This is a genomic window from Clostridium estertheticum, from assembly GCF_018861295.1.
Lineage (GTDB): Bacteria > Bacillota > Clostridia > Clostridiales > Clostridiaceae > Clostridium_AD > Clostridium_AD estertheticum_D.
On sequence record NZ_JAHLDM010000020.1, the window covers coordinates 1 to 103698 of the forward strand.

Consider the following 103698-nt stretch of genomic DNA (forward strand, 5'->3'; position numbering starts at 1 on the left):
ATACTTTTTAGTCTTACGACTAAAATATTACTTTTACTAAAGTAATTGACTGGTTAAAATAAAATATTATTTCATTTCTTTACCTATTTCTATGTTTAATTTTCAAAGACCAATTTGCTTTGTCATCATGTGATGACTTTTACTATTATAAATCTTTTTTAATTCATTGTCAACCATTTAAAAACAATTAATAATAAATTTTATAAAATCACTAATCAGTCTAAGTTAATTTATAACTGTGTGTTCCAGCGACAATTAATATAATATCATATGTATAAAACACAATTTGTTTATTATCATCCGTTTTACCTATTTATTTTCATTTTTATCCTTATTTCTACCACATCTTCGGTTTTACTCATAATGATACGCTTGGAGCCTTTGTTATCGATTTAACACTACTGTATATAAAAATTCATATTATATGTTAATTATCTTAATTGACCTCCATTAAATTCTTCTCATTATTAGCTATAATAACACCATATTCTTATAAATAAAATAAAAACTTCAGTAATTTTTACCGAAGTTTTTATTATTGTCTATTATAATATACTTTTTATTTTAATGCCATTACTATTTCCTTAAATTTGTTACCACGTGCTGCAAAATCCTTAAACATATCAAAACTTGCACACGCTGGCGACAATGTCACAATATCCCCAGGGTTAGCAAGCAATTTAGCTTTGAGTATCGCTTCATTAAAATCTTCAACAAGTATAATTTCTAAAAATATTTTCTTCTCCTTTAACACTGACTCAAAAACTTCTTTTATTTTATATTTAGTGGCACCTACCAATATTAATGTTTTAATATTCAGATAAGCTTCCTCCGCTAATGGCTCAAAAGGTATTTTCTTATCATAACCACCTGCAATTAATATAACCGGCTTTTCAAAAGCTTTAAGACTTGCTATTGTTCTCGTTGGAGTAGAAGCTATTGAATCATTGTAATACTTAACTCCCTCTACTTCACGTACGAACTCGCCTCTATGTTCCACTCCTATAAAAGTGGTTGCAACCTTTCTCATGCTTGCAACCGATGCCTCTTCCTGAGTCGCACAAAAGGCAGTTAATAAGTTTTGCACATTATGCATCCCTTTTAATTTAATCTCATCAAGGTTACATACTAACTTATTCATGATGAATAAGTTATCATCTTGAAAATATGCACCGTCTTCCACCTTATCTATTATACTAAAATGCTTAACTCTACCCATTGCTTCTTTTCTTAATTCATAAGTTAAATCGTTATCCTTATTAAGAATAAGAAGATCCTGATCACTTTGATATTTGAATATGTTTTTCTTTGCATCTATATATTCCTCTATATTCTTATGGATATCCAGATGATTTGGGCTTAAATTTGTTACTACTGCAACATCCGTCGAAACATTCATTGTCATAAGTTGAAAACTTGATAATTCTAATACTACTTTATCGTCTTTAGTTATTTCTTCAATGTTTGCAAACAATGGATTTCCTATATTTCCTCCAACCCATGTTTTATAACCCTCGCTTTTTAATATATTATATATTATTGTTGTTGTAGTTGTTTTCCCATCACTACCAGTCACACCAAAAGTTTTTGCTGGACAATACTTTATAAACTCTTCCATTTCTGATGTTATATATGCTCCCTCTTGCTTCGCTCTTAAAAGAGCAGGATTATCTATTCTCATAGACGGCGTTTTAAAAACAACATCAAATCCTGTTAAATCATTTAAGTAATTTTCGCCTAAAATTAATTTAACCCCATCTTCCTTTAAATCTATCGCTACCGCGCCAAGCATACTTTGATTTTTTTTATCAAATGCCGTAACAGTAGCCTGCAATTTCACCAAAAAATGTATTAAAGGAATATTGCTAACCCCTATACCTACAACCCCAACTTTCTTGCCTTTTATAAATTCTTTAAACTCGCTAAAATTCCTTTTCATATAACCCTCCATGTAATCTTTATATATTTCATATTATATTATCAATTTCGCATAATTGTTTATATTAATTATAACACTTAAATCACAATGTGCGATGATGTTCATAATCCTCTTCGCTGCATATTAGCCTTTATTTTTTTTAAAAGATAGTGTTTAAATTATTCTACAAAAAAAATAGTGAATAGTATAAATATAGACTATTCAAGCCTGCCTTCATACCACTCACTATATTTTAGCTCAAACTACTGATTTTCATTTAAAATACAAGCTTTTCTTCTATAAACTTTTCAAGTTCATCTATACTTACTCTTATTTGAAGCATTGTGTCTCTATCCCTAATTGTTACAGCATTGTCCTCTAAAGTATCAAAATCCACAGTTATACAATATGGTGTCCCTATTTCATCTTCTCTTCTATATCTCTTTCCTATACTCCCAGCTTCATCATAATCTACATTAAATTTCTTGCTTAGCATATCAAAAACCTCAAGAGATTTTTCTGATAATTTTTTGCTGAGTGGCAAAACAGCTGCCTTAAATGGCGCAAGTGCTGGATGCAAATGAAGCACCGTCCTTACGTCTCCACCCTCAAGTTCTTCTTCATCGTATGCATTAACTAAAAATGCAAGAACAACTCTATCTGCTCCAAGTGATGGCTCTATACAATATGGTACATATTTTTCATTAGTAATAGGATCTAAGTAACTTAAATCATTTCCTGAATGTTCCATATGCTTCTTTAAATCATAATCAGTTCTATCGGCAATTCCCCATAATTCTCCCCATCCAAAAGGAAACAAGAATTCTATATCACAAGTAGCATTGCTATAAAATGATAATTCCTCTTTATCATGGTCTCTAAATCTTAGATTCTCTTTCTCCATTCCCAAGTTATATAAGAAGCTAGCACAATGTTCTTTCCAATATTTAAACCATTCTAAATCTGTACCCGGCTTACAAAAAAACTCCAATTCCATTTGTTCAAATTCTCTTGTTCTGAAAATAAAGTTTCCTGGTGTTATTTCATTTCTAAAAGCCTTACCTACCTGACCTATACCAAATGGGATTTTTTTTCTTGATGCCCTTTGGACATTTTTAAAGTTTACGAAGATACCTTGAGCAGTTTCTGGTCTTAAATATATATCTGATTTTCCATCTTCTGTTATTCCTTGAGATGTTTTAAACATTAAATTGAACTTTCTAATATCAGTGAAATTATTTTTCCCACACTTAGGACATACTATTTTATTTTTCTCCAAATAATCTTTTAACTCTTCATTTGTCCATCCATCAGCAGTAGCTACTTCTGCTCCAAGACTTGTCATATGGTCTTCAACTAATTTATCTGCCCTAAATCTAGCTTTGCATTCTTTACAATCCATTAGTGGGTCTGAAAACCCTCCAACATGACCTGTTGCAACCCATACTTCAGGATTCATTAGTATAGCGCAGTCAACCCCTACATTATAAGGACTTTCTTGAACAAATTTTTTCCACCAAGCTTTTTTTACGTTATTTTTAAATTCAACTCCTAAAGGACCATAATCCCAAGAGTTAGCGAGTCCTCCATATATATCAGATCCTGGAAATACAAACCCTCTAGTTTTGCACAAAGTAACAATCTTATCCATGCTTTTTTTCAATACCATTTTAATACCTCCTAAATTTTCAATATAAAAAAAAGGACTATACCGTAAGGGACGAAATTTACTTCCGCGGTTCCACCCTTATTGGCACATGCCCTACTCTAAGTTTTATACACTCAAAAGTTCCTTTCACAATAATACTTTGATTGTTTACACTAGCCACAATCTCTCTTATAAAGTATTACTACTACTCTTCTTTATCATAGTGAAATATTTTATTATATTAATGTATCATTAAATCTCATATTATGTTTAGTTTATATAATTATAGTATTAACATAAGTACTTTAACTGCTATAATATATTTTTAAAATAAAAAATGGCTCCGCGAAAAGGATTTGAACCTTCAACCTATCGGTTAACAGCCGAGTGCTCCACCGTTGAGCTATCGCGGAATAACATTATTTTTAACTCTGATGTTATTATACCATATATGATTTAAAATGCAATAGTTTATTTCTATTAAAACAAAATATTTAAAAATCACTAATTAATATTTTATATGTTAATACCTATATTAAAAATAAAAGGGCATTTTAGATTAACTAAAATACCCTTTTATTTTACTGAATTGGTTTCATTGTAGGGAATAGTATAACATCTCTTATTGAATAAGCATCAGTTAGGAACATTACCAATCTATCAATTCCTATACCAAGGCCTCCTGTTGGTGGCATTCCTGTTTCTAATGCGCTCATAAATTCTTCATCTATTAAATATGCCTCATCATCGCCTAATTCTCTTTCTTTAGCCTGTTGCATAAATCTTTCTCTTTGAACAACTGGATCATTTAACTCTGAATATGCATTGCAGATTTCACGTCCAAATATAAAACCTTCAAATCTCTCTGTAAACTCTTCATTCCCTCTCTTCTTCTTTGTAAGAGGGGATATTTCTACAGGGTAATCACATAAGAATGTTGGTTGAATTAATTTTTCTTCCACATATACTTCAAATAACTCATTTAAGATATCTGCTTTTGTACAATCTTTTAATTCTTTTTTAAATTCTAGATGTTTTTCTTTAGCTATAACCCTAGCTTCTTCATTAGTAGCTATTTTAGTAAAGTCCACACCTGAATATTCTCTTACTGCATCTACCATAGTAATTCTTCTCCATGGTGGTGTAAAATCTATTTCAGTTCCTTGATAATTTACTTTTGTTGTTCCATGAATTTTTTCACAAACATAAGCTATCATATTTTCAGTGATTGCCATCATATCATTATAATCTGCAAAAGCTTCATATAGTTCTATACATGTAAATTCTGGATTATGTCTTAAATCAGTTCCTTCATTTCTAAAGTTTTTACCCATATCATATACTTTTTCAAAACCAGCAACAATAAGTCTTTTTAAATATAACTCTGTAGCAATTCTAAGATACATATCCATGTCTAATGCATTATGATGTGTCATAAATGGTCTTGCTGCAGCTCCTCCTGCTATTGGTGATAGTATTGGAGTTTCAACTTCTAAAAAGCCCTTATCATCTAAAAATTGTCTAATAGCCTTGACTATCTGTATTCTCTTTAAAAAAGTATCTTTAACTTGTGGGTTAGATATTATATCTACTTCTCTTTGTCTATATCTTAAGTCAGGATCTTTTAATCCATGCCATTTTTCTGGAAGCGGCTTTAGGGCTTTTGCTATTAGCTGAAAATCAACTATATGTAGTGATATCTCTCCAGTTTGTGTAACAAACGTTGTTCCAGTGACACTTAAAAGATCTCCTATGTCAAAACTTTTATATTCTTTTAATTTCTCTTCACCTACTGCATCTATTTTTATGTATAATTGGATTCTTCCATATCTATCTTGTAAATCAGAAAAACCTGCCTTGCCATGAACTCTTTTAGACATAAGTCTGCCTGCTACAATAACCTGAGTTCCCTCTAATTTCTCATAATTGTCCTTAACCTCTTGCGATGTATGAGTTCTCTCAACTTTGTACACATCAAATGGATCCTTGCCTTCTTCTTTTAAAGCAGTTAATTTTCGTCGTCTTATGGTCACCTGTTCATTATATTTAGATTCAAGTTCATGCATGCTTTTTTCATCATTCTTTTCTTCATTCTTTTTTTCGTTTGACATTACTACCCCTCCTACTTTTCTCTAGGTCAGAAAATAATTATTAATAATTAAGTCTACCACAGTTTTTCTATATATGTGTTTTATATATGTATATATTTCTTTAGGGCACCTACCAATTATAAATTGTTAAGTACCCTTATTGTTTGTAACCGATTTATTATTTATAAAAACTCGTTTTATAAATACTTTGTTTTATATTAAACCATCTCCTGGATCGCTGCAATATTAAATAACTTTTAAATAATTACCCACGTCGCACTTCTAATATTTCATATTTACTAATACCGTCTGGTACAGTAACCTCTATAATTGCTCCTACTTTCTTACCAATAAGCGTTCTTCCAACTGGCGATTCATTTGATATTTTATTTACCATTGGATCTGCTTCTGCTGATCCCACTATATAAAATTCAACCTCTTCATCAAATTGATAGTCTTTGACCTTGACTATAGCTCCAATACTCACTACATCTTTTTCAATATCGTTCTCATCTATGACATTTGCATTTCTAAGCATATTTTCCAATTGTAATATCTTTCCTTCTACAAACGCTTGCTCATTCTTAGCATCATCATACTCCGAGTTCTCACTCAAGTCTCCATATCCAAGTGCTACTTTTATCTTTTCTGTTATATCTTTTCTTTTGACGGTTTTAAGAATTTCTAATTGTGCCTCCAACTTTGTAATTCCCTCATAGGTCATCACGTATTGTTTTGGTTCACTCATATATTTCTCCCCTTTTAAATTTTTATTACATAAGTTAATAACCATTTATAAAATCCACTATAAATTAACAATCCCATGACATGTTGCTCCCCCACCATGATATTGTTTTTAAGTATATCCGAAATGCACTTTATATAATATAAGACTAATAAGTCAAATTAATGAATTATTAGGTCTAAAATTTATTATTATAATAACAATCATGTAACCATTTAGCCATTATAAATCAGAGAGTCGATATTGTCAATATATTTCATCTAAATATACTAACTTATTACATTATTATTGAATTTTAAATCTGTTATTCTAATAGCATAAATTTCATCATTTGTTATATTTGAAGTTACATATAAAATTGGATTCATCCATACACACCTTATAAATTAATGTATTACTATCTTATTCAGTGTTAATTCTATAAATTCATGTTTTAACTATATATTTATAGTCTTCGATCAAACTTTAAACAGTCTTCAAAAACTCTTTGTACTCTAAAAGCAATTGTTTAACTTCACCATAATTTTTTTTAGTGTTAATTTTATTCTTTATTTCTGTGCAATTGGTAAGACCTTTAATATACCAAGCTGTGTGTTTTCTCATTTCTCTAACTGCCTTAATTTCTTCGTAATATCTTACAGCTAAATCCAAATGCCTTATGCACATATCTATTTTCTCATCCTGCGTAGGGTATATGACCTCTTCTTTATTTATTGCCTGCATAACTTCTCTAAAAATCCATGGATTACCCATAGCCCCTCTTGCAATCATTATAGCATCGCAACCAGTAATTTCTTTTATCCGAATAGCATCCTCTACAGAAAATATATCTCCATTACCTATCACTGGCACTTTAACGCTTTCTTTTACAGCCCTTATAATATCCCAATCAGCTTTGCCTTCATACATTTGTTCGCGAGTCCTGCCGTGCACCGCAATAGCATCTATACCGGCATCTTCCATGTATTTAGCGAATTCTACAGCATTAATACTATTTGAATCAAAACCTTTTCTAAATTTGACTGTAACTGGCTTTGTAGAAACCTTCTTCATTTCTTTTATTATTTGCGCTGCAAGTTTAGGATTTTTCATTAAAGCAGATCCCTCACCATTTTTCACTATTTTATGTACCGGACACCCCATGTTTACATCTACAATACATATGTCATCCCTTGTATTGAAAATTTCACAAGCACTAGCCATAATCTTAGGATCATTTCCAAATATCTGAATAGCTACAGGTTTCTCCTCGCTCGATATTCGCATAAGCGACTGCGTATTACTACTACCATAATACATTCCTTTAGCACTTACCATCTCAGAATACAAAAGGCCACAACCTAGTTCTTTGCATAACCCTCTAAATGCAATATCTGTGATTCCTGCCATAGGAGCTAAAAAAACATCATTTTTAAATTCGATATTTGATATTTTCATTAAATCATCTCCTTGGTCGCTGTAATATTAATAACTTCAGAAGGCAATTTATATTCCCACTTATACATATGAAAAACTTTCCTTCTGAAATGTCATTAAAGCACCTATTCCCTATTTTTCTCATAAATCATTCTAAGCCCTTCTAATGTAAGATTGGGATGGAACTCATCAATAGCCGAAGAGTTTTTGGTTATTAAGTTTGAAAGCCCTCCCGTTGCAACTACAAAAGGCTCTTCTTCTCCCATATTAATCATTTCACTTTTCATTTTATTAACAATATACTCTACCTGTCCAATATATCCATATATTATCCCCGACTGCATACTTGCAACAGTATTTTTACATATAACTGTATATGGTTTTATAAGCTCCACTCTTGGTAACTTTGCAGCTCTCTCAAACAAAGCTTCTGAAGCTATTTTGATACCAGGGCATATTGTTCCACCTAAATAATTAGCATCTTTACTTATAGCACAAAAGGTTGTAGCAGTGCCAAAATCAATTAAAATTAATGATCTTTTATAAATTGCATGAGCAGACACAGCGTTAACAATCCTATCTGCACCTACTTCTTTAGGATTATCGTATTTTACATTTATACCGGTCTTTACACCTGGTCCAACTATCATAGGTATTAAATCAAAATATTTTCTTATCATGTGTTCTAGTGAATACATAATATTTGGAACAACAGAAGAAATTATTACTCCTTTAATGTGTTCTACCTTTATGTTTCTCTGATGAAATAATTGCATTACTTGAATCCCATATTCATCAGCAGTTCTTTTTGCATCAGTAGAAAGTCTCCACTCCACAAGCAATTCCTTTTCCTTAAAAACTCCTAATACAGTATTAGTATTTCCAACATCTAAAACTAAAATCACTTTATACACCACCTATATAATATAAAGCGACTTACAAGTCGCTTTATTATTTTCCTATGTTAAAACATAATAATAATAATAACATATCAAATACAATAAAATATCTATATAAAACATTGCTAATTTATCAATCTAATTCTAACAATTTGAATATATTTGTCAAGTTAAATATTTATAAGAAGTTTTATACTAAATATATTTAATCAAAATATTTATTTACATTTTTAATGATATATATAGTTACCCAAAAATAAGGATGTTATAGATATAGTCTATAACATCCTTATCAAAATAAAGCAATAAAATTAATTTTTTTAGAATAGACCTGTAATAGTACCATCTTCAAAAATATCCATCTTATTCGCTGCCGGAATCTTAGGAAGACCAGGCATTGTCATTATATTGCCAGTTAAGGCCACAATGAACCCAGCTCCATTAGATATAGTAATTTCTTTTATATTTATTGTAAAATTTGTTGGTCTTCCCAAAAGCTTTGGATTATCTGACAAAGAGTTTTGAGTTTTAGCAACACATATAGGAACTTTGTCTAACCCAAGTTTTTCTATTTCAGCAATTTGCTTATTTGCAGATGGACTATATTCCACGCCATCTGCTCCATATATTTCCTTGGCAATAATATTTATCTTTTCTTTTATAGGAAGTTCCACCTCATATAGAACCTTAAATTCACTTTTATTATTTTCAATAGTGTCTATTACTTTACTCGCAAGTTCTAATCCTCCATCTGCACCCTTTCCCCAAACCTCTGTCAAATCTACTTTAACACCTTTTTTAGCGCAAAATTCTTTTACATATTCGATTTCTTTTTCAGTATCTGAAACAAATTTATTTATTGCTACTATTACCTGAACTCCATATTTTTCAATATTCTCTATTTGTTTTTCTAAGTTTCCAATTCCTTTTGAAAGTGCTTCCACGTTAGGTTCGTTTAATTTATCTTTTTTTACTCCACCATGATGTTTTAGAGCTCTTATTGTAGCCACAAGCACCACGCAATCTGGTTTTAATTTGCCATATCTACATTTAATATCAAAGAATTTTTCAGCACCTAAATCAGCTCCAAACCCAGCTTCAGTTACAACGTAATCTCCTAACTTTAAAGCCATTTTCGTTGCCAATAGACTATTGCAGCCATGAGCGATATTAGCAAAAGGTCCACCATGTATTATGGCTGGAGTATTACCTAACGTCTGAACTAGATTTGGTTTTATAGCATCCTTCATAAGTAGTGCCATCGCACCATTCACAGCTAAATCTTTACAATAAACCGGGTTACCTCCTAGGTCATATGCAACCAAAATCCTACCCATTCTTTCCTTTAAGTCCATAAGGTTACTCGCCAAACACAAAATAGCCATTATTTCAGACGCGACAGTTATCATAAACCCATCTTCACGTGTAAATCCATTAGGTTTACCACCAATTCCAACAATAATATGTCTTAAAGCCCTATCATTCATATCCATGACTCTTTTAAATATAATTTTTCTGCTATCAATTCCAAGAACGTTACCTTGCTGAATATGATTGTCTATAGCTGCTGATAATAAATTGTTAGCAGCAGTTATAGCATACATATCACCTGTAAAATGCAAATTTATATCCTCCATTGGCACCACTTGCGCATATCCACCGCCAGCAGCTCCACCTTTAATACCGAACACTGGTCCAAGTGATGGTTCTCTTAAGGCTATCACTGCATTTTTACCTTGTTTGCATAAGGCCTCAGCAAGTCCTATTGTAACAGTAGATTTCCCTTCCCCTGCTGGAGTAGGATTAATAGCTGTAACTAATATTAACTTCCCATCTTTTCTATTTTCATTTCTTCTTAGTACATCAAGCGAAATCTTTGCTTTATATTTTCCATATAAATCAATATCATCTTCACCTAATCCCATCTTCTGTGCAACTTCACTTATATGTAACATCTTAGCACTTTGTGCAATTTCTATATCACTTTTCATATGCTTCACCCCTTATATATAAATTAAACAGAAAGCATTCCTTTATAGAAATTATTCCTGTTATAGTTCTAAATACAATTTTATTATTATCTCGTTAAATCATCTCTTGTGGTACATATATATTTTTTTAAATTTACTTAATTGGATTAATTACTAAAATTCATTTCTGTTTATTCCCTTATAGAACCAACCTTTTATATTATATCACAATTTATATCAAATGTTTAAACAGAAGTTGAGTAAATCTTCAGAAAATTCTTATGATAAAATATTATTTAGTTTATTTTTAGGCTAAAAAAAGGCATACAGTAATTTTCTGTATGCCTTTTAACTTTAATAATCTATGATATTTCAATTTCAGCTGATTCTGTTCTAGCAATTATAGCCTCAAATTCAGCACCCTCTAGTTTTTCTTTTAAAAGTAATTCTTGAGCTACTGCATGAAGTTTACCTATATTTTCATCAAGAATCTTTTCGGCTTTTGCATATGCTTCGTCAATAAGATCTTTAACTTCTGAATCTATTTGGAAAGCTACTTGTTCACTAAAGTTTCTACTTTTACCTAAATCTCTTCCGAGAAATACTTCATTATGGTCATTACCAAAAGATATTGGTCCAAGCTCATCACTCATACCATACTCCATGACCATTTTTCTTGCTATAGCTGATGCTCTATCAATATCATTTTTAGCACCAGTGCTAATATCTTTCATTATTAGTTTTTCTGCAACTCTACCACCAAGCAGTCCAACCATCTCATCTTTAAGCTTTAACTTTGAAGTATAAGATGTATCTTCTTCAGGCAAATGCATTGTATATCCACCTGCCATACCTCTTGGTATAATGCTTATTTGATGAATAGGATCTGATAATGGAGAATACTTCATTACCACCGCATGCCCAGCTTCATGATATGCAGTTAATTTTCTATCTTTTTCACTAATGACCCTGCTCTTTTTCTCAGGTCCTGCAATAACCCTAGTTACTGCTTCATCAAGTTCTATCATTTCTATAACCTGTTTATTATTTCTTACAGTAAGTAATGCAGCTTCATTCATTAGATTTTCTAAATCTGCACCAGTAAATCCTGGTGTTCTCTTAGCTAATACGTCAAGCTTTACCTCTTCTGCTAATTGCTTATTCTTAGAATGTACTTTAAGAATTTCTTCTCTTCCCTTAACATCAGGTGCACCTACCAATATATGTCTATCAAATCTGCCCGGTCTTAAAAGAGCTGGATCTAGTATATCTGGTCTATTGGTCGCAGCTATCATGATTATACCTTCATTAACACCAAACCCATCCATTTCAACTAATAGTTGATTCAGAGTTTGTTCTCGTTCATCATGCCCACCACCAACACCAGCACCTCTTTGTCTACCTACTGCATCAATCTCATCAATAAATATTATACAAGGAGCACTTTTTTTGGCTTGCTCAAATAAATCTCTTACTCTTGAAGCTCCAACCCCTACAAACATTTCTACAAAGTCAGAACCCGATATACTATAAAATGGGACTCCTGCTTCCCCTGAAACAGCTCTTGCAAGTAAAGTCTTACCTGTACCTGGTGGACCAACAAGTAATATTCCTTTAGGAATTCTTGCACCTGCATCTAAGTATCTTTTAGGTTGTTTTAAGAAATCAACAACTTCTGCAAGCTCGTTCTTTTCTTCATCTTCACCCGCGACATCATCAAATGTAACTTTCTTCTTATCTGGCGTGGCAATCTTGGCTCTACTTTTACCAAAATTCATTACCCCTCTATTACCGCCGCCGCCGCCGCCTTGAGATTGTTGAATATACATAAACCAAAACCCTACTAGCATTAAAACAATAAGAAGTGTTGGTACTATTTGCAACCACATCGGCATGCTTGCTGGTTTTATATATGTTTCTGTAACTTTGTCATTTGGATGTTCATCCATAACTTGCATTAATCTCGATAGTGGAACTATCGTTTCATATTGTGTTCCGTCAGTTAATTCTCCAGTTATTGTTTTATCTTCTCTTACTTGAACACTTTTAATATCTTTCTTAATCCACTGTTCTTGGAATTTATCAACACTGAGTGTGGTATCCTTTTTATCAGCATCTTTAAAGGTCACCGCTGCAAAAATCACGAGTACAAATACTACAAACCAAACTGATGCACTAGAAATCTTTTTCATCAGAACCCCCCCTCTCTTTTCATTTATTATGAAATTTTATCACATTAAAAAGCACTTGACAATAATATATATATTAATAAGTAATTATTATAATACACACTTATTTATAAATTTCGTCTTTTAATATTCCTATATATGGTAAATTTCTATATCTTTCCGCATAGTCCATGCCAAACCCTACAATGAAAAAGTCCGGTACATCAAACCCTACATATTTAACATCTATATCTACCTTTCTTCTTTCTGGTTTATTAAGTAAACATATAATTTCTAAACTACTTGGTTTTCTTGCAGATAGACACTTCATTAGATATTTGAGTGTAACACCTGAATCTATAATGTCCTCTACTATCAGCACGTCTTTTCCTTGAATTTCAAAATCTAAATCCTTAAGTATTCTTACAACTCCTGAAGTTTTAGTTGAATTTCCGTAACTCGACACTGCCATAAAATCCATTTTACATGGAATTGTAATTTCTTTTAACAAATCTGACATAAATATAACTGAACCCTTTAAAATACCAATAAGTATAAGATCCTTACCATAATAATCTTTACTTACCTTTTCACCCATTTGCCTGATTTTGTCCCTTAATTGTTCTTCATTGTAAAGTACCTCTTTAATATCGTTATTCATTTTTATTCCTCTCTTCCAATTCTAATCTGCAATATATTTTTAGTATCCTTTGACACCTTGAATTTTTCACTAACCCTATACCCAACTACCCAACTTATATCATCCCCAAAACATATTAAAGGTATTTGATTTCTTTGAGACTTAGGTATTTTTAAATCAATAAACAAATCCTTTATTTTTTTATTACCATTCATACCAAGTGGCATGAATTTATCCCCATCTTTTCTATGCCTTAGTATTATCGGCTCATTTATCTGATCATAATCAAAATATTTAATATAATCTGTTCCTGTAAATTCAGTAGATTTTAGTTTGGGTATAACATCAATTTTTATTACCTTGTTTAGAGAATGAATAATATTCTCCTCATTAATGTTTAAGTAATATTGATTACCATTAGCTTCACTCTCTTTTACATATATATATATATGTATATCTCCATAACAATTTTCAACCATTATGTTTTTCGGTAACATTATATTTTTGCCTGTATCATGTTTTTGAAGTTCTATAATACTTAATACATGAATTTCTTCAAAATTGCATAAATTATGATTCACAGCAAGTAAAGCACTTCTAATTATTCTACTTAGAATTGCTTCATGCATACTAAATGCACTCTTATTTATTATAACCCTTTGCTGACTTATCTCACAATGTTTTTCATATTCTTTCTGAGAAACAATTTTCAAAAAATCATTGTCTTTTTTCACAATGTTTGATAATCGATTTAATGTTTTAATTATATCTTTATTAAAATGTTCTTCCATGTATGGAATAAGCTCAAGCCTTACTTTGTTTCTTGCATAAATATTTTCTAAATTTGATTTATCTATCCTAGGATTAATATTGTTAATAGAATTGTATTTTTCAATTTCTTTTCTACTAAGTTTAAGTATGGGTCTTACATACATTTTGTCGCGAACTGGTTTAATACCAACCATTCCCTCAATGCCTGTTCCTCTCATTATCCTCATTAAAATAGTCTCAGCTTGATCATTTGCATTATGGGCTAGTGCAACCTTATTAGCATTTAATTTGATTATAAGTTTCTCAAAAAAATTATATCTAACTTCTCTTCCTGCCATTTCACAAGATAAGTTTCTTTCCCTAGATACTTTATGTATATCCACTTTATTGCTATAAAAAGCTATATTCAAACTCTCACAAGTTTGTTTTGCATATTCTTCATCTTTATCTGATTCTTCTCCGCGAAGACAATGATTCAAATGTGCGCCTATAAGTGTAATTCCAAGTTTATCTTTAAGTTCATTTAAAATATAAAGCAAACATGTGGAATCAGGTCCACCAGAAACTGCAACTATAACTTTATCGCCTTCATCAAACATTGAATTTTCTTTTATAAAACTCATTACCTTTTCTGACAAAACTTTCACTTCCCAAATTTATTTTTGAAATATTCTATGATGTATATAATCTCATATTACTATATCATACTACAATATAATATAGTAACATATATCCTCCATTTTTTTAAACATTTTTTAAACATAATTCTAAAAAAATAAAAATGAAGAATCTAAAGAAAGCTATTGCCTTCTTTAATTATTTTCTCCATTTCAAATTTTTGTATATACTAATATAAACTATATATTTTTGAAACTAGAACAGTCATATCATCCTTTGCCTTATTTCCGCTTAATTTTTTTGCCTGCGCGAGCAGCCCTTCAGCTAAATCCTTAGGATTATTACATTTGTTTTTACCCAAATAATCAACTACCCAATCTACTCTACCTACATTTTCATCATTATAATCTAGTACTCCATCACTGACCATAACTATAACATCCCCATTTTTTATCTTCATTTGTTGAATGTCTATATCTGCCTTATCTAAAACACCAATGGGAAGCGATTTAGATTTTATGATCTCTAAACTATCACCAGATTTTAAAAATGTTGCAACTGCTCCTACTTTTAAGAAATCAATTTTGCCAGTATATAGATCTATACTACTTAAATCAATTGTTGAAAATTTTTCTTCTTCAGAAAATCTCAATGTCATTATCGAATTTACAGTATTAATAGCCGTAATTTTACTAAATCCTGCTGATGTAAACTTTTCTATTAATTCAACAGCTGCCTCGCTCTCTCTACCTGCTTGGGGACCCGATCCCATGCCATCGCTAATAACTGACATATAGCTTCCATCGGAAAGCTTACCAAAGCTATAACTATCTCCGTTTTGCTTTTCACCTTCTTTACACTGCCTAGCAACACTTGATACTACATGAAACTTAGGTGTTTCTTCAATATTTACCTTACACATGTTTGTCTTTGAATCTATGCAGCACCCCTCATCACTAACGCACATGGATTTTCCTGTGACTCCATTTATAATAGGTAATAAATCCTTAACACACATTTGCCTTCCACTACAAGCATCAAGTGATAATTTAATACTAAGTCTTCCTAGCTTATCATTCAAACACATAAGATCATTGTGCTTAATCCTATTTTTATCTAAAGCTCTGCATACAAGTTTCTCCATAGCAGAATCTATTTGAATTTCAGAATTAAAGTCTTCAACAATTTCTCCTACAGAATCTGCCATATTACCAATCTGATTTGCTAAAAGCTCCCTACCCTCGCTAAGTCTTGTTCTCCACATTTCATTTATAATGTGTTTATTAACAATATCCTCTGTATTTTTAAGTATGGCAGTTCTCCTTATACATTTTCTTTCAATTTCATTAGGTACAATATTACTTTTTTTCTCGAAATTCTGAATTAGTTCTTCAAATGCTGCATATGTATAATGTAATTCTCTTTTCCAGCACATCGATTTCATATTGCACTTACTACACACCCTATCTGCAAGATTTTCAACGAGTGCGCTGCTTTTACCTTTCATAGCTAACTTATCATTATCTACTAAATTATTTACTATATCCGACATATTAGAAAGTACATCTGAAAAATTATTTAGCCGCCCTACAAATGTATCCTTAATTTTATTTATATAACCCTGCTCTATGCTTTGCTTTTTTTTATCCGAATTAAACTCTATGGATAATTTATCGTAAGTATTTTGTGGTATTAGTAGAAATATTACCCCTGCCACAAACGCTTCAAATAGTATAAATGTAGATCCAGTATTACAATATATCTTTATTATTGAGAAGGCTACTAAATAAGATATAACACTTAAAATTTTTCCAGTCTCTTTAAAAATTCCTGTTATTAAACCACATATGCCATACATTCCTATAAACACAATCATATTGGGCGTTGACATGCCCAATATGATACCCATAGCAACTCCCGATGCAGCACCTGCTCCACTTCCATTAATGTATGCTATCATTATAACAAATGTCAGACCTAAAATATTTGTGATTGATATAGTGAAAACACTGAGCCCCCAAGTACCTGCTATAATCAATGAACTTATAATTGACATACTTATTATTTCTTCATTTGAAAATATATGTTTTGTTTTAATCTCCTTAAAGCATAAAAGACTATAATCAAGAATAAAATATAAAGGGAAGATACATAAAACCAAAAAAAACGAATTTAAAAACGCCATTAAAGGACTTATCCTAACTATAAAAAAATTATAGATAAACAATTCGAACATAATAATAACAAACATACTAGCTAAAGCTTTGGTTTTAACTTCCATTTTTTTAAACACATGGCTTAAAAGAGCAATGGTAACTATTATTACTAAATATGATGGTAAATTTTTTATATTTTGATATAAAGTAATATACCCTAAAAATGTACCACTTGCTGTAATTATTGAAATTTTGTCATCATTAACAAATATTATAGCTATTAAGAAAGCTATTCCAAATGGTGCTGTATTATTAATAAGAATAACTCTGCTTATTAATAAGCCAATCGTAAAATAAAGAATTCCGCTTAAGATTAAATTAACATTCAATGCATTTTTCTTTTGTATTTCGTCCTTTACCTTTCTAACTCTTTCATATGGAAATATATCAATTCCGTATTGCATATTACAAATCACCCACCTTTAATATTTAGGTCTTCATTATAACAAATTCATATGGAAATAATTGTCATAAGTTGAGATGATTGTATATTTTTTATGAGACAATAAAATTTATATTTTTTATTCCATAATTATACATTTCCCTATAATATAAAAAAACCTACTATATTAATATAGTGGGCTTTAGATTATTAAATGAAGCTTGTCATTTCTTGCAATTATATATTCAAGAAATTTATACATATATGTTTTTTTATCAGCATTTTAAAATAAACGAAAAAATAACTCATAAGTTTCCTTATGAGTTGTGGTAGCGGAAATAGGACTTGAACCTACGACCCTTCGGGTATGAACCGAATGCTCTAGCCAGCTGAGCTATTCCGCCATATTTGGTTGCGGGAGTAGGACTTGAACCTACGACCTTCGGGTTATGAGCCCGACGAGCTACCAACTGCTCCATCCCGCGATATTTAATGCTGAAGACCGGAATCGAACCGGTACGGTGTTTAACCACCGCAGGATTTTAAGTCCTGTGCGTCTGCCAGTTCCGCCACTCCAGCTCATTTACTGTTAGGTATTTTTATTATAATACTTTATTTAATTACCAGGTCTAATAATTTAAGTTTAATGGTTGCGGGAGTAGGACTTGAACCTACGACCTTCGGGTTATGAGCCCGACGAGCTACCAACTGCTCCATCCCGCGATATTGGTGCTGAAGACCGGAATCGAACCGGTACGGTGTTTAACCACCGCAGGATTTTAAGTCCTGTGCGTCTGCCAGTTCCGCCACTCCAGCATTCTTAATTGTAAGTAAAACTTACTAGCAATTTTTACTCAGTTTACATTTCAAGTTATTTATAACTTAATGGTTGCGGGGACAGGACTTGAACCTGTGACCTTCGGGTTATGAGCCCGACGAGCTACCAACTGCTCCACCCCGCGATATTAATACTTAAAATTGTTAACTACTTATGTTATTTAACTGATGTAATGAGTTATCTAAAACTCATTGGTTGCGGGGACAGGACTTGAACCTGTGACCTTCGGGTTATGAGCCCGACGAGCTACCAACTGCTCCACCCCGCGACATTAATGTTTAAGGTTAAAATATTATTAACTATGTAATCTTAGCTTGCTATTAAATAAGTTTTTAAAATCATTTTCAATTATATACTAATATATATCCATTTGTCAATACTCTTAACAAAATATATATTATTTTTAAATGGTAGCGGAAATAGGACTTGAACCTACGACCCTTCGGGTATGAACCGAATGCTCTAGCCAGCTGAGCTATTCCGCCATGTTTGGTTGCGGGAGTAGGACTTGAACCTACGACCTTCGGGTTATGAGCCCGACGAGCTACCAACTGCTCCATCCCGCGATATTTGGTGCTGAAGACCGGAATCGAACCGGTACGGTGTTTAACCACCGCAGGATTTTAAGTCCTGTGCGTCTGCCAGTTCCGCCACTCCAGCATAGTTGATAATGCTTTAACTAGCTTATTAATAACATATAAAACGATACCTCTTGGCAACATGTTTTATTATATCTGATGTATAAACTGTTGTCAATAACTTTTTATTTTTTAAAATAGGAACTAAATACTTAGTTCCTAAAAATGATTCTATTCACTGTTTACTAGTAACTTGAAGTTTTTTTACTATATCCTCTGCCTTTTCCTTCTTGATGTTTTTTAACATCTTGAAATCTTTCTTCACTGTCTTTTAAAAATTTAGTCATTATATCTTCAAACCCACTTACATTCGATTTGTTTTTTTCTTTATCCCAATCTATCTCCATTGGTTTAATAGACTTTTTAGGAACCCCCGCCTGTTTTATGGATAAACTTATTTTACCATTATCATCAACAGAAATTACTTTAACTTTTACTATATCATTTTCTTTAAGATGATCATTAACATTTTTAACAAATGTATCTGATACCTCAGATATATGCACTAGTCCTGTCTTACCCTCCACTTCTACGAACGCACCAAAATTAGTGATATTTACTACTTTACCTTCTACAATACTTCCAGCCATTAAGGTCATATTAAAAAGACTCCTCCTTAAAAATTATGTTTTTTATTTTATATATTAATTTAATAATAAGTATAACATTAATTATATCGTTTAGTTTTTATTGTCCATTACAGGAGTTTCACCTTCTTTAACAAGACCTAAAATTTCTCTTGCCAATTTTTCTATATATTTGTCAGTTTTAGATAATTCTACTTCATCTTGCAATGTTTTCTTTTCTTCTTTTTTCTTTTGTAATTCCACATTGTACTTTTGTAATTCTTTTTTTTGTCTACCCATGGTTGCTTGTTGCTGAATAAAAAGATAACTTACATACACAAGCACAAAAATTAACACAAGGCCTTTAATATTAAACTTTTTTTTCATATCATATACCCTTTTCCTTTCCATGGAATGAGTATTCTTTAAGTTTCCTAAACCTATTCTAATTTGTATTTCACATTACTTCAAGCTATTTCTTTATAATTTATCTTTTTTTTTTATTTTAAGCTTATAAAACAATAAATTAATAGGGTATAATACTACATTCATTGCAACTCTAAATAATTTCCCATTAAATTTTAGTGATCTATATTGCAATTTAATAAAAATTCTACTTATAAGTTTTAAATATAAGTATACCCCTATTATTAAACATAAATACACATAAAAGTTTATGTACCCTTCATTAGTATACATCAAAAACACAAAAACAACTATAGAAGTTAATGTCCAAAATAGTAAATCCTGTATTATTGTTATGATTTTATTAGGATTTTCAAATCCTCTTATCAATCTATATATATCAAAAGATACTCCTGTTATTATTCCTGATAGCAAACTAAAGATTATAAGTCTCACTTGGTCTATAATTGAAATTATCATAACGCATCTACCTAAACAATCTTGCTATTATGCTATCTTTTTTAACTTTGCCTTTATCGCTCGTGTATACAAAAGAATCCACTTTTCCAGTTATTATAACGTCTCCATTTTGCACGTCTAACTTATTCATCTTTAATTCTTGTCCTTTTACCATCATTATTCCAACGTCTGTGTTTAATAATATCTGATTTTCATTAAAGTTTATAACCTCTATAACACCATTAATAGTTAACTTTCTTCTATTTTCAAGCGTTAAATTACTTTTCTTATCTTCTATTTTTGTTTCTTTTTTTGCTTCCATAATATCCTCCTTATTAATTTTACCATTAAAAATCGGGAACTAAGAAGCTATTCTCAATTCTTAATTAATTACATATTATTATATTCTTATAAAATATATATGCTCATTAATCTTAATTAAGAATTATATTTAATAACATTTATTCTTTGTCTTCTTTACCTGAAACCATTTCATACATTTCTTTTGCACTTTCTTTTGTAACATGTTCTGAAATATTTATAATTTTAGCTCTTAAAATTTGATTTGCAAATTTTATTTCTATAGTGTCGCCTTCAGATACAACTGTACCCGCTTTAGCAACCTTATCATTTATAGATACTCTACCACTCGCGCAAGCTTCTTTTGCAATAGTTCTTCTCTTTATAATTCTTGAAACTTTCAAATATTTATCTAATCTCATTTATACTTCCCCTTTTTAATGTTTTTTAGCATTATAAGAATTTATAAATTAAATCATCTCCTTGGTCGCTGCAATATTAACAACTTCAGAAGGAGATTTACCTCTTTGTAGTTCTCTGGAGTAGATAACAATTCTCAATTGTTATCCTGCCACTGAATTTTCTATTTGTTGAGGTATGTAACTCCCACTTATAGAAATGGGAGACTTTCCTTCTGAAATGTTGTTAAAGTTTCTAAAATAAAAAACCTAGATATACATCCAGGTTTTTTACATAATAGCAAAATTATTTATTTACTATATCTTTAAATTCTTTACCAGCTTTAAATACTGGAACTGTTGAAGCTGCAATTTGAATTTCTTCCTTTGTTCTTGGGTTTCTACCCATTCTAGCTGCTCTATCTCTTGTTTCAAAAGTTCCGAATCCAACCAATTGAACTTTTTCACCTTTTTCTAATGTTTCCTCAATGCTTTCTATAATTCCTTTTAGAGCTGCTTCCGCATCTTTCTTTGTTAGATTAGATTTTTCTGCAATACTTGTTATTAATTCTGACTTATTCACTTTTGTTACCTCCTTGTTATAAAATACACTATTAAAGCATATTCTTCACTAATTTTGAATTTCCTTCTTTTTGACCAGTTTTTATTTTACAAATAAATTTACAAGCTTTTAGATTTGTTCCATAATTTGTCCATATCTGCAAGTGACATCTGATTTAACTCCAAACCTTTGTTCCTTGCATTTTCTTCTATGTACCCAAAGCGATTAATAAACTTATCTATAGTATAATTTACTGCAACTTCAGGGTCTATGTCAAGTAGTCTAGCGATATTTACTGTAGAAAATACCAAATCTCCCACTTCTTCTAGTATTTTTGCCCTATTTTCGCCTTTATATACATCCCTTATTTCTCCTAATTCCTCGAGCACCTTTTCCATAGCATCTTCAAGACATTCAAAATCAAGGCCCACTTTTGATGCTTTTTGTTGAACTTTGACCGCCTTCATTAAACCTGGAAGATTTTTTGGAACATGCTTTAGAGCCTCTGTATAACTATTAAACTGTTTTTCCTTACTCTTAATAATTTCCCAACTTTCTAAAACCTGCTTCGTAGTTTTACTTTCTAAACTTTTAAATATATGAGGATGTCTGTTTATCATCTTATTTGTGATGCCACGAATAACATCATTTATATTAAAATATCCCTCTTCTTTTCCTATTTTGGCATGGAATATTACCTGTAATAATACGTCGCCAAGTTCCTCAATAATGTTATCCTCATCTTTTTCATCAATGGCTTCTAAAACTTCATAACATTCTTCGATAAGGCACTTTTTCAAAGATTCGTGGGTCTGCTCTCTATCCCATGCACATCCATTTTCATCTCGAAGCGTATCCACAACTTTAATTAAATCGTAAAAATCTTTTGTGGCATCTATTTTTTTTGGTATGTATATTGAGGTTAAATAATCAATATCCTTTTGCCTATCTAATTCATATAAATAAATCTTTCTGGTACTTTCAAGATCTTTTATACCTGCTGCGCGAACAAAATAAATTTCCATATCTGCTTCATAATACTCAAGCAAGGCAAGTTTTACATCAGATGCTATAGAAAGACTATATACTTGAGTTATTAATAATCCTACTCTTTTATCTAGAACTTGATTTTCTATATCAAAGGCATCTATAATTTTTAATCCTTCAATAGGATCTAATTTCAAACTTTGAATTACTGCATCTATAAAACTAACCGCTGGGGAAATTTCTATATCAATTTTATTCTTTGCACATAACTCTATTAAAAGTTTAACAGAAGTTTCTGCAACAAGGGGATGACCTGGAACTCCGTAAATAATGTCTCCATACAGTTTATGCTTGTCAACAAGATCTTCTGCAATAGACCTATATACATCATCAAAATTATTATTTTCTTCATATCTATTATCATAAGTCTCAAATTCAATACACAATGTTTTTAGGTAGTCTACAGTAGGATGTTTTTCTGTTCTTAAATAAATATTTTTACTATTTTTAAGAATTTCAAGCGTCCCTATAGTTAGTGAATCTATCGCCCCTGGCCCAAGTCCTACAACTTTAATCATTAACTTCCACTCCTTTTTTATTTTTTACTCAGAAATTTATTCTTAATTTCTTGATACTCAAATACTCTAAGCAAAAATATAAATATTAAATAAACAATAACGCCTATTAATATGGATATTATACAAGATAATCCTCCGCTCATTGTATAATTATAGACAATAACATCACTAAATACAACTGCAACTATCATTATAATAGCAGCAATGGCTGGTTTAACAAAAGCATCAATTTTGTTGAATTTTATATTTAAACTTTTCTTTAAATCATGCATATTTAATAAACAACTTGTTATATATCCTAAAATTGTTCCTATAACTGCCCCATAAATATTTACAAATGAAAACGAAACCAATATGTATGTTACAATAACCTTTACGATGCATCCTAAAGCCAAATTATATACAGGTTTCATATAATTGCCTATACTTTGTAATATCGCTGTACTCGTTTGTGTTAAGATTACAAAAGGTATACATATTGAAATATATTTAAGTATTTCATATCCTGCCGCATCTCTCATAAAAACTAAATGCATTATAGGATAGGCCATAAAAAACATTCCTAAAGAAGACGGCAATGATATAACATTAGACAATTTTACAGCCATATCTACCCTTTTAATCAACTCTCTGCGCCGACCCAAATAGAATGCTTCCGCAATTATAGGCACTAGAGAGGCACACAATGCCACAGAAAGAGCTAAAGGTACATTCATCAAGGTAAATGCTTTCCCAGTCAATTGGCCATACATAACAGCTGATTGCAAATGTGAAAATCCTGCTTTTAGAAGTTGTTGTGGTACTAAAACAGAATCTATTAATGACATAATAGTCCCTACTGCCGCACCAAGTGATATTGGAATTGCAGCCTTACCTAAATCCTCTAAAATATGCTTATGTTTGATTTTTTTTCTTACTGGTATTTCTCGTATCACCTTAAAATATGTTGAAACTAAATATATACTTCCCATAATTGCACCAACCAGTGTCCCAAGTGCTGCTCCTCCAGCTGCATATTCAATCCCCTTTGGAAATAATAAATATGCAAACAAAACTCCAGCCACAACTCTTCCAACTTGCTCTATTATTTGTGAAATTGCAGTAGGTCTTACATTTTGAAGTCCTTGAAAAAAGCCCCTAAACGTGCACATAATAGATACAAAAATTGGTGCTGCAGCTATTGCCAAAAAAGCGTAATATGATTTACTATCCCATTTAAGCAATGATATAATAGGCCTTGCAAACATTATCATAAATATAGTAAATACCGAGCCTAATATAATCATAAAAATAAGCGTTTGTCTTAAGACCTGCCCAGCTCCCTCCCGGTCATTTTTAGCGTTCATCTCGGCAATAAGTTTAGACATAGCTATTGGTACTCCTGAAGCTACCGCCACAAAGAACATGTAGAGCGGATAAGACATCTGATAATATCCCATCCCCTCATCTTTTATAAGTGCTTGTATTGGAATTCTAAAAAACAGTCCTAAAAATCTTGCAAATATACCTGCCATTCCAAGTATAATAGTTCCTTTTATCAATGAATGTTTCTTCATAATAACCTCCTTATAATCCTATATTTCTGTAAATATATACATCCTATGATTATAATTATTTAATTTAAGAGATTATTATTACTAATACTTCAAAAAAATAAAAGTATATATTACTGCAAATATGTTTCAATTGCTTAGTAATATATACTTTATAACCTAATACAACTATTGTTCCATTTGTTTTCCTAAAAAAGATGCCGCAGTTTCAGCCAATTTTAATTCTAAATTCCCAAACTTTATTCCCGGCTCTGTCGACATTATTAGTACTGCGCCAATTGCATCTCCTTCTGTTATTATAGGTGCGATTACTTGAGCACTATATTTATTCTCCATTTCATCATCGTACAATGATATGACTTTTTCAAAGCCTTCACCCAAGACAATTGGTTTTCTATTTTCCATTGCTTTTTCTAATTCAATACTAACCTTTTTATCAACATACTCTTTCTTAGGGCACCCACTTACGGATATTATATTATCCTTATCGCATACAATTATCGCATTTCCAATAGTTTGTTGTAATGATTCAGCATATTCCCTAGAAAATTCACTTAATTCACCTATAGGTGAATATTTTTTTAAAATAACTCCACCTTCTCTATCGGTAAATATTTCTAGCGGATCTCCCTCTCTTATTCTAAGAGTTCTCCTTATTTCCTTAGGAATAACAACTCTTCCTAAATCATCTATACGTCTTACTATACCAGTTGCTTTCATTTAAATACTCCTCCTTATATAAATCCTTATATAATATACTAGCTCTATTATTATCTTTCAAAACTTGAAATTTTATGCACATTTGTATATGTTTAATTTAAAAAAAGAAAATAAGGAGGATTCCTATTCAATTTACTGCTTTTTTTACTAAATAATTTTACAATTCTATATTAACAAAGTAAAAAAAACAAAGAATACCTATTCATATCGGCATTCTTTGTTTTTTTAAATTTAAAATTTATAAATTTTTATCAATTTTTGTTACATTAGCTTCTGTCGTCCATTTTGTCATTGCTGCTGTCCATGCAGCTTCTTTATTTTTTGCTAAAAGAGTTTTTTCTACTTCTGCTTTAACAACTGTAAATTTCTTTGCAGGATAATTTGTTCTTGCAATATCTTTTATTAAATGATAACCAAATTGAGTTTTAACTGGTGCTGAAACTTTACCTGCAGGCACCTTAATAGCAGCTGCCATAAACGTTGCATCCATTGAAGTATCATCGAATTTAAAAGTTCCTAACTCTCCACCAGTGGCTTTAGTTCCATCTGTCCCTTTTTCTTTAGCAACTTTAGCAAAATCTTCACCGGCATCTAAACGCTTCTTAATAGCTACTGCCTCTGCTTCCGTTTTAACTAAAATATGAGCTAAGTGAATTGTATTTGGCTTTGTTGAATATAATGCTAAATTAGCATTATAGTATGCCTTTGCCTCTGCGTCTGTAACTTTAACATTTTTTGTAGTTTCAGTCTTTAATGCATCTTGAATAACACTTGGTTTAATTCTTGCCTTTAATGCCTCTTCTGTTATACCAGCTTGCGTTAGCGCTGCTTTATACTTTGCATCCGTTCCTAAGCTTTTCTTAATCTCTAATAACTGCTTATTAATTTCTGCATTCAATTTAGCATCTGTAGGCACTAATTTGAGTTCTTTCGCTTTATAAGTTACAATCTCCTCATTAATTAAGCCTGCTAATACCTTCTGTTTTTGAGTTGTTAATTGTGTCATAGCATCGGTGTTAGTTGTATAATTTGCTCCATATTGTGTTTGCAATTGTTTAATAACGCCTGGTAATTGCGCTTCTATTTGTCCTTTTGTTATCTTAGTATCAAAAACCTTTGCTACTTCAGTTTTCGCAATACCTTCTGGTGTTTTTTCAATCATATTACAGCCAATTAACGATGTAGCAAACAAAGTTATTAAAGCCGCACTAATTATTTTTTTTACGTTTTTCATTTTACTTCCCCCATTCTTATGTATATCGTAATTATAAATTTTGATACGATACCATTAATTTTAACACTAATTTACTTTATTTCAACTATACTTTTTATACGATTAACAATTTCTATCAAACTTGTAAGTACTTCTTCTTTAATTGAATTTTTAAATTTATATGAAAACGCTGGCTTATTTCCTAATTTGAATACAACACTTCTATTATATTTACTAACCAAAACTTTAACTACTTCTTTATTTATTCGTTCAGCCCTATCGAATTCTAATATTATCTCATCCTTGACCTCTTTAATTTCTATTATTCCTACTTTAGCAGCTATACATCTAAGGTAGGCAATATTCATAAGGTTTTCAACGCAAGATGGTATGTCTGAGAATCTATCTTCTATCTCTTCTTGTATTTCTTGCATATCTTCCAGGCAATCAATAGCTGCAATTTTTTTATAAATTTCAATTTTCTGAGACTCATCTTCTATATAAGTTCCAGGAATATATGCATCTATCTTAATTTCAACCGAGGTTTCAATAGGTTCCTTTTCAACATCGCCCCTTATATTCTTCACTGTTTCTTCAAGCATTCTACAATATAAATCATAACCTACAGCTGCCATATGACCATGTTGTGCACCGCCCATCATATTCCCAGCTCCCCTAATTTCAAGATCCCTCATTGCTATCTTAAAACCTGACCCAAGCTCCGTAAAGTCCTTAATTGCTTTAAGTCTTTTCTCAGCAACTTCTGTTAATACCTTATCTTTTTTATACGTTAAATACGCATAGGCTATTCTATTTGACCTACCAACTCTACCTCTTAATTGGTATAGCTGAGAAAGCCCCATCTTGTCTGCCTCATATATTATTATTGTATTGGTGTTTTGGATGTCTATTCCTGTCTCAATAATTGTGGTACACATCAATATATCATACTTATTCTCCATAAACTCTATCATTATAGACTCGAGTTCTCTCTCTGTCATCTGCCCATGTGCAATACACACTCTTGCTTCCGGAAGTAGATTTCCAATGTATGCCGCCATATCTTTTATTGTTTCTACCCTGTTATAAACAAAGAAAACTTGACCTTTTCTATTCATCTCTCTTAGTATAGCGTCCCTTATTAATTGATCATTAAACTCCACCACATAGGTTTGTATTGGATACCTCTCCTCTGGTGGTGTTTCTATTACACTTATGTCACGAACACCAGTAAGCGACATATGAAGAGTCCTTGGAATTGGCGTAGCTGTTAGCGTAATTACGTCTATGTTTTTTCGTAGGCTTTTTATTTTCTCCTTATGAGTCACCCCAAAACGTTGCTCCTCATCTATAATTAATACCCCTAGATCCTTAAATTTTACATCGCTCTGAATAATCCTGTGCGTCCCTATTAATATATCTACATTTCCCTCTTTCGTAGCTTTAATAACAACCTTTTGCTGAGCCGGTGTTCTAAATCTACTTACCATCTCAACTTTTACAGGAAAATCTGAAAATCTTTTGGTAAGATTTTTATAATGTTGCTCTGCGAGTATTGTAGTTGGAACTAAAAATGCTACTTGTTTGCCATCCATAACTGCTTTAAAAGCCGCTCTAACGGCAACTTCTGTTTTTCCATATCCAACATCTCCGCATATTAACCTATCCATCGGTTTATCCGATTCCATATCTTTTTTTATTTCCTCAATTGCTATTAATTGATCTGGTGTTTCATCAAATGGAAATTCATCTTCAAATTGTTTTTGCCATATAGTATCCTTGCTGTATTTATGCCCTTTAAGTGTAGCCCTAGTAGCATAAAGCTTTACCAAGTCCTCTGCAATATCCGCAATTGAATTTTTAACTTTATTTTTAGCCTTAACCCATTCTGCTCCACCCAGTTTACTAATTTTTGGAGCCTTACCTTCACTACCAATATATTTTTGTACCAAATCTAATTGTTCCACCGGAACATAAAGTGTGTCTCCAGAATTATAGCTAAGATCTAAATAATCTCTTTTGTGACCATGGACCTCCAATTGCTTAATTCCTTTGTATACACCTATTCCATGATTTACATGAACAACATAGTCCCCCAATTTAAGTTCTGTAAAACTTTTAAGTTTACTTGCTCCCTTTTTATTAGCACGACTAACAGTTTTTCTTTTTGATCCACCAAAAACCTCTTTGTCAGATATAATGCATAATTTTAGCTGCGGATATTCAAACCCCTTTAATTGATTCCCAAATGTTACAACCACTTCTCCAAACTCAATTTTAGAAATACTGTCCTTATATACACTTTCAATTCCTTTATCACGAAGCGTATCTATAAGTCTTTCGCCCCTAGTTCTTGTGCCCGATAAAATTACAGTCTTATAACCCTTACTTTTTTTATCCTTTATGTCCTCGATAAGCATATCTAATTGTCCATGATAATCATAAATAGTAATTTGAGAAAAAGATATTATAGATCTTGGCTTAAGTACTTTTGTGGTTTTAGCAATAGCGTTTATTGTCATAATTTCAAGACTTTCTAACTCTTCATATATACGCTGCTTCTCAATTAAACCTTCTGCTTGTTTAGGAAGTATACTTCCTCGCCTTAAAGAAGTCTCATAATTTTCTTCAAACTCAAGATATACACTATCTAATTTGCCTTGGCATCTTTGTGCATCATCAACTACTATAAATGCTCCTGACATATAATCTAAAAAAGTAGATGTAGTATCATAAAAATAAGGCATATAACTATCAACGTCTTTAAAACTTCCTGTTTCTTTAAGTGCTTCTAAATTAATGTTAACAAGAGACGTTATTCTTTCTATAGCTTCTTTATCCTTTTTCTTATGTAAACTACCGATCATATTTTCTAAATCTTCCTTTATCTTGTCATAACCTTTTTTTCTACTATCCTCAGTTAGTATAATTTCTTTTGCTGGGAATATTTCTATTTTTTTTACCTTATCTATACTCCTCTGGGTTTCACTATTAAATGTCCTTATAGAATCTATTTCATCGTCATAGAGTTCTATCCGAAATGGTAACGCAGATATAGGAGGATATAAATCCATTATACCTCCCCTTATACAAAATTGACCTTTAGTCTCTACTCTATCTACTCTCTCGTACCCACATTGAATTAATTTTTCTGAAAAGGCATTAAAATTTAGTGTGCCTCCTACCGATAATTTAAAAACATATTTTTGAAGCAAATTCAACGGTATATAAGTAGCCGCTATTGCTTCTATACATGTAATTATTATTTTCTTACCACCTTCAGTAATTTTTTTCATTACCTTAAGTCTTTCCCATCTTAAATCCCCTGATACAGCATCTACATTATAAAATCCCATTTCTCTAGTTGGATAATAATACACGTCGTTTACATAGAAAGATAAGTCCTCATAAATGTTTTTAGCCTCTACATCACTGTGTGTTAAAATCAGTATTGATTTATCTAGTTCTTCATATACACCATTCACCAAATAACCCTTTGCTGATTCTGAAAGTCCATATACTCCAATTGGGTATACCTTTTTTTCTATATTACTTAGGATATTTTTAAATTGATTACTTTCCTTTAAAGGCTTCATAAGCCCACTTAGTCTCATGTTAACACCTCTCACTCATTACATAAATGTATAAATAGTATTTTAATATAATTAACTTCATTTAAGCATTGAACCCATTAAACTGATTCATAGCCTCGCTGCATCCCTTTTCGATTATAGTTTGGGTTGCCTGTATAGTCGCCTCAAAAGTCTTTTCGACAAGTATTCGCTGATCACTCGAAAATCTCCCTAAAACATGAGGTATTAGTGCCCTCTCTGGTTTCCCTACACCTATTTTTATTCTAACAAACATGTCAGATGACAAGTTCTCAATAATGCTTTTCAAACCATTATGCCCGCCAGCACTACCCTTACTTCGTATTCTTAATTTACCTGCATCCAAACTAATATCATCATGTAGTATGATGATATTTCCACTCGGAATCTTATAAAATGAGGACGCTTCTCGTACACTTTCCCCACTCAAATTCATATATGTACTTGGTTTTAATAAAATAACTTTATTAGAACCTATATTAATTTCCGCGCATACACCTTTAAATTTTATCCTATTAATTGATACATTATACTTATCTGCCATCAAATCAATTACATCGAATCCTACATTATGTCTTGTATGTCTATATTCATCTCCTGGATTTCCCAGTCCAACTACTAAATACATCATTACCTCCAAATATTATTATGATTAGACTATTTATCTGTTACATAATTATTTTTTCATTTACCTTTTTTATAATATTATACCAATAAGTGTTATAATCTACAACTATACATAAAAGCGCACTACTTAATTTTAATTTGTAGCTTTTAATTCAGATAAAATTATACTAATGTCTTTATATTTACCATTTCTTTGAACCTTGCAATGTACATTCTTTGCAACTTTATATTTATCTAAGATATTACTTAACTCTTCCATATTTTTAACACTTACTCCACCTATTTGAGTTATAATATCAGTAGGCATAATCCCAGCTTTGTATGCCCCACTACCACTTACAACTTCCTGCACATACACTCCCTCTATACCATTATTACCAACTGAGATGGCCGCTACTCCATAAATACCTATAGCAGGCCTTATAACTTTACCATAGGTCATCAAATCACTTATAATTTCTTTAGCTACATTTGTATTAATAGCAAATCCCATCCCAGAAGTTTCACTAGCTGAACCGATTTTTAAACTATTTATACCAATTACTTCTCCGTTAATATTGCATAATGCTCCCCCACTATTTCCTTCATTTATAGTTGCATCAGTTTGTATTACTTTATATATGGTTTGCTCACCAGTCTTTTTATCAACTATATTAATTTTTCTGTCTAGTGCACTTATAATCCCTGCGGTAACCACTCCTGAAAACTGCTCTCCTAGTGGATTACCAATAGCAATAGCTAAATCACCAACATTAACCTTTGATGAATCACCAAGTTTTGCCACAGGCAAATTGCTAGCTTCAACTTTTATAACTGCCAAATCTGATATAGCATCAGTCCCTATTACCTTCGCTTTCAAAACCTTATAATTACTAAGTTTTACCTTTATTTCCGTCGCGTTTTCAATCACATGATAATTTGTAATAATAAACCCTTCACTTTTAAATATAATTCCAGACCCACTGACCTCAGGTGTTTCCTCTACACCTTTCACATTAACAATTATACCAACTACTGTTGGTGATACCTTCCTTGTAACTTCTGAGATAGAATTTGAATATATATCCTTATTATTTTCTTCTAATTTACTTTGCGTTAAATCACCGCTAATATTTTCTTGTAATTTATCCTTACTAATAAGATAATTTGCTGTAATTCCTCCAGAAAGGGCAGCTATTAACATAAAAAGTATCACTTTTAAGAACATTTTAAAATAATTTCTTTTATTATTTTTTCTAAATTTAATTTCTCCAAAGATATCCTGACCTCGCTCTGCATTCTTCCATAAAGCATCTCTTATTTCTTCATTAAATTTATAGTTATCCTTGTTATCCATAGTCTCACCCGCCCTTCTTGTTATAATTACATTATGGAAGTTATTAAAATTATTCTACTTTCGTTAATGTAAAAGTAAAATAAACACCTTTATCTTTGTTTTCCACCCATATATCTTCCTGTAATTGAGTTATTATATTTCTAACTATAGCTAAACCAAGCCCAGTACTATCTTTTGCTGTCCTTGCTTTATCTGCTTTGTAAAACCTATCCCAAATATGCAATAAATCTTCTTCTGCTATTTGTGGCCCATCATTAAACACAGATATGAAAACTTTTCTACCTTTAGTTTTTGAACTTATTTTTATTTTTCCACCCTCATTAACATATTTTATTGAATTATCTAGTAAATTTGTAATTACTTGCACGAGCCTGTCTTTATCTCCTGCTACGAATAAATTATCCTCTTCAAAACACACATCCACACAGGCACGTTTCTCTTTAATTTTCGTTTCATTTTTTATAACTGTAAGTCTAATTATTTCGTTAATATCCACTTTAATAATCTTTAAACTAAACTCTCCAGCTTCAATTGCGGACATATCTAGCAAGTCATTTACGAGTCTTGTTAATCTTTGAATTTCTTCATATGCAATGGATAAATAGTATTTTTCCTTTTCCTCTGGTATTACTCCATCTAGTATTCCTCCAATAAATCCCTTAATCGATGTTATAGGAGACCTAATTTCATGTGACACATTTGATATAAATTCACGTCTATTTTTTTCATTTTTTTCAACAGAATCTGCCATAAAATTAAATGTTTGAGCTAGTTCCCCAATTTCATCATTAGATTTCAAATAAACCCTTTTATTAACATCCCCATTAGATATCTTCCTAGCTACAGAATTAATCTCTGCCAAAGGCTTTATAATTATTTTTTGAGAAAAGTAATATATAACTATACAAGAAAATATTATTGCGAAAATTGCAGATATCCAAATTATTTCATAAACACGTTTTAAAGGGGAACCTATTTCATCAATGGAATTGTATAATATTATTGATCCCTTAAAACTACCTGCCTCATTAATTATTGGGGTACCATAAACTCTTGCAGTTTTATCAAATACCCCAGCATAGGGTCCCGTAATCTCGAATGTATGCCCCTGTCTAAGTTGCTCTAATTCTTCACCAAAAACTTGTTTTCCTATAAACTCCTTATGATCTTTATTAGATACAGCATAAACATAACCCATACTGTCTGTAAGCCATATATCCGACTTTATATACTTGGAAATTATGGTTATTATGTCGTTTACTTGTTGAGACGTAGCATCACCATCCCTCTCCATGTATTTCATAGCAATTCCTTGTATCATATATGACTTATCCAGAAATTGTTCTTTTTTCTGATCAAAAAAATAACTTTGGAACCAATAAGACAAAAACGATGCAATAATTATTAGGCTCATAGATATTATGATAGTATAGGTCGCTAACATCTTAAAAAACAGCCCTTTTTTGACCATTTTACTTCACCTCAAATTTATATCCTACTCCCCAAACAGTCTCAATCTGCCAATTAGGCCCACCTTGAAGTTTTTCCCTTACTCTTTTAACATGAACATCCACAGTTCTAGAGTCTCCCGGATAATCATATCCCCAAACCTCACATAAAAGCTGTTGCCTAGTAAACACCCTATTCTTATTAAGTGCTAAATAATGTACTAATTCAAATTCTTTAGGCGGCATTTTAACCTCCGCACCTTTATATGTAACATTGTACGAATTAATGTCTATTTCTAGTTCTTCAAAATTTAAAACTTCTTTACCACCATTATCTAAGTTATAACGCCTAAGCACAGCCTTTACTCTCGCAATTATTTCTTTTGGCTCAAACGGTTTTACCACATAATCATCTGCTCCAAGTTCTAGTGCTAATACCTTATCAAAAGTTTCCCCTTTAGCTGTAAGCATAATAACAGGTGTTTCATGTTCTTTTCTTATCCATTTCAAAACATCAATCCCATCAATATAAGGTAACATTATATCCAAAAGCACTAAATCTGGTTTATAACTTAAAAAGGCTTCCTGCGCAGCCCTACCATCATGTGCTACTTTTGTTGCATACCCAGAGCTTTCAAGATACATTTTAATTACCTCGGCAATATTTTTATCATCATCAACTATTAGTATTTTACCTATAGTTCCTTCCATATCAGTACCTCCAAATTATTTTATCTATTATTTTTATTAATTAAATTCGAATAAATTCTCTTATAAATAATTTTCCTTATTACTAATTTATCATACTTTAATGTTATCTTATTAGTTTTTTTAAAATGTTACAAATTATTCACCGTTACAACGGAGTAATTTTCTTGTTTTTTTAGTTTCATTTATGTATATTATAACCATTATTAAAATGTTTTTGTAATATTGTTAGTTTTATTATAATAAAAAAATAGTGATGCTTTATTATAAAGATAATAAAGCATCACTATTTTAAACTATGTAATTATATGTTATTAGTATCTTCAAATAGCTTACTTACAGAAACATCTTCATATATTCTCTTTATAGCTTCAGCCAAAATTGGCGCTACTGATAATGTAGTGAATTTTGAGCATTGCTTATCTTCTGGTATCTCAATTGTGTTTAATATTATTAATTCTTTTATTACAGAATCATTTATTCTTTGAATAGCAGGACCTGATAACACTCCATGACTGCAACAAGCATAAACCTCTTTTGCTCCTAATTTAACTAAAGCATTAGCTCCATTAGTTATTGTACCTGCAGTGTCTATCATGTCATCCATCATTATAACCGTCTTATTTTTAATATCGCCTATAACATTCATAATCTCCGCAACATTAGCTTTTGGTCTTCTCTTATCAATTATTGCTATTGGTGCATGCAATTTGTCTGCAAATTTTCTTGATCTAGCGACGCTTCCAAGATCTGGAGCAACTACAACTACATCATCCCTATCCTTAAAACCATTTTCGATATAGTATTTTGCAAGTATTGGTGTTCCCGTCATATTATCAACAGGTATATTAAAATATCCTTGTATTTGAGCTGCATGTAAATCCATGGTAAGCACTCTATCCGCTCCTGCAGTTGTTATAATATCTGCCACAAGTTTTGCTGTAATTGGATCTCTAGCTTTTGCTTTCCTATCCTGCCTTGCATATCCATAGTATGGAATAACAGCCGTTATTCTTCCTGCTGAAGCTCTCTTAAATGCGTCAATCATAATAAGTAATTCCATTAAATTATCATTTACTGGGGCATTAGTTGATTGAATAACAAATACATCTGCTCCTCTAACTGTTTCGTGAATATTAACAGATATTTCACCGTCACTAAAAGTTCCTACTTCTGACGCTCCAACTGGTAATCCCAGTATATTTGCTATGTCTGCCGCTAATTTAGGATTTGAGTTACCTGTGAAAATCTTAATGTTTTTGCCATGGCTTATCATCTGCAGTCCTGATTCTCAAAATATATATAAATGATATTTTAGAATAATTTATATATATTTTCATTCTATTTACTAAATGGAATGGCAGTATAGAGTATTAAAATCTCACATACTATATCACGTAAGTATTAATATACCCTCTCTACTGCGAAAATCAGTTTTTCACCTCCCTTTGTAATTTACTTACTAAATGCTTTTCTTTGCCAACTTATTTATTAAGTCCTTTTTTTATTACCCAATTTTCAATGTTCTTCTGCCTTGCTCTAGCTATTGCCAAAGTATTTTTAGGTACCTCATTTGTAATTGTAGACCCAGCAGCAGTGTATGCATTATCATTAATTGTTACAGGCGATACTAAGTTAGTATTACAACCTATAAACACATTATTACCTATTGTAGTTTTATATTTTGCTTTCCCGTCATAATTTACAACCACAGTTCCGCAACCAAAATTACATCCACTTCCAACTTCGGCATCACCAATATACGTAAGATGAGATACTTTTGTATTATCCCCAATAGTTGATTTTTTTATTTCAACAAAATCTCCTATTCTAGCATGTTTACCTATATTGCTTTCCGGCCTTATATATGCGAAAGGTCCTACCGTAGTTTTCTCTCCTATTTGGCTTTCAATTACTACAGAGCTTTGAATTACAATTCCATTCTCTAAACTGCTATCAGTAATTCTATTATTTGGATAAAGAACACATTCTTCTTTAATAATAGTTGTGCCTTGTAGTACATTACCTGGATATATAATAGTATCTTTTCCTATTATAACGTCACAGTCTATATATGTATTGCTTGGATCCATTATTGTTACTCCATTTTCCATATGCTTTTCATTTATTCTTTTTCTCATAATTGCTTCAGCATTTGCAAGTTCTATCTTAGAATTAACAGCAGTAATTTCATCTGCTGAAACATCAAACGCTCCAACTTTAAGCCCTTGATCCTTTAATATACCAATAACATCCGTTAAATAATATTCCTTTTGAGCATTATTATTATCTAATTTATCTAAACTAATAAGTAGCTCTTTTATGCTAAAGCAATACATTCCCGAATTTATTTCTTCAACTAATTTCTCTTCGGTGGTAGCATCCTTAAACTCAACTATTTTCTTAACCTCTCCATTTTCATCCCTAATAATCCTACCATATTTTGCAGGATCATTCATCCTTGAAGTTAATATAGTAGCTTTATAATTCCCTTTTTCATGGTAATCTAAAAGTTCTCTAACAGTATGCTCACTAATTAATGGCCCATCTCCAACAAATATTGCGACGATACCCTCATTACCACTTAGAAATTCTTTGGCACACATAACTGCATGACCTGTTCCTAACTGATCTTCTTGAACAGAATAATTGATTTTTCTATCTTCTGTTCCTTTTTTAACCTCTGCGGCTCCTCTTCCAATTACCACATCTACCATATCAATATCTGCACTTCTCATGGTATCAATAACATGATTTATCATTTCTTTACCACAAACTTTATGCATAACCTTAGGAGTATTTGAGTTCATTCTTTTCCCTTCACCTGCAGCTAATATTATAGCGCATTTATACAAATAAAACACCTCTTTATACAATAATTCGACATATTTACAGATTAAAAATTACATTAACTTTAATTAAAACACATTATATTATATTATATATTATATTTTATAAAGCATTTAATTGCAACTAGCCTTAACTGTTTTTTATTATTTTTCTTCAAAAAAACAAAAGGGGTTTCCCCCTCTTTTTTATACTTCTAAAACTTCTTCTGTTTTTTCTACCACTTTTTCTACTACTCTTACCACGGGTTCTTCGTTTCTCACTTTTTCATACTCATCTAAAATCGCTGTTTGAATTTTCTCTCTTGTTTGAGTATTTATTGGATGAGCTATGTCCTTGAATTCTCCATCTGGTGTTTTTCTACTTGGCATAGCAATAAAAAGACCACTTTGACCCTCTATAACTTTAATATCATGAACAACGAATTCATTGTCAAAAGTTATTGATACAATCGCTTTCATTTTACCTTCTGTAGCTATTTTTCTAATTCTAACATCTGTGATTTCCATACACTCCACCTCCAAGTTGCATTATACGTTATATTTATACTATTTCTCTATAAATTGTATTTATCCTTCTAAAAATTATAAATAAATATTAAATATTTTGAATATTACACTTTTTCGAATATTTCTGATGGAGTTAACTCTGCGATACCTTCATTATTTATTCCTGTGAACTGAATAATTGATATGTACTCTTCTACTAGTTTATGTCCACTTTCAATATTATCGACAAGAACACCAATACCTAAAAGCTCACTTTCAAACTCTTTAAGCAAATTAATTATGCCTATTGCAGTCCCTCCAGCCTTCATAAAATCATCTATAAAAACACATTTGCTCCCTTTTTTTATAGATTTTCTAGATAATGACATTGTTTGGATCCTATTACTAGAACCGGAAGCATAATTTATGCTAACAGTACTCCCTTCAGTAACCTTAGGATCCCTACGTACAATAACTAGTTGGACGCCTAACATCTTTGCCACCTCATACGCCAGTGGTATTCCTTTGGTCTCCACCGTAACTACATAGTCTATATCTAACTCACTAAAAGCAGAGGCAAGTATCACTCCTGCTTTGTGCACTATTTCTGGATTGTACATAATATCAGTCATATATATAAAATTTCCTGGTATTACTCTATCTTTTTGTATTAAAATTTTGCATATCTCGTCTGCAAATATCCTACTTTCTTGCTTTGAGACTCCACAAATGTATTTTACTCCACCAGCTGCGCCAGCTACTGTTTCAATTCTTCCCATGGATAACTCATTAAGCGTTTCCCTAACAATAACAATATCTTCACTAATTGTAGATTTAGCTGCATTAAATAATTCTGTAAAAGTTTTTAGATTTATTGTTTTATTAGGATTTTCTGTTAGCACCTTTGTTATACCTGTAACCCTTTGATTTCTACTATATTTATTCATAATATATCACCCATATTTTTATTTTACGAATTTTACCTAGTAAAATTCGTAATATCATTCGTATTTTAATTGTAAATCTTTTTTATCTTTATTACAATGCTTATAAACCCAATTCCAGAACGTTATTTTGTATTTTATTTAGTTTTTTTTGAATTGTGTATAGTTTTTTTGTTATTTTGTATATAATTAAGAAGTGCTTATAATAATTATTTAATATAATCACTACTAATATAATTTACATATACTAAATAATAATAACAATAATAATTTTTTTTAAGGAGTTGATATAATGTCTTTTGATTTTATAAAAGATAAGAGCAAAAAAATTCATTTCATAGGTATTGGCGGTATAAGCATGAGCGGTCTTGCTGAAATACTTGTAAAAAACGGATATAAGGTTTCAGGTTCTGATATGCATTCTTCACATATAACCGATAAGCTAAAAAAACAAGATGTTGAAATATATATAGGACATGATGCCTCTAATATAAAGGATGTCGATTTAGTAGTTTACACTGCTGCTATCCCTCCTGAAAATCCTGAATATATTAAAGCTATTCAATTAAATATTCCTTTAATGGATAGGGCTGAATTTCTAGGTCAAATTATGAAAGGTCATAAATATAACGTAGCGATATCTGGTACACATGGTAAAACAACTACAACTTCAATGCTTGCACATATAATTTTAAAAGAAGATGTAGATCCTACAATATTAGTTGGTGGAGAATTAGATGCTATTTCCGGCAATGTTCTAGCTGGACATAGTGACTATTTTATTACAGAAGCCTGTGAATATAAGGCTTCATTTTTAAAGTTTTTCCCATATATTGCAACAATACTTAATATAGATGCAGATCATCTAGATTACTATAGGGACATAAATCACATTAAAGACACTTTTGTAAAATTCATTAATCTCATACCAAAAGAAGGCTACTTAGTTGCAAATATAGAAGATGAGAATGTTGAAACCATTCTCCATAATAATGATTATAAATGTACTATACTTACTTATGGTCTAAATCACGGAGATCTTAGAGCAAAAGATATTATTTATAACGAATTAGGTTGTGCAAACTTTAATGTATATAAAGAAGGCTTATTGCTATTTCACATAAATCTTAATGTACCCGGGCAACATAATGTTCTAAATTCACTTGCAAGTATAGGAGCTTCACTAATCCTTGATTTTTCTGAAAACTCTATCATTTCTGGTCTTTCAGCGTTTAATGGTACCCATAGAAGATTTGAGTTAAAGGGAACTAAGAACGGAGTAACTGTTATTGATGATTATGCTCATCATCCTACAGAAATAAAAACAACTCTAAGTGCTACTAAGCATTACCCCCACAATAAAATTTATTGTGTTTTTCAGCCCCATACTTATTCAAGAACTTTAAGCTTATTTGATGATTTTTCAAATTCTTTTTACGATATAGATACTCTAATCCTCGCAGATATTTATGCTGCTAGGGAGAAAGATACCGGTGTTGTAAGTTCAGACATGCTTGGCGATAGAATAAGAGAAAAAAATGTAAATTGCATAAATATTCATAGCTTTGATGAAATTGTAAGTTATCTTAAAGCCAATTTACAAAAGGGAGATATTCTTATAACTATGGGCGCAGGCGACGTTGTTAACGTAGGCGAAATGTACCTAAAATAATTATATATCTTAATCAAAATATTTTTAATAATTCATAAAAAAAACATGTGCTACTTGCCCATGTTTTTTTATTTTCAATTATATTGCGTAAAAATATCATTTCGGGGTAACACTAAACTTGAAAAAATATTTTGGAGGTATATATAATGAGAAATTTTCTAGTTTCGGCTGTAGTTGACATAGTAATAATTTTTGCCTCATATTTTTTATTTGTACATGTTATAAGTGGACCAACCCGTCATAGATTGTATGAAAAATTTATGAGTTCTTTCGCAAAATTTGTAATTATTATTTTTGTAGCAAGTGTTTTGGTCACATCCCTTACTGCTCTAGTATTATATAAGACGCAATATATAGTGTATATTAATGTTGCCGCTCCTGTCTTAGTCTCTATATTTGTGGGTTTTGTTATGTCTACTGTACCCACCAGAGGCACCGGCGATAAGGAAACTGACGCTAAGAAAAAGTAATTAACACATTGCTGTTTTTCGAATGATATACTGAAAGTACTATCTGAATTTTTTAAACACGATAATTGATAATTGTTGTGTTTAAAAGTAAATATATAAATTATCTTGACATTTATACATTTATTTTATATAATAGGTATTGTCTTCAACAAATAGAATTTATATTTTATGGATTTTATATCAAATATTTTTAGAAATATTCGAAATTTTTGTTGACATTTGTCAGTTTGTTTTGTATAATTAAAATTGTCTTCGGGGTGTAGCGCAGCTGGGAGCGCGCGTGGTTTGGGACCATGAGGTCGCAGGTTCAATCCCTGTCACCCCGACCAAAAAGAGTTGTCTAATGACAACTCTTTTTTTATTTCAAATTTTTTCACACTATTAAAATGTATAAAAAACTTCATTCTTGACAAAGTTAATAATGATACTCCATTTTATTGTCTTTTCTCAATATTATGCTAAAATCATTACATAACTTATAACAAATTAGGAGTGATTATATTGAATAAAATGTATAACAAACTTTTTAAGGCCCTAATTAAATCTTATAATGAAGATAATTTTGAAAATAAGGTTCATGAGTTACTATCTAAAGATGATGTTAATAAAAAAGACCTAAGTGCTATAATTTCTTCACTTTGTGGTGTTGATGTAGATTTTTCGCTTAATTACATAGAGGATTTAAAAAAGGCTATATCCACCTATGAAACAAATCATAAAGTTGTAAATAAAATTAAAGGTTGTACTATAACTTGTTCAGATAAACCGGGAAAAACAAGTTGCCAAGCATCTTGCCCTTTTGATGCTATATTAATAGATAATAAAACCAAGGCTTCCTATATTGATAATGATAAATGCACAGAATGTGGATTTTGCGTAGACGCATGTCCTAGTGGTGCTTTAATGGATAAAGTAGAATTTATTCCACTTTTAAATTTATTAAAAGGAAATTCTACAGTGATAGCAGCTGTAGCCCCTGCCATTACTGGCCAATTCGGTGAAAATGTTAACGCTTATAATCTTAGAACCGCTTTTAAAAAGATAGGTTTCGCAGATATGGTTGAAGTTGCATTTTTTGCAGATATGCTTACAATAAAAGAAGCAGTAGAATTTGATGAACATGTTAAAACAAAAGAAGATCTAATGCTTACATCCTGCTGTTGCCCTATGTGGGTAGGAATGGTTAAGAGGGTGTACAATGATTTAGTTAAGTATGTATCCCCATCTGTATCTCCTATGATTGCATCTGGTAGAGTGTTAAAGAAATTGAACCCTAACTGCAAAGTAGTCTTTATAGGACCCTGCATTGCAAAAAAAGGTGAAGCTAAAGAAAAGGACCTTTTAGGTGATATAGATTATGTACTTACCTTCGCAGAACTTAAGAATATTTTTGAGACACTTGGCATTGACCCGGAAAAACTTGAAGAAGATGTCTCTACCGAATACGCATCTCGTGGGGGTAGACTTTATGCAAGAACTGGAGGAGTATCTATAGCTGTTGGCGAAATGATAGAGAAGTTATTTCCGCAAAAACACCATTTATTAAATGCTATTCAAGGAAATGGTGTAAAAGAATGTAAAGTACTACTTACAAAAGCTCAAACTAAAGAAGTTGATGCAAACTTTATTGAAGGTATGGGTTGCATTGGCGGTTGCGTTGGTGGTCCTAAAGCTTTGATTGACTCAACCTCTGGGAGAAACAGAGTAAATAAATTTGCAGAAGACTCAAAAATCAAAACATCCATAGATAGTGATTGTATGAAAGATATTCTAAGTAGAATTGGGATTAATACTATTGATGATTTTAAAGATAAAGAAAAAACCAAAATATTTGGTAGAAAATTTTAAATAATATTTAAAATTATATGTATAGGTTTATTTATGATACAATATACAGTAATGTATATAAGTGATTTTTTATGACAAAGGGAGGAGTTTATGAAAGCATTATTTGAGTATATAAGTAATAAAGATATTAACATACTTAGAATTATAAACACTTCTTGGAAGTGTAGGTTTTTAGATATTATAATGCCATCTATGACCTACTTAGGCTCCTTCCCTTTTATGTTTATATTTTGTACTGCTACTTTTTTATTTCATAGTACTTTACTGCATACTATGGCTATTAATGCTATGATTTCAATAACAATTAGTACTGGTATTGGTAAAATACTAAAAGTAACCGTTACTAGATTAAGACCCTTTATAAAAATTCCAAACTTAAATATAAAGAAGATAGGTATTGATAAATACTCCTTCCCATCAGGGCATACAACCGGTGCATTTTCATTAGCTGTCATAATAGCCTTATATTTCCCTATATTTGGATTTATAACTATACCCTTAGCTTTATGCGTAGGTATTTCTAGAATATACATAGGAGTTCACTACCCAACAGATGTTATTGTGGGTATTTTTATTGGAACCACTTGTTCTTTACTTACTTATAAGTTCTTTTGAAGTCGTTAAAATGTATCACACTTACATAAGGGGTGATTAAATGCTAACTAATATTAAAGCTGCAATTTTTGATTTAGATGGAACCCTTATCGATTCTATGTGGGTTTGGAATAAAATAGATGAAAATTATTTTAGATGTAGGAATATTACAATACCCAAAGATTTAAAAAGCCAAATAGAACATCTTAGCTTTGATGAAACTGCAGCCTATTTTAAAAATAATTTTGGTATATTAGACACAATAGACGAAATCAAAAAGGAATGGAACGATTTTGCTTATAATCAGTACCTTAATCACGTTAAACTAAAGCCCGGCGTAGTTGAATTCTTATCATTACTTAAAACAATGAATATAAAAATTGGACTAGCTACAAGTAATAGTAAATCTCTATTAGAAGTTGTTCTTAAGTCTAATGGCATATTTCACTATTTTGATTCTATAACACTCACTGATGAGGTGTCTCGAGGCAAAAACTTTCCGGATGTATATTTACTTGCTGCTGAGAGATTGGGGGTAACCCCTGCTCAGTGTGTTGTATTTGAGGATATACTTCCAGCAGTCAAAGGTGCAAAAGCCGCTGGCATGAAGGTAGTTGCTGTATATGATTCTTCATCTAAAGATCAAAAGGAAGATATTATTATAAATTCAGATATGTATATACTAGAATATAATGAATTAATTGCAGCAATTTAAAACTCATGTTTAAACATGAGTTTTTTTTACGAATTTTTTTGCATGGTATTGAATACTATATACTAATATGCAATAGACCTTAATCATATAAGTAATTTACAAGGAGAGATATTTTTGCTTATTTTTTTATTTTCAATTCTTTTGATATGTTTTGGTGTATATCATTATACGATGAACCAAAAATTATCAACTCAAAAAACTCAATTAAGGATTAGTTCTAGACAAAATAGAGATTACAAATCAAAAATTTCAAGTTTACATGATTCCGATGTCCCTATAGTAATAAAGTACAAACCATCTCTTTTTAGGACTGGAACTACGAAAGGCACTTGCAGTCTATATCTAAGCCCCCTTGAAACTTCTCAAATTCTATCTACCGTAGTTAAAGATACTTGCGTAGAGATTAAAGATTGTGCTGAGATTTTTAATATTTCATGGTATGAAGTAGCGCTTAAAACTCAGACTAACATTAATAATAAAGGGTGGATAAAAAAAGACGTCCTAATTACTCTTGATGATACTGTTAATAATCATGAAGAAACTATTTATGAAAAACCTACTACTTAAATCATCTCCTGCAGAGCTGCAACAGCTTCGAGGAAGATGCATTAACGACTTTCCTTCTAAAATATAGTTAAAAAAACAAAGGCATATATTCATAAAATATATGCCTTTTAATTAATCTTTTTTATGTGTTTTTTTAGCATGTTTAGTTCCAGAATTATTCTCTTTCTTCTCCTTTTCTTGTTGACTTGCACAAGAATTATCTTTTTTTTCACCCATAACATTTATACCTCCTACATCTAAAATCTAATAATATTGTCATTGTAATATCTTATCCAATATACAAATTTTCAATCACCCTATTTATATCATTACTCAACTTTTTTATTTTTTAGAATGCTAATTATGTTATAATTTATAAATAAGACTAACACTCTCGTTAGAACTAAAGGAGTTTAATATGAGAATAATATCCGAAAACAACCTATGTATAAATAGACCATATATAAATTTAAAGAAACTACCAATAAGAAGTTCCTTAAGAGTTGGTGAAATTACTGAAACTGGCTTTAAGGGCACTTATATAATAAATCAACATACGCAAAACTTATCCACTAATGAGAATTACATGTTACAATTTAGTAAAGGAATTCAAAAAATAACCCTTGATACTGAACTTCTCCATGGACTCTTATTAGTTGAAGTCAATTATTCATCTAAAAATAGTAACAAATCTTCTAAGTTCAAGGTTTACCTAGTTTTAGATAATATAAAATATTCCTTACCATTTAGTTCATTTAAGGATATTTACGATAACTGTATGAATATCTTATCTAAAGAACTTCAAGGTAAAGAAGAACTAACTTACATAAAAGAAAGCTTTGACAATTTAGAAAATGATGAAATCTCAGTAGATATAAAATTAAATTTAGAAAGATTACAAGAATTTAAAGATAAGGTAAACTACAAAAGAAATATATATTATTTTGTTATAAATAACATAACTTCAACTACTTCGAAATACGATATTAACGCTAAACCTAAAGATATACTAATAAGTAATACTTTAAAAGTTCTAAGATACGATTCTTCTACAAGATTATATATTATCCTAAAACCTATTGATAAAACAACTAAAACAAAATTAAATGTCACTGATATTATTTGTGACCTCGGTGAAATTGGTTTCCCAACCGTTAGCATATGCACGGCTTATGGACTCGGGAAATTATTAGATGTTAAAAATAATGTTATTCCAAATACTAATACATTATCATTATTTGCTAACATACTAGACCTTGCAATAGAAGTTTTATAAAAGTGATATATATAAAGGAGCTAGAATTTATTCTAGCTCCTTTTTATATAGACTATATTATTTTAGTTGTCCACTCTTCACAGTCCCATACATCAGTTACTACGTCTTGATAAAATTCTGGCTCATGACAAACTAGAAGTATACTTCCATTATATTCCTTCAAAGCTCTTTTTAACTCATCTTTTGCATCTACATCTAAATGATTGGTAGGCTCATCTAGTATTAATATATTAGTTTCTCTGTTTAGAAGTTTAGCAAGCCTTACCTTTGCTTGCTCTCCACCACTAAGCACAGTAACTTTACTTTCTATATGTTTTGTAGTAAGTCCACACTTAGCAAGTGCAGATCTTACCTGACCCTGAGTGAAGCTAGGGAATTCTTGCCAAAACTCTTCAATACAGTTATTTCGGTTAACTCCCTTTATTTCCTGTTCATAGTATCCTATATATTGATAATCTCCTAAGTTTGTATGACCCGAAAGAGCTTTGATATCACCCATAAGACTCTTTAACAATGTTGTTTTCCCAACACCATTAGCACCAGTAAGCGCAATCTTTTGTCCTCTTTCCATATACAAATCTAATGGCTTAGATAATGGGGTATCGTAACCAGTAACTAATTCCTTAGTTTTAAATATTATTTTTCCTGAAGCTCTTGCAGTTTTAAAGTTAAACTGTGGTTTTGGTTTGTCTTGTACAATTTCCATTCTATCAATTTTATCTAATTTCTTTTGTCTCGATTTTGCCATTCCACTAGTAGAAGCTCTTGCTTTATTTTTAGCAACAAAGACCTCAAGTCTAGTAATTTCCTTTTGTTGCCTTTCATAATCAGATTCCATCTGTAGCTTCTTAGCCTCATGAACTCTCAAAAATTCATCATATGAACCTATATATCTAGTTAATTTTTTATTCTCTACATGGTATATTATATTGATTGCACCATCTAAAAATTCAATATCATGTGATATTAATATAAATGCCTTATCATAATTTTGAAGATATCGCTTAAGCCACTCTACGTGTTGCTCATCTAAAAAGTTAGTAGGTTCATCAAGAAGTAGAACATCTGGTGCTTCTAGTAGAAGCTTTGCAAGGAGCACTTTTGTCCTTTGCCCTCCACTTAACTCTGCAACATCATTATCAAGCCCAACATCCTTAAGTCCAACTCCAGCTGCTACCTCATCTATCTTAGAATCAATGCCATAAAAACCGTTATTATCAAGTTGATCTTGAATTGTACCCATTCTATCCAATAATCTTTCTAATTCTTCAGGTGATGCCTCTGCCATCTTTTCTGTTACGCTAAGCATTTCCTCTTCTAAGTCAAAGAGATATTTAAAAGCATCTCTTAAAACATCCCTAATACTCTTGCCTTTTTCCAAAACAGTATGCTGATCCATGTATCCAACTCTGACGTTATTTGACCATTCAACATCGCCTTCATCTGGCATAAGCTTTCCGGTAATAATGTTCATAAACGTTGATTTTCCTTCTCCATTTGCTCCTATAAGCGCTATGTGTTCTCCTTTAAGTAATCTAAAAGACACATCCTCAAATATTACTCTGTCGCCAAAACCATGGCTCATATTTTTAACTACTAATATACTCATTTGTATTTCCCCTTACTTTAGTATGATTTTACATATTTATATTTTTTACATTTGTAATTATTTACTTATTTATATTAATTTGATGTTATATATCAATTTCCGACTAAAAAAATAGTCCAGTATTTACATAATTATCTTTATTTCAATTATATATATAAAAATGGCACATACATAAGTGTAATTTATAATTGACCTTATGTCAAAACAAATTTTTATATATCATATTACAAATTAATTCTGTGTGGTATACTACTATAGATAAATAACTTGATAATTATAATTGAAACTGTTATAAAAATATAAAACATATGAAACATAATATATTTATATATTATGTTTCCTTAAAAAGCACAGGAGGAATTTAGAATGGCTTGTAAATTTTACTTATATAAAGGAAGAGGTAGAAATTCAGAGAATGGACATCTTTGGATATATGCTAATGAAATTGAAAAATTTGATGGTGAATATGAAAATGGAGACATAATCGAAGTATATAATTTTAGAAATGAATTTATAGGAAAAGGTTATATAAACGATGTTTCTAAAATTGCCATAAGAATAATGACAAGAGATATTCATGAAGAAATAGATGAAGAGTTTTTCAGAAAGAGGCTTCACGCTGCATGGGAATATAGAAAAACAGTTATAGATACTTCTAGCTGTAGATTTTTGTTTGGAGAAGCAGATTTTGTACCAGGCATGATAATAGACAAATATGAGGACTATTATGTTATTCAATCCTTAGCTCTTGGAATAGATAAATATAAAGGTATAGTAGTTAAGCTATTAACAGATGAATATGGTGCAAAGGGTGTTTATGAGCGAAGTGATGCTAAAGTACGTGATCTCGAAGGAATGGAGCAAACAAAAGGATTTTTAACGAAGCCTTTTGATACCACTATAGAAATTATTGAAAACGGAGTTAAATATGACGTTGACATTGAAAATGGTCAAAAGACTGGATTTTTCTTAGATCAAAAGGAAAACAGGGCAGCTATTCAAAGATTATGTAAGGGTGCTGATGTTTTGGATTGTTTTACGCACACGGGTTCCTTTGCACTTAATGCTGGTATCGCAGGAGCTAAAAGTGTACTTGGTGTAGATATATCTGAATATGCCGTAGAATTTTCAAGAAAGAATGCAGAACTTAATAATCTTTCCGGTATAGTTAAATTTGAATGCCACAATGCCTTTGATATATTAAGAGAATGGTCAAGAGAAGAAAAAAGACAATATGATGTAGTAATACTAGACCCACCAGCTTTCACAAAATCTCGTTCCACTATAGATGGTGCAACAAGGGGCTACAAAGAAATTAACCTACGTGGTATGAAATTAGTTAAGCCAGGCGGATATCTTGTAACTTGCTCTTGCTCTCACTTTATGAAACCTGATATGTTTGCAGATACTATTGCTGATGCAGCTCTGGATGCTAAAAGAACACTTAGACAAGTAGAGTTCAGAACTCAAGCAGCAGATCATCCAATACTATGGAATTCTGATGAATCTTACTACTTAAAGTTCTACATATTCCAAGTGGTATAAATCAAAAGGAGTATATTTTACTACAAATGCCTTCACTTCGCTAAGTAATTCTAAAATTTAGTTTATTTACATCTGCTAAAAACTCAAACTCGCTATCGCTCAAACACTGAGTTTTTTTAACGCAACTGTAAATAAACTAAATTAGAATTACTAATGCTTGTTCAAATGCATTTTACGTAATATATACTCCTTTATTTCTTTTAAAACCATCTTTTCTTATTAATATAATACAGTAATCTCCCTAACATATTACTCGCTATTTATGACCTACTTATAATATAGTCCCATCTTTATATTCTGGAACAATGTCTATAATATCTTTTTGACAGCAATATTCTAAATCTGAAGAAAGACCTAACTTCATAATTGTTTTATAGTGATTTGCATACTTTATAAAATTATGAATATCTTCATTATTTTTATAGATGTAATGCGAAGTTACAGCTATGTCTGTTAGCTCTATTTCTGCTAGTTTTAATATGTTGTCAATTATGTACCCACTACATAGAAAATCATCTATAGAAAATTCACCATAAGTCCCCGCATTAACTATTACTACATCTTTATTTAAAGATACTATTCTGCTTGCAACAGCTTTGGCATTTAGCATTGCCCCTATTAGGATGTTGCCAGCACCTTTGCATCCTTTTATAGCTTTAGTACCATTAGTAGTAGTCATAACAAGTGTTTTGCCTTCTATGGACTTCCTGGTGTATTCAAGTGGTGAGTTAGAATAGTGAAAACCTTCTATCTTCAATGCGTTTCTCTCTCCCCCAAGCATAAACTCTTCTTTACTATTTTTAACAATTCCAGATGCATCCTCCACCGTCAGAACAGGAATTACACCTTTGCATCCATTATTCATTGCAGTAATTATTACACTAGTTGCCCTAAGCATATCTATAACTACTACAGTCTTATTTTTTATTTTTTCCTTCTTTATATCATCCGCAGAAATTATTATATCTATTTTCATATATCCTATCCCCTTTGTAATTATATTAGTTCTACGTTACCTAATATAATTATAGTACATATTTCTATTCATATTATCTCGTATACCGAAATTATTATATAAAGTTCCCCATGTATATGAGTTAATATTCATATAACAATATTCTTAGGCCCTTATAAATAAACGCCACAAAGTTTATCGTTAAAGCCTTATTTCCCTTATAACAAATAAAAGACTCCACCTGGAGCATAACTCTCCTTATGAAGTCTTTACTATTTGATTTGCAATAAACTTTTTTTCATTAGAGAACGCTATCAAAAGTAAATATTGCGCAAAATGCATTTGAGCAAGCTTTAGTAATTCTTGATTTATTTTATTTATAGATGCGTAAAGAAAAATGCATGTTTGAGCAAATCGAGTTTGCATTTTTTAGCAACTATAAATAAAATAAATTTTAGAATTACTTAGCGACGCGAAAGCATTCCAGCAATATATACTTTTCGATATAGCGCATCTAAGAAAAAAAGTTACTCTACTTTATTTCCTTTCCATATCAAAAATGCTATAAGAAACACAGATGCATCTTTAAAATCTCTAATATCAAAATTTGTTTCTTTCTTAATCTTATCTAGTCTATAAATCAAGGTGTTCCTATGCACATACAACTTTCTAGCAGCGTCACTTATATTAAGACCACAATCTACAAATTGCTCAATAGTTACTATTATTTGACTATCAAAAGCATCAAATTTATCTTTTAACATGTATAACAGTTCCTGCTTAATTTTAGCATCTACATTATATACAATTTTCTCAAATAACATCTTATTATAATTAAATATATGATCTTTTATATCAAACTTTTTACCAAGTATCATACACTCGGCTGCATCATTATAGGCCTTCTTAATTCCCTTTATATCATAATTTATATCACCATAACTTACATAACATTCACAATATAAATCAGATGAGATAGACTCCTTAATACTTTCTATATGTTCCTGTACTTCAGCAAATTGACCAATTACAATAATATTATCGTTATATATTAAACTCACGACTTCCTCATTATCATATATTTGTTTTATAATGCTTAAAGCTTCATACTTGCTTCCATTAACACTTATTAATATGACATAACATCCATTTTTAAGAAAAGGCAAATTTATATTAATGTTATCAATTGAAATTTCCCTATTCTCTAGGATATCAATAACTGCCTGTTCCTTAGATAAAAAAAGTTGCATATACTTATTTTCAATAGTATATTTGAGCAAAGCTGTACAATTTTCATACTGCTTTTCTAAACTAATTATGCCTTTAACTCTTCCAAGCATAATAGTAAAGCTAGTTATATGTGAATTTTTAATATCTAAGTCACTGATATATAGTGAATTACCATCCTCGGTAACTACATTAAATTGTATTTTAGAAGAATGACTTAAATTCTTTAAGAATTCAGTGAAATTGTACATTTCCAGTCACCTCCTATACTACCGTGGTTTCAGTTTCTTTATCAAATATATGAATTTTATTTGCATCCAAAGCAATTTTAATTTTATCTCCAACCTTAGCCATAGACGATCCGTTAACTCTTACGACAATATTTGTATCCCCTTTTGACATATAAATATTAGTCTCTGCTCCCATAAGCTCTACAACCTCGACTTTAGCTTCTACAATTGCATCTTTATGTTCCTCAAGGAAAGTAATACCGTCATCAATATCTTCCGGTCTTATTCCCATTATAACAGTTTTACCTATATAGGATTTTTCTCTTATAATTTTAGCTTTATCCTCTGGAAGCACTATAGTTTCATTATTAAAAGTAATGATAATTTTACCATTTTGCTCTAAAATCTTAGCGTCCATAAAGTTCATTTGAGGACTTCCTATAAATCCAGCAACAAATATATTAACTGGGTGCTCATATATATTATGTGGAGTATCTACTTGTTGAACTAGGCCATCTTTCATTACAACTATTCTTGTTCCCATTGTCATAGCTTCTGTTTGATCATGAGTTACATATACAAATGTTGTTTGAAGTTTATGATGTAGTTTTGATATTTCTGTTCTCATTTGTACTCTAAGTTTAGCATCTAAATTTGATAATGGCTCGTCCATTAAGAATACCTTCGGATTTCTAACTATTGCTCTTCCAAGTGCTACCCTTTGTCTTTGTCCACCTGATAATGCCTTTGGTTTTCTGTCAAGTAAATGTTCTATATCAAGCGTTTTAGCTACATCCGTAACCTTTTGTTTTATTTCATCTTTTGGCATTTTTCTTAGTTTTAACCCAAATGCCATGTTATCATATACAGTCATATGAGGATATAATGCATAGTTCTGAAAAACCATTGCTATATCTCTATCCTTAGGTGCCACGTCATTTACGACTTTATCGCCAATATATATTTCACCTTTTGATATCTCTTCAAGACCTGCTATCATCCTTAAAGTTGTTGATTTACCACAACCTGACGGTCCTACAAAAACTATAAATTCTTTATCTTCTATTTCAAGATTAAAATCCTTAACCGCTGTTACATTACCATCATAAATCTTGTATATGTGCCTTAATGATAAACTTGACATAATACATTCCCCCTATATGTTTGTTTTAAATGATTTTCAATATACGTATATTGTAATCCTTTAAATCATATTTATCTATTCTCAATACCCCCAAAAGTGGTGAAGTTAATTTGTAGAAAGACACAAATTGGTACTATAGTAATATAGGACTTATTTATTAATATTGTTAACCTATAAAATTTTTCCCTTGATATAAATCCAACTCCTTCATTTTATTATCTATAGCATTTAAGACTTCCCATTTTTTCAAACTCCACATAGGACCTATTAACAACTCCCTTGGTGAGTCCCCTGTTAATCTATGAATAACCATATTAGGAGGAAGCATAGTAATTGTTTTGCAAATAATATCTACATACTCATCTTGATTTAAAAATTCAAGTTTTTTTTGCTTATAGAGCTCAACCATAGGTGTATTTTCCATAAGATGAAGCAAATGTAGCTTTATACCCTTTATATCTTTATGTGAAACATAATCTATCGTTTTAAGCATATCCTGGGCACTTTCTCCAGGAAGTCCAAATATAGTATGAACCACCACATCAATATTTCTTTTATTAAGCTCAATCAAAGTCTCTTCAAATTTATGTAACTTATAACCCCTATTAATAATTTTTGCACTTTCATCAGAACTCGTCTGAAGTCCTAATTCTACCCACGTGTACACTTTGTGCGAATATTCCTCTATTAAGTCTAATACATCATTATCTAAACAATCAGGCCGTGTAGCTATAGCAAGTGCCACTACACCATCTTGTGATACTGCTTCCTCATATTTTTCCCTTAACACATCAACACTTGCATATGTATTTGTATACGCCTGAAAATAAGCAATATACTTTCCGGATTTCCATTTCTTACTCATCATAATCTTTATATCTTCGAATTGTCTTGTAATAGAAAACTTTCTATTACCAGCGAAATCTCCGGAGCCCCTCTCGCTGCAAAACAGACACCCCCCACTACTAATAGTTCCATCTCTATTAGGACAAGAAAAACCAGCATCTAAAGCAATTTTAAAAACCTTACTACCGAACTTTTCCCTTAAAAAATAATTTAAACTAAAATATCTTTTATCATTCCATAAATTCTCCACTAACGTCTTCCTTTCTTTTTTTAAAAATATTTAAACAAATAACTAGCCATTAGACTAGTTATCTGTTTTCTAAACTTATGTTAATTATACCTTATCTCCATAGTGAGTGTATTAATTATAGTTTTTTTACAGTAAAATCCTTTAAACTTAATTTCCATTTTCCAATAATATCTCCTTCTGCTCCATTACTACTTGCTTTAGGGATTACTTCATATGTCATATTATCCTCGCCAAAAGAAGAAAATATTATTTGAACCTTTTCTATAGGATAATCTTTTTCAAAATTAATTGGAATCATATCCCCATTTTCTACTTTATAAACTCTAATACATTTTCCTGTTTTTTCACTATTATACTGTACAAGCAAAAATTTTTCATCCATTGAAAATGTCATAAATTCGACTTTGCAATCAAATAATAAATCTATCGGTATTAAATCCTTTCCTATTGGTTTTTCTTTAGCCATTATCCCAGATCCTCCGCCTTGTGATGATTGACCCGATTGATCTGCATTTCCCTGAGCTTGAACTTCAAGAGACTCATCGATATTGACAATACCAATAAAAGTATTTTTATTATAAGTACTAAATGCTATTTTATCTCCTTCATAGCCAAAATTCATGGGTCCAAATTCTTTTAATGGTACCATTATTTTATATAGCCTTGCTCCATCATCCTTTGAGTATGAATATTTAGGAATTCCAGATACATCAATAATTAAATTTGTCTTCACATTTTTTTTATCTCGGAATCTAATGCCTGTACCCTCTAGGAAAGCTTCCTTTTGTGGTGTATTGGTAATTTCGCTTATTTTATATTCGGCTCCATCCTTAACAATTTTAATAGAATATTCATCCACGCAAGACAATGAACTACCTATAGACGTCCTAGTAACCCTCACCTTAAAAACTCCACTTCTACCAACCTCATTACTTTCTGTAACTTTATAACCTTTTATCTTCATATTGCTAATTGGCAAATCAGTAGCTTTACGATACAAATCCTTAGTATATAACTTTTTACCATTTTCAAAATCTTCTTTCATTATAAAATTCATATAACTTAAAACTACATTGCTTGCAGTTTTAATTTCGAATGCATTTACTTTTGGCTTATCTTCTTCCTTTTTATTTGAGCATCCAGCAATAGACAAAATACAAAACAGTATTAATAAACAGCTTAAAATTTTTTTCAATATTTTCACTCCCTTCAATTCATTTTTAATTATAGTTATAAATATACTTAATATTTATAAATTAAAATAATTTATTATATTATAGTTTCCCTTAAACTAAATTTTTAATTTATATAATTATTATTTTCATTGAAATAATTGTTTTTTATTAAATAACACACATATATTTATAAATATAAGCATCTTATTTAAGTGTGACTCTAAATTTAATAATTTTGTGGAGGAGATATCTTGAAAAAAACAATTGGTTTAATATTTCAAACCGCGGCTGTATTTATTGGTACTATAGTAGGTGCAGGCCTTGCTTCTGGTCAGGAAATAACTCAATTTTTCAGTACTTATGGCTATGTGAGTTTCTGGGGAATTCTTGTATGTTGTTTAATTTATATTATAGTAAGTTCAATCATTGTTTCTATTAGCCTAAAAAATAAATTAAACTCCTATACTGAGCTTATAACTCTCGTAAGCCCAGGTTTTTTCGGTATAATCACGGATATTTTCACAAGTTTTTTCTTAGTAAGTGGTGCCGCCGTAATTCTCGCTGGAAGTGGTGCACTTCTTCACCAATATTTTGGCATTTCAAAATGGGTAGGAATTTTACTTATGGCTATAATCTCTTTATATACTGTGCTTAAGGATACTAAAGGATTAATAACTATAAATTCATTTATAGTTCCAACCTTAATTACAATTATTGTAACCATATTCATTTTATATTTACTATTTTACAAAGATATGGTAAGTGCTACTTATATAAAGCAGATTCCCTCATATAAGAATAATATAATACCTGCTCAATGGTTTTTTTCAGCTTTGCTTTATGCAGGTTTTAATATGTTATGTTGTAGTGGTGTACTAGTCCCCCTAAGTCAAGAAATTAAATATAAACGAGTTCTTATTCCCGGTGTTATAATAGGGGCCTTAGGCCTAACTATCTTATGTTATTTGATAAATACAATGCTTTTATTAAATATTCCTCAAATTTTTGAATATGAAATTCCCCTTCTCTATATAACACACCGCTTTGGCATGTTAATGCAAATTTTTCTACTTTGCATAATCTTTTGTGAAATGTTTTCAACTGAAGTTTCCAATATCTATAGTGTTGGAAAAACTCTAGAGAAAAAGTTTGATATTTCTTATAAGAAAGCTGTTTTATTAATACTTGTTGTAGCTTTGCCTATCTCTCAAATTGGCTTTAAAACTCTAATCAAAGTCCTCTATCCTGGTTTTGGTGCAATAAGTTTTATATTTTTAATTCAATGCATTTTGTTTTATAAGAAAACTACTAAAAGACAGAATTGACATTGTATATATCGAAGTTGTACAATTCTTATATATTCTAAGACTTGTAATTATAAATCAAGGAGATAAAATGAAAAATAAAAACACAAAAAAATTAGATGCCTCAACCTCTTTAGACATACTAAAAAAATGCAATTTATGTCCTAGGAAATGTTTTGTTAATAGATTAGATGGTGAATTAGGCTATTGCAACGCTTCTGGGTATATAAAAGTAGCTAAAGTTTCCTTGCATTATTGGGAAGAACCTTGTATTTCAGGTGACTTAGGTTCTGGCACTGTATTTTTTTCAAATTGCAATCTGAAATGTGTATTTTGCCAAAATTATAAAATAAGTCATGATGGCTATGGAAAAACAATATCTATAAATCGCCTTAGTGAAATTTTTTTAGAGCAGCAGAAAAGGGGGGCACTCAATATAAATTTAGTTACGCCAACTCACTACGTCCCCCAGATAATAGAGTCCTTAAAACTGGCTAAACAAAGCGGTCTTAGTATTCCTATTCTCTATAATTCAAATGGATATGAAAATATAGACACCATTAAGTCACTCAAAGGATTCATTGATGTTTACCTCCCAGACTTAAAATATTATGCAGACAAATATGCTCTTAAATATTCAAAAGCACCTAATTATTTTAATACTGCAAGTAAAGTTATTACTGAAATGGTCTCACAAGTAGGGAAAGTAAAATTTGATGATAATGGTATAATTCAAAAGGGAGTAATAATTAGACATCTAATGCTACCTGGCTTATTATTTGATTCTAAAAAAGTAATAGACTTCATACACACTACCTTTAATGATGATGTTTATATTAGCTTAATGAATCAATATACCCCCCTACATGTAGAAACTAAATTTCCTGAAATAAACAAGATACTAAACCAGGATCATTATGATGCTTTAATAAACTACTGCTTAAACTTAGGGATAACAAAATGTTTTATTCAAGATAGTGGAACTTCCTCGCCTGATTTTATACCCGATTTTAATTTAAGTGGAATATAATAATATTGTAACCTGTTTCATCTTCTAATAATTAAAGGCCTCCATGATTAAATCATGGAGGCCTTTAATTATTCTATATAACTTATGCTATCATTTTTATGAAAATTAAATTTTAAATTTTTAAAACAAAAATATAAAATAAAGGCGAATATTATGCCCGCAATAACATCTACAAAATAATGCTGTTTTATAAACATAGTAGATAAAATTATAGAGAAAGACATAATAATACAAATCACCTTTATGCATTTGCTAACCTTTTCAGATTCATAAATATACAAAGTTATAAGAACTGAATTTAAAACATGAATACTAGGAAAACAGTTATAGGGGTTGTCAGCCGCGTATAAACTCAAAACCAAATTGCTAAAAAAATCTGTTCCTAATATTACTGGTCTTGGAACATATGTTGGATAAAAATAGTATATTATGTAGCATATAATCATACCTAGGTTTAACGTTATAAGTAGTTTAAAATATTTTTCTTTATCATATATACATAAGATAACTGAAAAAATTGCTATAAATATATACCAAGATATATAGGGTATTATAAAAAACTTGTTAAAAGGTACTAATTTATCCATAAATGTTAATAGTTCTTTAGTATTTCCTCTATATTGATTAAGCAGAGGATAAGTCAAACTTATTAATGGTATGCTTAACGCAAACATTCCTCTTTTAATAACATCTTTCCATTGATATGTTACGGCTTTCTTTTGTAATTGTTCCATCTTCTTTCCCCTGCTTCCCTAACAATAACTATATCTTATATTTCTTTAAATCCTCTTTAAATGAACTTGTTATCTTTTTGAACTCATGTATACTGTCTATTAGCTTCTTAATTTCATTTGTATAAGTTCCAACACTTGCACTTACCTCTTCTGAGGATGCAGAATTTTCCTCTGAAATTGCGGCTAAAGACTCTATTGTTTCATATATGTTTGCAATAGATTTAGCTTCTCTATCTAACTCATTTATAGTATCTATCATTGCTGTTGAAACTGTTCTAACAGACATAGTGGCCTCATAACTTATATCTCTTACATCCTCTAGTCCCTTAGTCTCATTTTGCAAAATATCATATTGATCACCAATTTTATCAACAAGTACATTTATATCCTTAACAAACTCAATCAAATTGCTGTTGATTTCTTCCACAGCGCTCTTAGACTGTTCTGCAAGCTTTCTAACTTCATCTGCGACAACAGCAAATCCTTTTCCTTGTTCACCTGCACGTGCAGCCTCTATGGATGCATTAAGAGCAAGTAAGTTTGTTTGCTCAGAAATTTGAGAAACAATCGATACTATGCTTGTTATGTCATGAGCCTTAGTTTCAAGCTTTATCCCATTATCTTTAACTTCTTGAAATTTTTCTAAAGTCCCAAGTATATTTTTACTTGTTTTATCAACACTTTCATAGCTATTGTTTATCTTTTCAAGAGCTTTTTCTAATTCATCCTTATTATCATTCTCATTTTTAACAATATCTTTAAGCGATCTAATATTATCATTTAAGATTAAAACAGCATTTTCAGTACTCTCAGCTTGACTTACAGAAGTATCCGCCATTTGCTCAACTACTACTGATATATCCTCTGAAGTATCTTTCATTCTACTAGAAATCGTATTTATGTTTTGCGCAAAAGTATCCATCTCGTCAGTTACACCTTTAAACTCAACAAAATCTGCTCTAAATCCTTTTTTATATTTCTTAATGTTTTTGTATAACTCTTCGTACTCATCCCCAGTAACTATATCTCCATCTTCAACATAATTATTGCTATTAATCTGGTCTATAGTTTGCATGATTAGCTTTGCAGGTCTTCCCATTATAAAAGATGCAAGACTTGATGCTACTCCAGAAATGATAGAGAAACCTAATACTTTTAAAATATCACCTGTACCAATTAATATCATTGCCCCAATTAAAGATATAATAAATGTAACTAGACCTACTTTACCATGAGTATTATTAATAAAGCCTAATGATAGGATTTTATTAATTTTATATGTTTTTTTATAGTAAATATCCTTATCAAATGTAAGCTTTAAACTTAAACTATCTGAAGTTTTATCTAATTGCTCAATTTGAACTTTTTCATTAAAATACTCACATGTACCATCTAATAGCCCTAAAAAATAATCAAACATCGCTCTCTTAGAATTATAAGTAAAAATAGCTTCCCTACTTGAAATGGGGGTTATCCCTACTAACGGTGGTTTGGCTCCGGCAAATTTCTTTGTCATTACAACATGTATATCAAACAGCGATTTTAAAAATGAGTATACATTTTCAGTGTTAAAAAATGCAGGAAAATCTCTATAAAATGCTGTCAAATTATCTTTTCCTATGGTTCTCCATAATACATCAATAGGTACATTTTGGTTTTTAGATATATCGCCAATTACATTTTTAACTTGGCTATCATCTACGTTCTCCACCGGTGAAAATATTTTTCGAGAATTCCACCCCACAGATTTCATCGCATTATTAACCGTATCATCGCCATAAAGTTTTCTACAAGTTTTCATCCAAGTAGCTACTACTGTTCCTTTCATAATACTATCCCCCCTTGTTCCTCTATTGATTATCCTTTATTTTTAAAATCAATAGTTAATTCCCCATTAATTCATAGCCGTTATTACATGCTTCATGCATACTTTCTATTATAAACCATCAGTAGTGTTTTGTTAATACTATTAATTATTAATTAATCATTTTTATTCTATAATTAATGTTAAATTTCATTTATAAATAGTATATCTACCATAAAAGATAATTATAACTTAAACTGTATGCTATCTAGTTTTGCAATTACCTTGATGTCATTGTGAGGAACTGTATCTGTTTTCAATGAAATTCTATTACTTATTAAGAGCACTTTGTTACTATCTAGTTTTTTTATCTGCCTTAATACTCTTTCTCCATTATAATCTAATAATGAAATAGCATTGTTTTCAATTTCATGAGTCAAATGTGCAAAAGCAATATCTCCACTACAAATTCTGAACCCAAGCATATCATCATTTTCTATTTCTAAAAATAATACTTTATCTTGAGCGTATCCTTCTACTTTATTTGATATTATTGGCATTTGTTTCTTACCTATAGCTTTAACTAAATCATATTTATAAATAGCAACATCTTTTAAAACTGAACTAAAAGCATCGTTCCAAACTTCATTTACTTTTCCTGCGATTGGTCTCTCAAGTTTTGGATTTCTTTCCTCCCTCTCCACAGCATCTTCAAATGCCACAGACCTATCTTCTATTTCTTCTCCTAAAATCTTAGATATTTTTTCTAAAAGTTTTTCATTTATAACTTTTTTACCTAATTCGATATCATTAATAAAACCTTCAGAAACTCCAATTTTTTTACCTAATTGTTTTTGGCTTACCTCTTTTGTTTCTCTTACTTGTTTAATTCTGTCTCCTACTCTACTCATAATTTTCCGCCTTTCCAATTGAATAATTGTTTTTAATCATTTAATTATAATTTTACACCATTTCGGGTCTATATAAAAATTTTTATTTAAAATTTATATTTATATATACAACGAAATATAAATCCTCTGCTTATAGCAGAAGATTTATATTTTGGATCATGTACCTTATTTACTTTTCTTGTAAGCTTCTCTTTCTGCAATCAGATGACGCATAAGATAGCTAACTGTCCAATTAATAGATGTCGGTGTAACTGCTGCAAGTATTGTCTCACTGCTTTTAATTTGTCTTATATCATCAATTAGCTCATACAATTCCTTATCAGCAAAATTACTAAATATAAGTAATTTTTCATTAGGTAATTCAATATTACCCTCTATTTTTTTAATATCTTGTAATACTTCTCTAATTGTTACGTTACCCATATTTTTTTCAATTACTATGCAAGGTAATATATTTTGTTTTACTAGTAAATCATTAAATTTTTCTTCATCTGCACCAGTTAGTCCATATGCAAGGATAACTTTTTCATTAATAAGATCCACACTATATCCCCCCTACAATTTATTATTTTATTTATATATATTTACTTTATTTTTTTTGGTTCACTGTACTTAATTCCTAAAGTATCAACACTCATATCTTTTATCTTTTGCTCTTTGTTTGGTTTATCTCTAAAATCTCTTTCGACCTTAGCTATTTCTAAAACATTTTCCATTCCTTCAGTTACTTTACCAAAAGCTGCATAACTTCCATCTAAATGATAAGAATTAGCCACCATAATAAAGAACTGGCTTCCTGCTGAATCTGAATCATTAGATCTAGCCATTGATAAAACACCCGTTGAATGTTTTAAATCATTTTTAAATTTATTAGAAGAGAACTCACCCTTTATAGAATAGTCTGGTCCACCAACGCCTGTTCCTTCAGGACAGCCACCTTGAATCATAAATCCTGGAATTACTCTATGAAAAACAAGTCCATTATAAAAGCCCTTATTTATAAGGCTAATAAAATTATTTACCGTGTTTGGTGCAACCTCTGGATATAACTCAGCCTTTATCACTTTTCCATCTTGCATATTAATTGTTACTATTGGATTCATATATTTACCTCTCCTCTTGTTATGTATTCATTATAAATTATATCACATTTTATATCATTTACTATTTTATATATATAAGGACACCCTCAAAAATAATTAGTAAGTCCTACCTATTCTTAAGAATGTCATCCTATTCATAAGTTAAATATTTTCCTTACCAACGCTTATTCGTAAACTCATTTTTTCTTGTGGTTCTTCTAATTTTATTTGGATATTTCCTCCAGGAAGTATTATCAAAGAATATTTTTCTAGCATGTCTATCTCTCGATTTATGTCGATATTAACTATATCTATTTCTAAGTTATCTAAGGGCTCTCCTTTGTCATACTTATAGCCAATGGCGAGCCCCCCGAATGTAGTTGTATCTTTCAATTGTTTATCATCATTTGTAATAATTAAATGCGCAGTGTTCTTATTCTCTTCAACTTTACATACTAAATGATTTATAACACATAAGCAATTATTTTGCACAGGATTGTCTATAGTTATGCAATTAATTTTATTTATCCTTTCAATTTTCATATTAAATGTATCCTGATCTACGTAGCATTCATTATCTTTTTTCAATTGAAATACTCTCATTTTATCACCTTATTTCTGTTGTTTCTTTTTATAGTTTATACTATTCACCTAGTCATACTATTGCTATAATTAATTTAATTTTAGATATATATTACATACACTATTAAATCATCTCCTGGGTCGCTGCAACAGCTTCGAAGAAGATGCATTGACGACTTCAGAAGGAAATTTATTTTCCCACTGAAGTTTTCCATTTATTAAAGTATGCAACTCCCACTTGTAAAATTGGGCGACTTTCCTTCTGAAATGTCGTTAAAACAAAAACAGCCTAAAACTAATTTAATTAGTCTTAAACTGCTTTTATATGTATATACAATAATTTCTCTTAAATCCTTTTAATAAGATTATAGTTTTAATAATTTATAACTTAAATCTATTGTATTATCATTCGTAGAGGAACTATATATAGTTACAATACCCTTTGTCTTCTTTTCATTTAAAAGATTTTTACAATTAAGTTGTCTTTTTAGTTGATTCACAGTGCCTATACTTCCATCAATTATAATAGTTTTTTCTCCAACAATCTTAATTAATTCTTTTTTTATAAATGGATAATGAGTACATCCAAGCACTATAGCTGCTACGTCTAAATGACTAAACTCTTTTAACTTTTCTTTTAAGTACTCATTAATCTCATCGCCATCTATAATTCCATTTTCGATAAGCTCAACTAGGCCCGCACAAGGCAAAGGTATTATATCGACTTCTTTGTTGTACAACTTCATTAAATTATCGAACTTTTTTTCAGTTAAAGTCATAGGAGTTGCCATAATAATTACGCTTTTACCCCTACTAACTTCTACAGCAGGCTTTAGTGCTGGCTCTATACCAATTATAGGTATATCTTTATATTGCCTTCGAAGTGCATCAATAGCCGCACTAGTAGCAGTATTACAAGCAATCACTACTACTTTTACCCCTTTTTCCAAAAGAAAATCTACCGCTTTAAACGTTAATTTCCTAACTTCATTTACATTTTTAATTCCATAGGGTGCATTTAATGAGTCTCCAAAATAAACAAAATCTTCATTGGGAAGCACTTTTAAAGATTCCTTTAACACACTTATTCCACCTACTCCTGAATCAAAAAATCCTATCGGTCTTTCTCTATTATTCACATTATCACCACCATATTAAAATTAACAATTCTAAAAATAATCTATAATTTATAACAAATTAAATATATTTATTGGTGTACAAGCATTTATTAGTCACATATACACATTCTCATAAATAGTATGTTATTGAGTCTACCCATTTAATTTAAATTATACCATAAAAGGAGGAAGTGTTATGCCTTCAGGCCCTAATTTATACAAAATTAAAGATTCGATAAGCAACGGAATCGAGGTTTTATCAAACAAATCTGAAGATTTTATTGAAATATCTAAACTTAAATATAAACTCCATTCTGAAGAAAATAATATGGATAATCTCTATCGCGATCTTGGAAAAGAATTATACTCAATTTTCAAAAGCAATAGTCATATTGATTCGTCTTTATTAGATTACTGTAATGCTTTAAAAAAAATAGAAAATCGTATAAAGCATCTTGATAAAGAAATTAACAAAGTAAATAGAAGTAAATAAATGATATAAAAGCATATTAAATCATCTCCTGCGGAGCTGCAATATTAACGACTTCAGAAGGTAACTCCCCCTTAAGACGCGGGAGTTACCTTCTGAAATGTCGTTAAACTGCACCCTACCTACAATGCAAGGTGCAGCTAGCTTATATTTAAAACTCCTAATCTATATATTGTCTATGCTCTTATTTAATTTTATTATAAATTTGCAACCCTTATTTATATCCTGCACCAAAGTTATACTTCCTCCATGTTTTTCAATTATAGCTTTTGATATTGCAAGACCAAGCCCTGTACCACCATTTCTAGAATTTCTCGTAGTATCTACGCGGACAAAAGGTTCAAAAATGTTGCCTTGAAATTCCTTAGGTATCCCTACTCCATTGTCCTCAATAATAATTGAAGCAACATTATTATCTAATAAAAGCTTTATACTAATAGTAATACCTGGGCTATTATATTTAATACTATTTAATAAAATATTGCTTAAGGCTCTATCTAAGTTCTTTCTATCAAATGGAATTTCCAATTCATCTTCCGTAATACTAAATTCATATAAAACGCCTTTTTGCTCCATAATTGGAACATATCCTGCAATGAGTTCTCGTAAAAACTCACCTATATCATGATTTCTTACATCCAATTTATATTCTGTACTTTCAACACGTGAAAATTCAAAGAGATCTTGAATTAGGTCGTTTGCTCGTCTGCTATTGTTGTTAATAACTTTTAATAACTTATTTCTATCCACTATTTCAATATCATCATTCTCTAACAAAAATTCTGAATATCCGAGTATACTTGTTAATGGATTTTTTAAATCATGTGATATATCAAGGATCATCCTTTTCCTGTTATGCTCTGCCTTCTCCTTTAACAGCTTCTCATCTTGTATCTTTTCTGCCATTAAATTAAATGCATCCTTTAATTGCCCAATTTCATTTAAAGAGTTAATTTCAACCCTTGTCGAATATTCTCCATTTTTTACAGTGTTAACACCCTTTAAAAGTTTTTTTAATGGTTTTACAAACATCATTGATGTAAGTTTAGAATAAAGTACCATTGTAGATAATAAAAATATAAATATTATAAATGGAAATATTGTTAAAAAAGTAAATCCATTATTCTTACGTTTACTAACCTCTTCCAATTGCTGCTTATGTTCGAAGCCCCATGTATAAGCATCAAATATACTGTTTGGCATAGCTGTAATTAGGATAAACTCTTTCTTCGTACCATATTTACTAGAATAAAAATAACCATCCTTTAAATTATTAGTAATCATATCCTGATAATACTTTTGTGGGTATTTAAATCCTACTTTATGCTTACTACCATTTTCCATAACGATAACTAAATTTTTATCAAGCACTTCAACATAGCCCTTATGTTTTATAAAATTTGTTACGTTTATATCTTTATAATTTTGCTTTATAATATACTCAGCTGTTGATTTATCTGTTGGTAGATCCACATAATTAGCAGAAAAATAAACCAATAAAGTTACCATTGTTAGCATAAATATTGCAATTATAATAATTAGAAATATAATATAATTTTTAAATAATTGAGTAGCCATTTTCTTGCTCTTAAAGTAAAGTCCTATTTTTTTTAACTTTTTTCTATTCATTATGCTGTAACTCCATTTTATACCCTATACACCTTATTGTTTTTAAATATTTTGGATTTTTAGGGTCTTCTTCAATCTTTTCCCTAATATGGCTTATATGTACCATGATAGTATTTGAGTCTCCATAATATGGATTACACCATACTATTTCATATAGCTGTTTTTTAGTGTATACCTTCCCTGGATTCTCTAAAATAAACTCTAATAACCTATATTCCTTTGGATTTAAAGCTAAAGGAATATTATTTTTATAAATACAACAACTATCCTTGTCTAACATTAACTCTCCAACAACTATTGCAGTTTTATGAGTTTTATTAGAATATTTATAATACCTTCTGAGCTGAGCCTTAACCCGTGCAATTATTTCAATAGGACTAAATGGTTTTATTACATAATCATCTGCCCCTAGTCCAAGACCAAGTATTTTATCTGACTCTTCTTCCCTTGCAGTTATAAAAATTACTGGGATCTCACTAGTTTCTCTAATCTTTTTAAGAACTTTAAATCCGTCAATTTTCGGAATCATAACATCAAGTAGTGCAATGTCTATATCTTTATTTTCAAATATATTTAAAGCTTGAAGACCATCTTCTGCCGTAAAAATCTTATATCCTTCTTTTGATAAATGAATTTCTAGCAATTCTCTTATATCTTGTTCATCCTCTACAATTAAAATATTCATTATGTATCCCTCCCATCTTTATACATTGTAACCCCAAAGTTAACTTCAACTCAAATAAAATATTTAATCATATAATACTACCCGGCAACAATACTCTGTTGCTCTTCTTCACCCATTCTAAAAACTCTGTCCGCATTTTCAATAGTTGAGAGCCTATGCGCAATGATTATAGTTGTTCTGGTCTTTCCATATCCATCTATAGTACTTTTAATAAGTCTTTCCGACTCCGAATCAAGGGCTGATGTGGCTTCATCTAATAAAAGTATAGGCGCATTTTTAATGATAGCCCTTGCAATAGCTATTCTCTGACATTGTCCACCTGACAGTCTTATGCCTCTTTCACCAACAAATGTCTCATATCCTTGTGGCTGCTGTCTTATAAAAGTGTCTGCATTTGCTGCTCGTGCTGCTGCAAATATTTCTTCATCCGTGGCATCTTCTCTTCCATATCGAATATTTTCCATAATCGTGGTGTTAAAAAGTGTCGCTTCCTGTGGCACATAAGCAATCATATCACGGATTTCACTCAAAATCATATCAGAGAGGTTCTTTCCACCGATAGATATCCCCCCTGAATTAATTTTATAAAATCCAAGCAAAAGCTTTGCAACAGAACTCTTTCCACTTCCGCTTTCCCCAATAATTGCTAGTGTTTCGCCTTCTTTTACGAAAAGGTTAAAGTCCTTTAGCACCAATTTATCTTGTGTATATCCAAAGTTAACCTGATTAAATTGAATATATTCTGCTTGATTAATGTGCTCGGCTTCCCATCTTAAAGGTTCTTCTTCTATGTTAAGAAAATCGTATATTCTCTCTGTTCCTGCAAGACTATTGTAAAACATCGGATAATACTGACCAAACTCTCTAAAATTGGCATCGAGAGCCGTTTGTAAACTCATTATTGCAAGGATGTTACCATATGTAGTAAGTCCCTGTTTTACCATTATTGTTCCAAGCAAAAGAAAAACCAACATATTCAACATAGATATAAAAAAATTATAAGAAGTAAGCAAAGCTGTTATTTTACTATTTTTCATACTAAGCCTAGAAACTTCACTGTTATCTTTCTTAAAATTCTCTCTCATACCGCTGGCAAGTTGATACATTTTTATTATTGACATGCCTCCTACAATATTTCCTATGGTAACTGTCATATTACTCATTTGTTTCTGAATTTTCTTCGTTGTTGCTTTGAGCTTTTTAGCTATGTAGGTATTCGCAGTAAGTGTAATTAGGTTCAATGTTAATATTATAAGTGTAATTCTGTAATCAAATACGAACATAGGAATCAAATAGATCACTATGGTTGCAAGAGAAGCTACGGTACGTCTAAAGTGTCTCATAAAAATTACAGCTACCACCCATGTATCGTTTTCAAAGATAGACAATATCTCACCGCTATGCCTCTTTTCATAATAATTCACATCTATTTTATTAAACTTCTCATATACAGCCTTATTCAAGTTACAATGACCGTATTTTGCCCTGCAATTAAACATAAATGTAAACACAGGAAGCAACAACACCATTAAGATCATATAAATGACAAGCATAGCAATCATTTTAAAAATGAACCACATACTCTCTGGTGCACCAATATCAAGTAGCATCTTTAAAAGATACGATTCTAACAATGCACTGCTTGATTGTAACAGTGTCATTCCTATTATACCCGTAAAATACACAAAATAATGGCCTTTTAGAAACACGAAAGTATTCTTCAAATCTTTATACAATTCATGCATCTTGCTCACCTGTATTACCTAAGACTTGATTGCTATAAAGCATAGTATATACCCCTTTCTTTTCTAATAGACCTTCATGTGTTCCATTTTCAGCTATAATGCCATGACTTAATACATATATTTCATCTGCATTAATAATCGTTGATAAGCGGTGCGCTATGAGAATGACTGTTTTGCTTTCACTATAATTTTCGATGGCCTTTTGGATTAGCTTTTCTGATTCTACATCAAGAGCTGATGTCATTTCATCTAGCAAAAATATAGGTGCATCCTTTAAAAAAGCACGTGCAATGGCGATGCGCTGTTTCTGCCCTCCTGAAATATTAGTTCCTCTTTCAGATAAAACCGTCTGATATCCCTCTGGCATACTCATTATAAAATCATGGGCATAAGCTTTTTCAGCCGCTTGTATTATTTCATTAAATGAGGCATCAGGCTTACCATAGGCAATATTTTGAGCAACTGTACCTTCAAAAAGATATGTATCTTGTGCTACATAGGAAATATTCTTTCTTGCCTTCTCAATGTCCCACTCCATTATATTTTTACCAAATAAACGTACTTCTCCTTGGGTAGTTGTATAAAATCCCAATAACAACTTAAATAAAGTACTCTTACCGCTTCCACTCGAGCCAACAAGTGCAATTGTTTTTCCTTTTGGTATAACCAAACTTATATCATTGAGTACATTGTCTGACGTTTTATTATTATCTTTACCATAGGAAAAAGAGACATTATGAAGTTCAAATGCTATCTCACTTTCAAAAGCTTCTCCTGTTCCAAAGGCTTCTTCGCTAAGTTCCACAATTTCCATCACTCTGTCCACAGAAACCATAGCTTCTTTAAACTCTGTTACATATCTTGTAAGTTCTGAAAGGGGTTTTGATACATTCTGTAATAACAAGATAAAAGCTACCATTTCACCATTTGTAATATTGCCCTGATAAGCATTATAAAACCCTAACATTATGGAAACAAACATAGGCGCTGACCTAATGACATATTTATAAGGTCCTGCTTTGACCACTAACTTCTCATAAGCTACAAAATATGAAGTTGCCTGTTCCATATTTTCATCAAAATATTTTTTACGTCTGCCTCTAAGATTATATGCTTTCTCAATTTTAATACCATTTACAGTGTCTTGTGCGATTCCCATAACCTCATCCATCTTCTTGCCGAACTTTTCCATTGTATCATAAGTAGGTGCTGCCACCTTCTTAGCAACTGCCACTGCAACAGGTATACATAGAGCACTTACAAGTGTCATTGTAAGATTAAGTGTCAAAAGATATATAAAACAGCAGACAAAAATAATCATGTTGCTTAAAAATTCGGGCAATCCTCCAGACATATAATCAGCTACGCTACTCATATCATGAAGTATTCTATTATTGATACTGCCTGAAGATTCATTTTCAAAATACTCGTATTTGCTGTTTATTAGCTTATCATTAGTTATATTTCTAAGCTTCTCTATCAGTCCAATTGAAAACTTAGACCTGATAATCACCCCACTATAGCTTAGTCCAATTCCAAAAAACGTTATAATTACAAATTGAACAAATATTCCAAGCATCTTTCCCTCGTCAATGCCATGGTCTACTGCATTTTTGGCAAAATTACTTACTATGATTGTTATACCTGCAATCCCTATATTCATTATGAGCTGCAGGATAAACAACACTTTCTTATCTGACAGCTTCCATATCTTTAATATATTCATTTCCTAATACCCCCTGGTTAGTAAAACATAATTTGTTTGTTTACTATTTACCCATGCGTAAAGCTTTACATTAAAAACTGCATTTACTTATGCACTGCTCACCATATGATTAGCCGGTGAGGTTTTTACACTATTAAAGACACCCAATATGATTTTACTTCATATTAGGTGTCTTTAAACTATATGCTCTTTTAGGTGTTATATACTTATTCTATCATTATTTACATCTATATACAATATTTGCGATTTTTCAAACCTAATTAATTATTATAATAGTTTTGTAAAATAAAAAAATACATCCCCATTAACATTATTCTAATAAGAAGACATATTTATTAATTCAAATGTGTAAATTTAAAAAGCAACCTATTAACTCAAAATACACCAATTTATTTCTAACACCGCAAACCCTTATACATTAGACTTTATATTAAAAAACCACTCTACTTATGATACGGTTCCCCACTTATTATTCTAAATCCTCTATAAATCTGTTCAAGTAGCATAACTCTAAATAGCTGATGTGGGAAAGTCATCTTCGAAAAACATAATTTATAATTGGACCTTTCTAAAACACCTTTAGACAAACCTAATGATCCGCCAATTACAAAAACTATATTACTAATGCCTCTTACTCCTAAATCCATTATGTAATTTGAAAATTCCTCTGAGGATACCATATTTCCCCTTAATTCTAGAGCAATAACAAACATATTATCCTTTATATTCTTAAGTATAACCTCTCCTTCTTTTACTTTTATTAATGTCTCTTCTTTTTCAGAAGCATTATCTGGCGTTTTTTCATCACTTAACTCAATTATATTAAGTTTACAATATCTAGATAATCTTTTTGTGTATTCATCTATAGCACTTCTTAGGTATTTTTCTTTTATTTTCCCTACACATATTATAGTTATGCTCATTTTAAATCTCCTTTAATTTACTTATATTCCAATTGTCATACATATAATATACTATTGCATAGCATATATCAAACTTGACTATTAAAAAGAAATAACATGGGGCAAAACCCCATGTTACAACCAATATATTAACACTATTACTATATACTTAAATCTCTCTTTTTATAAAATACATATGTGATTTTTAACATTACTAAAACAATTATAGCTGATAATATTACAAAACTCAATTGAAAACCACTACCTAATATTAAATCCTTAGCTTCATAATATTTAAATGGTGTTAAATATTTAAGATTTTTGAGCTTACCATTTAAATCTATTACCATGGATAGTATATATGTTATTAAAAGAACTGCTGTAGATATGGATGTAGCTGTTTTAGGCTTTTTACATACTGCAGCTATAGCAGTTCCAATAAACATAAATATGAGCTGCAAAATAAACATTCCACCCATTAAGGTTACTATTTCAGCACTTATATGTTCACCCTTGCTATATTTACCCACTACTACGATTGAAGAAACTAAAGTAATAGCATTAAATATTAAAATATTCATAAGTGCTGCTGCTAATTTTGCTGTTATGACTTCATTTCTTGAAATAGGTTTTGAAAATAAAAACTCTGCGGTTTTATCACTTTCTTCCTTTGAAATTATATTAGAACCAAGCATAGCCGCATGAATAGTTGCCATAAGCGCTAAGTATAAAAATAGCATTCCATAATAGCCACTAGCCTTTGACAAGTCAAAGCTACCTATACCAAATAGTGTCTGCATAGATTTTGGCATTTGAGCAAATAAATTATTCATGGACTGACCAGAAGATGATAATGCAACATATTTTCCCATACCACCTACAACCATAAATATTATACCAACCGCCCATATGATAAGTGCCTTTCTATGAGCCTTCATTTCTATAATAAACACATTCATAAAATAACCTCCTGTTAATAATCCTAATTAACTATCAATAACTATAATTTTTTACAACCTCTAAGCAGCATGAACATCTTTTTTAGAATATATAAGATAACTGCAAATAATTGCGAAAGCAATAAATACTATCCCTACTATTATAAATGAGATTTCATAACTAGAATTTTTCAAAATGTATGTTGAGTCAAAATACTTAAATGGTGTTATATACCTCATAGTGTTATCGCCTAACGTCGCTTCAAACATACCAATAATAAAAAACGCAAAGACAGTCCCAAGAGAGATAGGTAGTACTGATTTACTTTTAGGAATTAAAACAGAAATTATAATTCCTAAAGCAAGAAACATTAGCTGAATAAAAAATAATGTAATAGAAATCATAAAAAATATTTTATAACTGTATTTTTCTGTTGCTACAAGTGACACCATAATACTAGAGGCCACAAGGTAAACTACATTCGTAATTACAAGGCAACTTAAAGATGCCAAAAGCTTTGATGTCATTATCGCCCTTCGAGTAACAGGTTTAGTTAAAAGAAAATCTGCTGTTTTATTACGAACTTCCTTTGATACAATAGAGGTTCCTAAATTCATAGCTTGAATGGTACCACAAAGTGTTGTATATAAAAACATGTAGGAATAAAAGGCTAAAACAGAAGACATGCTATCTACAGAGAACCCCATCGCTTTTCTTACCGGCTCTGGAAATCCTTTCATAACTTCTTTAAAAGCATCGGCTTCCTTTGAAAAAGAAGGAAACATTGCAAGAAAAAGAACAACAAGAGTTATTAAAGAAACAGTCCATATAATAGTCGATTTTCTATAAGCCTTCAATTCATGAAGAAACATATTCATATCTTTTAGTCCTCCTTTTCATAATAGTGCATAAAGATTTCTTCAAGGTCTGGTTCTTCAATCCAAATGTTTTTTATTTCAACTTCAGAAATCTTTTTCATAATAAAATTAATATTACCGCTAAATATAAAACTTACTATACTACCATTTATCTCTAAATTGCTCACGCCGCTGATCTTAAAGTGATTATCATCTGTTTTCGATTTCATCTCAATTTTAAATTTTTTATGATTATTTTCCTGTAGTGTACTAATCTTATCAAGCTTTATTATTTTACCCTCTTTAATAATTGCAACACGATCACATAACCTCTGGACTTCACTTAAAATATGAGAAGAAAGTAATATTGTCGCACCCTTTTTATTTTCCTCTTCAAGTAGTTCAAAAAACTTTTGTTGCATAAGTGGGTCAAGTCCACTAGTAGGTTCATCAAGTATTATAAGTTTAGGTGAATGTAGTAGCCCTTGAACAATACCAACTTTCTTTTTATTTCCAAAAGATAAATCATCTATTTTCTTATTAAGATCAAGATCCATTATTCCAGCTAGTTCTATAATTCTTTTGCTACAATCTTTCTTGTAAAAACTAGCTGAATACTTTAATAAGTCTATAACCTTCATATTGTCATAATAAAAAATTTCTGATGGCAGGTATCCTATCTCCTTTCTTATCTCAGGACCAAATTCTATACAGTCCTTTCCAAAAATTGTAGCACTACCACTAGTTGGATAAACAAGAGATAATAAAGTTCTTATTGTTGTTGATTTCCCTGCCCCATTAGGCCCGATAAATCCCAAAATTTCACCCTGCTTAACATTAAAACTCACATCTGTAATTCCTCTTGATGTGCCATAACTTTTAGTCAAATTCTTAATTTCAATAACATTCATTTTTTTATCCCCCTATATACTTTCCTAATCCCTCTATATGCGTTTTAACCCTAATACCTACCCCTTTATTCAATTCACAACGAATCCATAGCAATTACACTTATTTTAATAAAAATATTTCAAAATAATCTTTTTCATCAAAATTAAACTTTTCGTACACTTTCTTTTCAAAAATTTTCATTGCGTATTCATACAAAAAAAACTCCTTTCTGGCCAATATAGTCATAATATTACTCCGATGATTGAAAATAACAAGCCCTAAAAAATAAAACTTCAAAAAGTAATAAACCTTGCCACAAAAGCAAAGTTTATTACTGTAATTAATTTTTTATATAATTAAATCATCTCCTGCGGAGCTGCAACAGCTTCGAAGAAGATGCATTGACGACTTCAGAAGGAGATGTATACTCCCACTGAAGTTTTCTATTTGTTAGGGTGTGTAACTCACACTTATAGAAATTGGAGACTTTCCTTCTGAAATGTCATTAAACTAAATTATTTTCCACAACATTTCTTATATTTCTTTCCGCTTCCACAAGGACATGCATCATTTCTTCCAACTTTATCATTATTAACTACCATTTTAGAATCTCTATATGACCTTTGAATTTCTTTTCTCTTTTCCTTTGAAAAAATCCCTTCCCATTGTGGAAGTTCATATAAATAATCTGCTTTTGCATCCAACATATTAAAATAAAGTTTTTCAAAATCTACTTTGAAATTAACTTTTGTGTCACTTTCAGTTTTTTCTAATTGTACAGGTTCTAAAAGACTATCATTTATTCCATCAGTAAACCCCATAAAATATATGTTAGATACTTCAAATTGTTTAGCAAGTTCTTCCATCGTACCCTCAACCTTATCTGTATGGTTTGCTAATAATTTAGTATAAATACGTCTTTCAATTTCGCCATAGTCATGCCAAAACGCAGCTTCTCCCCTACGTTTAACATAATCAACCACCATATCTGTCCATTCTTTATATAAACTCATCCTCTATTCTCCTTCAAATCATAATATATTTATTATATCTCTTTATTATAATAAATACTTCACAAATTAATATATTTGTGCGTTTTTTTACTATTTATTTCTTTAATAGCGTTAATCCTTCTTTACTAAAAGGCTTAGATACATCAAAATTTCCACCTATAGTATCGATATCATTATTCTCAAGTGTCAGTTTGATTTTTTTTATAGACGACAATTGAGTTAATGATGCCGCTATACTTTGAAGGCAACTTTTTTCTTTCGCCTCTGACATATTTATTTTAGCTTCTTTGCTTAAATTTACATAGGCAATATTATCTTTAATTGAAAAACTAAGTAGTCTAGTTTCTTTAGGAAGTACTGGTTTCAACTCACTTTTTACAGTAGGTCCTTTTATAAGTTCCTGAATTATAGTCTCACCAATGAGCTCTTCCTTATTAACAATTCTCTCATCTTTAACTACTTTCACTGTAGATCCATCTTTAGTACCATCAAAATAAATACCCAATTGAATAAAGCCATCCTTTTCTAGAGGTAGTTTTAGATTTTCAAGTTTTTCTTTATTGGTGACGCTTTTCTCATCTTTTTCTTCACAGCCTGAAAATGCCATTGTTGACGCAACTAGAACAGAACATACTAATATTTTGATTGCTTTTTTCATATTTGACCTCTCCTTTAATAATTCACTAAAGTATTGAATCTACTGAGGTAGTAATATTTATTTTTCTTAAAATTCAATTAAATTACTTGGCATATCTCTCTTAGCTAAATTCAAAGAAATATCCTTACCTATTTCAATATTGTTTTCTTTAAGAATATTAACTACTGTTTGATAAGCTAAATCCGGAAAATTATTTGTTTTACTTAAGTGACCTAAAATGATATGTTTGTATTTATTATTCATAATATCCACTATGGCTTGGCCACATGCATCATTAGATAAATGACCTACATCACTTAATATTCTTCTTTTTAATGAATATGGATATGGTCCAAATTTCACCATTTCTACATCGTGGTTACTCTCGAGTAAAACCACATCAGCATCTTTTATTATATTCTTTACTTCCTCGGAAAAATAACCTAAATCGGTAGCTATACAGGCTTTCTTTTTTTCGGTATATAAAGCATATCCTATAGGTGCTGCTGCATCATGTGATAATTTATAATTTGTTATATGCATATCCATTATATCCACAGAATTATTATTTATAATTCTTATATTATCTTCTTTTATATTCCCTATCTTGCTCTCCATAGCTTTCCAAGTGTCTTCATTTGCGTAAATCGGTATATTATATCTTCTTGAAACAATACCAGCACCCTTTATGTGGTCAGAGTGTTCATGAGTAATAAAAATACCATCGAGATCATTAGGGTTTTGATTTATATATTTAAGCGCGCCTTCAATGCTTTTTCCCGGCATACCCGCATCCACTAAAATTTTTGTATTTTGTGACGCTACAAATATACTATTTCCACTACTTCCACTATATAATGGACAAAAAATCATAATTATCTCCTTTAATTTAAAATTGTTATATAGTAACTCTCTTTATGTCTGCACCTATATTTCTAAATTTTTCTTCTATATTTGGGTATCCTCTATCAATATGTTCTATACCTAGAATTTCTGTAGTACCTTCTGCTATAAGCCCTGCAATAACTAAAGCTGCTCCCGCTCTTAGATCTGATGCCACTACTACAGTTCCTTTAAGTTTGATTACACCATCAACTGTAGCAACAGTTCCTTCAACATTTATATCAGCACCCATTTTTTTTAATTCATCCACTTGTTTAAATCTAGATTCATAGATACTTTCATTTATTATACTTCTTCCCTCTGAAATACAAAGCAATGCATTCATTGGTTGTTGCACATCTGTTGGAAATCCTGGATAAGGTAGTGTCTTAATATTTACAGCCTTAAGTCTTCCTTCGGCCTTGACCGTAACACTATCTCCACCTTCAATTACCTCTGCCCCCATTTCAATGAGTTTTGCAGAAATTGATTCAAGATGTTTTGGTATAACATTATTTATAGTTACCTCTCCACCACAAGCAGCTGCTGCTATCATAAAGGTACCTGCTTCAATCTGATCTGGGATTACACTATAGTTACATCCTGTTAATTCCTCAACCCCTATAATCCTTATAACATCTGTACCTGCACCTTTAATATTAGCTCCCATAGAATTTAAAAAGTTAGCTACATCAACAACATGTGGTTCTTTTGCAGAATTTTCTAAAATAGTTGTACCTTCTGCAAGCGTTGCGGCTGTCATTACATTTATCGTTGCCCCTACAGTAACAACATCAAAATAAATACTAGTTCCGATTAACCTGTCAGCCTGAACATTTACAGCACCATTCTCAATAGTCACCGTTGCCCCGAGTGCCTCAAAACCTTTTATATGTTGGTCTATTGGTCTAGCCCCTATTGGACACCCTCCTGGAAGTTCTACTCTAGCCTTTTTAAACCTAGCTAAAAGCGCACCAATCAAATAATATGATGCTCTCATTTTCCTTACATCTTCTGTATTAGCATTTATGCTAATTATACTTGTGCTATCTATTGTAACTGAATCTTTTTCTCTTTTAATTTCGCAGCCTAGATTTTCCAATATTCTTTCAATACAATTTACGTCTTCTATATCCGGAATATTTTCAATGATACATTTACCCTTACTTGCTATTATAGCTATTGGTAAAATTGCTACTGCTGCATTTTTTGCACCACTTATTTCCACTTGACCAAGGATACGTCGACCCCCGTTAATTACCAATTTATCCATATTTGTATCATCCTCACTATACCTTATATATTAAGTATTTTTATTTTTATACATACAACTCAATTATACCATATCTATATTATATTCTAGCACTTATTTTAAAAATGTGAAATAATATTGTTATGTTTAACACAATATTTATAATTTCTACTTATATAATATAAAAATCACCCGTAAAAAATACGGGTGATTCTTATATTATTTCATTGTCTTAAAACTACCGCAATCTGTACATTCTGGTGTTTTAGCAACACTTTCATGTTTTACGACATCAATTTTGTTTAAAGTACAAAAATTGTCATCTTTACAATGATATTCACATTCACTTACTACACAACCTATACTATTGTTATGCTCCATAAAAAACGCCTCCCTTTATTTAGTACAAATCTATTATTAGTATTATTAATATAATTTATTCAACTAATAAAAACTTTATATATATGCTTATGTATCTTAACAAAATCAAAATAATGTTGATTACATAAATTTACACAAAAAATACAAAGAACAAAAATTATGTTATAATAAACTTATAATTTAATCAAAATAATATTAACCAATCTTGGTTATTAATTTCACTTGGAGGACAAAAATGAAATATTTTTTAGTTGCACTATTTGATGATTTATCAAATTCTATAGTTCAGAATATTCAAAGGGATATTTGTAGAAAATATAAACTATACAAAAGCTCCCCTAGCCTTTATATAAATGTGAGTACTATTACAAATCCTGATGTAGACAAATTAGATGTAGTTATTTCTAAAATTTTGGCTCCTTATAAACACTTTAAGGTGGGTATAAACAATAGCATTGAATTAACTGATAATTCAAGTCAAGTTAATCTTAAAGTCGAAGATAAAGGCTACATTTTTCGTATAGCAAGAAATATTACAGACACTTTAGCTTTACATGGTTTTAACGTTAAAACTGATGATGATATTATTGATTTGCGTATTTTAATAGCTAACGCCAATCATATTATTAAAAAATCATACAATGTAGGAACCATTTCTATTGATGCAACCTTAGCTAAAGATGACTTTTTAAAATTTGTAAAGGTTTCTAGACTAGAATTGTGGAAACAAGTAAGTAATAAAAAAGAAATGTTAGTTAAAACTTATGAACTAAGAAAATACTAAAAACCATAAAAATACGTTATAGGTTTAAGGAGGATAAAGATGATTTATTACTTAGTTGGCTTATTTGATGAAATTTCCTATGAATATATGGAATCTATGCAAAAATCACTTTGCAACAAATATAATCTGTATAGGCCTGATACAAATTTGCCGAAACTTCATATAACTTTAGAAATAATAACTAATCCTAGTCTTTGTGATTTAGATGTTTCTTTAAAAAAGATTCTTAAAGATTATACTAAATTTGAAGTTAAATTAAATGGTGTAATATGTTTTGACCCTCCCTTTAAATCTGTAAACTTAAATATTGATAACAAAGGTACTATATATGAGTTATCTAAAAATATAAATTCTACATTAAATACACAAGGCTTTGCTGTTAGAGAACATATTGAAAATTGGAATTTACATATTTCACTTGCTAATACAACTTTCGCGGATAGAGAATGGTCTAATAACGAATATCTAGCAGCTTGTAACTTAGCTAAAGATGAAAATTTTTCAAGAACTATAACAATTAATGCTATAGAGCTTTGGAAACCTATAAATAATAATGATGAAATGGTGGTTAAAAAATATGAACTTACATAAATTATTTCAGATGCAAAATACTTTAGACCATAGAATTGAAACGCAGCATCATCTTGAAGGCACACCCTTGTTTAACAAAAAAATACTTTCCCTTCAAGTAGAGCTCGGTGAACTCGCAAATGAAACTCGTTGTTTTAAATTTTGGAGTACAAAAGCGTCATCAAGTAAAGATATAATTCTTGAAGAATACATTGATTGCCTCCACTTTATTTTAAGCTTAGGACTTGAGAAAAATTTTCAGGATATTACCTTCAGCATGAAAAATATAACCTGCGAATTGTCTGAGCAATTTTTAAATTTATATATAACAATATCAGATTTTGCAATTTCTTCTTCCTTAGATAACTATTTGAGTATCTTTAATGACTTTTTAAGTTTAGGTCAAAGTCTAGGTTTTTCTGAAGAAGATATTGAAAATGGATATTTTTATAAAAACAAGATTAACCATGAAAGACAAGATAATGGATACTAAAATATTTTAATATTACAAAACATTCTGGGTAAGCTATCTTAAAGGAGTGTGATTGTAATTGGGCATAATATTTTCTGTAATCGCAGGTATCTGTATGAGCCTTCAAGGTGTTTTTAATACAAGAGTAAGTGAAAAAATTGGATTATGGGAAACTAATGCTTTTGTCCAATTTACTGGTTTAATTTTGACTTTAATAGTACTTCTTATAGCCGGAAATGGTAATTTCAAAGCAATAAAAGATGTAAATAAATTTTATTTGCTTGGGGGAGTCTTAGGTGCCATAATTATATTTTCTGTAATGCTCGGCATTACAAAAATGGGGCCAACTTGTTCTATTGCAATTATATTAGTCGCTCAACTACTCGCTGCTGGTATAATTGATAGATTTGGATTATTTGGAGCTACCCAGCTTAGATTTGGCTCTTCTAAATTTTTAGGCGTTGGCATAATGATTTTAGGCATAATAATATTTAAGTGGAAAGGGTAATACACCCTTTTTATTTTTTTATAATTTTATTGGCTTTTTACATCCTTGTTAATAATACTTTTCTTTTTTATTAACATATCTTAAAAGTTTGCATATACTATAACAGTGCAACAATACATTAGGAGGCATGCATGTTTTCCTTCAAAAACAAGTTGGATCCATCTCTCAAACACGCTTTGTTAAATAACCTATATGACAACTATAGGGTAATAATACATTGTAAATCTCTTGAAAACAAGACCGTTAATAAGATAAAATCACTAAAATGCGATATTCTACGTCATATTTCCTCTATAAATTGCATTTGTGCTATTTTGACCTCAAGTGTTATAGATAGGATGCTCGAATATCCGCAGGTAACATATATAACCTTTGATTGCTATGCGTATTTATGTGGCAGTAGTGTCCTAGCGTCTAATGGTGTTTCCTTCCAAAGTAATTACAACTTAACCGGAAACGGTATCGGCGTTGGAATAATTGATAGCGGTGTGTATCCGCATTATGACCTACTAAATCCTAATAATAAGATTAAAAAATTTATAGATGTAGTTAATAATTTAAACTATCCTTATGATGATAATGGTCACGGCACCTTTATGAGTGGACTTATTTGCGCTAGTGGTTATGCTTCAAAAGGCATGTACAAAGGCGTCGCAAAAAATAGTCATCTTTATGTTATTAAGGCATTCGATAAGCTAGGTAAGGGGTTTATATCGGATGTTTTATTTTCACTTGAAACTCTAATTAATGAAAGTAACGACTTCAATATTAAAATCATTTGTCTCCCTTTTGAAACTCTAGAAACTAATGAATTTGTGCTTTCTTTGTTCGCGAAACTTTTCGATTTAGCAGTATCAAAAGGTCTTGTGGTAATAGTACCTAGTGGAAGCAATAAAAATGTTAAGAGTTCAATCCGCGGCATAGCTACGCTTAATAACTGTATAACTGTAGGTGGTTATGATAGCGTTAAAACCCCTATCATATATGAGTATTCGTCATGTGGCCCTTTTCATAAACTCGATAAACCAAATTTAATTGCTGCCTGCGTTGATATTTGTTCTTTGATATCCGACACACAATTCATCTCTGAAAAAAATGGTATAAAACTTTATCCGCATGGCATTGATAATCTATATACAACCTACACAGGAACTTCCTGCTCTGCTGCCTTTGTAAGTGGTATATGCGCTCTCCTCTATGAAAACAATAAGGATTTATGTTTCAAAGATACACTAGCATTACTAAAGATATCCTCAAATTTAATAAACTTCCCAAAATATATGCAAGGTGCAGGCATTATAGATTTGGAGAAATTATTACCTTAAATTATTACTATATATTATATAATTATTGTCTACAAGAAAATATATGGTGTATAATATAGATATTGTTTAATATTTATAATTAATTAAAAATGATTATTACCATTTAAACAATAATATTTACTATTACTAATTAACATTTCTAAGGGTATGATCATTATTTTATACTACCCTCGAAATACTAGGAGGATTATTATGATAAGCGAAAGATTGTTCACTGAACTAAACAAACAAATGAATTTTGAATTTTACTCTGCACACCTTTATTTAGCTATGGCAGCTTATTGTGCTGCTGAGGATTTTGACGGATTTTCTAATTTCTTTAAAGTACAAGCCGAGGAAGAGAAATTCCATGCTATGAAATTTTATAACTATATAAATGAAATGAATGGACGTGTAACTCTAGAAGGGATGCCTAATCCTCAAAACGATTATAAATCTCTCATTGATGCTTTTAAAATTGCATATTCACATGAGAAAATTGTAACAAGCAAAATTTATAATCTCACAGACATTGCAACAGATGAAAGAGAACATGCAACTATAAGCTTGCTTAAGTGGTTTATTGATGAGCAAGTGGAAGAAGAAGCTACTTTCAACGGTCTTATAAAAAAACTTGGAAGAATTAACGATGACCCAACAAGTATTTATATGCTTGATAACGAACTCGCAACAAAAGTTTTCATTCCGCCTGTTACTAAATAAACTATATATATTAATAAAAATAACATATATTTCAATATAATTGTAATCTAGACGTAAAAAAACAGGTGTAAATACCTGTTTTTTTACTTCTATACCTTTTTATTATCCATAATATAAAATCAATTATATTATAATAACTCCCTCCGAACCCAGTCTAGCAACTGCTTAGTCGCTCTCACGCGAACTTTTTGCCTATCACCTAACAATTTAAGCATCTTGGTTTTAACTTGACCATTAATGTATAAGCCTACATATACAAGACCTACAGGTTTTTCATCACTTCCACCACCAGGCCCTGCAATTCCAGTAGTTGATATTCCAATACTAGTACCCGCAGTTTTTGCTATCCCTAACGCCATTTCTGCTGCAACTTCACTACTTACTGCACCATACTTATCTAAGGTTTCTTTTTTAACTCCTAATCTATTAATTTTAGCATCATTAGTATAAGTTACTGCCCCCTCCATAAACACAGATGATATTCCAGGGTAACTTATAAGCGCTGCTGCAACCATTCCACCTGTGCAAGACTCAGCTGTTGCTATAGTTAGCTTTTTATTAACTAACATTTCGCAAAGTACACTTTCTAAAGTTACCTCGCCTTCTCCATAAATGTTATCATTACCAAGTCTGCTACGTATTTTAGCTTCCATAGGCTCCATAAGCTTTATGCCTTCATCGTAAGTATTAGCCTTTGATGTAATTCTAAAGGTTACTTCTCCTTCTTTAGCATAAGGTGCAACGGTGGGATTAGTTTGCGTTTCCAATATATCTCCTATCATTTCTGCTGCGCTGCCCTCACCTACACCAATAACTCTTAGTACCTTTGAAACTAATACACCTTGCTGAAACTTTTCAAGATATGGCACTACACTCTCCTCAAACATAAGTTTCATTTCCCAAGGTGGTCCAGGTAAAAGTGCAACTATCTTTTCATTTTCTTCTATTATACATCCTGGTGCTGTACCATTATTGTTAGGAAGTATTACTGCATCCACTGGAAAATACGCCTGTTTCTTATTACTTTCTACCATTGGTCTATTAGACTTTTTAAAATAGTCCTCAATAATTTTCAAAGAAGCCTTGTGAACCACACTTTTCTTTCCAAAATACTCAAAAGCTACCTCCTTAGTTAAATCATCCTTTGTAGGTCCAAGGCCGCCAGTAGTTATAACTAAATCAGCTCTACTAAAAGCTAATCTATATGCTTCTAAAAGTCTTTCTGGATTATCTCCAACTACCGATTGATGGTATACTGATATTCCCAGATCCGCTAATCTCTTAGCAATATATTGTGCATTTGTGTTTACTATATCTCCTAGTAATATCTCTGTACCTACTGCTAATATTTCTGCTTTCATAATTGTTTCCTCCTATTGGTGCCACCCACATGGCAAGTGGCATCTAAATATTTATATAATCTAATATCCCCTTTTTAAATTTACAATATTTACAAGTTTATCGTTAATTATATATCTTTTCATATTTTCATATATAGTCTCAAACCTTCGCTCATTTCTCATCTGTGAAATCCATGAATTATGTGAAGTTAGTATAATATTATCTAATTCCCAAAGCTCACTATTGTCTTTTAAAGGTTCCTCTTCATATACATCTATTGCAGCACCCGCTAGTTTACCATTCTTTAGGCTTTTAATTAGAAAATGTTCGTCTACAATATTTCCTCTAGCTACATTTATAAAAAAAGTTCCATCTTTCATCGAACTAAATATATCCTCATTAATTAAATGATATGTGGATTTAGTATACGGCACGGTTACTACAACAACATCACATAATTTAAGCATTTCACGGAGTTCATCCATAGCATAACATCTATCAAAATATTCAGCATCATGTCCACTTGTATTTACGCCAAATACAGTTACTCCAAAACCTTGAAATCGCTTAGCCGCTTCATTAGCTATTGTACCTGTCCCTATAAATCCTATAGTTTTACCATATAGCTCAAGGAGACTTGTATCCATTTTCCATTTTCTATCGACTTGATTTTTATATAATTTTTTACTGTTTTTTAGCATCTCAAGGGTTTTTAAAACAATCCACTCTCCCATAGGAATACTGTATCCACCTTTATTATTTGTAATTATAATAGAACTCTTTTTAACATACTCTACTGGCAATTGGTCAATTCCAATGCTCGATAATTGAATCCATTTTAGTTTCTTCATTTTTCTTATATCAAGAGTCTTAAAAGGATCATAACAAACTAAAACTTCTATATCAGCAAGCTCTTCATTATAAATTAGATTTTCCTCTGAAATCACCTTTATATCATACCCAAAAGCTTCTATATCTTTCCTTTTTTCGCCACCGTAGTTATATGTGAAAAGCGTCTTAATCGCCATGTATATCCTCCTTTTAAGAAAAGATGCCACTTACCTCGTGGGTGGCACCTTTCTTTGAAAAAAAGGTGCCAAAAGGCACCTTATTTAAATACATTTACTAAATTAGCAAATATCTCTTTATTATCTTTAATTTTTGTTTCATTTCCGAGTACACAAAAACAATCTTCCTTTATAATATCAGAGAGCAATGTTTTAAAAGACTTAATATCATCGGCATTTGTACTTAATACCTCTTCTCGCTCCTTTTGTCTTTGCTCCTGCGTGATACCCCTTATATAATATGCAGTAGCACGCTCACCCTTCATAGAAGGTGTTAATGGTGAATCAAGATCACTAATTGTACCTATAATGTATTTGGTCATTTCCCTATCTGATGCTTCAAAGTTTTCTATATACTCACATATTCCGTCGTATGCTTTTAAAGTTTCTTTGACATTTGGATCTCTATAAGACACAAATACTATGTTACCACTTCTAGCAATGTTTGCAAATCCGCCATATGCTCCACCTTGCACACGAACTCTGTTCCATAAATAATCTAGACTTGCTATTGTCTTAAGTACTAACATCTTACCTGAATAAGCATAACCTTTCTTAATGAAATTATAGCCTTTAGCTACATACTGAACATCCGATGAAGTCAGTAATCCTTCATTATCTTTACTCAAAACAAAATCATACTTAGCATCTGGTAATTTTTCATCTCCTAAGATACTTATAACCTTAGGTAACTCCTTTTCAAATGCGGTATATATATCTTTTTCTCCTGTAACACTTATTATGAGATTATTTTTATTAAATATAATCTTTGAAACCTTATTTAAATTTTTTATAATCTCATCTACTTTATTATCAAAATCTATTTCAATTTCATTTAAAAATTTATAAAATGATATTCCTGTAGTTTTTTCTATATAAGCTGAGGCTGGCGAAAAGTAGGAAGTAATCCTTCCAGCTGCTACCATATGGCCTCTATCAAGAATCTTCATTTCATACCTTGATTTTAATTGTTGAATTAACTCCTTCAAACGCTTCTTTTCATCAAATTTAGTAAGACTAATTATTTCTGCAATAATATCAAATAATTTAGGAATACTCGAGATTAACGCTTTACTTTTTACTACTAACTTAGGATTGTATTTTTCAAAATTTTCATTTTCACCATATACATCTGTAGTAAAATGAATACCACCTGTATGAATATTAACTTCATTAGATAAATCAGAGTAATTGGTATTTTGCGTACTTACTCTTCCTAAAATAGTTGATAATAATGTTACATAAGGTATTAACTCTACATCTACTTTTTTAGCATCAAATAATATATTTATATAAGCAATTTTATTAGTAAAAATATTATGAGATAAGACTTTCACTCCATGTTCATCATTTATCTTTAAAGGTAAATGTTCTACCTTTTTTTCAATATCTGAGAGTTCAAGTAAAGGAATAGTTTCAAGAACTTCCACGGGATCTGGTGTCATTTGTCTTTCTTTAAGATCTTTTGTACTCTTCACAATTTCTTCTACTTGCTTTTCTGAGAGACTTGCTTTGTACTTTTCTAGTTTTTCCTCTGTTACCTTAGACTTTTTCTCTGCAAGGCCTTTTTTACCATTCAAAATAACCATAGAACTATGTGTATTATTAATAAGATACTTTTCTATAAGTTTTTCAAAGTAATTTGTAGTTAGTGCAGCTTTTATTTTACTTAAATAACTTTCATATTCTAAATGCATAGTTGGGTCCTTATCATAAAGCCAACTATCCATACTAGTTATATAATAAAATAAGCCTTTTGGAAAACCACCTAAATCAGCTTCGCGTAATTTGAATTCAGTAATATTTATACATGCTTCTATTAGTTTTTTGTCTATTCCCTCTTTAACTAAATTCTTTAAAGTCGTAAATACAACTTTCTTGAATTTTTCTTTTTCACTTTCATTAGAATTTTTTACTACTATACTGAACACAGGTTGTAATATACTATTGTCAAAACTTCCAAATACATCTTTACCAATCTCTGCATCCACAAGTGCTTTCTTCAAAGGCGCTGCAGCACTTTCTAATAATAAGTATTCTAGAATTTCAAGAGCTAAATGCATTTCTGGCTGACTAATATTGTCTCCTGACACAAAATTTAAACTTAAGAATGTTTTTCCTTCCTCCTCATCATCACAAGAAATAGGATAATCCATCTTAACTTCTTCCATTTTACTAAATGGTTTTTGTAGCTTAATCGCTGAGTCAATCTGAATTCTATCGAAATTGTTTAAATATTTCTCACTTATGAATTGTAATTGCTCTTCAATATTTCCATCGCCATATAAGAATATATAACTATTTGATGGATGATAATATTTTTTATGGAACTCTATAAATTCCTCCTGCGTTAAATCTGGTATAAATTCTGGATCTCCTCCAGATTCCACGCCATAAGAAGTGTCCGGAAATAAGGATTCTTGGATTTTACGCATAAGAGACCCTTCCGGAGATGAGAATGCGCCTTTCATCTCATTATAAACTACACCTTTGTATGTTAGTTTATCTTCCTTGTTTTCTAATTCATAATGCCAACCCTCTTGCATTAATATTTCCGGCTTAGAGTATAGATTCGGATAAAAAACAGCATCCAAATACACATCCATAAGATTAACAAAATCTTTTTCATTCTTACTCGCTAAAGGATATATTGTTTTATCAGAAAAAGTCATAGCATTTAGAAATGTATTTAAAGACCCCTTTATTAATTCGACAAAAGGCTCCTTTGTAGGAAACTTTCTAGAGCCACAAAGTACTGAATGTTCTAATATATGTGGCAGACCATTATTATTTTTAGGTGGTGTTCTAAATCCTATAGAAAAAACCTTATTATCATCATCATTTTCTATATGAAGTAATCTTGCTCCACTTTTCACATGCTCAAATACTCTTGTTACTGAATTTAACTCTTCTATATTTTTTTCCTCAATTAACTTAAAACCATAGTATGTATTCCCAATTTTAAACTTCATTTTTCTCCTCCTAATACTTTCTTTGAAAACTTAAACAGCTCGTTAAGTGTTTCATCTTCCGTGAATTTTTAAATCTAAGCGAATTACATATCATATGAATGACAACCATTGAATGAACATGATATGTATAGCATTAGTATGACAAATATGCCATACTAATGCTATCTAATATTAAAATTACTTTTATTATACTAATTATACACCATTTTATTCCACACTGCTAACAACATAAATTATTTTATATATCTATCTTTCCTAATTTTTATTTAGTCTATACTATACATCAACTAAAAAATAATTTAAGCTATAGTATTGGGACTATTATCTTACCAAGCATACTTACAAAGTTAAAATCGTCAAAACTAAACTCTTTAACTTGCGTCGATTCGGATAAGTATAGTACTCCTTTTACATAATCATCCTTGATAAGTGGCATTACAATAACCGATTGCCAGTTAGGCGCACCTGTAACAACATCATATTCAATTATCGTATCCCAATCTATCTTCCAAACTCCCTGCTTACTATCGAGTACAGATTTTATTATACTTTTATTATAAGTATCGCTATCTACCCATTCATTTATAAATATCTCTCTTGAATATTTTTCGGTAATGTCTCCATTTTCTACAAGAAATAAAATACCTTTTTGTGCTTCTGTAATTTCAATAATCCTTCCGAGTAGACTATATATCTTATCTTCTTTTATTAAATTTATATTTATTAGTTCAATTAATTCTATCATTGCAAGCACATTCCGGTGATCTTGCAATTCATTACCAGATATTATACCCGCAAGTCTATCTGTTTTTTTCGCCTTTTTGGAGAAATCACTATTCCAAGTAACATATCGATTTCTCCCCTGCTGCTTCGCCACATATAATGCTTGATCTACCCTCTCAACTAATTCACCTTGCCACTCCCCCTGCATCGGGCACGTTATAACACCCAAACTTACAGTAACATCACGTCTATTGTCTAATATTTTTTCTTGCTCTATTTTACTTCTAAGTTTTTCAGCCACAAGCTGTGCTTCATAAATATCTGTATCTGGAAGAATAACAATAAACTCTTCTCCCCCGTATCTACCAACAATATCTGTATCTCTTAAATTACTTAACACAACGTCACAAACCCTCTTTAAAGCATAATCTCCTGTCCTATGTCCAAACTTATCATTTATAATTTTAAAATAATCTAAATCATACATAATAAGAGAAAATTTACTTTCATCAAGACTTGATTTTTCAATTTGTTCATCTAATGCCTCTTCTAGATATTTCCTAGTAAGTGTTCCCGTCAATTTATCAACAGATGAACTTAGTCTAAGCTTATACTTTTCAATTATTATACCTATTACTTTGCTAAGTTCCATACATTTTTTCATACTAGCATTATTTAAATTATTTAGTACTCTTTGAGATTCAATATATATGTGACCAATTATATACTTACTCCCTTGTATTCTTTTTCTTCTTTCATTCTTCACAATACTTTTTTCAGTAATATCTTCCATAATAATTGGGATGCAAATATACGCCTTTATAGTATTATAAATATTATTTTTATCGCCAGCTGCATTTTGATTTTGATAACTATCTGTTACTAACTCTGCTTTATCTTGGCATAGTATTTCAGATAATTTTTCTGCTGACTGTGGTAACTCGTATTTTCTATCACTAGCTGCAATAACTTTATATTCTTTATTGTCATCATCCTTAATAATTATTATTCCTCTAGTCGCCAATGTTATATAAGACAAATAATCAATTATGAGTTCTAAGTTTCTTAAGTTATCAGATTGCAAGTTTTCTAATACATCACCTATATCATGGATACCCTCATGAAGAGAAACTGAGTATATTTTTTTAATAGATTTTATAAAGTTTTCATTTTTCAAAATATCCTTATGGTTTACCTGCTCTAATATATCTATTAATCCCTCTTCATCGCTAATACTTGCCTGTTCAAATTTGAGCATGGAGGTATCCTTATTATTTTTATAATAATTGTTAATTCCCAAAAATCTATTGAAAGGTCTTATTGCATTGTTTAATCTTATATAAGATAATCTATACTTAATTGGCAATTTAAGATTTATGTTCTTTAATATACCACAAGCTTCAAAGTAATATATTACTGCATACAAATAATCCTCTTTGTTAAAATAATAATCACCAATCGCAGTATATATTTTCCAACATATGTCTATTTCTTTATACTTTTTTGAATACTCTAAAGCCTCGTTAAAAAACTTAATACTATTCTTATTTTCTATTAATCCGTCAACATATAACTTTTTAACATATACTCTGTGGTCTTTTATATCAATATCGATATTAATCTTATTAATCTCATTAAAAATAATTGATGCATACTCTTGTATTTTATTATCATATAAAAGTATTACCACTCCATAAAATATATTAAGTCTACTGCTTACATATAATACTTTATTGGCTATTGTTACAATATTTGTAATATCATTCATTAAATCATCATCATTTTTTCTCAAATATATTTTTATACATTTATTTAAAATCTTAGCCCATAATGCAAGTATAGATTGATTGTTCCCATATAGTACTAATACTTTATTAATATAAGACTGAGCCTTTTGCATGTCCCCCAATTTATAGTTAATCTCAGCTGCTAAAAGATAAAATATTTCAATGTTTTCCCTTTGATCGGGATGATTAGTAATCTCCTTATTGCAAAGTTCATAATACTTATAAGCATTATCGTAATCATCTAATCTTAAATAGATACTAGCAATCGATGTATAACAATAAAATAATTTTAGCTCAAATTCATATTTTCTACATTTCCCTAACTGTTCAATAAAACATTGTAGTGATATTTCATACTTTTCTACTAAAGAATGCGTCACAGCGATGTTAATTAATGCATCTACCTCTCTATTACTCATATTATTCTTTTCACATACTTTTTTTGTTTTTAAAAAATATTTTGTAGCCATATTATTATCTTGGTAATAATATTCATAAATAACTCCTATATAATTTAACGCTTTTATTAATTCATCAATATTGTTATATTTATTACATATAGTTATTGCCTTTTTAAAAAATATTAATGATTCCTGCGCTCTACCTATTCTCATAAGAACTATACCCTTATGATTATAAAATATCGATTTCAGTTTTTCATATTCACCCTTGCACATTTCTATACCACTTTTACATATTGTTTCAACATTTTCATACTCTTGCCTTATCTCATATACACAAGCTTGGATTCCTTGACACTTAAGCCATCCAGAGCAATAATCTGTTTTTTCTAGCATGGTATTAATTTTTTTAATATAATAAATAACACTCTTTATATCATTTTTATTTAAATATACCGTTGCAACTTTAATCAAGCTATCTATTATGTAATTATGCAACTGAGTATTATCATTGTACATTTGAAGCGATAAATAGTATTTTATAGCGATAGAATTATGTCCTTCTTGTTCATGCAAATCGGCTAGATCCATAATAAGCTTGATGTTTTGAACTGGATTATTTAAACAATTGATTATCGATACTGCTTTAGTTAAATTTTTTATTGCATCGCTTCTATTTTTTAAAAGTTTCATTTTTCGTGCATTTTCAATGCAGTATTCAATAATCTTCTGCCGTTGATCTGACTTTTCTAAGTGATAAATTAGCTCCTCAATATATTCTGTACCACCCTGTGCATAAAAACCTTCAAGTAGTACCGATGCTAATCTATGCATGTTTTTTTTATCTTCATCACTAATTCTTTCATACATAAGGCTTTTAAGAAACTTATTATAAAAATCAAATACAAAACCTCTATCCTCAATTTTTTTACATAATATTCCCGAGGAAATAAGCCCCTTAATAACTATCTCGAGTTCTTCACTATTCTTATTAATAAAACCCTTTATCACTTCTAAAGAAACCGCGCTTTTAAATATCGATATTATTTTTAAAATATTAAAATTTAATTTTCCCATTTCTTTAACTTGATTTAGCAGTATTGGATGCATATCCTCTGGCACATTAAATTTAGAATAATCGTAATCTATAGTCCAACACCCTTTTTCTTTATCTATATAAATACTTTTTTTATTGAAAAAGCTCTTTATAATTTCTTGCACAAATAATGGATTGCCTTTTGTCTTTTCAAATATACTCTCTGCAAATTTATATGGTATATTAGGCATACTTAAAATATTTTCAATCATTTTCCCTACTTCTATTTCACTTAACTCTTTCAAAAATACATTTGTTACTACAGCACTCCTAGATATAGTCTGCTTGAATTTTATAAATTTTTTATTTAGTACGCATTCCCCATCGCAGTATGACATTATAATCATGATTTTTTTGTTTTGTAACTTCTTTCTCGTAATATATTCTATTAATTCAATTGTAAACTCATCTGCTAAATGAAAATTATCAATAATTATAACTATAGGTTTATTACCTATACACTCTTCTATAAAACCCGCAGCAAAGTGTATAAGTCTATATTTTTCTTTGTCTCCACTCAATGGTTTTGAATGTATTATATTCTTTTTACTACCTAATTCAGGTATAAATTTTACCAATTCAGATTCATATCTTTCTAGTATTTCTGGTTCGCATTCAGAAATGAGCTGTTTTAATATATCTACAAAAGCCACACTACTGTTTTTAGTAGAAGCCTCTAATGTAAAACTATTATAAACATTTACTTTTCTCAAAGAAAAAAGATATTTTAATGACTTAAGAAACCGCGTTTTACCAATACCCGATTCGCCATGTATAAAAACCGTAAGATTATTTTCACCTTCATTTTTTATACATTCATAGCTATTGATAATTTTATATACTTCATCCCCTCTGCCTATCATTTTTAAGTTAGTATTTAATTTATTTATTTCCTTCTTTCTATATGAGAGGTATCGCTTTTCAAATAAGTTATTTATGTCTATTACTAATTCTGAAATATTTTGATATCGTTTTGTAATATCACTATAAACCATCTTTTCAATAATCATTTGAAAATTTATGTTAAGATTTCTATTATTATTAAATGTCTCTTTTATTTTAATATCATTAATTTCATCGTTTATAACAAAATTACAATTTTCACTCTTCATATATATGATAAACAGTAAAATTCCTAGAGAATATATATCACTAAATATACTACATTTCTTACCTTTTAATATCTCTGGAGCCTTAAAATATTCCTCATTATTCTCATCTTTCCAAAAAGTTTGTTTTTCAAGTTCAACTGTTGCAAAATCTTTGAATTTAACGCAATTTATTTTGTATTTTGTATTCGTAACTATTATATTACTTAAATTTATATCACTATAAACAAATCCTTTTAAATGGAGATAATTTATACTTTGACATATTTCTATAAATAAATCTAATAACTCATCACTTTGCATATTACTTACTACATCTAAAATACTAAAATCATTTTTAACATACTCATTTGTGAAAAAATAAACTTTATCATCTAATTTTTTATTATCTAATAAATTTATTAAATCAAAGTCATATACTAATGTTATATTTCCGCATTTTAAATTAGTTAAACTTATAAATTCTTTTGTATAAAATTCTATTAACTCTTTCTTTAAATAATCCGAGTTAAGAATATTTAATTGTACCGTATCATAATTTTTTCTTATATCATTTACAATATAACTGGAAACTAACCTATTTTGTTTTATAGATTTAACTATTCGATATCTATTATTAATAATTTCCACTTTAATCACTTCCTCAAATATCAATTAAATTAACATTTTAGATAATGCTAGAAATTCATTTTCAAATATAGTACACTCTAGATTCTTTATCCCATTAATATATAATAAACCATTTCAATGTTTATGTTAAAATTTGTATATCTATATATTATACCAATAAAATATGTTAATTTACTGTTTTTATATAAAATGTTAAATTTGGCTACTAAAATGACATTTAGGATACCGTTGTTACATGAATAAATATATAAAAAAAAGAAATAATAATACTATATTTATGCTATTCATACTATTTTATTAATAAATCTGCGCAGGTGATGATTAAGGAGGGTACTTACTTGACTTACGAATATGAAAACTTCAAGTCAAATGCTATAGTTTTAGGCCATAAGCTTATAAACCTTATACCTATAAATGAGCATATGATTATTGAACTTACTGAATCCCCAACAACTGGATATTGCTGGTACTACACCACCTCTGATCCTTCTATTATATTATTGGAAGAGAAAAAAATATTTGATTTTAATAAACCTAATATCTTAGGTGGAAGTAATCAAATTATCTGGAAATTTAAATCTTTGGCTTCTGGTGAATGTAAAATAACCTTTTCTTATTATAAGAGCTGGAAAAAAGAGTCTTGCTCCTTAGATGAATTCACATACATAATAAAAGTTGAGTAGTCTAAGTCATCAAAATGACTTAAGTCAAAAACAACTTATCAAAAAAAAAGGGAAAGTCCACCATATGTAACGTGGACTCTCCCTATAAACTGTTATTTGTTCATTAAAACTTAAGTTAATATCTCATAACCTGTTTGAGTAATAAGTATGGTATGTTCCCACTGAGATGACAATGAGCCATCTGTTGTAACCGCTGTCCAATCATCATCAAGTACTCTGGTATCTGGGCTCCCGATATTAATCATAGGTTCAATAGTAAACGTCATATTAGGTAATAATATTGTACCCTCACCTTTTTTACCTATATGAGCTACAAATGGTTCTTCATGGAATTCTAGTCCAACACCATGACCACCATAATCATAAACTACAGAATAGCCAAGACTTTCTGCATGTTGCTGAATAGCATTTCCAATATCCCCAAGCGTATTAAATGGTTTCACTTGTTCTATTCCAAGGTCTAGACATTCCTTTGATACACGCACCAAATCTACTGCCGCTTTTGAACCCTCTCCTATTATGTACATTCTACTAGCGTCACCGTAATATCCGTCTAATATGCAAGATACATCTACATTAACTATATCGCCATCTTTTAGAACAGTTTCACATGGTATACCATGGCATATCACGTCATTTATTGATGTACATACACTCTTAGGGAATCCACCGTAGCCTAATGGTGCTGGGTATGCATTATGCTCTACCGTATATTCATGTACCCAAGTATTAATTTCTTCTGTGGTTACTCCCACTTTTATTCTCTCACTAACAATATCTAGTACATCATGAGTTAGTTTACAACTTTTTCTTATACCTTCTATTTGTTCCTGCGTTTTCATGATATCTCTAGGTATTGTATACCCAACTTTCTCCTCTATATTGCTTATAAATACGTCTTGATCCATATGACATTTTTTATATTTCTTGCCACTTCCACACCAACACACATCGTTTCGTGATAGTTTATTCATTTCATTTCCTCCCACCTAAAATTATTCTAAACATCAATATTAACTACAAATTAGTTATAAGGCATCTTAGACTTGTTATTTTTTATTATGCTAAGTATATGCTTATCTTTAAGCAACCTTAAATTATCAAGGCTATATGCTTTATTGATGATTTAATCTTTTATTACAGTTACTATTATACCCCTTCTTTACAATTGTTGTGCACTAATTAATAATTATTAATGTAATATTAGCTCACAATAGTGTAAAATGTATTATTATATATATACATTTTGTAACATCTTTATTTGTGCTAGAAGTCGGCACAACTGTTTCTCTCGTTTCACAATTAGATATTGTAATTAAAAATATTGAATTTGCCGTTTACTAATGTTACATACTTTAACAATTAAACGCTAAAAAAGATATTCTTTAACTTAAAGAATATCTTTTTTATTAAAACATTTGCGGTAACCTAATATATGTTTTTAACGACCTATTTTCTATATATTATTTATTATATAATCCTTTTTAAGATACTGGTATTTATTAGAACTTGCATTAACTACTAAATTATTGTTAGCTATTTCTGCAGCTTCTTCTATATTCTTAGCCTTAAACATTATAGTTCCACCATTTCTATTATACATTCCCCCACATATTAAATATTTAGAAGAACGATTAATCTTATCAGTACTTGAAGCATAAGTTATTGCTAAACTGTCATTACCCTCTCTTGAATAATTTATTTTAACCAATAAATCTTTTGTTTCCATTTGTTTTCCCCCAGTCCAATAATCTACTTTAGAAATGCAGTTTAGGTACATATTAAATCATCTCCTACGGAGCTACAATATTAACGACTTCAGAAGGAGATTTATACGCCCACTGAAGTTTTCTATTTGTTAGGGTATATAACTCCCACTTATTGAAGTGAGAGACTTTCCTTCTGAAATGTCGTTAAAACTATTATAAGATGAAATAATTATATATTTATAAATACTTTAAAAGTATTTTGTCTTATTATATTATGTATACATTGTAACGAACATTTGTTCGTTAGTCAATAGATTTTATATGTTTTATTTTCATAATAAATATATATGTTTTGCTTGTAATTTTTATTACCTACAAACTTAATACATATAATTTTAAACACTTAAAATATTAAGGATAATAAAAAAATATAAGCCTAGGATATATCTATACCCTAAGCCTGTACCCAGTTCCCCAAACAGTTTCAATATATTGAGGCTGAGATGTAAATTTTTCTATTTTTTCCCTTACTCTTCCGATATGTACTGTTACAGTGGCAGTATCTGATAAAGCATCGTATCCCCATATTTTTTCAAATAATTCAACTTTACTAAATACCCTATTAGGGTTTTCAGCCAAATAAAGTAATAAATCAAACTCCTTTTGAGCTAAATTTATTTCAATACCATTTACGAATACCTGCCTACAATCCTTTCTTATTTCTAGTCCCCTTATTATAATAGTGCTACTTTTCACCACAGAGTTAAATTTATTCTTTATTCGCTCGTAATTTCGAATATGTGATTTAACTCTAGCAACTAGTTCACTTGGGTTAAATGGCTTTGTAATATAGTCATCAGCACCAAGACTGAGCCCCTTTATTTTGTCAATATCTTCTTTTTTTGCAGATACCATTAAAACTGGGATTTCCTTATCCTCTTGCATACTGCGCAAAATAGTAAATCCATCAATTTTAGGAAGCATAACATCAAGAATTAACAAATCAAATTCCTTTGTTTTCAGAGCATTTAATCCATCTACCCCATCATTACATATTTTAACTTCAAAGCCTTCAATCTCCAAATAGTCTTTTTGAAGCCTAGCAATGCTTATATCATCTTCTACTATTAAAATTTTTTTCATAATACTCCTTTATTTTATATTTTCCCAAATGACATCAAAATACTTGTACCCTCATTTTCATGACTCACAGCCCATATTGTGCCGCCGTGTCCCTCTACAATTTGTTTTGCAATTGCAAGCCCTAGTCCACTTCCATTTGCTTCACTTCTCGCTGCATCTGCTCTGTAAAATCTATCAAAAATTTTATTTACATCATTTTCATCAATACCAGAACCATTATCCCTTATTTCAATTATAATGCTAGAATTAGTTTCTCTAAGAATAATTGTAATTTTACCTTGCTCTTTATCCATATATTTACGAGAATTATCAATAATATTTAGTATCACTCTCATTAATCTTTCTCTATCAATCTTAACGTATTTTAAACCATCTAAATTGTTTTTCAAACAAATTTCTATGTTCGACTTTTCAAGCTCTGGTGCACTTTCATGAATACAGTATTTAAAATAATCCATAATATCTGTGTTTTCAAAATTAAAGGGTAATTGACTGAGATCTAACTTCGAATATAAAAGCAAATCATTAATCATAATATCCATCTGCGTAGCCTTTGAATAAATGGTCTTTAAATATCGATTTTGCTTTTCAGGAGTATTAGCAACCCCATCCAAAATACCATTAACATAACCTTTTATTGATGTTATAGGTGTTTTAAGATCATGGGATATACTAGAAACGAGCATCGTCCGATTCTCGTCATACTTCTTTTTGAGGCGGATAGAATCTTTAAGTTGTATTCTCATCTTTTCAAAATCAGCACATAACTTCTTAATTTCTTGATCTCCAACTTCAATAATTTCTAAATTTAAATCACCCTTACTAATTTCTCCTACAGCTATACTTAAAAGTGATAAGGGCTTTATTATCCTTTTAGACAGTAGAAAGGACATATATATGTTGAGTGCTATAAATGATATAAGGAATATTGCAACTATAAATATAATAAACTCTTCTAGAATGCTTGAATACCTAAATACTGGAGCAAGTAATATGACATTCCCCCTGTTACCATCACTAAAACTAATTGGAGCTACTTCTACCATGTAAGATGTAGCATCAATTTCTACTAATTTTTTTTCAAATTTAGTATTAGCTTCTACTAAACATTTCTCTATGTCAATTTTATTTACATCCTTTGAAGTGAAAATAATAGTATTGTTTTTAAGTATTATGATTTCTCCATTTATGGTTGATAACTTTTGATGTAAATATTGTTGATATTTTATATCCTCCATATTATAAGAACTTTGATTACGTACAATATTGCTAGTATCAGCTAATTGGGTCTTTATGAATATGAACTTTTTAAAATTACCATAACTTACGTCCTTTTTAAAAATGGTTGAAGAGATAAAAATAAATAAGACCGCAGCTACAATTGTAATTACAAAAGGAACTATCACAGTTACAGTGTTAGAAAAAATCAATCGTTTTTTTATATTCATTTTTCACCTCAAAAATGTCTTTAAAATTCCTTTTTGTCAAATATATAATATCCTGCTGTAAAAAATATTATACCATAACTAATCATCATCATAAATTGAAGAAAGATTTTTAAAATAGGTACAGTATCCATAGTAAATAGCGTATACCAGTTCATCATTGATGTAATGAATATACCCGAATATCTGTAAAATACAATTCCGAGTCCTTTAAACATGACAAAAACAAAAATAGACAGAAAAAACACGCCTATCCCACTTTTAATTATATTTGCAAAAAATGCAATTATTATTGATAATATCACCATAGGAATTAGCGTTACAATATATGAAACTAGAATTCTAATAACACTACTAAATGTAGCTGAGTTTGAATTAAAAAGACAACCCGCAATTATTGAAAAAATCATTATAAATAAAAGATTCGCTATGATAAATAACATAATTGCAATTAACTTTGATGCATAAAATTTGAACCGTGAGATGGGTCTTGTTAGTGCAATTTTCATAGTGTTTTGTGAAAACTCCCCTGAGAAACTCTCAATTGTAACAAGAGCAGTAAATAAAGGTAATATTGTATTTACAACTACTGAGAGAACAAGTATAGGAAATTCCATGCTGGAAACTCCTCGTAGTCCAAAACCAGATCTTAAAACCACCATAGATAACTGTCCAACAATAATTACAATAATTGATATGATTACTGCGACAATAATTTTTTTTCTTTTATATAACTTCTCAATTTCATTTATTAAAGCAGCTTTAAATTCTACCATTTCGCTCTACCTCACTAACAAAATAATTTTCAAGTGTTGAATAATTATTTAATATATTCTTCATAGTATCAACATTAAGCATTCTCCCATTGTATAACACACCAATGTGTGTACAAGTAAGTTCAACATCGTGAATAAGATGACTTGATATAAAAAATGTTGTATTTTCCTTTGCTGCAAGGTCCTTCACTATATTTCTCATAGCAATCATTCCCTCAACATCAAGTCCATTTAAAGGTTCATCTAATATAATTACCTCTGGCCTTGCTAAAATTGCTGCTGCAATTCCTAGTCTTTGTTTCATTCCAAGCGAGAATTTTCTAGGTTTCTCGTTTTTGTATTTAAGAATACCTGTTAGCTCTAAAACTTCATCAATTCTCTGATCATCAACATCCTTATAATATCTTGAGACTTGCTTTAGATTCTCATAAGCTGTTAAATATGAATAGGTTTCTGCTGTTTCTATAATGCACCCGACTTTTTTCATTACTTGTTCATAATCCTCTAGTATACTATGTCCTAAGATTTTTACATCCCCACTGTCTGGTCTTATTAGTCCAGTCATAATTTTCATAGCAGTGGTTTTCCCAGCACCATTAGGTCCTAGAAATCCAAAAATCTCCCCTCTATGTATATCAAGATTTATATCTGTTATCCCTCTTCCATTTTTATATACCTTGGAAAGGTTTTTAATCTCAATTACTTTCTCCATTTATTTCCCCCCAATTACACTTTCACATACTGAAATTAGTTCTCCAGTCAATTCACAAAAGGAGACTCCTCATAATATATGCATTTTGTCCTAGAGTCTCCTATTATAATAAGCATAAATTTATATATTATTAGTTGAATGTTTTACTAAACATATCATCCGTAATTTTTTCTCCATTTATAGCTCCATTTATGCTAAATCCTATTTCTGCTGATTGTTGGTTAATATATATCCTTCCTTCGGTCTTTTTATTTGAAGAATCAGTGCTACTAAAAGTACCATTATATTTATTATTTTTATCACTAAATTTAGCACTAAACTTAAAGTCTTTTTTGTCAGTTACATATTCTTCATATCCCTTTACATACTCTTCATAATATCTTCCACTAATACCATTGTCGTCTACTGCATTAATATCTATAAACTGTTCACCTATTTTTTCAAATTTTGCTCCCTTATCTACTAAAATATCCGTTTTATATTTCCCTATATATTTGCCAGGATTGGTTAATTTAGTACTATCTATGTCTACATTCTTCACTACTTTCTTACCCGTTAAATCAGGTCTACTAACTTTAGTTGAGTTAACATTTGTCATTTTTGCTAGTAACTCAAAGGTTAACTTATGTTCTACGCCTTTTACATCTTTACCAGAAATCACTCCAGTACCAAGAATAGTTTGAATAAGGCCTTCTTTAGTTGTTACCATATTTCCTTTAACTTCTTTTACAAATATATCGCTTGTTATTTTAGGCATATTACTCTCAGTATTAGACCTATTACCGAATGCACTCTTAGATTCAAGAGATACCACTGCATTAATAAGGGCTGGTATTTGCGCTTCACTTAAAGAACCAGATAAAGCCTTACTTCCATCTGCATTTTGCTTAACCACAACTGCATCTTTTAAGTTACCAACGACAGTATCTGCAATTTTTTCCATATCATCCGCTCCTTCGTCTTTAAACGGATTGCTTGAAGATATAGCACCACTAGGTTTTGCGGCATCAGTTATATAATAAATTTTTTGTTCATTATTTTTATTTATATAACCATTTTTATCAGAGTAAGTATAACCCTCAGTTTTTTTCAAGCCATCAAGTCTTGTTGTTACAGTTTCTTTAGCTCCCTTTGATACGTCAACTTTACTAAGAGAATCATCAGAATAAACTACATTACCATTGTCTTTTATTATAATTGACATATCTCCCGTATAACTTGTTAATTTAGTTGTAGCACTTTCTGCTGTATACTTAAGAGAATCCTTAAGTTGGTCATATCCACTTTTAGTTAATACTTGGGCCATAGCAGTAGTTGCAAACATTACACTTCCTAGAGCAAAACTTACAATTATTGCTGTTTTTTTATTTAACTTCATTTCATTTAATCTCCTCTTTGTTATAAATTTGTTTTTTAACATGAAAGTCTTTCATAATTCTATTTTAAATTACATGTCTCTACTTTCTATAAACAAATTATAAACAAAGTATAAACTCTATTCATTTAATTTTCACCCATTTTTATTGCCTTCTCCGTGCAACTCTCCATAGCTGAAATTACAGTACCTCTAAAATTATTCTTTTCTAATGTGTATACTGCCTCTATAGTAGTTCCCCCTGGAGAACATACATCGTCTTTAAGTTTTCCTGGATGTTCACCAGTCTCAAGTACCATTTTAGCAGCCCCTAGCACTGCCTGTGCTGCCATTTTATAAGCTTTGCTTCTTGGCATACCTTGAAGCACTGCGCCATCGCCTAGCGCTTCTATAAACATATACACATAAGCCGGAGATGATCCACTAACCGACGGAACTACGTCAATAAGTTTTTCGTCTAATATTTCTACCTTGCCAAAGCTTTCAAATATTTTTAATACATCTTGTAATTCATCATGAGTTATATTTATATTTGAACAAAGTGCACTCATTCCCTCGGAAACAAGTGCTGGAGTATTGGGCATAGTTCTTATAACTTTTGCTTTCTCCCCTAATAAATTACTCATATGATCTAAAGTTATTCCTGCTGCAATAGTTACTATAACCACATCTTTCTTTAAATATGGTTTTATTTCCTCAATGACATCAATATATTTATAAGGTTTTACAGCAAGTATTACTATATTAGAAAACTTTGCAACTTCTATGTTATCATTTGTTACTATAATATTATGTTCTTCTTTTACCTTACTCAAATTCTTATCTGATGGATTACTTGCTATTATATTTTCGCTAGGGACTAAATTTGATTTAACTATTCCACTTATCATAGCTCTTGCCATATTCCCACAACCTATAAATCCTATTGTTTTATCCATATCAATAACTCCTCCAATGTAAATTTATTTAATAATAGTATTATATCATTAGAAGTAACATTTTAATTAATAACATTTTATAGAATAAGTATATAAAATTTGGTTATACTAATACTGAAATATTTAATATTAAGAGTAATGGATTAATAATTATTTTGTGCTCTTAAAAAATGTAAGGAGGATCTTTATATGTCACATAAAGACAACAAAAACAGTAAAGACAATAAAAAAGCTAGTCAAAAAACAAAAACAGAATTAGATAAAATGAGAATGGAAACTGCTAATGAAATAGGTGTTTCTAAAGAATCTAAAAAATTAGGAAAAGAAACAAAATAGTTTTTGAATATCCCTAAATCAAAAGGAAGATGCCCTATGACATCTTCCCTTTACTATATTATAATGATCTTATATTAATATATGATGTGTTATTATAATTGCGATTTATTACTATTAATATATCCAATCTTTTATCTTTCTTTTGCTATAAAAAATATTCCTAACATCTCTGGTCCTACATGTGACCCTACTGCCGTACCAACATAATTTAAAATAACGTCCTTAACATTTCCATTTTCTCTAAGTAATAATTCTAAAGCTAATGCATCTCCTAGGCAATCCCCATGACTTATTGCAATAACTTGCTTAATGCTTGGATCTGACTTTTCCTTAAACTTTTGTACTAAAGTACTTATTGCTTTTTTTCTTCCTCTACACTTCGAGAACGGTATAAGCCTACCTTCGTTGTCCACAAATAAAACAGGTTTTATATTTAGTAATGTACCAACAACTGCTGCAGAACTAGATATCCTTCCACCTCTTTTTAAATGATTTAAATCATTAACCGTAAACCAATGATTAATCCTCAGTTTATTCTCCTCAAGCCATTTAACTATCTCTCCTGTAGATTTACCACTCTTCAACATTTCATATGCATAATGTGTTAAAAGTCCCTGTCCAAGGCTTGCGCATTTACTATCTACTATTCTTATATCAGCATCGGGTAAATCTTCAAGTATAGTTTCTCTTGCTATATTCGCACTATTAATAGTTCCAGTTAATGCAGAAGACAATGCAATATATATTATAGACTTTTTCAGTAAAACATACTTTTTAAATATATTTAAATATATTTGGCTATTAATTTGTGATGTAGTAGGCGTTTCTCCCTGCCTTAAAGCGTCATAAAAATCTTTGCGGGTAAAATTCTCTCCAAAATCGTCTTCTATTGCTTGCCCTTTAAAGTTACAAATCAACCCTAATGGTACTATACTATCCTGTTTAATATATTCTAAAGGTAAATCGCATCCTGAATCTATTACTAGAATTATTTCACTATGTGTTTTACTCATAACTTAAATCCCCTTTGCCCTTCTTTAAATATTATTTTCACCTTTTATTCTATATAATTTATATATACACCTCTATACAAAAAAAGAAAAGCAAATATACTTTTCCTAGCCTCATTGAAGTGAAAATTACTAATTATTCTACTACCTTACCAATTTTTCTAAACTTATAATATCTTTTAGTAAGAAGGGATTCTATCGATTCACATTTTAATCTACCAATTGCTTCTTCTAAATTGCGTTTAATACTAATTGACATCTCATCTATATTAGTATGTGCTCCACCTAGAGGTTCTTTTATAATTCTATCTATTACTTCGTAATTTATCAAATCCTGAGCTGTTATTTTCATGTCACTCGCTGCTTCACTTGCAAGACTTGCATCTTTATATAATATACTAGCAAAACCTTCCGGTGATAAAATAGAGTAAATTGCATGTTCGAGCATCCAAACTTCATCCGCTACCGCCATTGCTAAAGCTCCACCACTTCCACCTTCACCAATGACTATTGAAATTATTGGTGTTTTTAAAGTTGACATATACATAAGATTTCTAGCTATTGCTTCACCTTGACCTCTTTCTTCTGCCCCTAATCCACAATATGCCCCTGGAGTATCAACAAAACAAATAACAGGTCTTTTAAATTTTTCTGCCTGTTTCATAAGTCTTAAAGCTTTTC

The 103698-nt window shown here is 30.4% G+C and carries 89 protein-coding genes, 12 tRNA genes and 1 other annotated feature; of the genes, 20 read left to right on the top strand and 81 right to left on the bottom strand.

The features are described from left to right. Window positions 1-559: 559 nt before the first annotated feature. The 41 genes from murD to purR form a co-directional block, all read right to left on the bottom strand. Complete coding sequence (gene murD / locus KPL54_RS17480) at window positions 560-1939, bottom strand: UDP-N-acetylmuramoyl-L-alanine--D-glutamate ligase (RefSeq protein ID WP_216107791.1); 1380 nt, start codon at window positions 1937-1939, stop codon at window positions 560-562. Window positions 1940-2195: 256 nt separating this feature from the next. After that, window positions 2196-3587, bottom strand: a complete 1392-nt coding sequence (locus KPL54_RS17485; protein WP_216107792.1) for a glycine--tRNA ligase — start codon at window positions 3585-3587, stop codon at window positions 2196-2198. A gap of 44 nt (window positions 3588-3631) precedes the next feature. Further along, window positions 3632-3797, bottom strand: a binding site (T-box leader). 107 nt (window positions 3798-3904) lie between these two features. Continuing rightward, window positions 3905-3979 (bottom strand) — tRNA-Asn (locus KPL54_RS17490). A 168-nt stretch (window positions 3980-4147) separates the two neighbouring features. After that, window positions 4148-5632 carry a lysine--tRNA ligase gene (gene lysS / locus KPL54_RS17495; RefSeq protein ID WP_375373001.1) on the bottom strand — a complete coding sequence of 495 codons (1485 nt, stop codon included), beginning with the start codon at window positions 5630-5632 and terminating at the stop codon, window positions 4148-4150. A gap of 289 nt (window positions 5633-5921) precedes the next feature. After that, on the bottom strand, window positions 5922-6404 hold the full coding sequence (gene greA, locus KPL54_RS17500; RefSeq protein ID WP_216107794.1) for a transcription elongation factor GreA: 483 nt from the start codon (window positions 6402-6404) through the stop codon (window positions 5922-5924). 462 nt (window positions 6405-6866) lie between these two features. Beyond that, window positions 6867-7838 (bottom strand): tRNA dihydrouridine synthase DusB, encoded by a 972-nt coding sequence (dusB, locus tag KPL54_RS17505; RefSeq protein WP_216107795.1) that lies wholly within the window; start codon window positions 7836-7838, stop codon window positions 6867-6869. Window positions 7839-7942: 104 nt separating this feature from the next. Further along, window positions 7943-8722 carry a type III pantothenate kinase gene (locus KPL54_RS17510; RefSeq protein WP_216107796.1) on the bottom strand — a complete coding sequence of 260 codons (780 nt, stop codon included), beginning with the start codon at window positions 8720-8722 and terminating at the stop codon, window positions 7943-7945. Window positions 8723-9036: 314 nt separating this feature from the next. Further along, complete coding sequence (locus KPL54_RS17515) at window positions 9037-10707, bottom strand: formate--tetrahydrofolate ligase (protein WP_216107797.1); 1671 nt, start codon at window positions 10705-10707, stop codon at window positions 9037-9039. A 341-nt stretch (window positions 10708-11048) separates the two neighbouring features. Beyond that, window positions 11049-12878 carry an ATP-dependent zinc metalloprotease FtsH gene (ftsH, locus tag KPL54_RS17520; RefSeq protein ID WP_216107798.1) on the bottom strand — a complete coding sequence of 610 codons (1830 nt, stop codon included), beginning with the start codon at window positions 12876-12878 and terminating at the stop codon, window positions 11049-11051. Between the two features lie 100 nt (window positions 12879-12978). Beyond that, window positions 12979-13515, bottom strand: coding sequence for a hypoxanthine phosphoribosyltransferase (gene hpt, locus KPL54_RS17525; RefSeq protein WP_216107799.1), 537 nt, complete (start codon window positions 13513-13515; stop codon window positions 12979-12981). 2 nt (window positions 13516-13517) lie between these two features. After that, a complete protein-coding gene (gene tilS, locus KPL54_RS17530) occupies window positions 13518-14912 on the bottom strand; it encodes a tRNA lysidine(34) synthetase TilS (protein ID WP_309245400.1) in 1395 nt (464 codons plus the stop codon). 200 nt (window positions 14913-15112) lie between these two features. After that, on the bottom strand, window positions 15113-17503 hold the full coding sequence (gene spoIIE, locus KPL54_RS17535) for a stage II sporulation protein E (RefSeq protein WP_216107801.1): 2391 nt from the start codon (window positions 17501-17503) through the stop codon (window positions 15113-15115). Window positions 17504-17808: 305 nt separating this feature from the next. Further along, window positions 17809-17885: transfer RNA gene (locus KPL54_RS17540), tRNA-Met, on the bottom strand. Window positions 17886-17890: 5 nt separating this feature from the next. After that, window positions 17891-17966: transfer RNA gene (locus tag KPL54_RS17545), tRNA-Met, on the bottom strand. Between the two features lie 8 nt (window positions 17967-17974). Beyond that, window positions 17975-18060, bottom strand: a tRNA-Leu gene (locus KPL54_RS17550). Between the two features lie 68 nt (window positions 18061-18128). Then, window positions 18129-18204: transfer RNA gene (locus KPL54_RS17555), tRNA-Met, on the bottom strand. Window positions 18205-18208: 4 nt separating this feature from the next. Next, window positions 18209-18297 (bottom strand) — tRNA-Leu (locus KPL54_RS17560). Window positions 18298-18367: 70 nt separating this feature from the next. Further along, window positions 18368-18443 (bottom strand) — tRNA-Met (locus tag KPL54_RS17565). A 68-nt stretch (window positions 18444-18511) separates the two neighbouring features. Further along, window positions 18512-18587: transfer RNA gene (locus KPL54_RS17570), tRNA-Met, on the bottom strand. Window positions 18588-18727: 140 nt separating this feature from the next. Continuing rightward, window positions 18728-18804 (bottom strand) — tRNA-Met (locus KPL54_RS17575). A 5-nt stretch (window positions 18805-18809) separates the two neighbouring features. Then, window positions 18810-18885: transfer RNA gene (locus tag KPL54_RS17580), tRNA-Met, on the bottom strand. A gap of 5 nt (window positions 18886-18890) precedes the next feature. Further along, window positions 18891-18979, bottom strand: a tRNA-Leu gene (locus KPL54_RS17585). Between the two features lie 163 nt (window positions 18980-19142). After that, complete coding sequence (locus KPL54_RS17590; protein WP_171298551.1) at window positions 19143-19556, bottom strand: S1 domain-containing RNA-binding protein; 414 nt, start codon at window positions 19554-19556, stop codon at window positions 19143-19145. Between the two features lie 81 nt (window positions 19557-19637). Next, window positions 19638-19910 (bottom strand): FtsB family cell division protein, encoded by a 273-nt coding sequence (locus tag KPL54_RS17595; RefSeq protein ID WP_071614671.1) that lies wholly within the window; start codon window positions 19908-19910, stop codon window positions 19638-19640. A 93-nt stretch (window positions 19911-20003) separates the two neighbouring features. Next, window positions 20004-20408, bottom strand: a complete 405-nt coding sequence (gene yabQ / locus KPL54_RS17600) for a spore cortex biosynthesis protein YabQ (protein ID WP_171298553.1) — start codon at window positions 20406-20408, stop codon at window positions 20004-20006. Between the two features lie 7 nt (window positions 20409-20415). Beyond that, the gene (gene yabP, locus KPL54_RS17605; RefSeq protein ID WP_216103111.1) at window positions 20416-20709 is read right to left on the bottom strand and encodes a sporulation protein YabP; all 294 of its coding nucleotides are present in this window, start codon (window positions 20707-20709) and stop codon (window positions 20416-20418) included. 139 nt (window positions 20710-20848) lie between these two features. Further along, window positions 20849-21109: an RNA-binding S4 domain-containing protein gene (locus tag KPL54_RS17610; protein ID WP_216107802.1), complete on the bottom strand. Its 261-nt coding sequence runs from the start codon at window positions 21107-21109 to the stop codon at window positions 20849-20851. 283 nt (window positions 21110-21392) lie between these two features. Next, window positions 21393-21668: an HU family DNA-binding protein gene (locus KPL54_RS17615; protein ID WP_071614675.1), complete on the bottom strand. Its 276-nt coding sequence runs from the start codon at window positions 21666-21668 to the stop codon at window positions 21393-21395. A 98-nt stretch (window positions 21669-21766) separates the two neighbouring features. Continuing rightward, window positions 21767-23212, bottom strand: coding sequence for a nucleoside triphosphate pyrophosphohydrolase (gene mazG, locus KPL54_RS17620; protein WP_216107803.1), 1446 nt, complete (start codon window positions 23210-23212; stop codon window positions 21767-21769). Between the two features lie 17 nt (window positions 23213-23229). Beyond that, complete coding sequence (locus tag KPL54_RS17625; RefSeq protein ID WP_216107804.1) at window positions 23230-24768, bottom strand: putative polysaccharide biosynthesis protein; 1539 nt, start codon at window positions 24766-24768, stop codon at window positions 23230-23232. 165 nt (window positions 24769-24933) lie between these two features. Then, window positions 24934-25485 carry a stage V sporulation protein T gene (gene spoVT, locus KPL54_RS17630; RefSeq protein ID WP_071614678.1) on the bottom strand — a complete coding sequence of 184 codons (552 nt, stop codon included), beginning with the start codon at window positions 25483-25485 and terminating at the stop codon, window positions 24934-24936. Between the two features lie 238 nt (window positions 25486-25723). After that, window positions 25724-26719, bottom strand: coding sequence for a peptidylprolyl isomerase (locus KPL54_RS17635; protein ID WP_216107805.1), 996 nt, complete (start codon window positions 26717-26719; stop codon window positions 25724-25726). A 71-nt stretch (window positions 26720-26790) separates the two neighbouring features. Next, window positions 26791-30312, bottom strand: a complete 3522-nt coding sequence (mfd, locus tag KPL54_RS17640) for a transcription-repair coupling factor (RefSeq protein WP_216107806.1) — start codon at window positions 30310-30312, stop codon at window positions 26791-26793. Window positions 30313-30373: 61 nt separating this feature from the next. Continuing rightward, window positions 30374-30937, bottom strand: coding sequence for an aminoacyl-tRNA hydrolase (gene pth / locus KPL54_RS17645; RefSeq protein WP_152753667.1), 564 nt, complete (start codon window positions 30935-30937; stop codon window positions 30374-30376). Window positions 30938-31069: 132 nt separating this feature from the next. Continuing rightward, window positions 31070-32272 (bottom strand): S1C family serine protease, encoded by a 1203-nt coding sequence (locus KPL54_RS17650; RefSeq protein ID WP_216107807.1) that lies wholly within the window; start codon window positions 32270-32272, stop codon window positions 31070-31072. 49 nt (window positions 32273-32321) lie between these two features. Next, complete coding sequence (locus tag KPL54_RS17655; protein ID WP_216107808.1) at window positions 32322-33743, bottom strand: sensor histidine kinase; 1422 nt, start codon at window positions 33741-33743, stop codon at window positions 32322-32324. A gap of 1 nt (window position 33744) precedes the next feature. Next, the gene (locus KPL54_RS17660) at window positions 33745-34431 is read right to left on the bottom strand and encodes a response regulator transcription factor (RefSeq protein WP_216107809.1); all 687 of its coding nucleotides are present in this window, start codon (window positions 34429-34431) and stop codon (window positions 33745-33747) included. Between the two features lie 301 nt (window positions 34432-34732). Beyond that, window positions 34733-35704, bottom strand: a complete 972-nt coding sequence (locus tag KPL54_RS17665) for a ribose-phosphate diphosphokinase (RefSeq protein WP_216107810.1) — start codon at window positions 35702-35704, stop codon at window positions 34733-34735. A gap of 208 nt (window positions 35705-35912) precedes the next feature. Beyond that, entirely contained in the window at window positions 35913-37283 is a 1371-nt protein-coding gene (glmU, locus tag KPL54_RS17670) for a bifunctional UDP-N-acetylglucosamine diphosphorylase/glucosamine-1-phosphate N-acetyltransferase GlmU (RefSeq protein ID WP_216107811.1), read from the bottom strand. Window positions 37284-37463: 180 nt separating this feature from the next. Continuing rightward, complete coding sequence (gene spoVG / locus KPL54_RS17675) at window positions 37464-37784, bottom strand: septation regulator SpoVG (protein ID WP_216107812.1); 321 nt, start codon at window positions 37782-37784, stop codon at window positions 37464-37466. Window positions 37785-37888: 104 nt separating this feature from the next. After that, window positions 37889-38710 (bottom strand): pur operon repressor, encoded by an 822-nt coding sequence (gene purR / locus KPL54_RS17680; protein ID WP_216107813.1) that lies wholly within the window; start codon window positions 38708-38710, stop codon window positions 37889-37891. 289 nt (window positions 38711-38999) lie between these two features. On the opposite strand from purR, the gene murC reads away from it, so the two are divergent. The 8 genes from murC (at window position 39000) to KPL54_RS17720 (ending at window position 45828) form a co-directional block, all read left to right on the top strand. Continuing rightward, window positions 39000-40379 carry a UDP-N-acetylmuramate--L-alanine ligase gene (gene murC / locus KPL54_RS17685; RefSeq protein WP_216107814.1) on the top strand — a complete coding sequence of 460 codons (1380 nt, stop codon included), beginning with the start codon at window positions 39000-39002 and terminating at the stop codon, window positions 40377-40379. Window positions 40380-40525: 146 nt separating this feature from the next. Next, window positions 40526-40849, top strand: a complete 324-nt coding sequence (locus KPL54_RS17690) for a hypothetical protein (protein ID WP_216107815.1) — start codon at window positions 40526-40528, stop codon at window positions 40847-40849. Window positions 40850-41102: 253 nt separating this feature from the next. Then, window positions 41103-41178 (top strand) — tRNA-Pro (locus KPL54_RS17695). 172 nt (window positions 41179-41350) lie between these two features. Next, window positions 41351-42697, top strand: coding sequence for a [Fe-Fe] hydrogenase large subunit C-terminal domain-containing protein (locus KPL54_RS17700; protein ID WP_216107816.1), 1347 nt, complete (start codon window positions 41351-41353; stop codon window positions 42695-42697). Between the two features lie 90 nt (window positions 42698-42787). Continuing rightward, window positions 42788-43312: a phosphatase PAP2 family protein gene (locus KPL54_RS17705; RefSeq protein WP_216107817.1), complete on the top strand. Its 525-nt coding sequence runs from the start codon at window positions 42788-42790 to the stop codon at window positions 43310-43312. 40 nt (window positions 43313-43352) lie between these two features. Next, complete coding sequence (locus KPL54_RS17710; RefSeq protein ID WP_216107818.1) at window positions 43353-44006, top strand: HAD family hydrolase; 654 nt, start codon at window positions 43353-43355, stop codon at window positions 44004-44006. 114 nt (window positions 44007-44120) lie between these two features. After that, on the top strand, window positions 44121-44573 hold the full coding sequence (locus KPL54_RS17715; protein WP_216107819.1) for a hypothetical protein: 453 nt from the start codon (window positions 44121-44123) through the stop codon (window positions 44571-44573). Between the two features lie 397 nt (window positions 44574-44970). Beyond that, window positions 44971-45828 (top strand): hypothetical protein, encoded by an 858-nt coding sequence (locus tag KPL54_RS17720; RefSeq protein WP_216107820.1) that lies wholly within the window; start codon window positions 44971-44973, stop codon window positions 45826-45828. Between the two features lie 52 nt (window positions 45829-45880). Here the strand turns inward: KPL54_RS17720 and KPL54_RS17725 are convergent, their stop codons facing one another. Beyond that, on the bottom strand, window positions 45881-47437 hold the full coding sequence (locus KPL54_RS17725) for an ABC-F family ATP-binding cassette domain-containing protein (RefSeq protein WP_216107821.1): 1557 nt from the start codon (window positions 47435-47437) through the stop codon (window positions 45881-45883). A 366-nt stretch (window positions 47438-47803) separates the two neighbouring features. Here KPL54_RS17725 and KPL54_RS17730 point away from each other — a divergent pair, with 366 nt between their 5' ends. Then, complete coding sequence (locus KPL54_RS17730; protein WP_216107822.1) at window positions 47804-48982, top strand: class I SAM-dependent rRNA methyltransferase; 1179 nt, start codon at window positions 47804-47806, stop codon at window positions 48980-48982. Window positions 48983-49253: 271 nt separating this feature from the next. On the opposite strand, the gene KPL54_RS17735 is transcribed toward KPL54_RS17730, so the two are convergent. The 5 genes from KPL54_RS17735 to KPL54_RS17755 form a co-directional block, all read right to left on the bottom strand. Further along, window positions 49254-49958 carry a 2-phosphosulfolactate phosphatase family protein gene (locus KPL54_RS17735; RefSeq protein WP_216107823.1) on the bottom strand — a complete coding sequence of 235 codons (705 nt, stop codon included), beginning with the start codon at window positions 49956-49958 and terminating at the stop codon, window positions 49254-49256. Between the two features lie 506 nt (window positions 49959-50464). Then, complete coding sequence (locus KPL54_RS17740) at window positions 50465-51415, bottom strand: PucR family transcriptional regulator (protein ID WP_216107824.1); 951 nt, start codon at window positions 51413-51415, stop codon at window positions 50465-50467. Window positions 51416-51428: 13 nt separating this feature from the next. Continuing rightward, window positions 51429-52538 carry an ABC transporter ATP-binding protein gene (locus KPL54_RS17745; protein WP_216107825.1) on the bottom strand — a complete coding sequence of 370 codons (1110 nt, stop codon included), beginning with the start codon at window positions 52536-52538 and terminating at the stop codon, window positions 51429-51431. 166 nt (window positions 52539-52704) lie between these two features. Then, window positions 52705-53634, bottom strand: a complete 930-nt coding sequence (locus KPL54_RS17750; RefSeq protein WP_216107826.1) for a TIGR01212 family radical SAM protein — start codon at window positions 53632-53634, stop codon at window positions 52705-52707. A 115-nt stretch (window positions 53635-53749) separates the two neighbouring features. After that, window positions 53750-54829, bottom strand: a complete 1080-nt coding sequence (locus tag KPL54_RS17755; protein WP_216107827.1) for an LptM family lipoprotein — start codon at window positions 54827-54829, stop codon at window positions 53750-53752. A gap of 228 nt (window positions 54830-55057) precedes the next feature. Between KPL54_RS17755 and KPL54_RS17760 the strand changes: the two genes are divergently transcribed. Both KPL54_RS17760 and KPL54_RS17765 read left to right on the top strand, forming a co-directional pair. After that, entirely contained in the window at window positions 55058-56134 is a 1077-nt protein-coding gene (locus tag KPL54_RS17760) for a YkvI family membrane protein (RefSeq protein WP_375373002.1), read from the top strand. 70 nt (window positions 56135-56204) lie between these two features. Beyond that, window positions 56205-57143: a radical SAM protein gene (locus tag KPL54_RS17765; protein WP_216107829.1), complete on the top strand. Its 939-nt coding sequence runs from the start codon at window positions 56205-56207 to the stop codon at window positions 57141-57143. A 68-nt stretch (window positions 57144-57211) separates the two neighbouring features. Here the strand turns inward: KPL54_RS17765 and KPL54_RS17770 are convergent, their stop codons facing one another. The 7 genes from KPL54_RS17770 to murI form a co-directional block, all read right to left on the bottom strand. Further along, complete coding sequence (locus KPL54_RS17770) at window positions 57212-57877, bottom strand: phosphatase PAP2 family protein (RefSeq protein ID WP_216107830.1); 666 nt, start codon at window positions 57875-57877, stop codon at window positions 57212-57214. A 28-nt stretch (window positions 57878-57905) separates the two neighbouring features. After that, on the bottom strand, window positions 57906-59705 hold the full coding sequence (locus tag KPL54_RS17775) for a heme NO-binding domain-containing protein (RefSeq protein WP_216107831.1): 1800 nt from the start codon (window positions 59703-59705) through the stop codon (window positions 57906-57908). Window positions 59706-59926: 221 nt separating this feature from the next. After that, complete coding sequence (locus tag KPL54_RS17780) at window positions 59927-60592, bottom strand: S24 family peptidase (RefSeq protein ID WP_216107832.1); 666 nt, start codon at window positions 60590-60592, stop codon at window positions 59927-59929. A gap of 165 nt (window positions 60593-60757) precedes the next feature. Beyond that, on the bottom strand, window positions 60758-61135 hold the full coding sequence (locus KPL54_RS17785; protein ID WP_216107833.1) for a DUF3783 domain-containing protein: 378 nt from the start codon (window positions 61133-61135) through the stop codon (window positions 60758-60760). A 41-nt stretch (window positions 61136-61176) separates the two neighbouring features. After that, entirely contained in the window at window positions 61177-61695 is a 519-nt protein-coding gene (locus KPL54_RS17790; protein WP_216107834.1) for a peptidylprolyl isomerase, read from the bottom strand. Window positions 61696-61836: 141 nt separating this feature from the next. Next, a complete protein-coding gene (locus tag KPL54_RS17795; protein WP_216107835.1) occupies window positions 61837-62277 on the bottom strand; it encodes a hypothetical protein in 441 nt (146 codons plus the stop codon). Window positions 62278-62621: 344 nt separating this feature from the next. Next, window positions 62622-63395, bottom strand: coding sequence for a glutamate racemase (murI, locus tag KPL54_RS17800; protein ID WP_216107836.1), 774 nt, complete (start codon window positions 63393-63395; stop codon window positions 62622-62624). Window positions 63396-63570: 175 nt separating this feature from the next. Here murI and KPL54_RS17805 point away from each other — a divergent pair, with 175 nt between their 5' ends. After that, the gene (locus KPL54_RS17805) at window positions 63571-63867 is read left to right on the top strand and encodes a hypothetical protein (protein ID WP_216107837.1); all 297 of its coding nucleotides are present in this window, start codon (window positions 63571-63573) and stop codon (window positions 63865-63867) included. A gap of 162 nt (window positions 63868-64029) precedes the next feature. Here the strand turns inward: KPL54_RS17805 and KPL54_RS17810 are convergent, their stop codons facing one another. The 13 genes from KPL54_RS17810 to KPL54_RS17870 form a co-directional block, all read right to left on the bottom strand. Beyond that, window positions 64030-65493: a HAMP domain-containing sensor histidine kinase gene (locus KPL54_RS17810; RefSeq protein ID WP_216107838.1), complete on the bottom strand. Its 1464-nt coding sequence runs from the start codon at window positions 65491-65493 to the stop codon at window positions 64030-64032. Next, window positions 65486-66178, bottom strand: a complete 693-nt coding sequence (locus KPL54_RS17815) for a response regulator transcription factor (protein ID WP_216107839.1) — start codon at window positions 66176-66178, stop codon at window positions 65486-65488. Before KPL54_RS17815 ends, KPL54_RS17810 begins: the two co-directional genes overlap by 8 nt. Window positions 66179-66255: 77 nt before the next feature. After that, window positions 66256-67923, bottom strand: coding sequence for an ABC transporter ATP-binding protein (locus KPL54_RS17820; RefSeq protein ID WP_216107840.1), 1668 nt, complete (start codon window positions 67921-67923; stop codon window positions 66256-66258). Continuing rightward, window positions 67916-69649, bottom strand: coding sequence for an ABC transporter ATP-binding protein (locus tag KPL54_RS17825; protein ID WP_216107841.1), 1734 nt, complete (start codon window positions 69647-69649; stop codon window positions 67916-67918). The genes KPL54_RS17820 and KPL54_RS17825 overlap by 8 nt, the downstream gene beginning before the upstream one ends. A gap of 443 nt (window positions 69650-70092) precedes the next feature. Beyond that, window positions 70093-70572 carry a 23S rRNA (pseudouridine(1915)-N(3))-methyltransferase RlmH gene (gene rlmH, locus KPL54_RS17830; protein WP_216107842.1) on the bottom strand — a complete coding sequence of 160 codons (480 nt, stop codon included), beginning with the start codon at window positions 70570-70572 and terminating at the stop codon, window positions 70093-70095. Window positions 70573-70712: 140 nt separating this feature from the next. Further along, the gene (locus KPL54_RS17835; protein WP_216107843.1) at window positions 70713-71510 is read right to left on the bottom strand and encodes an ABC transporter permease subunit; all 798 of its coding nucleotides are present in this window, start codon (window positions 71508-71510) and stop codon (window positions 70713-70715) included. A 60-nt stretch (window positions 71511-71570) separates the two neighbouring features. Continuing rightward, the gene (locus tag KPL54_RS17840) at window positions 71571-72368 is read right to left on the bottom strand and encodes an ABC transporter permease subunit (protein WP_216107844.1); all 798 of its coding nucleotides are present in this window, start codon (window positions 72366-72368) and stop codon (window positions 71571-71573) included. A 5-nt stretch (window positions 72369-72373) separates the two neighbouring features. After that, window positions 72374-73258 (bottom strand): ABC transporter ATP-binding protein, encoded by an 885-nt coding sequence (locus tag KPL54_RS17845; RefSeq protein WP_216107845.1) that lies wholly within the window; start codon window positions 73256-73258, stop codon window positions 72374-72376. A 495-nt stretch (window positions 73259-73753) separates the two neighbouring features. Continuing rightward, window positions 73754-74251 (bottom strand): SEC-C metal-binding domain-containing protein, encoded by a 498-nt coding sequence (locus tag KPL54_RS17850; protein WP_216107846.1) that lies wholly within the window; start codon window positions 74249-74251, stop codon window positions 73754-73756. Between the two features lie 94 nt (window positions 74252-74345). Beyond that, complete coding sequence (locus KPL54_RS17855; RefSeq protein ID WP_216107847.1) at window positions 74346-74909, bottom strand: GerMN domain-containing protein; 564 nt, start codon at window positions 74907-74909, stop codon at window positions 74346-74348. 66 nt (window positions 74910-74975) lie between these two features. Next, window positions 74976-75761, bottom strand: a complete 786-nt coding sequence (locus KPL54_RS17860) for an MBL fold metallo-hydrolase (RefSeq protein ID WP_216107848.1) — start codon at window positions 75759-75761, stop codon at window positions 74976-74978. Window positions 75762-75786: 25 nt separating this feature from the next. After that, a complete protein-coding gene (locus KPL54_RS17865) occupies window positions 75787-77043 on the bottom strand; it encodes a UDP-N-acetylglucosamine 1-carboxyvinyltransferase (protein WP_216107849.1) in 1257 nt (418 codons plus the stop codon). A gap of 198 nt (window positions 77044-77241) precedes the next feature. Next, the gene (locus KPL54_RS17870; protein WP_216107850.1) at window positions 77242-77403 is read right to left on the bottom strand and encodes a DUF1540 domain-containing protein; all 162 of its coding nucleotides are present in this window, start codon (window positions 77401-77403) and stop codon (window positions 77242-77244) included. Between the two features lie 235 nt (window positions 77404-77638). Here KPL54_RS17870 and KPL54_RS17875 point away from each other — a divergent pair, with 235 nt between their 5' ends. The 6 genes from KPL54_RS17875 to KPL54_RS17900 all read left to right on the top strand — a co-directional run bounded on the left by KPL54_RS17875 (window position 77639) and on the right by KPL54_RS17900 (window position 81764). Further along, a complete protein-coding gene (locus KPL54_RS17875; protein ID WP_216107851.1) occupies window positions 77639-78187 on the top strand; it encodes a hypothetical protein in 549 nt (182 codons plus the stop codon). A gap of 39 nt (window positions 78188-78226) precedes the next feature. Further along, entirely contained in the window at window positions 78227-78778 is a 552-nt protein-coding gene (locus tag KPL54_RS17880; protein ID WP_216107852.1) for a 2'-5' RNA ligase family protein, read from the top strand. Then, window positions 78765-79250, top strand: coding sequence for a dUTP diphosphatase (locus KPL54_RS17885; protein ID WP_216107853.1), 486 nt, complete (start codon window positions 78765-78767; stop codon window positions 79248-79250). Before KPL54_RS17880 ends, KPL54_RS17885 begins: the two co-directional genes overlap by 14 nt. Before the next feature lie 58 nt (window positions 79251-79308). Further along, window positions 79309-79737: a DMT family transporter gene (locus tag KPL54_RS17890; protein WP_268038624.1), complete on the top strand. Its 429-nt coding sequence runs from the start codon at window positions 79309-79311 to the stop codon at window positions 79735-79737. A 131-nt stretch (window positions 79738-79868) separates the two neighbouring features. Beyond that, on the top strand, window positions 79869-81062 hold the full coding sequence (locus KPL54_RS17895) for a S8 family serine peptidase (protein ID WP_216107854.1): 1194 nt from the start codon (window positions 79869-79871) through the stop codon (window positions 81060-81062). A 192-nt stretch (window positions 81063-81254) separates the two neighbouring features. Next, the gene (locus tag KPL54_RS17900) at window positions 81255-81764 is read left to right on the top strand and encodes a ferritin (RefSeq protein ID WP_216107855.1); all 510 of its coding nucleotides are present in this window, start codon (window positions 81255-81257) and stop codon (window positions 81762-81764) included. Window positions 81765-81892: 128 nt separating this feature from the next. On the opposite strand, the gene KPL54_RS17905 is transcribed toward KPL54_RS17900, so the two are convergent. The 4 genes from KPL54_RS17905 to KPL54_RS17920 all read right to left on the bottom strand — a co-directional run bounded on the left by KPL54_RS17905 (window position 81893) and on the right by KPL54_RS17920 (window position 92890). Next, window positions 81893-83125, bottom strand: a complete 1233-nt coding sequence (locus KPL54_RS17905; RefSeq protein ID WP_216107856.1) for a competence/damage-inducible protein A — start codon at window positions 83123-83125, stop codon at window positions 81893-81895. A gap of 60 nt (window positions 83126-83185) precedes the next feature. Then, window positions 83186-84133: a phosphoglycerate dehydrogenase gene (locus tag KPL54_RS17910; protein ID WP_216107857.1), complete on the bottom strand. Its 948-nt coding sequence runs from the start codon at window positions 84131-84133 to the stop codon at window positions 83186-83188. 80 nt (window positions 84134-84213) lie between these two features. Continuing rightward, entirely contained in the window at window positions 84214-87144 is a 2931-nt protein-coding gene (locus tag KPL54_RS17915; protein ID WP_216107858.1) for an insulinase family protein, read from the bottom strand. A 304-nt stretch (window positions 87145-87448) separates the two neighbouring features. Then, complete coding sequence (locus KPL54_RS17920; protein ID WP_216107859.1) at window positions 87449-92890, bottom strand: diguanylate cyclase; 5442 nt, start codon at window positions 92888-92890, stop codon at window positions 87449-87451. A gap of 338 nt (window positions 92891-93228) precedes the next feature. Here KPL54_RS17920 and KPL54_RS17925 point away from each other — a divergent pair, with 338 nt between their 5' ends. Then, a complete protein-coding gene (locus KPL54_RS17925; RefSeq protein WP_216107860.1) occupies window positions 93229-93573 on the top strand; it encodes a protease inhibitor I42 family protein in 345 nt (114 codons plus the stop codon). A 110-nt stretch (window positions 93574-93683) separates the two neighbouring features. On the opposite strand, the gene KPL54_RS17930 is transcribed toward KPL54_RS17925, so the two are convergent. The 8 genes from KPL54_RS17930 to proC all read right to left on the bottom strand — a co-directional run bounded on the left by KPL54_RS17930 (window position 93684) and on the right by proC (window position 101671). Continuing rightward, a complete protein-coding gene (locus KPL54_RS17930; protein WP_216107861.1) occupies window positions 93684-94547 on the bottom strand; it encodes a methionyl aminopeptidase in 864 nt (287 codons plus the stop codon). A gap of 482 nt (window positions 94548-95029) precedes the next feature. Further along, window positions 95030-95302, bottom strand: a complete 273-nt coding sequence (locus KPL54_RS17935) for a hypothetical protein (RefSeq protein ID WP_071614733.1) — start codon at window positions 95300-95302, stop codon at window positions 95030-95032. Between the two features lie 427 nt (window positions 95303-95729). After that, entirely contained in the window at window positions 95730-96425 is a 696-nt protein-coding gene (locus KPL54_RS17940) for a response regulator transcription factor (RefSeq protein WP_216107862.1), read from the bottom strand. A 14-nt stretch (window positions 96426-96439) separates the two neighbouring features. After that, the gene (locus tag KPL54_RS17945) at window positions 96440-97873 is read right to left on the bottom strand and encodes a sensor histidine kinase (protein ID WP_216107863.1); all 1434 of its coding nucleotides are present in this window, start codon (window positions 97871-97873) and stop codon (window positions 96440-96442) included. Window positions 97874-97893: 20 nt separating this feature from the next. Continuing rightward, on the bottom strand, window positions 97894-98646 hold the full coding sequence (locus KPL54_RS17950) for an ABC transporter permease (protein ID WP_216107864.1): 753 nt from the start codon (window positions 98644-98646) through the stop codon (window positions 97894-97896). Then, window positions 98633-99358, bottom strand: a complete 726-nt coding sequence (locus KPL54_RS17955; RefSeq protein WP_216107865.1) for an ABC transporter ATP-binding protein — start codon at window positions 99356-99358, stop codon at window positions 98633-98635. The genes KPL54_RS17950 and KPL54_RS17955 overlap by 14 nt, the downstream gene beginning before the upstream one ends. 130 nt (window positions 99359-99488) lie before the next feature. Further along, a complete protein-coding gene (locus tag KPL54_RS17960; RefSeq protein ID WP_253203563.1) occupies window positions 99489-100736 on the bottom strand; it encodes a hypothetical protein in 1248 nt (415 codons plus the stop codon). 125 nt (window positions 100737-100861) lie between these two features. Beyond that, window positions 100862-101671: a pyrroline-5-carboxylate reductase gene (gene proC, locus KPL54_RS17965; protein ID WP_216107866.1), complete on the bottom strand. Its 810-nt coding sequence runs from the start codon at window positions 101669-101671 to the stop codon at window positions 100862-100864. 189 nt (window positions 101672-101860) lie between these two features. On the opposite strand from proC, the gene KPL54_RS17970 reads away from it, so the two are divergent. Continuing rightward, entirely contained in the window at window positions 101861-102007 is a 147-nt protein-coding gene (locus tag KPL54_RS17970) for a small, acid-soluble spore protein, alpha/beta type (RefSeq protein ID WP_216107867.1), read from the top strand. A 131-nt stretch (window positions 102008-102138) separates the two neighbouring features. On the opposite strand, the gene KPL54_RS17975 is transcribed toward KPL54_RS17970, so the two are convergent. Together KPL54_RS17975 and KPL54_RS17980 are read right to left on the bottom strand one after the other, a co-directional pair. Next, on the bottom strand, window positions 102139-103020 hold the full coding sequence (locus KPL54_RS17975) for a DegV family protein (RefSeq protein WP_216107868.1): 882 nt from the start codon (window positions 103018-103020) through the stop codon (window positions 102139-102141). A 133-nt stretch (window positions 103021-103153) separates the two neighbouring features. Next, window positions 103154-103698 (bottom strand): carboxyl transferase domain-containing protein (locus KPL54_RS17980; protein ID WP_290444454.1); only part of this gene is annotated, 545 nt, incomplete at its 5' end.

What these genes read in the sequence shown, in the direction of transcription:
- KPL54_RS17975 (WP_216107868.1), bottom strand. Translation starts at nt 103,020, where the DNA reads ATGAGTAAAACACATAGTGAAATAATTCTAGTAATAGATTCAGGATGC.
- KPL54_RS17895 (WP_216107854.1), top strand. Translation starts at nt 79,869, where the DNA reads ATGTTTTCCTTCAAAAACAAGTTGGATCCATCTCTCAAACACGCTTTG.
- KPL54_RS17735 (WP_216107823.1), bottom strand. Translation starts at nt 49,958, where the DNA reads ATGAAAATAGATATAATAATTTCTGCGGATGATATAAAGAAGGAAAAA.
- spoVT (WP_071614678.1), bottom strand. Translation starts at nt 25,485, where the DNA reads ATGAAAGCAACTGGTATAGTAAGACGTATAGATGATTTAGGAAGAGTT.
- KPL54_RS17930 (WP_216107861.1), bottom strand. Translation starts at nt 94,547, where the DNA reads ATGAATAAACTATCACGAAACGATGTGTGTTGGTGTGGAAGTGGCAAG.
- KPL54_RS17875 (WP_216107851.1), top strand. Translation starts at nt 77,639, where the DNA reads ATGAAATATTTTTTAGTTGCACTATTTGATGATTTATCAAATTCTATA.
- KPL54_RS17660 (WP_216107809.1), bottom strand. Translation starts at nt 34,431, where the DNA reads ATGGAAGGAACTATAGGTAAAATACTAATAGTTGATGATGATAAAAAT.
- KPL54_RS17900 (WP_216107855.1), top strand. Translation starts at nt 81,255, where the DNA reads ATGATAAGCGAAAGATTGTTCACTGAACTAAACAAACAAATGAATTTT.
- purR (WP_216107813.1), bottom strand. Translation starts at nt 38,710, where the DNA reads ATGAATAAATATAGTAGAAATCAAAGGGTTACAGGTATAACAAAGGTG.
- KPL54_RS17635 (WP_216107805.1), bottom strand. Translation starts at nt 26,719, where the DNA reads ATGAAAAACGTAAAAAAAATAATTAGTGCGGCTTTAATAACTTTGTTT.
- KPL54_RS17935 (WP_071614733.1), bottom strand. Translation starts at nt 95,302, where the DNA reads ATGGAAACAAAAGATTTATTGGTTAAAATAAATTATTCAAGAGAGGGT.
- KPL54_RS17725 (WP_216107821.1), bottom strand. Translation starts at nt 47,437, where the DNA reads ATGAGTATATTAGTAGTTAAAAATATGAGCCATGGTTTTGGCGACAGA.
- lysS (WP_375373001.1), bottom strand. Translation starts at nt 5,632, where the DNA reads ATGCATGAACTTGAATCTAAATATAATGAACAGGTGACCATAAGACGA.
- KPL54_RS17815 (WP_216107839.1), bottom strand. Translation starts at nt 66,178, where the DNA reads ATGAATATTTTAATTGTAGAGGATGAACAAGATATAAGAGAATTGCTA.
- KPL54_RS17940 (WP_216107862.1), bottom strand. Translation starts at nt 96,425, where the DNA reads ATGAAAAAAATTTTAATAGTAGAAGATGATATAAGCATTGCTAGGCTT.
- KPL54_RS17740 (WP_216107824.1), bottom strand. Translation starts at nt 51,415, where the DNA reads ATGTACAATTTCACTGAATTCTTAAAGAATTTAAGTCATTCTTCTAAA.
- KPL54_RS17860 (WP_216107848.1), bottom strand. Translation starts at nt 75,761, where the DNA reads ATGATTTTTTGTCCATTATATAGTGGAAGTAGTGGAAATAGTATATTT.
- KPL54_RS17790 (WP_216107834.1), bottom strand. Translation starts at nt 61,695, where the DNA reads ATGAATCCAATAGTAACAATTAATATGCAAGATGGAAAAGTGATAAAG.
- KPL54_RS17970 (WP_216107867.1), top strand. Translation starts at nt 101,861, where the DNA reads ATGTCACATAAAGACAACAAAAACAGTAAAGACAATAAAAAAGCTAGT.
- KPL54_RS17515 (WP_216107797.1), bottom strand. Translation starts at nt 10,707, where the DNA reads ATGAAAAGTGATATAGAAATTGCACAAAGTGCTAAGATGTTACATATA.
- KPL54_RS17690 (WP_216107815.1), top strand. Translation starts at nt 40,526, where the DNA reads ATGAGAAATTTTCTAGTTTCGGCTGTAGTTGACATAGTAATAATTTTT.
- KPL54_RS17910 (WP_216107857.1), bottom strand. Translation starts at nt 84,133, where the DNA reads ATGGCGATTAAGACGCTTTTCACATATAACTACGGTGGCGAAAAAAGG.
- KPL54_RS17770 (WP_216107830.1), bottom strand. Translation starts at nt 57,877, where the DNA reads ATGGAACAATTACAAAAGAAAGCCGTAACATATCAATGGAAAGATGTT.
- KPL54_RS17705 (WP_216107817.1), top strand. Translation starts at nt 42,788, where the DNA reads ATGAAAGCATTATTTGAGTATATAAGTAATAAAGATATTAACATACTT.
- ftsH (WP_216107798.1), bottom strand. Translation starts at nt 12,878, where the DNA reads ATGAAAAAGATTTCTAGTGCATCAGTTTGGTTTGTAGTATTTGTACTC.
- yabQ (WP_171298553.1), bottom strand. Translation starts at nt 20,408, where the DNA reads ATGATAATTTCAATTATAGACCAAGTGAGACTTATAATCTTTAGTTTG.
- KPL54_RS17810 (WP_216107838.1), bottom strand. Translation starts at nt 65,493, where the DNA reads ATGAATAGAAAAAAGTTAAAAAAAATAGGACTTTACTTTAAGAGCAAG.
- KPL54_RS17625 (WP_216107804.1), bottom strand. Translation starts at nt 24,768, where the DNA reads ATGAAGAAACATTCATTGATAAAAGGAACTATTATACTTGGAATGGCA.
- spoVG (WP_216107812.1), bottom strand. Translation starts at nt 37,784, where the DNA reads ATGGAAATCACAGATGTTAGAATTAGAAAAATAGCTACAGAAGGTAAA.
- KPL54_RS17915 (WP_216107858.1), bottom strand. Translation starts at nt 87,144, where the DNA reads ATGAAGTTTAAAATTGGGAATACATACTATGGTTTTAAGTTAATTGAG.
- KPL54_RS17840 (WP_216107844.1), bottom strand. Translation starts at nt 72,368, where the DNA reads ATGAATATGTTTCTTCATGAATTGAAGGCTTATAGAAAATCGACTATT.
- KPL54_RS17665 (WP_216107810.1), bottom strand. Translation starts at nt 35,704, where the DNA reads ATGATAAGCCATGGCAAAAACATTAAGATTTTCACAGGTAACTCAAAT.
- KPL54_RS17655 (WP_216107808.1), bottom strand. Translation starts at nt 33,743, where the DNA reads ATGGTCAAAAAAGGGCTGTTTTTTAAGATGTTAGCGACCTATACTATC.
- KPL54_RS17945 (WP_216107863.1), bottom strand. Translation starts at nt 97,873, where the DNA reads ATGAATATAAAAAAACGATTGATTTTTTCTAACACTGTAACTGTGATA.
- pth (WP_152753667.1), bottom strand. Translation starts at nt 30,937, where the DNA reads ATGTATTTAGTAGTTGGACTGGGAAATCCAGGAGATGAATATAGACAT.
- KPL54_RS17870 (WP_216107850.1), bottom strand. Translation starts at nt 77,403, where the DNA reads ATGGAGCATAACAATAGTATAGGTTGTGTAGTAAGTGAATGTGAATAT.
- KPL54_RS17485 (WP_216107792.1), bottom strand. Translation starts at nt 3,587, where the DNA reads ATGGTATTGAAAAAAAGCATGGATAAGATTGTTACTTTGTGCAAAACT.
- KPL54_RS17780 (WP_216107832.1), bottom strand. Translation starts at nt 60,592, where the DNA reads ATGAGTAGAGTAGGAGACAGAATTAAACAAGTAAGAGAAACAAAAGAG.
- hpt (WP_216107799.1), bottom strand. Translation starts at nt 13,515, where the DNA reads ATGAATAACGATATTAAAGAGGTACTTTACAATGAAGAACAATTAAGG.
- KPL54_RS17905 (WP_216107856.1), bottom strand. Translation starts at nt 83,125, where the DNA reads ATGAAAGCAGAAATATTAGCAGTAGGTACAGAGATATTACTAGGAGAT.
- KPL54_RS17825 (WP_216107841.1), bottom strand. Translation starts at nt 69,649, where the DNA reads ATGAATATATTAAAGATATGGAAGCTGTCAGATAAGAAAGTGTTGTTT.
- KPL54_RS17805 (WP_216107837.1), top strand. Translation starts at nt 63,571, where the DNA reads ATGCCTTCAGGCCCTAATTTATACAAAATTAAAGATTCGATAAGCAAC.
- KPL54_RS17795 (WP_216107835.1), bottom strand. Translation starts at nt 62,277, where the DNA reads ATGAGAGTATTTCAATTGAAAAAAGATAATGAATGCTACGTAGATCAG.
- KPL54_RS17845 (WP_216107845.1), bottom strand. Translation starts at nt 73,258, where the DNA reads ATGAATGTTATTGAAATTAAGAATTTGACTAAAAGTTATGGCACATCA.
- mfd (WP_216107806.1), bottom strand. Translation starts at nt 30,312, where the DNA reads ATGAGACTAAGTGGGCTTATGAAGCCTTTAAAGGAAAGTAATCAATTT.
- rlmH (WP_216107842.1), bottom strand. Translation starts at nt 70,572, where the DNA reads ATGAGCATAACTATAATATGTGTAGGGAAAATAAAAGAAAAATACCTA.
- murC (WP_216107814.1), top strand. Translation starts at nt 39,000, where the DNA reads ATGTCTTTTGATTTTATAAAAGATAAGAGCAAAAAAATTCATTTCATA.
- KPL54_RS17955 (WP_216107865.1), bottom strand. Translation starts at nt 99,358, where the DNA reads ATGGAGAAAGTAATTGAGATTAAAAACCTTTCCAAGGTATATAAAAAT.
- KPL54_RS17720 (WP_216107820.1), top strand. Translation starts at nt 44,971, where the DNA reads ATGAGAATAATATCCGAAAACAACCTATGTATAAATAGACCATATATA.
- spoIIE (WP_216107801.1), bottom strand. Translation starts at nt 17,503, where the DNA reads ATGCAATACGGAATTGATATATTTCCATATGAAAGAGTTAGAAAGGTA.
- KPL54_RS17835 (WP_216107843.1), bottom strand. Translation starts at nt 71,510, where the DNA reads ATGAATGTGTTTATTATAGAAATGAAGGCTCATAGAAAGGCACTTATC.
- murD (WP_216107791.1), bottom strand. Translation starts at nt 1,939, where the DNA reads ATGAAAAGGAATTTTAGCGAGTTTAAAGAATTTATAAAAGGCAAGAAA.
- KPL54_RS17865 (WP_216107849.1), bottom strand. Translation starts at nt 77,043, where the DNA reads ATGGATAAATTGGTAATTAACGGGGGTCGACGTATCCTTGGTCAAGTG.
- KPL54_RS17590 (WP_171298551.1), bottom strand. Translation starts at nt 19,556, where the DNA reads ATGACCTTAATGGCTGGAAGTATTGTAGAAGGTAAAGTAGTAAATATC.
- KPL54_RS17960 (WP_253203563.1), bottom strand. Translation starts at nt 100,736, where the DNA reads ATGAAGTTAAATAAAAAAACAGCAATAATTGTAAGTTTTGCTCTAGGA.
- KPL54_RS17710 (WP_216107818.1), top strand. Translation starts at nt 43,353, where the DNA reads ATGCTAACTAATATTAAAGCTGCAATTTTTGATTTAGATGGAACCCTT.
- KPL54_RS17745 (WP_216107825.1), bottom strand. Translation starts at nt 52,538, where the DNA reads ATGTCAAGTTTATCATTAAGGCACATATACAAGATTTATGATGGTAAT.
- dusB (WP_216107795.1), bottom strand. Translation starts at nt 7,838, where the DNA reads ATGAAAATATCAAATATCGAATTTAAAAATGATGTTTTTTTAGCTCCT.
- KPL54_RS17765 (WP_216107829.1), top strand. Translation starts at nt 56,205, where the DNA reads ATGAAAAATAAAAACACAAAAAAATTAGATGCCTCAACCTCTTTAGAC.
- KPL54_RS17880 (WP_216107852.1), top strand. Translation starts at nt 78,227, where the DNA reads ATGATTTATTACTTAGTTGGCTTATTTGATGAAATTTCCTATGAATAT.
- KPL54_RS17730 (WP_216107822.1), top strand. Translation starts at nt 47,804, where the DNA reads ATGGCTTGTAAATTTTACTTATATAAAGGAAGAGGTAGAAATTCAGAG.
- KPL54_RS17950 (WP_216107864.1), bottom strand. Translation starts at nt 98,646, where the DNA reads ATGGTAGAATTTAAAGCTGCTTTAATAAATGAAATTGAGAAGTTATAT.
- proC (WP_216107866.1), bottom strand. Translation starts at nt 101,671, where the DNA reads ATGGATAAAACAATAGGATTTATAGGTTGTGGGAATATGGCAAGAGCT.
- KPL54_RS17650 (WP_216107807.1), bottom strand. Translation starts at nt 32,272, where the DNA reads ATGGATAACAAGGATAACTATAAATTTAATGAAGAAATAAGAGATGCT.
- greA (WP_216107794.1), bottom strand. Translation starts at nt 6,404, where the DNA reads ATGAGTGAACCAAAACAATACGTGATGACCTATGAGGGAATTACAAAG.
- yabP (WP_216103111.1), bottom strand. Translation starts at nt 20,709, where the DNA reads ATGGAAGCAAAAAAAGAAACAAAAATAGAAGATAAGAAAAGTAATTTA.
- KPL54_RS17610 (WP_216107802.1), bottom strand. Translation starts at nt 21,109, where the DNA reads ATGAGATTAGATAAATATTTGAAAGTTTCAAGAATTATAAAGAGAAGA.
- KPL54_RS17855 (WP_216107847.1), bottom strand. Translation starts at nt 74,909, where the DNA reads ATGAAAAAAGCAATCAAAATATTAGTATGTTCTGTTCTAGTTGCGTCA.
- KPL54_RS17775 (WP_216107831.1), bottom strand. Translation starts at nt 59,705, where the DNA reads ATGAAAGGAACAGTAGTAGCTACTTGGATGAAAACTTGTAGAAAACTT.
- KPL54_RS17885 (WP_216107853.1), top strand. Translation starts at nt 78,765, where the DNA reads ATGAACTTACATAAATTATTTCAGATGCAAAATACTTTAGACCATAGA.
- KPL54_RS17820 (WP_216107840.1), bottom strand. Translation starts at nt 67,923, where the DNA reads ATGCATGAATTGTATAAAGATTTGAAGAATACTTTCGTGTTTCTAAAA.
- KPL54_RS17595 (WP_071614671.1), bottom strand. Translation starts at nt 19,910, where the DNA reads ATGAAAAAAAAGTTTAATATTAAAGGCCTTGTGTTAATTTTTGTGCTT.
- mazG (WP_216107803.1), bottom strand. Translation starts at nt 23,212, where the DNA reads ATGATTAAAGTTGTAGGACTTGGGCCAGGGGCGATAGATTCACTAACT.
- KPL54_RS17850 (WP_216107846.1), bottom strand. Translation starts at nt 74,251, where the DNA reads ATGAGTTTATATAAAGAATGGACAGATATGGTGGTTGATTATGTTAAA.